Here is an 81,915-nt window from a genome sequence, read left to right as displayed (position 1 = left end):
AATAAGGTTTAAATTGGAGCGGGTGAAGGGAATCGAACCCTCATCATCAGCTTGGAAGGCTGAGGTTTTACCACTAAACTACACCCGCATATAAAATTGTGATGGTCGGGAAGACAGGATTCGAACCTGCGACCCCTTGGTCCCAAACCAAGTGCTCTACCAAGCTGAGCTACTTCCCGCTAGAAAAGCATATATATTACTTTGAGTATGAAACACTCGCTTGTAGAAACAAGATGGCGCGCCCGAGAGGAGTCGAACCCCTAACCTTTTGATCCGTAGTCAAACGCTCTATCCAATTGAGCTACGGGCGCAATATGTTTTAAAAATTTTGGTGCGGCCGAGAGGACTTGAACCTCCACGGGGTCGCCCCCACTAGGCCCTCAACCTAGCGCGTCTGCCATTCCGCCACGACCGCGTTTTAAGCGACAAACACTATTATAACGAGGATAATCTATTGTGTCAATACCTTTTTCGAAAGTTATTTCAACAACTTTTAAAGTGCGGGTGAAGGGACTTGAACCCCCACGCCTTGCGGCGCCAGATCCTAAGTCTGGTGCGTCTGCCAATTCCGCCACACCCGCATAAGTGGTTTAGATATTTTGCTATCGCAAAAATCTTTGGTGAGCCATGAAGGACTCGAACCTTCGACCCTCTGATTAAAAGTCAGATGCTCTACCAACTGAGCTAATGGCTCTTAAATGGCTGGGCTAGCTGGATTCGAACCAACGCATGTCGCAGTCAAAGTGCGATGCCTTACCGCTTGGCTATAGCCCAATGTTTCGTCAAAAAGTGACGAGGTTTATATGATAACATGTCCAAAACATTAAAGTCAATAACTTTTTAAAGAAATAATCTGGCGGTCCGGACGGGACTCGAACCCGCGACCTCCTGCGTGACAGGCAGGCATTCTAACCAACTGAACTACCGGACCAGAGTTTTTTGACGATAGTCAAAATAACTTTCATTATTTGCGTCAGCAAAATATCTTTCATTAGTTTGCCAATAGCAAAAATGAAAATGACCCATACGGGATTCGAACCCGTGTTACCGCCGTGAAAGGGCGGTGTCTTAACCGCTTGACCAATGGGCCATGTCCTAAAAGTAATGGCGGAGAAGGAGGGATTTGAACCCTCGCGCCAGTTGCCCGACCTACACCCTTAGCAGGGGCGCCTCTTCAGCCACTTGAGTACTTCCCCATAAAAATGGCTCCGCAGGCAAGATTCGAACTTGCGACCGATCGGTTAACAGCCGATAGCTCTACCACTGAGCTACTGCGGAACGTAAAGTATTCTTTCGCTTAACTCGTCTTATCGACTCTTTAGATTATAATGATTCCGCTATTTATTGTCAACTACTTTCAAACACTTTTTATCAGAAAAAGATGATCATGATCGGGGGATTAACCACTCAGGATTTGTCTTCCTTCATAATAACTTCCTTCACTAATTTAAGCTTCCCTTTACAACGTCCACACACGTATTTTCTTATATTGATCTTCCTTCTTCTTTTAAACTCCAACCCGCACTTCGAGCACACATAAATCATAAACCTAGTTCTATTATTCACACTCGTTAATGTTAAACAATGTCTTGGACCCCCAACTTCATTTAGAAGTCTCTTAAAATCTTCATCTCCATGCTTGTATCCTTTTCCTTCAATGTGCAAGTGATAATGGCATAACTCATGTTTTATGATTCCTGTTAATTCATCCATGCCATGCTCGTCTAAATATTTACGATTAATATCGATATCATGACTACCTAACATATATCTTCCCCCAGTCGTTCTTAGCCTTGGGTTGAAATATGCCTTATGAAGAAAAGGCTTATGAAAAGATTGAATAGAAATTTTTTCAACAAGGAGTTGCAGCTCAGCATCCGTCATATAAAATCCTACTTTCTTAATTAGAACATGACAACCTATTATAGCATAAACTAGATATCATCATTACTGTTTCAGCATGACAAAATACTCCAAGGAATGTCATCTCATGGATTCAGCTGGCACTTTCTTAGAGATAAGGAGGTTACCCCATGCCTAACTGGCTTGTGAATCAATTGAGGAGAGCCTATTTTGAGAAGGATCGATATCAAATCAAACTCCTTAATCAATGCTGGTATTTTTACCGTAAGAAGAACAGCTCTTAAGTATGGCCATCTATCATATCCCATCATAAATGGCAAAAAAGAGCTGACCTGAGATAGCATTCACTACCCTACAGTCAGCTCTTACCTGATTATTGAATCATTGTCAAAGCGACTCTGCCTTTTTGAACATCCACGCTATCAACCCAAACGGTCACGACGTCCCCAACAGACACCACATCTAATGGATGCTTAACGAAACCATTTTTTAGTTTTGAAATATGGACAAGTCCATCTTGTTTCACACCTACGTCGATAAACGCACCGAAATCCACTACATTTCTTACTGTCCCTTGTAACTCCATGCCTTGTGTTAAATCTTCGAGTTTCAAGACATCCTTCTTGAGAAGAGGTTTAGGAAATTCATCCCGTGGATCACGCCCTGGTCGAATTAACGAATCTACAATATCTTTCAGTGTTAATCTCCCTATTTCCAACTCCTCAGAAACCTCTTCTAAATTCAATTGGTTTAAAGACTGTTTCAGTTCTTCTGAGCCAACGTCATTTACACTCAATCCAACTTTCGCAAGAAGCTTCTTCACATCGTTATAATTGTCCGGGTGAATAGAGGTTCGATCAAGTATCTCCTTCCCATCCATTATTCTTAGGAATCCAATACATTGTTCGTACGTTTTTGCACCCAGTCTTGGAATTTTCTTTAATTGGGCCCTGGAATCAAACTTCCCTTCTTCTTCTCTCTTTTTCACAATATTTGTAGCCACCGTTTTGGAGAGTCCCGCTACATATTGCAATAGTGATGAAGAGGCCGTATTCACATTTACGCCCACTTGGTTTACAGCCGTTTCCACGACGAAGGTTAATGATTCATTGAGCTTCTTTTGTGAAACATCATGCTGGTATTGCCCAACTCCAACAGATTTAGGATCGATTTTCACTAATTCAGCTAACGGATCCTGCAATCTTCTTGCGATGGAGACGGCACTTCTTTCTTCAACCTGAAGGTCCGGAAACTCTTCTCTCGCCACATCTGACGCTGAATAAACACTCGCTCCCGCTTCGTTGACAATTAAATAGAAGATAGGTTGATCCATATCTTTTAACACATTTACAACAAATTGCTCGGTTTCCCTGGACGCCGTCCCGTTTCCAATAGCAACAACCTCAATCGAATATTTTGTCATAATCGCTTTGATTGCTTCTTCCGCTTTTGCGAGTTGAGATTGGGATGAATGTGGATAGATCACATTTATATCAAGAGTTTTTCCTGTTTCATCAATGACCGCTAATTTGCAGCCTGTTCGGAAAGCAGGGTCGACACCCAAGACCATTTTTCCTTTCATCGGCGGCTGAAGCAATAACTTTCTCAAGTTTTCAGAGAAGATATGGATGGCTTGATCCTCGGCTTTCTCTGTTAATTCATTGCGAATTTCTCTTTCTACCGATGGCTGGATCAGTCTTTTATAGCTATCCTCCACCGCTTCTTTTACAAGAGGAACGGAGAAGGAGTGAACATTTTTAATGACCTGTCTTTGCAAATAGTTAAGGATTCCTTCTGCATCAGGCTGGATATTTACCTTTAATACATCTTCCTTTTCCCCTCGGTTCATGGCTAAAATGCGGTGAGGAACTACTTTATGAATGGGCTCTTGATAAGAGTAGTACATTTCGAAGACCTTTTTTTCGTCTTCCTCTTCCTTTTTCACCTTTGATTCAATTAACCCTTTACGGAATGTATAGCTTCTTATGTATTCTCGGTATGAAGCTTCATCGGAAATGTACTCAGCAATAATGTCCTTTGCCCCATTTAAAGCTTCCTCGGTCGTCATTACTTCCTTTTCTTCAGACACGTAATGAGAAGCCTTTTCTTCAAGGTCTCCTGATGCTGGGAATGTAAGGATCCATTCCGCCAGGGGTTCCAGCCCTTTTTCTTTCGCTACGGTCGCTTTTGTTCTTCTTTTTTGCTTATATGGACGGTACAAATCTTCTACCGTTTGCAGCTTATCTGCTTTTTTAATGGACTGGGTTAACTCTTTAGTCAGCTTCCCTTGTTCTTCGATCAATCGAATAACTTCTTCTTTTCTCTGCTCTAAATTTTGAAGGTAATTCCATTTATCCATAATATTACGGATCTGAACTTCGTCAAGCGCTCCGGTCTGTTCTTTCCGGTATCGCGCGATGAAAGGAACTGTATTCCCTTCCTCCAGTAGTGAGATGACGTTTTTCACATTTTTTATTGATAGGTTCAATTCTTTGGATACTCTGTAAAGTAACGGTTCTTGATTTGTTAATGTTGCGGCCAATTGTATTACCTCCATTAATAGGATTCTTATATATTTTACCATAACCGTCCTTGAGGATTGAAAAGGTGGCTTAACTCATAATAAGGACATTTGGGTTTAAAATAATGCGAGTAGTGGTTGATTTCCGCTCCAATCAACTTTCTTAGCATCGGTTTGTTTAAAAAGGAGAATTTAAAAAAATCAATCCTTCAACCATTCGAAAAGACTTAATATTGAAAAACTCTGTTCAATTAACATCATTATTCAAGTGAATCCACACCCTGCCATTGCAATCAATGTTATTTAACAGGGCATATAAACAAGAAAAACTTACCCTAAGACCGTTAGAGTAAGTTTCCAATAATATATGTTGTATCGTCTGATGTACCGTCGACTAGAGATTGAATATCACCTAAAGCGCCATGAAGCGTTGGATATCTTTGAAGGATATTCTTTACTCCCGATATACTCAGTCCATCTGAGTGAATAAGGAATCTTGAGTTGGAATCGTAATGAAAACGTTGGGTCTTATATGTTTGCGGCCTTCCGGATAAATACCCGGTAACCGGTAATGGATAAGTCATCTTTCCTTCAGGTGCATACATATAAAAACGAATATTTCCTACACAGCTATACACAAACTCTTTGGAATGGTAATACACTTTAATAATCGCCACTGCAGCGCCACGTTTTTTCTGAAGAGCATCGTTACAAAGACTCATGAGGGTTTCAACACACTCGTGGTGATGCTCTTCAACTATATCGACGACAACATGAGACGATTCATAAGCAAACTTACCGCTACCTAAACCATCGGCCAAAACACAGATAAAGTAATCGTTTGTAGAGGTATAGAAATAACTGTCCCCACAATAAGGATTTCCGTTTTTCGATACTTGTTCTGCATAAAGCTCTATTTCATTTTGTTGAAGATAAGCCATTAATAATGACTCTCCGAATGGCTCATCTCTTCCTGAATGGCTTCCCTAAGCTTTTTAATCGCTCTTCTTTGTAAACGGGAAACATGCATTTGGGAAATACCGAGCTTCTCGCCAGCTTCTTTTTGGCTTAAATTTTCTAAATAGGTGTGTTGTATAATAGCCTTTTCTCTGTCGGAAAGAACATGAAGCACTTTCTCAAGAACGAGTCGCTGATTGACTTTCTCGTAGCCCTCATCCTGGTCTCCCACAATATCCAATATTGTAACTGTGCTTCCTTCTGAATCCGCTTCAATCGAGTGATCAACAGATAATGCTTGATAACTTCTACCCATTTCCATGGCTTCCAGAACTTCCTCTTCACTAACTTCAAGAAACTCAGCAATTTCATGAACTTGAGGAGAACGTTCTAATTTATTTGTTAACTCTTCAACAGTAGATTTTATTTTCGGACCAAGCTCTTTAATTCTCCGTGGAACATGCACGCTCCACGTTTTATCTCGTAGGAACCTTTTTATCTCTCCAATGATGGTCGGAATCGCAAAGGCCTCGAATGATCTACCGAAAGATTCATCGTACCTCCTGATTGCACCAAGCAATCCAATCATCCCTACTTGGATAATGTCTTCGTGGAAAGATCTTCCCTTTGAATATTTCCTCGCAATGGACTCAACAAGATTCTGGTAATGTAAGATCAGTTGACTTTGTGCATCGTCATCTTGTCTTTCCTGATAGTCTTTGATCCATTGAAGGACTTTTTCTTTTTGAGCCTGCTGGTTAGGTTGAGATAGTTTTTTCATCCTTCTCCACCTGCTCCCCTGATAGGAATTTAGTCATAAAGACTGTCACTCCCTCCTTGTGATGCACTTTTACATCATCCATCAAGCTCTCAATAAGGTAAAGACCTAACCCACCTTCTCTTAAGAACTCCACTGAATGATCGGCATGATAAGGACCAACAGCACTGCGAATTTCTTTGAAATCAAAACTTTCACCGTGATCCGCTACCATAACCTCAAGGTGATCCTCATATAGCGCGAATCCAACAACCACTTCTCCGTCGTTGTCTTTATACGCATGCTGAACCGCATTTGTGATAGCTTCACTAGTAGCAATCTTCAAATCCTCAATTGCATCGTAGTCAAATCCCATACGACTTGCAATTCCTGAAAGCGTTAAACGAATGACCCCGACAAATTCCGGCTTAGCGGGGATCTTCATCTCGATGTAATCAAAAGCCTTCATCATTCCACGCCACCTTCTACCTTGGAATTAATATTCATAATATCCCCTAAACCTGTAATATCAAACAGTCTCTGCAGACGATCGGATAATCCAATTAGATTTAGTTGTCCACCGCGAGCTTTAACCGTCTTGAAAAGACCAACGAATACACCTAATCCAGTACTATCCATATACGATACGTCTGAAAGATCCACCGTTATATCTTTATTATCAGCTTCAGCAGAGGGTTGAAGCGTTTCTTTAAGCTTTGGAGCTGTATATGCATCAATTTCACCAGCTACTTTAACGATTAGTTCATTCTCTTTTTCTTTCACATCTATTGATAAGTTCATAAAAAGACCACCTTTTTTAGCAACATTTATAATAAGTCTCTATACATTTACCCTATCTACGATAAGAATAAACTTTATTTATGAATTTCTTTTTATGATGATTAGAGTGAAATCGTCTCTAAGCTCAAAGTTCTGTAGCTTCTCGAGTTGTTTGTATACGTTATTGACAATTTCTTGAGGGGGAAGGTGATCGTATTCGCTAATTAATTGAACCAAATCTTCCCTTTCAATGAAGCCCTCTTCTGAACGACACTCTGTTACTCCATCAGAGAGAAGGATGATCATGTCCCCTGCTTCAACCCGTCTTTCGTATTCTCGGTACTTCGCTTTTTTATCTACACCTAATAAAAGACCTTTTGCATCAAGATCTTCAAATTCATTGGTTGACGCTCTATAAAAAAAGCCAGGTTCATGCCCAGCTGATGAGTATGAAAATAGATGTTCCTCCGCATTGTATACACCGTAAAACATGGTTATGAACATACTTGCATCCACATTTTGCTCCACTACTCTGTTTAAGCTTTCCAAAACAGCATTAGGTTCATTCCGGTACTCAGGTAGGCTATCCATCGCATACTTGATCATGGACATACATAGAGCTGCAGGAATACCCTTACCAATTACATCAGCAATGGCAACACTTACGCTATCATTCTCATCCTGAACAAAGTGATAGTAATCTCCATTCATCTTTTTAGCAGGTACACTTACAGCTCCAATATCCAAACCTTCTACTGAAGGGATGACCGTCCCGAGCAGGGTTTGTTGCATATTGGATGCTACATCTATTTCGTTATTTAATTCTTGTTGTTTTGTACGTAAACTTTGATGCTCTCGATAAGCAAAACCATAGCCTATCATGACTTCAAGTAAAATATCGAAAGAATGTAATACTTGATGTGGTATATCGGACTCCATTTCTAATATTACACTCTTATGGAGACTAATGATCTCCTCTGGTGAAACATGATGCTCAATTGATTTACGACTAAATTTCTGTCCTAAATAAAGAGCTTTTTCATCTTGTTCGTTTAAGTAATGCTCGATAATTTCTCTATATTTTGAATCCATTAACTCTCTGAAATTCATTTAACTCCCCCTAGCGGAGCCACTTAGTCGCCCTTATGTCTGTCCCTTCACCTGGCACAGACTCAACGTTGAACTCGTCCATTAAACGCTTAACTCCAGGCAAACCTGCTCCTAATCCGCCTGATGTGGAATATCCATCTTCCATTACTTTTCTAATATCTGTAATTCCGGGTCCTTCGTCCAAGGCGATAATTCGTACACCCTTTTTCCCGGCATCGAATAATTTTTCAATGCAAATTTGACCATAGCCAGCATATAAATAGATGTTCCTTGCTAATTCGCTGATAGCCGTAGTGATGCGAGCTTGGTCAACGGTACCGAATCCGAGCTCTTTCGCTACATTCCTCCCTAACTGGCGGGCAGCAACGATGTCCCATTCATTCGTGATCTTCACGCAGGATTGACTATCCATACCTAGTCCCCCAGTTCCAATTGTAATTTCTCCAGACCTTTTTCCAGATCCAGAGCGGTCAGAACGTCCTCTAACCTGATTCCCAGCTCGATCAACGTTATCGCTACAGCAGGCTGGATGCCGGTGATGACTACCTTCGCACCCATTAACCTTGACATGTTAATGACATCCCCAAGTACCTTAGCAATGAATGAATCTATAAAATCAATAGAAGTAATATCGATTACTACCCCTCTTGCACTCGTTTCATGGATCTTATGCAGAAGATCTTCTTGAAACTGAAGAGCTGTGTGATCATCAAGCTCCCACTGAATGGAAATCAACAAACAATCATGCAGCTTTAAAATTGGTATTCTCACTCTAATCCCTCCGCCGAAACTATTTTTCGATTTGTCATTTCAAGAGCCTTTTCAATTCCTTTTCGTAACGTGCTATTTGTACTGAACTGATTTAAATCAATACCTAAGTTTACAATCGTTTGAGCAATTTCAGGTCTGATCCCTACCAACATGCACTTCGCCCCTACTAATCGAACAGCTTCAGCTGCCTGGATGATATGATGAGCTACCATTGTATCCACTACTGGTACACCGGTGATATCGATTAACACCACTTCTGCTCTATGCTTCACTACACCGTTTAATAGATTTTCCATAATTAATCGCGCTCGTTCTGTATCAATCGTTCCAACAAGCGGCATCACTGAAATTTTTTCAAAGACAGGTATTAATGGTGCAGACAATTCCTGCAATGCTATTTTTTGAAGAGAAACGGTTCTTTCCCATGATTCTGTATAAGCACTGATTACTTTATTATTCATCGGGGTTAACCATTTATCGAACTTCTCAACTTGTTCCACATAGTTTTGATCTGTAATAATACCTTCTTTCATCATACCTTCGTAAACCACTTTACCAAAAGTACTTAAAGCCGATGTCACGAAAGTCAGCGGCCATCCTAATCTGACAACCTTTTCAGCGAAATCTCCCAACCGGCTATTGAATTCTTTGGAATCCCTTAAGTTAGAAGCAATCATCTCTACAAACTCATGGCTTGTTTTAGTAAAAACTTGATCTGAAACGACTTGAAGAAACTTCTCGTCTGCTTCGTTCCTCATTCGTTCCATCCAAATACTAGTGATATCTGGTTTATTATTCTGGATATAATCCGTGACTTCACTAAACATTTAGTTCTCTCCATTCTATCATATGAAATTTGTACTTAGTATTTATGCCGAATGATGTAACTTAATTTTAAAGTAGGTTACAACAGTGAACTAAAAAATGACGTATTTACTTTAATAGTATCAAATAAATTCAAAAAAGAAAAAACCTATGCCTTTTCGGGTATTTTTATTTCTTGCTTTTCCCATTATAAATTGTTTGCGATGTTTTGTCATAAAATTGACTATATTTCCGTTATGCATATCCTTTTTTCGGGGGTAATCAGGACTAGAACCACCTGATGAAACAGAAAAAAAAGCAAAACAAAAAGGCTTAATGATCAATCATGTTGTTGATCAGCAAGCCTTCTGGTTTGAAGTTCTATTGTTCCTATTGTATAACATGATAAAGGATTTGCACGTGAAAAGCTGGTGGCTAAAATTGGATTAGACCCACGCTGATTTGCAGGGCGTCATCCACTTTTTCCATCATCTCATCATCCAAGTGCGTAATCTTATCGGTAAGACGTTGTTTATCAATCGTTCGAATCTGTTCAAGCAAGATAACGGAATCACGTTCAAAGCCATAACGTTTTGCATCAATTTCAACATGAGTAGGCAGTTTCGCTTTTTGAATTTGAGCGGTAATGGCAGCTACAATAATTGTGGGACTAAACCTGTTCCCTATATCATTTTGAATAACAAGTACCGGCCGAACTCCGCCTTGTTCTGATCCTACAACAGGAGAAAGGTCTGCAAAGTATACGTCACCACGCTTTACAATCAAAGGATTAACCCCCGCTTACTAAGCGTTCGACTGTATGTTCTGCCTCATATTCTGCTTGAATCGCTTCTGAAGCGATTGCGAGATTAATCTTAGCCATTTCCATATAGCCGCGTCTCATAGATTCACGTAATTGTCTCTTTTTACGCTCTCTTAAATACATTTTGGTTGCACGATAAATAAACTCATTGCGATTCACATTTTCTTGATCTGCAAAGCCGTCTAATTCTGTAACGAGCTGTTGCGGTAGACGAATTAAGATTTCTGTTGTTGCGCTGGATTCAGACACAAACTACACCTCCACCAATCACTACATACCGTTTCTGTTCATTAACATATTTATCATACCATCAATTAAGGGGAATGAAAAGTTAATTTATCAATCTCTTCTATTATCCACCATATAAAATACTAATTATTCATCAAGTCGGCGGTTATTTTCCTGTTGACTGTGAATAGCTGTCGATAAGAGTTTATTCGATACTTCCGCGGGCTCCCCGTTTCGTATATAGATACGCGGCACTCTCGAGGAGATCATACAAGAGATCTCATAGTTAATGGTATCAAGCTTTCCAGCAATTTCATCCATTGTGACCGCTTCTTCACCCTGTTTGCCGATTAACGTCACATGGGTACCCATATTAAGAAATTCAGGCAGCCGAATCATACATTGATCCATACAGATTCTCCCAACAATTGGAACCCTTTTGCCGTTCACAATGATGTCCTGACCTTGTAATTTCCGCAGCCATCCATCAGCGTATCCAATCGGAATGGTGCCGATCCATTCTGACTCACCCGTTTCATAAGTAGCCCCATAGCTCACTTTCTCTCCAGCTGAAAGTTCTTTAGTATAAATAAGCCTTGAATGAAGAGAAAACACTTCTTTTAAAGGAAAAGGCAGTTCGGGCTTCATCTCTTGAGAAGGTGTGAGTCCGTACATGGCAATTCCTACCCTCACAGCATTAAAGAGGGTATTGGTTTTCCTTAATGTAGCGGCACTATTTGAAGAATGGATATAAGCTGGTAAAGATTCCAATTGATTCAGCATGTATTCAAATTGAGCTAACTGCCGGTCAAGATAGGTATCGTCCAACTCATCGGCCGTGGCAAAATGGGTAAAGATCCCTTCAAGCTTAAATTGAGAATGAGCTTGAACATACTGTTCAATACCCTTTAATTCCTCAGCGGAACGAACACCTATCCGCCCCATTCCTGTATCACACTTGATATGAAGGTTTAATCGATCTCCTTCTGACAGCTGATTTTCGGCTTCCACAAGCCACTCTTGGTGGAATGCCGTTAACGAAATATCCAACTTAGCAGCAATCTGCACATCTTTCGGTCTCGTAGCTCCTAATACGAGAATGGGAGCTGTTACGCCTTCTCTTCTTAAGGAAATCGCTTCATCTAAGAATGCTACAGCTAAGCCATGTGCTCCAGCAGAGAGCGCAGTAATCGCGGTTTGAACATCCCCATGCCCATAAGCATTCGCTTTCACAACTGCAAACACTTTCACATCTCCAGGAATATGCTCTCGAATATTCTTTACGTTTTCATATAAATGATCTAGGTTGATTTCTGCCCATGTATCACGAAAAAATTGCGTCTGGGTTTCCACTCTTTTCACTTCCTCATATCTTTACACAAAACATTGTCATTCTATTCAAGAATACCATTGATTATTCATATTATCATTCATTGTGTCAAATAGAATTTTTGTAGAGGGAGAGCAGAGTGATATACAGATATACAAATTTGGATATCGCGTCAGGTAATATCGGTATTTCGAATGGGAGGGAAATATTGGTGGAGGTTTGATGGGGACTCGTTTTCCTTAGTGGTTTGGGATAGTATCATTCATTTTCTGCCGATTTTGGACGGCTTTATGGGGAGTAATGGAGGGTTATTCCGCCTTGGTTCTTTCAATATGATTATTCATGGAGTCTGTGCCTGTTTATTATCGACTTCCTGGATTTATTATCGACTTTGCTTCTTCTTTTATTATCGACTTTACAATCAGTATTTCCGCCACCACCATCCCCTTTCAAAAAAATCCGACTTCCGGAATCAAATCCGCACACCAAGAAAAGAGGCGAACCCGATAGGCCCGCCCCGTTCATTTATTTTATTTCACCATCGAACCTTGTACGGATTGGGCTACCATCACCATTTCAGAAGGAGTCAGGTCATTGGAGGCAAGCATATAGTCCACTCCGTTATTGGTCCATCTAATGGATTGCTCTGTCATGGCTGCTACTGTGAATCCAAGGTCCACTAACTCACCTTTAAGAGAAGTAGAGACCGTCATCGTAGGAACGACAGTTGTTTTTTCTTGTACAATTGTGAAGGACTTTTCACCATCATATGTTAAGATTACGCGTTTACCTGTATCGGTGGCGACTTCTTTTTCTTCTATTAATTCAGTGCCGGTTATTTCTGACATTGGGTAAAGAACGGTGAATTCTGTGTCTTCTACATTTGCCGTAACCGGTACTTCGAGCTGGGCACCTGTCATGTTTTTCTTCATGTCGAAGTCTTTTTTATCAAATGCAGCTTTCATATCCATCTTGGAGAACTCTACTTTTACAAGTGGATTTTTATCTGAATCCAATACATTCACGGATGCCGGCGTCAGATCTTTCTTGTTAAAGGCAATCTCTTGAGTCGGTAGCATCTGACTGTTTTGATAACGAGTCTTTGTGTTAAAGATGTAGTGATCCTTTGTTTCCTTGAAAGTAGCCTCTTTATCCTCTAACACATCTTGAACAAGGGATTCATACAAGTACGCCTGACTGCTATTTTCAGGCCAGTTGCTTTGGAATCGGAAGCTTTTGTTCAGTGCCGGCGTAAGGACAAATACTCCCTCATCATTACGTAAGATCATTTGACTCTGATCTTTCGCAGCGTTCTTTAATGCCACTCGATAATAATTAGGGTCATTATGCCACACTTCCACATCATAGGTTTGAGGCTCGTCGCCCACCTGCAGGGTCATTTTTGCATCAGCTTTGTACCCCTTCATATCCTCTACTTTAGCCTTAAGATCCTTGGTTACATCTTCTTTCGATTGCTCTCCACAAGCAGCCAGCATAAGCACCGCTAACATGGCCATCACTAGTATCACTAGCTTTTTCTTCATTTTTTCAACCCCTTTTGTCCCAGGATAAACGTAATTGAGAGAGGGGAAAGCCAGCCGTCTAAGAATGGACGATTCTTATAGAATGCCCCGTTCCTTAGTCCAATTGCAATTCGCCAAAGAACCGCGATTGTTAAACATCTGGCCTTGTCTCTCTTATTGCACTACTGAATATATGAGACAACCTGAAGGATTATGCTAGTGAAGATGACAAGCTTGAAATAATTTTACTTTTCGATGACCACCTGAGCAGCCGCATATTCCCGGCTATGGGTGATGGATAGATGGGCGTTCGCCCCCTCTGGTTTTGAAAAATAAGGCTTTCCGTTCGGGTCCTTACTGATTTCAATATCCTGAAAGGAGAGCGCTATTCCGATGCCCGTTCCATTCGCTTTAGCAAAAGCTTCTTTGGCTGCAAATCGTCCTGCTGCGAACTCAATCTTGCGCTGCTCGTTTAATGTATAGAAAGCATCCTCCTCCTTAGCTGTTAAAATTCTCTTAACGAACTTTGGCTGCCGTTCGATCATCCTCTGAATGCGCCCTGTTTCAACGATGTCCAATCCTATTCCTTTTATCATATGCGATTCCCCTTCTACTCTTGTCCTGTCTTGCATATTTGTATAATGAACTATACTCGTGATTTTCGACGTTTTCTTATACTATAGTATTAACTGCGTTTTTTAAATAAATGATTGAGTAATGATATAAAAAGAAACAACCTACTTAGGAGGATACAATATGTTTGTCCGGACTGAAAGTTTTTCACAATTTTTGCGATTATATCCTATTATTTCCCTGATTGTATTCATTCATATCGCCTTATACCTTGTCAGTGCACTTCCTATTTTTCCACAACTGTGGGTGTACGAGCAGCTGGCCGGTGTGAATTTATTTATTAAAGAGGGCGAATGGTGGAGACTCGTCACCCCTATCTTTGTTCATTTGGGATTCGCTCATCTGCTATTCAATTCGTTTTCTCTTGTCCTGTTTGGCCCACCCCTGGAAAGGCATTTGGGGAAAGCTAAGTTTATCGGTCTTTATTTAGCAAGCGGCGTGTTTGCCAATATCATTACGTATCTTATCCAGCCCCTTACGTATAGTCATGTGGGAGCATCGGGAGCGATCTTTGGTTTATTCGGCTTTTACATCGCCATGATTATCTTAAAAAATCATTTCATCACGAGAGAAAGCCGGCAAATCATCATACCGATCATCGTCATTGGGGTAGTCATGACCTTCATGCAGTCAGGGATTAACATAACGGCCCATATCTTCGGATTAATCGGCGGCTTTGTGATCGGGTGGATTTCAGGTAAAAAATAAGAAACAAAAGTGACCCGCTAACGAATCGCGGGTCACTTTTATCGTTTACACACTATGAGAAAACCAAGAAGCAATGGTGTGGAGGTCCTTCTTTTCAAGATCCCGGATCGGACTTGCATAACCAGTCTCTCCAGATTTTACAGTTGTTCTGAGACTGCCCAAGTCTTTTCTCGTTTGAAACCAGCTTTCATGGGTGTCCAAAGATTGAATGCGACTTTTCTTCATATGCATCGTATTTTTCAATACGCCCCTATACTGTAAAGATAATTGTCCATTCACAATCTTCCAGCCCCCGGCACGGTATTGGTAGTATCCGAGAATCCCGAAAGGAATCATCAACAAGCCGGCCCAAAGACCATATGGCCAGTACAGAAAACAAATAGCAGCCGTCGGGACCAACACCCAGATTGCCTGTCTGAACACATATCTTCTTAAGGAACGTCCCGGAAGCCTCTTAAAATCATCGTGAATGACATAATCCGGAAATAAGTCGTTTAAGAATCCCCGAATTCGCTTCTTTTTCACAATCGGGAATAACTTTATACTTGTGCTGTCTTTCTCTAAAACAGATCCACCTGCATTTTCAATGTGGACGGTGCAATACCCCAATAGCTGCCTGATTGGATTTTCCACTACCCGGATGCCTTGAACACGATTTAATGGAACCGTCACCTGCTTTTTCTCCAGAAGCCCTCTTGTCATGACAATGTGATCATCTACAATTTTAATTCTGAAATCACCATAAATAATAAATGTCCAGGCAATCGATAATAGCCAGGCAACAAGCAAGCCCAAAAAGGCCATCACCGATACGACAAACACGCCACTTTTCACAAAAACAGCCAGCTCATCATACACGGCTTCGTACGGAATGAACTCATTAAATTGGGATAAGAAAACAAACACACCAGAAATAATGACCCCGACACCGCCTGAAGTCGTGGCAAGAACCCAAATGTCTTTCGAGGTAAGGTTGAAAAAGGGGGCTTCATCTTTCAAAGTCCCCGTATTTTCGCCTGAGAGATCTTCGGTTACGATATTACCCTTCTTCTCCCGATAAATCATTCCCTCCAACTCTATTGCTTCTTCTTTTAAAATAGCTGTCAATTCTGCTTCTGATTCCCGCGGATTCGAAGACCCTGCCGTTTCGACCTTGACCTTAACCAATCCAAAGGGACGATGCAGAATGCCCTCAGAGAAATTCAAACTCTGAATCCGGTCAATGGGGATATACCTCTTCTTTTTAACGAATAGTCCGTACTCGATTCGCAGCTCCCCTTCTTCCACTCGATATGTAAACCGAAGCCACTTCACAATCCCTGTGACCAGAACGAACACAAGAACTGCCGCCATAGATATAACAGGCATATAATCCCAAAATCCTGTCTTCTCTCCCCGGTTATTCAATACAAATAAAAAGACAAAGGGAACGATCAAGTCCTTTAACTGCTTTACAAAATTCGCTACAGCTGAAATAGGGTGAAGTCTCTTATGCTCAGACATCGTCTTCCGCCACCCTCGCTAGTTGTGAAATGGAGTTTCTCAATTCATCTGCCTCCTCCACATCCAATGCCGGTATCTCGTGAACCGTAGCTGCAGACGAAATCGTAATGGTTGCCAACCGATATTTTTTTAAAATAGGGCCCTGAACCGTATCCACATGTTGAACCCTCACCATCGGTACCAACGTACGCTTCACGATGAAAATTCCTCTTTGAAGTTCAATCTCCTGCTCCCTCACCTCATAGCGCCATCTCTTCCATTTGATCGTTGGAATAAAGAAAACAAACAAATATGTAAATAGAATCAATACGGCAACTGCTGTTGCAATGATCCATTGTGGCCACTCAAACATAACAGTTAGAGTAATCGCTCCTGCAGCTACAGCTGCGACGATCAACGTTTCAAACACACCATATATCTTCCACACCTTTAAAGCCTTTGGTGAAATTCGTTTTTGCGGCTCTCCGATCATACCCATCCCCTCACTTCTCTCTTTTACTAAATCTTACAGTATATTTTCGATTTGGAACAGAGGTGGTTTCAGATTAAGGTGGGAGATTCGCCTATTTTATATAAAATGAACTTTTATCCACCCACTCAATCCCATCAATCCCTTGCATGGCCTCCACTAATCGGAACAATGCGTCATCCTTCTTCTTCGCTTCTACCATACAATCAATTTCATCCACCGATCCCTTTATCCCTTGAAGAAAATCAAGAAACATCTTAGGGTTGATGAAATCGGCATGGGCTTTGTAATCCTCCTGGGAACGAGGGCTTGAAATATGCATCTTCATTGGTAAGGATGACTGGCTCCACGTTCCAACAATCCTCTCCCAATCCAACAACCAATCCCTTTCGTTATAAGCAAGATGATGGTGGTAATCAAATACAAGGGGGATCCCGAGCTTTTCACATAGATAAAGGGCATCAGAAGCACTGAATACCGTATCATCATTTTCAAGAATGATCATTTGTTGAAGAGAAACGGGAGTCAGACCCCAATTATGTATAAATTGCTCAAGTGCCTTTTCTTTGTCTTCATAAGCTCCACCAACATGGAGAACACAGCGGTGAGTTGGATCGATTCCCATCGCTTTCAATAATGCCTCATGCATCTTAAGTGTTTTAAGCGTGTTCTTCAACACATCCACGTCACTTGAATTCAACAGTACAAAATGATCGGGATGAAAATCCACACGCATAGGATGAAGCGTTAAATACTCTTTAATCATATGGAGTTCAGGTTTTAAAGGGGAAATGAAATCCCATCCTTTCAATTCAGGATGATTCGCAAGAGGAATCAACTTTGAACTGAACCGGAAAAAATGAATCTCATTTAGAACATTATGCTTTAAAAGCCGCAGGCAATTTTCAAGATTTGATTTTGCGATCCGCTCCAGTTTATGAATAGCTGCCTCACGATCCTTAATCCCGGAAAATTGCTTATAGGTCATGGTTTGGGAAGGTGATGCGTTCTGGAGGTTCATGCTCATGGCAACATAGCCAAGCTTTATGAGTGTCATGTGGGGCGGACTCCTTTTTGGGGTTAGTATGTGCGGATTGGGGGGATTTATCTCGTTGGTTTTGAATAGATGACAGACTTTGTTCCTCCTTGTGTTTCTAATTGAAGGGATTTCAATATTTTATAGGCGGTGTTTCGTGAATTCAGATGCATAAATCTCCTCAGTTCTCGATTGGTTATGTGATCATTTATTAGTAAAAAATAATCCCGAACCGATTCTATATGAGCATATTTAGAAGTACGGCCACATTTAACGCAGGACCACGCTTCACTTACTCTAATCATTGGTATGTGATTGCAGTTTTCACAACGGACTCCAGTCACAATATCGCTTTGGGTAAGAGAATATGTCTCCATAAAGCCTAACTCAGATTCTTTATGATTTTTTAAAATGGTTTTCTACATTTTGGTCATTTCTTTATCAGGCATGGCTTCTTTTACGTATGTCTCATTTAAATCCTTGATCTTATCTATTATATTTTGAGAGTGAATAATATTTCTGTAAGGTGAGTCAGCTGGTGGGGGTTCAGTAAATTTTAAGATGGTTGATGGGTTGCTGAATACAACGAGGTGTTCGACGTGAGGGTGCTTCAGCTTGTGGACACTGAACCATTTTTGCAGTAATAATTTTTGTCTTTGAACCTGAGAGATCGGGTCAGAGAATCCTTCTGTTATTCCTTTATAAGTCCGGGTAAGCTGTCTTATGAATGAATCAATGGTAACTATTCCTGAGATGTTCTTTACTTCAATAATTAAAATATAGAATGGAGTGAGGATGAGGAAATCAATTTGGAAATAGTTTGAGAATAGAGGAAGCCTTACATCATAAAAGATTCTATATTTCTTGTCTTTCAAGAAGCTGAGGTGGTAGTATACAGTTGCTTCACCGTTGTAACCAGCTTTTCTTTTCTTTAAATCCTTATCTACGATGGGAATCTTTCGATGATTAAGAGGCATGCTCCATAATTATGCTTGGTTTTTATCAATATTGATAGGGATTTTGAGTTCTTTACAGATCAATTGATCACTCTCCTTTAAGGTTATGCTTACTTTAGTTCGCCACAGGCTTAAAAAACCCTTCTTTTTAATTAAAAGCTATGTTAAAGGATAATGTTGATTTTTAGTGCAAAAAAGGGAACTCCGTAGTTGTTTTGGAGTTCCCGACTGGTTCAAAATTAGTTTTCAAACAATTCCTTTTTCTCTTCTTTGGATAGCCCCGTGAAAAACTTTTTATGTACCCTAAGTTCTTTCTCTTTTTTAGGGAATGTCTTTTCCAACCAAGTTACTGCCATTGGTGTATGTTCAGGTTGTGAGTTGACTTTTTCTAAAAACCATTCATATTCTTTTACTATTTCATCAGTTAAAAGATTTGTGTCTTTCTTTCTGCTTTTATAGTCGAGTTCCGCTAATTCTATTGCTGTAATAGAACCATTAATCTTCTTTACTACTCCAATTTCAGAAGGCATCCGCTCTTCGTTCATTGATACAAAATAATATATATAATTGGGTAATCTAAAAAGCCCCTTCTTTGTATCTTTGTTATTAGCTATATAAAGCCAATCTCCCTTGTTTGCATAACAATTTAAGTCGGCATCATTAATTGCAATTAGCATTTTGTCGTACTCTTTCATAATACACCTCTCATCTCAAACATAAATATTATGATTAATACTCAGATGGAAAATTTTGATAACCTCAGTTTATCATAGGTGACAACAGTTGAATACAGGCAACTTTGAACAATCATTTTGCTAACGGTTGTGTCGTCATTTCGATGTTTAATTTGGTCAAGAAATTGAAACCAGCTCAAATAATGGTCGAGATATTTTGTAGCCACACCATTAAATCGATTGATCCAGCCCTTCAAACGACTGTGATAACTATTTACATTTTGAATATGATAAACACCTCGAACACGTTCCTTACCATCTGATTTAAATCTATAATGCTCAAGTCCTTTTTCTTTTGCGTAGGTCATAAATGCCCGCCAAGCATCAGTACAAAGAACATTTGAAGGAGTAAGTTTTGAACCAATAGCTTCTTCCAACCGAGTTTTTACTATCCGACCCTGACCTACCACCAAATCAAATATCAACAGAGTTATTTAACAAAGCTTAATTAAAAAATCCTCTGATTAACACTAATTGCGTCGTTTTGAGGTTGAATTACGTCGATATCTGAATAATTGCGTCGTTTTTCACCTTAATTGCGTCATTTTTTGTTTATTGCGTCGTCTTACACGAAAATTGCGTATTTTCGTAAAAATTGGAAACAGGACATAATCCTTGCCCCATCCAATACGTAATCAACACAAATAAAAAAACACGACAACCCAAAGGTCATCGTGTCCTCATATCTATTGATCAAGAATTGTTATAAGATTTACGTTTGCTTGAAGATTGTGGTCTGCCGCCGCCAGTACGGTTGCGATCTCCGCCACGGCTTCCGCCTCCGCGATTTCCACCGCCAGTACGGCTGCTTCCACCACGACTTCCGCCTTTACCGCTGCGTGCTCCACCTTTGTATCCACCGCCGCGATTTCCGCCGCCACGATTTCCACCACCTCTTGATGGTAATGGACGCTCTTCAGTGATGTCAACTGGTGTTGTATCTGGCTCTTTCGTTAGGACACGGATCGCTGATGCAACTGCTTGAACAGAATCGTGGCCTCCAAGGAATTCTTCTGCTAATGGATAGTAATCCTTAAGATCACTTTCTTTCGCCGCTTCAGCTAATTTTTCAAGAGCTAAGCGTTGTTGGCCTTCAAGGGCTTCGTTTAAGCTAGGTGGCTTAAGAGCCGTCATTTTCTTCTTCGTTGTTTGTTCAACGATCTTCAGGTAACCCATCTCTCTTGGTGTTACAAAAGTGATGGACATCCCTTTCTTACCTGCACGACCTGTACGTCCGATACGGTGAACGTAGCTTTCAGGATCTTGAGGAATATCAAAGTTGTAAACATGCGTTACGCCGGAGATATCTAATCCACGAGCGGCAACGTCTGTTGCGATCAGAATGTCAATACGGCCTTCTTTGAACTTCTTAAGAACCGTCATACGACGAGCTTGAGAAAGATCTCCGTGAATACCTTCTGCCAGGTAACCGCGAATGCTAAGAGCTCGCGCTAATTCGTCTACTCTGCGTTTTGTACGACCGAATACAATCGCAAGTTCCGGTGATTGAACGTCGATTAAACGGGAAAGAGTATCGAATTTTTCTTTTTCGCTTACTTTAGTGAAGTATTGTTCGATGTTGGAAACCGTTACTTCTTTTGATTTTACTTTGATTACTTCCGGCTCTGTCATAAAGCGATTTGCAATGCGTCGGATCGGATCCGGCATTGTTGCAGAGAATAGAAGTGTTTGTCTTGTGCTTGGAACAGTCTCAAGAATGCTTTCGATGTCTTCAATGAAGCCCATGTTCAGCATTTCGTCTGCTTCGTCAAGTACTAATGTTTCAACGTTTTCAAGGTTGAGTGTTTTACGTTTGATATGGTCAAGAAGACGACCTGGTGTACCAACGATGATATGAGGGTTCTTTTTCATCGCGCGGATTTGACGTTGGATGTCCTGTCCTCCGTAGACAGATAACACGCGGGCACGCTTGTCAGCTCCGATACGATATAACTCTTCAGATACTTGGATGGCAAGTTCACGAGTTGGTGCAATGATAAGAGCTTGAACGTTTGAATTTTTCACATCGATCTTCTCGATCATCGGGATTCCAAATGCTGTTGTTTTACCTGTTCCAGTTTGTGCTTGACCGATAATATCTTTACCTTCTAAACCGACTGGAATCGTACTCGCCTGAATTGGTGTCGCTTCTTCAAAGCCCATACGTTTAATTGATTTCAACGTAGATGCGCTTAAGTTTAAATCTGCAAACTTAGTCAATGTTACATTCTCCTTTAATTTACATCTTTTATAACTAATCATTATCTGATTATATTTTTAGGTCGGAACGAAATCTTACCCACCGAAAGACTTCGGTATCTAATCTAAAACCGTCTATATGAGATGTTTAGTTTATATTTGGTACAAAAAAATACACTCTTCAAAATAGAAGAGCTAGCACGTCCAACAAATTAAGAACTATGTTGTAGCTATGTTACCACTTCTAGAAATGAATTTCAATCTAATGTCAAATAGTCAATCTATTCACTTAGCAGGAATTGGTAGATCTCTTCAAAAAGTTCGTGCTTATCTTCACTATGACAGATCAAATGTTTTGCTTTAGGGGAATAAAAAAGGTTTTTTTCTTGAGAAGAAATAGTCTCGTATATATATTTTGCAGCTTTAGGGGGGACTATTCCATCAATCTCTCCTTGGGCAATAAAGGTTGGAACGTTAACCTTTTTAAGGAGTGGACGAGCAATACGAACGACTTTTCTAAATTCGTATGTGGACAGAACTGGGGTTTTTGTCACCTTCCATTTGTACCGGTTGTACAGCTCGTTTTCAATCAGATTTCCTTGAATTCCTTCTTTGATCATATTTCCAATATCTTTCAATAGTTGTTTCACATTTACATAATAAGCTGCCGCACTTAAAAGCACGAGCTTATTGACTTCATATTTCACAGAAAGATACGAAGCGATCAAGCCACCCATGGAGAAGCCGATTACGTAAACCTCATCGCATTTCTCTATAAGAGCCTGAAGCTCATTCTCAGCATGCTCGATCCATTCAATATGTTTGATCCCTCTCAGTTCAAGGGTTTCACCATGGCCAGGCAGAGTCGGCACAACGATTTCCCAGTCAGTTCTCTCTTGAAGGAAATCTGCCAAAGGCTCTACTTCAAAAGGGCTCCCAGTAAATCCGTGGATTAGTAAACAACCGATCATGTTATCCCCTCTTACTTTTCCAAAGGTAGGGAGCGAGCCAACCTCCCGTCATCTACAAGCTCATTTTGTTCATTTTTATTAAGGTTTAAACTTAGACGTCAGTAGAAATTTATGCCTTTAATCCATCGATGACTTCTTCAAGCTTCATTCCCCTGGATGCCTTGAATAAAATCAGCTCTTCCCCTGTAATGAAGGATGACAACTCTTTTGTCAGGCTGTCTTTATCTGTAAAAGAGTGAACACGATCAGAAGGGAAATTCTCGAGTGCACCCTTACCTATAAAGCCTCCTAAAGGACCAAATGTAAACACATGCTGAACTTTTTCCGGGTTGATTAATTGTCCAATTTCCTGATGAAATTCTTCTTCCTGGTCGCCAAGCTCCAGCATATCACCAAGCACCAGGATTTTTGTATGGAATCCCTCAAGCTCTGATACAAGCTGAATCGCAGCTTTCATGGAGGTGGGGCTGGCATTATAGGCATCGTTAATGATGCTTTCGCCTTTCTTTCCTTTCACCAATTCCATTCTCATTTGGGTCAGCTTTAACGACTGTAAGCCTTCTTTCATGTCATCGACACTGAGACCAAATTTACGGGCGATCAAAATCCCGGCTAGAGCGTTGTGGATATTATGCTGTCCTAATACGGGAAGAAAGAATGTTTCTCCTTCAGCGACAGAAGCTTCAAAATAACTCCCTTTATTATCCATATTAATTTTTGTTGGATAAATAGTGTTGGATTCGCTTCTTCCAAAAGTCTCCACATGCTTCAGGTTGAGTTCCTGAACACCATCCTGTAACAGCGGTTCATCTCCGTAGTATGCAAATAACCCATCAGACTTCAGGCCCTTCACAATCTCCAATTTGGCTTTGGCGATTCCTTCCCGTGACCCCAGATCCTGAAGATGTGATTCTCCAATGTTAGTGATGATGGCCGCATCGGGCTGGGAGATCTCTGATAGAAGTTCAATCTCTCCGAATCCACTCATTCCCATTTCAAGTACAGCCACTTCTGAATCCTGGGGCAGAGAAAGGATCGTTAAAGGAAGACCAATGTGGTTGTTATAGTTCCCTTGTGTTTTATGAACTCGATATTTCACTGATAAAAGGTTTGCCACAATATCTTTCGTTGTTGTTTTTCCATTACTGCCTGTAATTCCGACTACCTTTAAATCCAGCTCATGGCGATATTGATTCGCCAATGACTGAAGGGCAAGCAGGGGATCTTCCACCACTATTACGGGAATATCTTCAGGTGGATTAGGAACATTGATATCCCAAAGAGCGGCAGAGGCACCATTTCCAATGGCATTTCGAACAAATTGATGACCGTCCACGTTTTCTCCTTTAAAAGGAACAAACAGATTAGCATCTTCAATCTTTCTCGTATCGATGGAAACGCCTTTTACCACAACTGATTCAAACTTGGAAAGATCGTTTTTCACATCAAGCATGTTACATATATCTTTAATTTTTTTCTCAAACATTCGCTTTCTCCTTTTACTCTTTTTAATAAAGACAGAGCAGGGACTGCCTTTAGACGGAGAATCTTCTGGTCAGTCCCAAGTTTCATGTGTTACATCGTATGTTTAATTGTTTGTTTGTCTTGATAACGTTCTAAGCCAAGCTCCACTAATTTCCCGATCAGGGTAGGATAGTCAACCCCTGTGTGCTTCCATAGAAGCGGGAACATACTGAATGGCGTGAAGCCAGGCATCGTGTTGACTTCATTCATATAAATCTGGCCATCTTCTGTTAAGAAGAAGTCCGCACGTACAAGTCCTGAACAATCCAGGGCTTTATACGATTGAATCGCGATATTCTTCATTTCATTATAGATGCTTCCCTCTACTTCTGCAGGAATGATGAGGGCAGTATCTCCGTCTTCATATTTCGCCTTGTAATCATAGAAGTCTTTTTTAGGTACAATTTCACCCGCAACTGAGCATTCCGGTTGGTCATTCCCTAATACACCAAGCTCGATCTCACGCGCCTTCACACCTTCTTCGATGATGATTTTACGGTCGAACTGGAACGCTTCTTCGAAAGCAGTTTGCAGTTCTTCACGAGACGTACATTTGCTGATTCCTACTGATGAACCTAAGTTAGCAGGCTTTACAAAACAAGGATAGCCAATCTCATCTTCCACTTGTTTGTAGGTAGACTCAGGATTTCCTTTCCATGTGCTGCGGATGAACCATGTGTAATTGACTTGAGGAATGCCTGCTTGAGCAAATAAATTCTTCATGATGACTTTATCCATTCCAGCAGATGAGGCAAGGACGCCATTTCCTACATACGGAAGATTTAACAGTTCAAGCATTCCTTGAACCGTTCCGTCTTCCCCATTCGGTCCGTGAAGCAATGGGAAAATCATGTCGTACCCAACAGACCCAGAAGGAGTGATGGATGTACTTAAGGCATTAGGGGCAATTTCTTCCCCATCCTTAAACTGTAATGCTTTCACATCTTCAACGGGAGCATTCAGTTGTGGACCTTTGATCCATTGGCCTTCCGTCGAGATGAAAATAGGGTGAATTTCATATTTATTTAAGTCCAGGGCTCCGATCACGGCCTTGGCTGTTTGCAGGGATACATTATGTTCAGCAGATTTACCGCCGTACAGTAAGCATAACTTCGTTTTCATGTATGAGTTACCTCCAATATTCACAATAGATGATTCTATTTTATCACTTTCATCGGAAAGGGAAAGAATGATTCCTATGGAAAATAAAAATTACCACATTTGTCTTGATTCGAAAGACATTTAAGTCAAAGCCCATTATATATGTATGCAAAGGAAAACTAGTCCTGCGACAGGGAGTTAATAATATTATTCTGAATACATTTAAGATTTCGCCTATTTAAAAAGCTATTAAAATATCCCTCAATAAGGTGTACAATCTTTCTATTGAAAACATTTGTTTTTTTAAGGAGGACACCAGGATGAGAAAGCTAGGTTTACTGCCTAAGATCCTCTTAGGTATTGCTTTAGGTATTGTCATTGGAGCGTTTGCACCAGAGTGGTTCGTTAAAATCTTCGTTACGTTTAATGGATTATTCGGTAATTTCCTCGGATTCGCTATTCCATTAATCATTATTGGATTTATTGCTCCAGGAATCGGATCCATGGGTAAAGGAGCAGGTAAGCTGCTCGGTTTAACCACAGCTCTCGCATATGGTTCCACTGTGTTAGCCGGCTTACTCGCCTTTACGGTTGCGAAGTCTATTTACCCAACTTTGTTAGCAAATCAAACGTCTCAATCATTTGAAAATCCCGAAGAAGCGCTACTCAAGGGATTCTTCACAGTAGAGATGCCACCTATTATGGGCGTTATGACGGCTCTACTCATCGCCTTCACCATTGGTCTTGGAATGGCTGCCATTAAGGGAGACGCTCTTCAAAAGGGCATGAATGAATTCAGAAACATCATTGAACTTGTAATTGAAAAAATCATTATTCCACTCTTACCGGTTCATATTCTTGGAATTTTCGCTAACATGACTCAAGGTGGACAAGTCAGTGCCATCATGTCCGTATTCGCTAAAGTATTTGTTATGATCATTCTTTTACATGTAGTCTTTTTAATTTTACAATATACAACTGCTGGAACTTTAAGAAAACAAAACCCGCTTTCTATGATGAAAAGTATGCTGCCAGCTTACTTTACGGCACTGGGAACTCAATCTTCAGCGTCTACGATTCCCGTAACGCTTGAGCGCTCAAAGAAAATCGGTTCTAGGGAACGTATTGCCGATTTCTCTGTACCTCTCCTGGCAACGATCCATTTATCAGGTAGCACGATTACCCTAGTCAGCTGTGCCATGGCCGTCATGTTCATTCAAGGAGAAGCGTTACAGTTCATTCAGCTGTTCCCATTCATACTGATGCTTGGAATCACGATGATTGCGGCACCTGGTGTTCCGGGTGGAGCTGTCATGGCTGCCCTGGGATTACTTGAAACGATGTTAGGCTTCGGACCAACGATGACGTCCCTCATGATTGCCCTTTACCTTGCACAAGACAGCTTTGGTACAGCGTGTAACGTAACAGGTGATGGTGCGATCACGTCGATTGTGGACAAACTGACACAGAAAAAAAAAGTACCTCTTTCTAAAATAAAAGCAAGCTGATATACAGAGGTCCGTCCCTATTAGAGGGACGGACCTCTGTTTTCTTGTTGAAGGGCTTCTTCTACTTCTTGACGGGTAGGCATTCCGCCTTAGGCCCCGAACTTAGTGACGGATAAGGATGCGGCGCGGTTGGCAAAACAGAGGCTTTCCTTTGTCGTCACTCCTTCAGAAAGAGCAACTGCAAAGGCTCCGTTAAATGTATCTCCCGCTCCCGTTGTGTCCACCACTTGCACTGGAAATGATGGTACAACCACTTCTTGTTTACCATCAAAATAACGGACTCCTCTCTTCCCATCTGTAATGAACAGTTTATCGGGATATGCTTGAAGTGCCTCTTCCGCTACCATACCATTAAATAGAATAGATGCTTCATGTTCATTAGGCGTAAGGTATGCTACTTCTTCAATGATTTCCTTTTCCACTTTACGGGCAGGTGCCGGATTTAACATAAGGGGTACTCTGTGTTTTTTGCAGAGCATGCTCACAAAACTACCGTTGCTTCCGGGATTTCCTGTTGAATCAATACAATCGACGAGTCGGCGATGATGCTTTCTGCTCTACCTGTGACTTCCGGTGTGAGATGAGCATTCGCTCCCTGAACGACAATGATACTATTATCCTCTTCTGCTAAAACAATATGAGCTGTACCACTTTCACTATTCACTACTTCTATAGAACTTGTATTTACCCCGTTTAGTTTGAGATTATCAAGAATCTGTTCCGTAATGATCACTTCCTACGCAACCTATCATATAAACTTCAGCCTCGAGTCTTGCAGCCGCTACGGCTTGGTTCGCACCCTTACCCCCTGGAACGGTTTTGAACGACTTCCCAAGGACCGTCTCCCCTGCAAGCGGTCGCTTAGACGAGGTGACCACCAGATCCATCGAACTGCTTCCAACGACAGTGATTCGCTTCATACCTATCACCCTATCTTTTTATTCGATTAAACGAGTTTCCCTCATGAAAACACTATTTTCTGTATAATGGAAATATTAGCATATTAAAGGAGTGCTCATGAATTGAAAATAACCGGTCAGCGTGTAACACTTAGAAAAATAGAAGAAAGAGATCTTTCTACTCTGTGGGACTATATTTATGGGGATCCTTCCCCTGAATGGAAAAAATGGGACGCCCCTTATTTTGAGCATAAACGCTTAACACGTGAAGAGTACATAGAATCATCCATAAAAAATAAAAGTCGCAGCGATGAATTCCAACGGATCATTGAAGTAGAAGGAACCATCATTGGAACCATCGGATATTATTGGGAGTACGAACCCAGCAGATGGCTTGAAGCCGGCATCGTCATTTATGACCCTTCCTATTGGAACGGAGGTTACGGAACAGAAGCGTTATCCCTCTGGGTCGACCACCTGTTTCAAACAAAGGAAATTGGCCGTGTTGGTATTACCACCTGGTCAGGGAATGAACGGATGATGAAGGCCGCAGAAAAAATCGGGATGAACCTCGAAGGAAGAATGCGAAAATGCCGTTATTACAATGGAGTATACTACGACTCCATCCGTATGGGTATGATTCGAGAGGAATGGAAGGAACAACGTCCTCTTCTATGAAGGAGATTCATTATGAAAACAATCATCTTAGTCGGTGGCGGACACAGTCACCTGTACTGCTTAAAAAAACATAAACATAACCGGGATGAAAACGTGAAGTGGATCCTCATTTCCCCGTCCCGTTATCAATATTATTCAGGAAAGTTCTCCGGTTACACGGAAGGAATCTACTCATTAGAGGAAACGCGAATCGATTTAGAGAGATTGTGTGAGGACGCAGAGTGTGAATTCGTCGAAAGGACCGTTCTTTCGATTGATCCTGATCAACAGCATCTTCTAACGGACAAAGGAGACATCTTCACTTACGACTTTGTTTCCTTCGACATTGGATCCCGCAATGACTCATTGGAAATCGAGGGCTTACACGAACACAGTCTTCCAATTAAACCAAACTATCGTTTCCCTCAGCAAATAGAGAAGTTGCATAACAGCAGGAAAACCGTCTTTATCGGGGGAGGTGCAGCGAGTATTGAAATGGCATTGTCATTGAAGGCATGGAAGGTAGACAACGGTTATGGGGATCATTCTGTATCTGTTGTTCACTCTTCTCCTCTGTTAAAAAAAGCAGGTTCCTTCTCATCGAAAAAAATAACTGAGGTTGCCTTCTCAAAAGGGATTACCCTATATCAGGGACGCGTAGAAAAAGTAGATGAGACTCGCGTATATGCAGATGACGGCGCAAGTATCGACTACGATGAAGTCATCTTCTTAGGAGGGCCTAAAGCGCCGCCACTGTTTGGGAGCAGTATTTTACCGACAGATGAAAAAGGCTTTCTGCTAGTGAACAGCTATCTTCAATCAGTGGAATATCCTAACGTATTTGGAACCGGGGATTGCGCGACCTTACAAGACTTCCCCGACATACCTAAAAACGGTGTCACAGCCGTAAGTCAGGGGCCCGTCCTTTGGAAAAACCTGAAAGGAGCAGTGGCAAACGGAAAAATCATTCCCTTTGAGCCCCAGAATCGATACCTTGCTATCATGTCGGTCGGAGATAAAAAAGGCTTTTTAACGTACGGATCGTTTTCAGTGGTCAGCGGATGGTCCTGGCGGTTGAAGAATTGGATTGATGTGCGGTTTGTGAGGCGGTATGGTGGGTGAAATGATAGGTTTTGTTGTTTGTTTCCCCTGTGGAGTGGAGATTCATGGAGCGGAGTATGTTAAGTGCGGTCTTTCTCGATTCCAGATGGAGGAACCTTCTTACTTGTTTGTTTGTAATTTGGTGAGATAATAACAAGGAATAATCCCGTAGTGCCGAAATATGTGCGTCTTTGGATTTACCACTGCACTTTGGGCAATGCCAATGTCCATATTTTCTTAACACGGGCAAATGTCGACACTCTGGACATTGTACCCCTGTTATCATTTCTCCTGGGGATATGCCATATATTTCATCAGGAAAGGCTATTAGAGGTGTATGTTTTTTCACTAATAATTTGGATACTTTTCTTACTTGTTTAATGGGAAGATGTTCTTTTTGGTAGTAAGTGAGAAGCGAGAGGATTCGTTCTTGTACATTTTCCACCCTGACAACATTATGATACTTTTCATGTTGTAAAGTGGTATTCAACACAGTGGCTCGATTTGTCATGACTACAAGGGTGGCGATTGGGATTGAGGGGACATTCATTTTTATGCACCATCGTATCAACTGCTTTTTCTGACGCTCAACCTGGGTGACAGGATGGCTGAAAGCCTCCTCTTTATCCTCCAGCTTGCGAATAGCCTGGTCGAACCTTGAATCTAAAGTGTAGGTTCCAGATATGTGCTTCACTTCTAAAACAATGACGAGATATGAAGTCAGGATGAGGGTATCGATTTGAAAGTAACGGCCATCTATTTCTAAACGAAGATCATGCAAGATTATTATATTCTTATCTTTAGAAATAAACTGCAAATGGTAATCTAACTGCAACTCTCCTCAGTAACCTGCCTTTCGTTTGGCCAGATCTGTTTTAATGACCTGCAAGAGATAATGGATTGGCGTCAGCCTCCCTACTAATGCTTCATTCATTAAGATTCTACGTGGAGTTTCCCTGTTTTTAACGATCAATTTATCAACTCCTTCTTTTTTTTAACTTACCTATTCGACACCGGTATGAAAAACCCTTTATTAATCCAAATATACTGTGTATTTTAAGCTATGCTGTTTTGTGTTGTGCCACTTTTGCTCAAACTTGTGCCACTTTCCCACAAACTTGTGCCAATTTCGGCGTTTATTGTGCCAAATCGTGAACACACTCCACATTCCCCAAAAACGCAACCGCCTCCCATCAGTCGTGCCTCCTACATCTATCATCTAAAAATTCCAACAACTTTTTACTAATCACAGGCAGCACACGATCAAATAACTTCTCTCTCCAATACAAATCCGCTACCTGCTGGACGGCTGCAGCGTGATTCGGTTAAGGATAGACCAAATTGGACAAGGAGCCGATCTTACTTCCTTTTTCCATGGCGAACACGACGGGTTGCATCCAATCTCCTAGGCCGGAACCGATTGCGTGGGCACCGAGGATTTTCCCGCTTCCGTCTGTGATGATTTTGACGAGGCCATCAGTTTTGTGGTCTGCTACGAACCGATCGACTTCGTCTAATGTTTTTTTATAGACTTTGTACTCTAATCCTTGTTCCACAGTCTCTTCCTCGGTTATCCCGATATGAAAGATCTCAGGTGTGGTATAGATTGTCTATGGCAGTTTGTTATAGGAAACTTTACGTTTCAAACCAAATACGGTATTTTGGACGACAAGCTTCCCTTCCATTCCTGCCTCATGGGTGAATGGATATTGAACATTGACATCACCAATGGCGAATATATGAGAATGGTTCGTTCTTAGTTCGTCATTCACTTTGATGAAGCCCCGACTGTCAACCTCGACTTCGGCAGCAGATAAATTTAATGATTCCGTACCAGGCTTTCTGCCGGTAGCGAGGAACAATACATCGCCTTCTATCACACCTTCCCTCACATAGTGGACCATTTTTCTCACCGTTCATCTTAGAAACACGTTTAATGACCGCTCCAAAAAGCCGGATAACCATAATAAGATGACAGCTAAGATCGGGAATCCAAAATAATAGCCAAGACCTGTAACTGAGCTTACAATAAAAGCAATCTACGTCAATTGATTGGCTGATAATCCCCTTTTCAAAAACAAACGTGCAGTTCCCTCTATGCTTGACTGCACCCACTGTGTTTCCCATCCTTTACTTTTCGTCTTTACTCGAAAATCCCAGCCAGGCTTTCATTTTTTTCTTAAAGATTAAAGGCACGATGATCATCATCAAGAAAAAGCCGATAGCAATATATAAATTCGTTCGATTTTCTCCTACTAAGCTTGATCCGAGAAATACATACCCAAACGCACCAGGTAAAATCCCGATGGCCGTTGCGATGATGAATGGGATGTATTTCATCTTCCCCATGCCGGCAAGGTAACTGATGAGATCGAAGTTTAAAAACGGCACGAGCCGTAATAGTAATACATAAACGAATCCGTTCTCCTCCATCTTCTCGCGAATCTTAATCATACGTGGAGACGGTCTTTTTAATAGCTTTGCCCCAAGGAAGCTTGCAGTATAGTAGGCCACCGTTGCACCACCTAAGGCCCCGATCAGAATGCAAATGAAACCTTCAAATGCACCGAAAGCAAGACCTGCAGCCAATGAGAGGATGGAAGCTGGAAAAAGAATCAGGGGGCGAATCGTATAGACGACAATAAAAACAATGGGAGCCCAAATACCATAGGATACGATCCAATCTCTGATGTCATGTGGCTTTACGTTAAAAAAATTCCTGCTCAGCCACATGAGGAGCAGGAATATGGTAATGAACAACAAGATCTTACCGACTTCCTTCTTCTTCATTCTTCTTCCCTCCTACTCCTCTTTCTGAAACGTTTGGATGCTCTTTTCCTCTGCATAAAACCAGATGTCTTCAGTAGAAGCCTCTAGTTCAATTGGTAGATTTAGCTTTTGCTCTAGTTCATCCACCCATACTTCATAGAGATTGGTCCCTGCTACAAATAACTTTTGTATCACAGTTCCTTTCCATCTTGGCAAGAAGCGTCAGCAAAGTTGGAGCTTACCTTTATGTGGGAAGCGTGAATGAATTGTTGCTGATTCAGGATGAGTCCGTCACTCATGAAAGATGCCACAAATGGAGTGTGTGGCCGATAATAGATATCCTTTGGTGTTCCTATCTGCTATCGTTTGCATTTGAAGGACCACAAGCAGATACTAATAGTAAGAAAATAACACCACTAATAGCTAGCCATTTTTTCATACACCTTGCTCCTCTGTTCTTTTTCTATAATTCTATTGTACTGAACCTCATGATATAAAAAAGTAATCTGCCTTACTTATGTAAATCTATGCCCTTGTAGAGGAAGAAAGAAACAAGTTCAGCACATCCTCATGTGTCATCATGCTCATATTTGGGAATACTTGTAACCTTTTGAGATAAACCCTGTCTAATACGGTAAGGAGGTGGATTTGGCATGAAGCGATTGATCATGTTATTTATAATACTTATGGCAGGAATAGCCGGCTGTGGAACAACTGATGAGGAGAATGGCAGTCAGTCCAAAGAGGATCAAAACTCAGGAGCCGGTGAAGATATTTCTGTACAGAAAGGGATTGTTGCAGGAGAAATGGAACCTTCATTAACGAAACAAGAGGGAAGCGGCGGTCAGGTTGTCTATGTATATTCGATTAAGAACCAAACAGAGCAAGAGAAAACCTTCGTTTTTTCTTCAGGACAAACCATTGACTTTGAACTTAGAAACGATAAAGGTGAGGTAGTGTACAAGGACTCAAAAAATAAGATGTATACCCAGGCGATCCAGGAGATCACCGTGAGCCAGGGTGAAGAATTTTCTCAGAAGGTTGTTCTCCCCCACGTCGGGAGCGGTACCTATACACTGACCGTTTGGTTAACGGCTAAAGGAGACCAGAACTATAAAGCTACAACAGAAGTACAGGTGGATCAGTAGAACAAAAAAAGGATTAATCTTCACATGCTCAAATGACAGTGAGATTAATCCTTTTTTGTATATACAGGTAAAGGTCCATTTAAGGAAATACGCTCTGGCGTCACGATACAGCTTCTCCCGAAAAATAGGACACCCTGATTAGCGGCTTCTTCCATGACCCGGGCAAAATGGGGATCGATATCAGGAGCGGAAGTGATTCCGCACAAATCCGTTCGCTGAGCAATAAACAGGACAGCTGATTGATAGCTTCCTTTCGCCTGTAGATGTGTAAGCTCCTCTACATGCCTTGCACCTCTTGACGTGACAGCATCAGGAAATTTCCCTACTCCTTCTTCTACCATGGTGACACTTTTTACTTCAAGCAGTAATTTTTGTTCATTTTGTTTGTGGGTGAGCAAGAAATCAAAGCGTGAGCTTCCTACTTTATATTCAGCTTTTTCTAACCGCCATTCTTTTAGCTCTTCCAACACTTCCAACTGTAAGGCTTCGAGCACTAACCGATTCGGATATTGGGTATTCAAAGACACATACATATCGTTAGAAGCATCATATGTCATAACAGCTGACCATTTTGTTTTCCTTTTAGGATCGGTTGATGCCTGGAGCCAGATCGGGTTCCCCCGCACCAATAATTCTTTTAATCTGCCTGGATCAGGTAAGTGGACTTTCTCTATTGAACCTGAAGGAAGCTGACACTCGAGCACAAACCTATTGGGGCGCTCGAGAAACACCCCTCGAACCAAGTTGTCATGAAACTGAATTTCTACCAAGCCTTCACGCTCCTTCTTTCCTCGTTACCGAATGAAAGCACTCCAGCTTTTCGTTTTACGATCAAAGGATAATAATCCGTTTGCTGGAGATTTCCGGATTTGCTTATAGTCTTCCGCCATCTCGTCCATATCGTAATAATCACCTATCACCCATATAGGGATCTCTATCTTGCCTCTCGTTAGTATGGCTTTTTCCAACGAAATGACCATGCCTTCTTTTAATTTGTCTCTAAAGGAATGAATGACTTCCTGACCGATGATAGGATAGTCTTTCTCTTTCTTCATACCAAATAAGCCTTTTCCGCCTTTGACTGTACTCAATTTCGAAGAAACCGCCGCTCCTAACATATGATAGAAGTCCTCAAATTCTCGATAATAAATCTTATTAAACCACCCATCATCATGGGAAAGGTACGCGTAACGATTGTTCAACTTTGAATAAAAGGGAGGGTTTAGGGGTTGCTTGACGTGACCCATATAAAGAAGCTCAGCGATTTCCTGACCGTTCAATTCGTTGACTCCCACTTCTTCTTCAAAATCAATCCAACAGAAATCACCATAGCTCTGTACCCCATCATTCATGATCTTCTTCATTTCATCCTGTTCTACATACTCCATATGCGTATGTATATTAAAAGCGCCATGCTCGTACTGATGCTTAATAAGTAGTAGATTCTTCAATGGTTCTCGGGCATTTAAAGCAAACTCGTTGAAATTGATCCCGTAGGAAACGACATACTGACGATCTGTATTCTTGTGAACATAGATGATATCTTTAACCTGATTATTTGCCTTCAAGAACATTCCCTCCATCTGGTTGACACGATGCACAACTCATAGTTTCTATTTTAGCAAATATGTATGGTACTTGTTCTTTTCTATTTCATTTCAAAATGATGACAAAAGTCGCAGGTAATTGTCGAAAATAGTCATATTGAAGGACTGTTAGCTTTTTTTATTTCTATTTAGGTTTATAAAAATGGAAGGAATCGCGGTCACGTCTCAGGGTACGGCACTTTCTTCTCATATTCTGAAGACAAATAATGATCACAATTATGTAAAAAATGGTATTACTTATCACTCTTCCTCTGTCGAATCCCATTCCTATAGGCTTTATTATTGATTTCATTTCGACAATGTCGTTTAATGTCTGTCACATCCCGTCAAAACTTCCGTATTTTATCTGGTCATGAGTAGAAATTTCCCTTCATTTCTATTAGACTAGGAATGTGAAATCTTTAGAAATTCAGGTGAATTGATTATGGAAACTCGCCAGCGATTTGCTGACAAGATCGATTGGGGTCTTCTCTTTTTATTAATGTTGTTTTTTATCGTTAGTGCTATGGGAATAAGTAGCGCCCAGACCTCAGGTCAATATGGGACAAACTTTGTGATAAGACAGGCATTTTGGTATGTCGTAGGTGGAATTATTATTGGTGGAGCCTTATTCCTTGATTCCGACCAGTATAAGCGTCTTGCCTGGTACATATACGGTGCAGGGATTTTCCTGCTACTTGTATTACTCATCTCACCGGAAAGCATCGCCCCTTACAGAAACGGAGCCAAAAGCTGGTTCATGCTAGGACCGCTTGGTTCGATACAGCCTTCAGAATTTATGAAGACGTTCTTAATTCTTGCTCTTGCCCGAATCATTACGAATCATCATGAGCTATATCCAAGAAAAACATTACAAACAGATTTTCAGTTGTTAATGAAAATCGGGGTCACGACTCTCCTTCCCCTTGCTTTTATTATGCAGCAGCCGGATTTAGGGACTTCCCTTGTTATTTTAGCCATCATGACCGGAATCATCTTAGTTTCAGGTATTACGTGGAAGCTGATCGTTCCGATATATGCTTCTATCGGAGTGCTTGGGGGAATTATCCTTTCACTTGTGATTTGGGCTCCTGAGCTGCTTGAAAAATATTTAAATGTAAAGCCTTATCAATTTGGACGTATTTATGCTTGGTTAGATCCTTATAATTACGCAAAATTAGAAGGATTTCACTTAATTAACTCCCTTAATGCCATTGGCTCCGGGCAGATCTTCGGGAAAGGCTACAGTGATGGAGAAGTATATATCCCGGAAAATCATACCGACTTTATTTTCAGTGTGATCGGGGAGGAATACGGATTTATTGGAGCAAGCGTCGTAATCAGCTTGTACTTCTTGTTAATTTACCACCTGACGAAAACGGCCTTAGACACGAAAGAACCATTCAACGCCTATGTATGCGCAGGGATTATCAGTATGATTACATTCCATGTGTTCCAGAACATCGGAATGACGATTCAATTACTTCCGATCACCGGGATCCCTCTTCCTTTTATCAGCTATGGGGGAAGCTCTCTTATGGGGAATATGTTGGCTCTGGGACTTGTATTCAGTATGAGGTTCCATCATAAAACGTATATGTTTTCCTCAGAAGATTCTTAATTACAGGTTGCATTCATCTTCAGAATGTGTAAAATAATAGTAATTATATACGAATATTCTATGATGAAGAGAGTAATTCTGACGTGGATCAAAGCGAACCGGGGATGGTGTAAGCCTGGTGTGAAGCCTGGGATGAACCGCACTTCTGAGAAGTTTTTCTTGAAGATAGTAGAGAAAAACCGGGATCTCCCGTTATACAATGAGCGCCCTTTTGGGGAATAAGAGTGGTACCGCGAGCTAAACTCGTCTCTATGTTAGATAGAGACGAGTTTTTTTGTGTTTGATTTTATCAGGAGGTGTAGATGATGGATTTGAAATTAATAGTAGCCAATGCGCTCACAAAGGTGCTGTCCGATTGGAACAAGAATGATCTTTACGAGTTGATTGAAACGCCAAAACATTCGCATTTGGGGGACCTTGCCTTTCCGTGCTTCCAGCTGGCGAGATCATGGAAGAAAGCACCACACGTCATTGCCGGAGAGATTGCTGAGGCCCTCTCCTCTCCCTTTTTCAGCAAAGTAGAAGCAGTGGGTCCCTATGTTAATATCCGATTTGATGAAGTGAAAGCAGGGAAAGAAATTGTTTCAGCAATCTTGGCGAAAGGCACGGATTACGGAAGTCATGAATTCGGAAATCAAAAGACCATCGTATTGGATATGTCCTCCCCTAATATTGCGAAACCATTTTCCATGGGACATTTACGTTCCACAGTCATCGGAAATTCTATCGCCACCATTGCCGAAAAATGCGGCTATACAACGGAAAAAATCAATTATATCGGTGATTGGGGGACACAATTCGGGAAATTGATCGTCGCATTCCATAAGTGGGGAGATCAACAAAAAGTTAAGGATAACCCGATCGCTGAATTGTTTATTTTATATAAAAAATTTCATGAGGAAGCAGAAAAGAACCCCTCACTTGAGGAAGAGGGAAGAAAAGCCTTTAAGCTATTAGAAGACGGAGATCCAGAGGTAACGGAGATTTGGAGATGGTTTAAAGATGAATCACTTCATGCCTTTAAGACGATTTACTCTTTGCTCGGAGTAGAATTTGATTCTTATAATGGCGAAGCTTTCTTCAATGACAAAATGGATGAAGTCGTGACATTGCTTCAGGATTGTGACCTTCTCGAAACCTCTGAAGGTGCGAAAGTCGTTCGTTTAGAAGGGAATCTCCCACCCTGCCTCATCAAGAAGTCAGACGGAGCTACCCTTTATGCTACGAGAGATTTGGCTGCAGCACTGTATCGCCATCGTCAGCATGACTTTGATGAAGCCCTGTATGTTGTTGGCCAGGAACAGACCATTCACTTCAAACAAGTGATGGAAGTACTGAAGAAACTCGGATTTAACTGGGCGGATGATATGAGACATATCCCCTTTGGACTTTATCTGAAAGATGGAAAGAAGATGTCCACCAGAAAGGGCAGAGTCATTTTACTCCAAGAGGTTCTTCAAGAAGCGATTCATATGGCAGAAGAAAATATTAAGCAGAAGAATCCTCATTTAATAAATGCTTCAGAGGTGTCGAAAGATGTTGGGGTTGGCGCCATTATCTTTCATGATTTAAAAAATGATCGTGTGAACGATATTGAATTCTCCCTGGAACATATGCTGACCTTCGAAGGTGAAACAGGTCCATACATTCAATACACGTACGCCAGAGCTCAATCCATTCTGAGAAAAGCGGGTGAAGCCCTTCCACTGACGTTTGAGGGGCTTGACGATACAGAAAGCTGGGAAGTGATTAAACAGTTACGCTTATTTCCCGAGATGGTCGAGAAAGCGTGGAAAAACTATGCGCCTTCAACCATTGCCAAATATTTAGTCGATACCGCACAAAGCTTTAACCGTTATTACGGAAAAACTAAAATTATTTCAGAAGACTCCCAGCAGGCCTCCCGTTTAGCCTTGGTTCATGCTGTTTCGACTGTCCTCTCTGAAGGATTACGATTATTAGGAATGAAGTCTCCTTCAGAAATGTAGAATAAATAAGATTTCTGTCACTATTTCCCGAGAAATAGATTATTTCGCTTAAAGCTTTTTTTAACTTTATTAATGTTATTTCATTTGTGAAGTAGTTTCATTCATACAGGATAATTCATGACTCCTTTTGTAAAAAGTGATATACTTTCTTATGTTCAATTAAAATCGAAACCTAACGCTTGATCAATAAAGGAGATTACTGAACTTATGGCTGAACTACTTCACGCTTTCGAAGCATGGTTACTGGATTATGGTGTATGGGGACTGATTCTTGTTTCATTCGCCGACTCATCCTTTTTCCCCATCCCACCTGATGTATTACTGATTCCATTAGCGATTGCCAATCCGGATAGCGCATTGCTGTATGCACTTTATACGACTATCGCTTCCGTTATCGGAGCACTTCTAGGGTGGTTGATTGGTAAGAAACTGGGACGACCGATTCTAGTGTATTTCTTCTCTGAAAAAAGGATTCAAAAAGTAGAGGAATACTTTACTAAATATGGAGCAATGGCTCTATTAATTGCAGGACTTACACCTGTACCTTATAAGATCTTCACGATTTTCGCAGGGGTTTCCGGTGTTAAGATCAGAGTATTAGTGATCTGGTCGATTATCGGAAGAGGAATTCGTTTCTTCCTTGAAGGTGCAATCATCTTAGCACTTGGAGCTAAAGCAAAACCTTTCATTGAAGAGAACTTTACACTTCTTACGCTTACGGCTGGTGGCATCTTAGTCACCGTTTATCTTGTATACTTGGTAATAAAGAAGAGAAAGAAAACTGTATAATCATAGGAAAAGAGAGCATGGGGGACAAAAAGCCCCCTTGCTCTCTTTTTATTCTGACATTCCAACCACAAATCGCAGATGCTTATTTAACACATGAAGAGATTGCCTGGTTCCTTCATATAATTCCCCATCCAAATCAAGCTTTTCATTCTGTCCAAGTTCGATATGAGCTTCCCTTGCTTGAATGTGGATAATGTCGTCATATGGTTCGCTGATATTGCCTGTACTTTTGATAACGAGAAATTCCTTTAATAACGGAAATCCGCTTTTCTTGACGACGTAAATATCCATTAACCCATCTTCCATATCAATGCAGGTCGGCAGTGGATTAGAGCCTATCGAACGTCCGTTAGCGGCCAATAGCATCACCACTTCCTCTTCAATCACTTCATTTTCCGTTGTTATCTTCACATTTAAGATTGGAGATTCCTGAATAGATTGAAATGCACTAATATAATAACTCAGTTTTCCGAGGACACTCTTTGCTCCTACGTCAATATTATCGCTCGTCTGAGATACCAGCCCCGTTCCCCAGAAATTGCTGAAATACCGCTCGTCCGCTTTGACGATATCGATATCCTTTTCAAGAGGCCGTTCGGTTATGAGGCGGACTGCTTGTCCAATATTCATGGGAATATGTAACGAGCGTGCAAAATCATTACACGTCCCTCCAGGAATGATGCCTACCAATGGCCGTTTTTCTAAGACTGCCAATCCGTTGATGGCCTCATGAATCGTTCCGTCACCACCCATAATGACCACCAGTTCATATTGATTACCCGTTTCCTTACAAATTCTTTCGGCATCGCCTTTCTCTTTCGTTTTATGAATAATTAAGTTCGTGCAGATATCTAATAAAGGGGGCACAGCATCTTTTAACAGAGCTTCTAACGTTCCTTGGCCTGCATTCCCATTACAGACCAACAATATATCTGAAAACATCGTCATGAATATCGTCACCTAACTTTTAGAGTAGTAAACAAAAAGAGGCTGACCCAAAACGATGAGTGATGTCATCCTTAAAGGACCAGTCCTAATACTTTCAGATTTTCTGATTTATTTCTATAGTGTCCTTGACTTAGAAGCCCTTGAATTCGAATTCTTGGGTCAACCTCTTTTACTATGCTGTATTGGAATCTTCTTGAGGGACTTGGAGAACAGATCGATAGGCAATTCCAAGTCGACCTTTAATATAACTTTCGGGGTCATAAGGAATATGGTGATTCTCCATTCGATGAATTTCCGTTTCTGCAAACATAGCAAGTGCACGACACACTTGATCTAACGCCATGCTTACACGATGAGGATCTGGCTGATCACGGCTCATACAGTAGTATGAAATTTCATCTGCCTTCTTTCTGATTTCCTTTAATGCCTGTAAATCAAACATCATTCTCTCCATACCTACCCCTCCTCTTCACTACTACTTAGTATATCGTGAAAAAAGGGGGAATATGTCTGTCCATTGTTTCTCAGGTGTAAGTTAAGTTTAATAGTCTTGGGTTAACGTCTTAGGTAATGGCTGATACTGCTTCAGTGAATGAAGAATTTCACGTCTTGATTTCGTTTTTGAAATATTAACACCAACGTTCGACAATTTCGTTATCACTTTTTTTAAGCGATCGTTCTCCTTTACCACGTTATTCACCTCTTTTATAAAATGTCGTTACCTATTTGTACGTATATTTTCAGAAAAAGTTTCACTTTAAGGTTAATGGTTTTCCTTTTCCCTAAAAATGAAACTATAATCCTATTTCCACACTTTTTCTTAGAATATTTTGTCCCTAATTACACATTTTAAAATCATGAAAACAAAACTGACTCTGATCATTGTTGTACTATCCATTGTCATTAGTCTATTGGGTCTAAATGAAATGTCTGCTTCAAGTGCTTATACAGTCAGGAAAGGAGATACTCTTTGGAAAATTTCAAAGAAGTTGCGGATCGGACTGGCTGAAATGATTGAAGTCAACCCTCAATTATCGAATCCGAATTTAATTTATCCCAATCAAAAACTCAACATCCCGACGCTTCGAAAAGCTAAATCGGTTGAAGGTCAGGTCATTGATTTGACCAATCAGGAAAGGCAAAAAAACGGCCTTTCTCCTCTTCAGCTTGATTGGCAGCTATCCAGGGTTGCCCGGTATAAATCACGTAACATGAGGGACGTTGGATATTTTTCGCACAGAAGCCCGACGTACGGATCTCCATTTGATATGATGAAAAGCTTCAACATCGAATACAGTGCGGCCTCTGAGAATATTGCAGCTGGTCAAACAAGTGCTGAACAAGTATTCCGTGAATGGATGGATAGTCCGGGACATCGAAAAAACATTCTCACTGGATCCTATACTCATATCGGGGTGGGATATGCCAAGGGAGGATCTTACGGGACGTATTGGACTCAAATGTTTATTACTAAATGATATCCAAGAAGCACTCCATGAAGGTCCGTCCCTCTCATTTGAAAATAATGGCTGAACGCATTAAGAATAGTTGAGAGGATTTGTCGAATAATAATGGTGTACTGCCAATTTGATTAAGGGGGAATTTACATGCAAGTACGTGATATTATGTCGACAAATGTGGAAGCCGCTTCAAATCAGGATTCACTTCAGAGCATCGCTTCTAAAATGAGTTCCAGAAATGTTGGTTCCGTTCCCGTGGTTGAAAACGGACAAGTTGTCGGTATGGTAACAGACCGTGATATTGCTACTCGTGGACTGACTCAAGGTGCACAGGGAAATGTCTCTCAAGTTATGTCACAGCAGGTCGTGACAATCTCTCCAGATGCCTCGGCTGAAGAAGCATCAGCTTTAATGTCTCAACACCAAATCCGCCGTTTGCCTGTCGTAGAAAACGGACAGCTGGTCGGGATGCTGGCGCTTGGAGATTTGGCAGTACAACAGCAATCGGATGAAAGTGCCGGCAGCGCCCTTAGCGAAATTTCAGAAAATCATCTCCGCTAACTGAGGCTGCAGGCAGCTTACTTCTAAGCTTTCTTTATCCAAATAAGAGGCTATCTTCGCATAGCCTCTTATTTTGTGTTGAAGATGTAAGGTAGGTCCGTCCCTCCATTCGACTTGGTTATAGGCCAGTCGGCATATTTTTCACTTTGAGGAAGGATTTTCTTGAATTGTAACGAATATGTGTTAATACAAATAATGTTTATGGAGGAGGAGGTTTTTTATGAGTCGTGCTGCACGATCGTATCGCAAGGAAGTACGTCATTTTAAAAGTGAGAACCGTAGAAGAGTCTTCGCCGACAGCATTCTTGATTTCTTATTTATGTTATTTGGAATTTCAATGATTACGGGTATTTTATTATTCGCTTTAGGATTCTGGAATTATTATTAATCCTTATCCCACCCTTCTATATTAAAAATCCTCATTACAAGCATTCATACATCTCTATTTCATATGAACAATCAAGATGTTGCCATGGATTCCTGTGGCTTTTTTTTGTTGAGAAAAATGCTCTGTAACTCCACCCGTGTTCTTGAATGACCCTACTTTATATTCAGTATTGGTCAAAGATTAGCACTTATTAAAATTCTAAAAAGTAACCGTTTTCAATGTTATAGTAAACCTTGTTATCAATTTTTAAGGAGGTTTTACTATGTGGTGGCGTTTTGACACTATCTTAATTCAAGAACCTATGGCAATCTTTTCTTATTTAGCTGCCTTAGTAGGTCTTGTGTTCATTCTTGGGGAGTCGAAGAATCCTTTCTTACAGAAGTTCTTTCACTATGCTCCACCATTAATCTGGACTTATTTCCTTCCGATGTTATCTACAACGTTTGGAATCATTCCGGATCAGTCAGCTTTATATGACTTTACATCGGCTTACATATTACCAGTGGGATTATTATTGCTGCTTCTTTCTGCGAATGTTCCCGCAACATTAAAGCTTGGTCCGAAAGCGATTACGATGTTCCTTGCCGGGACTCTTGGTGTCGTGATCGGAGGCCCCATCGCTTTAGCCATATTCCAGCCGTTTCTTCCTGAGGACGCCTGGACTGGAGTAGCGGCTCTTGCTGGAAGCTGGATTGGAGGGAGCGCCAATATGGCAGCCATGATTGAAGCTACTGGTACACCGAAAGAAATTCTTTCTCCTATTATTGTCGTCGATACCGTTGTCGGATATAGCTGGATGGGAATCATGATTGCCCTGGCAGGATTCCAACATAAATTCGATAAATGGAACAAAGCGGATAACTCGATCATCCGTAAAGTGAATGAGGATATGGGAGAAATTCAACGTAAAAATGCCAAACCTATCGAGGTTCCTTATCTTGCTGCCATTATTGGTTTAGGATTCGGTGTAGCTTACGTTGTACGAAAGTTCTCAGAAACGTTACCGGTCACAAATGTACTCTCTGCTGGAACGTGGACGATTATGATCATTTCTGCAGTCGGAATCATCTTCTCCTTTACTAAAATTCGCACCCTTGAGAACTACGGTGCAAGTAAAATCGGATACGCAGGAATTTATCTCCTGCTTGCAACGATCGGAGCAAAAGCGGACCTTGCTTATGTATGGGATTCCCCTCAATACGTCGCAATGGGGATTGTATGGTTAGCCATTCATGTGATCATCATTTTCTTAGTGGCACGCTTACTACGAGCTCCTCTATTCTTCGTAGCTGTAGGATCTCAAGGAAACATCGGCGGAACAAGCTCGGCTCCCGTTGTAGCCTCTGTATTCCAGCCTTCTCTTGCCCCTGTAGGTTTATTGATGGGGATACTAGGTAACGTGGTGGGAACTTATGCCGCCGTTGCATGCGCCTGGATTGCCGAATTGGTAAGCAGGACACTATAACCAATGTAAAACGGATCGCTGACCATCAGTCAGTGATCCGTTTTTTTATGAACCCTAAATTCCGATACGTGTATCCCTTATAAAAAAATAATTATTCGGATGTAGAAAAATATATTATTTCAGCATAATTTATTCAACTACTACTTTGGACTCATAATTACAAAAGAAACCTTTATTACTATGACAAAATAGTTCGTCCTTCTAAATAACTCCTGGTAATATTTTAATATTCAGATAATAACTTGACTTTTATTTTAAATTTTCAGATAATATTAAACGTAACCGACACAAATTTCTGAGGAGGTTATCATGGATACTTTAAACAATTTAGTCACGGGAGCAAATTCACTATTATGGGGGTATATTTTAATAGGCGTACTTCTCATTTTAGGATTATACTTCACAATCGGATCTAAATTCGTTCAAATTCGCTACTTTGGTGAAATGCTTCGATTATTAGGAGATAAAGATGTGGTCGAGGCGGAAGGGGAAAAGCAAATATCATCCCTGCAAGCATTCTTTATTGGAGCAGGTACTCGAATTGGTACAGGTAATTTAGCAGGAGTAGCCATTGCCTTAGCAATTGGGGGACCTGGAGCGGTCTTCTGGATGTGGCTTGTTGCCATTCTGGGAGGAGCCAGCGCCTTTGTCGAAAGTACACTGGCCCAAATTTACAAAGAAAAGGATAAGGTTGGATTTAAAGGCGGCCCCGGATACTATATGAAGAAACAATTGGGGAAGTCATGGATGAGTTCGATCTTTGCTATCACCATCATCCTTTCCTTTGGGACAACCTTTAACGCGGTTCAAAGTAACACCATCGCAACAGCTTTCAGTAATTCATTCGGAATTAATACGTTTGTTATCGGAATTGTGTTAGCTGGTTTGACTGCACTCATCATCTTCGGGGGCGTAAAACGTATAGCGACCTTTTCTTCCATCATTGTTCCAATCATGGCGGCCTTCTATATTGTGTTGGCTTTATTTGTAGTCATTACGAATATTACGGAAATGCCGGGAGTCATTGCACTTATTTTCAAAAGTGCCTTTGGATTTGAACAAGTGGTTGGTGGCGGAATTGGTGCCGCGATAATGAACGGTGTAAAACGCGGACTATTCTCCAATGAAGCTGGTATGGGTAGTGCGCCGAATGCTGCCGCTACAGCATCTGTTTCTCACCCGGTCAAACAAGGGTTCATTCAAGCACTTGGTGTATTCTTTGATACGCTGCTCGTTTGTTCTGCAACCGCGTTTATCATCTTAACTTCAGATGCGTACGGTTCCGGGCTGACGGGTATCGAGTTATCTCAAGCAGCCATGTCTGAGCACTTTAACTCATGGGCTGGAATTTTCTTAGCGATTGCCATTTTCACCTTTGCCTTTAGCTCCATCATTGGAAGCTATTATTATGGAGAAGCCAATCTTCCATTCATTAATAATAGTAAGACTGGACTTTTGATTTATCGCTTCATTTCTTTAGGAATGGTGATCTTCGGTTCTGTTGCAAGCCTTGATATTGTTTGGAGCTTAGCAGACTTCTCCATGGCATTAATGGCTCTTACCAACTTAATTGCCATCGGTATTTTAGCACCAATTGCTTTTAAAGCCTTAGACAACTATATGACTCAGCGTCGACAAGGTTTGGACCCGATTTTCTATGCAGATGATATTCCTGGTTTAAAGGGTGTCGAAAGCTGGCCTACACGTGAACGGGAAATGACTAAAAAAGCTGTGAATGATTAAAGAATCCTACCGAACAGAGCAGGTTGACAGTCTGCTCTGTTTTGCTTTGTCATTTTTTTCTATTCCATTCTCAGGTATACTACTTATAGAAAGCTAGTTAAAGGAGCCTTACATACTATGAGTATCCTATCTACTCTTTTAGGGGTTTTATTTGTTCTTAACATAGTCCTCGCTGGCGCCATCATTTTCCTGGAGCGAAAAGATGCCGGTGCGACCTGGGCCTGGCTTATGGTTCTGTTTTTCATTCCCCTCCTAGGCTTTATTCTTTATTTAATCTTCGGTCAGAACTTAAGCAGAAAGCGATTATTCGACTGGGAAGATATGAAGAAAATCGGCATTGAAGATTTAATTCAAAAGCAGATACACTCCCTGAAAGAACACCGATTCCCTTTTAATAATGAAACGTCCTCCCTCTATCAGGACCTTATTTATATGCACCTCATGAATAATGAAGCACTTTTGACCCAGGATAACGAAATACAATTGTTCACCCATGGGGAGGACAAATTCGATTCCTTATTGAAAGACATGGACGCAGCACAGGATCATATTCATATTCAATATTATATCTTTAAGAAAGATAACTTAGGTAAGCGGATCCTGGAGAAGCTTACTGAGAAAGCAAAGCAAGGCGTAAAGATCAGGGTTTTATACGATGAAATGGGCTCCCGGCGGACAAGAAGACGCTTCTTTAAAGAACTTCTTGCAGCCGGCGGGGAAGTGGCCGTGTTTTTCCCGTCGAAAATTCCCTTCATCAATCTCCGCCTAAACTATCGTAACCACCGAAAGCTCGTGATTATTGACGGGAAGGTCGGTTATGTAGGCGGATTTAATATTGGAGATGAATACCTGGGCTTGAATCCAAAGTTCGGTTATTGGCGTGATACTCACCTGCGGATTGTGGGGAGCTCTTCACTGGCCATGCGAACCCGGTTTATTCTGGATTGGAATCAAGCCAGCCGCTCGAAGAAGATCTCTTACGGTTTACGATACTTCCCACAGCCTTCCTTTACCGGTCATGCCGGAGTACAGATTGTGACATGTGGCCCCGACTCTGAGTGGGAGCAAATTAAAAACGGCTATATTAAAATGATTTCATCTGCCAAACGATCCATCTATATTCAAACTCCTTATTTCATACCGGACGTCAGCCTGCTGGATTCGTTGAGAATTGCTGCTCTTACAGGAGTCGATGTCCGGATTATGATTCCAAACAAACCGGACCATTTATTTGTGTATTGGGCGACTTATTCATACATTGGTGAGTTACTGAAGGCAGGAGCGAAAATTTATATATATGATAACGGCTTTATTCATGCCAAAACCATTGTAGTGGATGAAACCATTTCTTCTGTTGGAACGGCAAATATTGATGTACGAAGCTTTCGCCTCAACTTTGAGATAAATGCCTTTTTATATGATCAAACTATCTCTGAAAGTCTGAGCGCTGTGTTCAGTAAAGATATGGAGAAGAGTAGAGAATTAACCATGGAAGAGTATAATGAAAGACCTATGAAGATCAAAGTGAAAGAATCAATCTCAAGGCTCCTGTCCCCTATCTTATAGAAGTGATATTCTGGCCATTGCCATGAGTGCCTGGGAGAAGGCATAATAGAGGATATAATGCGTAATTGATAGAGAGGGATGAAATCATGAGTGTACATAAAGACATTACGAAGCATTCAAGTAAACAAAATCAACTGGTACAACAATTTATGATATTGGATGAGCGTAGAGAAAGAGCAATCGATGAAGCCGTTCAGCTCTGTTTGAATGATCAGCCGTTTTTAACGGATGCCATTAATCAAGTGACGAATGAAATCAATATCCTTGCCCGTCAAGGTGTCGTTCCACAGAGAAAGCTTGTCACAATTGAAATGGTGAAGGAATATGCAGCTAAATTAAATTAATTAGGTTGTAGTTGATTCATTTCATTAACGAGTGTCAGAGTCCACATAAAAAGACCTTGATACGTCTAATCCATATTAATGGTAGGCGTGTCAGGGTCTTTTACTTTGAATTCTGGAATTTAAGCTTTTAATGCGCTATTCCACCCATCATATACAAATACAGGTTGTGTGCCAATTTCTGCCCGTTCTATGACGACATAGTTTTTATGTGACACGACGGTTTGATCGTCCGGTAAATCCAGCTTCTTCGCAACATCCTTGTCCATTTTGACAATGACCGTATTTTCTCTAAGGGTAGTAACCACCCCATTGATTACATGTTTCTTTCTTTTGAATTGAACGGTATCTCCAAGGTTTGCATTATCTTTTGAGTACACAAATGTATTTTCCATTTTAAAATCCCCTTTTCAAAAAATGTAATATGTTTCTTTTCTAGTTTTTATAATTGAAAGAATTTTCTAACAATATTATTCTAACTGGTATTTATATAATTTTCAATGAATACTTATCCTTCTTCTACCACAATTCATGTTTATCAAAACCTTTTAAGAAGACTTTTTTGTTTGCTATTCTTTCTCTCTCATTATATCTATTGGCTACTATTAGAGGCAAATCCTTCCTTTTTTATTTTTTAACAAGAATTTCTTTTCGTAAAGATTATTGTTTTTTAACATATGGTCTGCCTAGGCTCTGTCCATTAGTGTGTGCTTGATGGTGAGGGGAACCGCTCTGCTTGCAGCTAGCGTTCGGCCGAGCCTCCTCAGCTTATCCGAACGGGGTCTCGGCATGCCCGCACTTCCGCAGGAGTCTACGCAGTTCCCCTCACCATCTATAAGAGATTTACGTGACAGAGCTTAAAGGTTTGTAGAAAAAACAATGTAAGTAGAAAACAGAATTTAAAAGAAATCTTTGCTAAAATTTAGTTATTATCATTTATTTCTTTAAAAGAGACATGCTCAAAAAGTTGATTCTCGCTGCAGGTTGCTCGACTCCTGCGGGAATAGCGGGACAGTACGAAAAGCGGAAGGGTTTTGACCAGGGGCGACAAGCATAAGACGAGTTTGTCGGAAAGGCGCTTTTTGCCTTTTTGGCAGAATTGGCTTATGACCTCGAGCCCCTAAGCCCTGTAGCGGGACAGGTGAGACCCCCAGGAGCGCATCGACGAGGAGGCTCACCGCCCGCCCCGCGGAAAGCGAGCACCCTGTAGCGGAAATCAACTACTACTTTCTTCTCTAAGATAGCCACAAACCTTGCGAAAAGAACCTTTAACAAAAAAACGCCTGAAGAGAAATGTTCTCTTCAGGCACCTTGATGTATTAATAAGCGAGTGCATTCTTCTTTTCTTCTTTCATAAGAACGAAGCAAAGGAAAATACCCAATAGGGATAGGACTGCGAAGAATAAGTACACCGTGTAAATGGAGTACGTTTCATAGATAAAGCCGCCCACAAAGGTACTGAACCAATTCCCCAGTCCGTTTCCGATTGCTGAATATACCGTAACGGCTGTTGCTGTAATGTGGGAAGGCGTGATTTCTTTAATGTAGCGCAATCCGGCTGGAATGAACAAGCCAATGGCAAGACCTTGCATGACAGCCGATGAATAGACAAGCCATAGACTTGGTTCTGTAAAGTAAAAGAGCCAGCGGAGCATGGATGCAGCACCTGCCAAGGCAGCGACGGTTAATAAACCGAATTTATCAATCCATCCACCTGCGATCCTCATGAAGGGAACCTCCGATAACACTGCAATCAGGAACGCGAGACCAATTCCCGCATACGTTCCGCCTGAATCTTCAACAAATAATCCGAAATACACATTGTTTGCTAAATTCGGACCGAACACTAAGAATGTGACCGCCAAAAAGATAAGGAACTTTTTCATCGTGAATAATTCCTTCATCCCTGCCTTTAAATCGAGCTTTGCTGTCGCTCTCTCTTTCGGAAACCGGAAGGAAAGAAATCCGGATAGGACTAAACAGATAAAGAAAGAGTAAAAAATGATGGTAGGCCCGATAAATCCTTCTGAAAGTCTTCCCATCATAAAGACTGCTATACCAAAGCCCAAAGAGCCGAACAGACGGATATTTCCATAGTTATACCGGACTTTACTTGTATACTTCAAGCTGATACTATCAGAAACGGGAATGATTGCACTTTGGAAAATGGCAACTAGAATGGCCACGATAAGCAGGCCATAGTAAAAGTCCATAAACAAGTAACCGAGTGCAAAGATCCCTGCTACTAAAGAGGTTAAACCAAGAACCACGGTGGGACGATTGGTCGTGTCACTGACCATTCCCCAAATAGGCTGGAAGAAAATCATCATGATGGGACCTACAGACATGATCGTTCCAATCTGATAACCATTTAACCCCACGCTTTCGCTCAAATACACACTGAGTAAGGGATATAAACTACCAACACCGAAGAACGTTAATAAATAAAATCCTTGTAAGGTGAAAATTTGATTTCGTACAGTTCTTTCCACTACCGTATCCTCCAAGATGTTTTTTGTCTTCCTTATAGTAGACCTTGAACGTTCAATTGTCTATGAGTTTATGCCTTATTATGGATAAAGTCATGCTTTTGTTGTTGGTAAGGGAGGAAATAGGCTGATGTCCGTATCATGCAAACAGAAAAATTTCCCGATTGACTTTTTTGAGTAAACCCTTTAAAGTATGGAAGTATATTTTAAATCAACTAAATACGATATTCTTCTTATCCAGAGAGACGGAGGGACTGGCCCTGCGATGTCTCGGCAGCGGACTCAGGTTTTGAGTGCTGTGCCACATCCAGCAAGCGAAATGCTTGAAAGATAAGAGGAGTGTTTCGTTCTTTTGAAACCTCTTCTTATTCCGGAAGAGGTTTTTGTATTTTAGTAAATTGGACGACTAAGGAGTGTTAGAATGAATCAAGAAAGAGGAAATCTATTGGCGTTACTGCCTTTGATCATATTTGTTTCTCTGTTCCTTGGAGCAGGCATCATTTCAGGAGACTTTTATGCCTTTCCTGTACTAGTATCGATTATCATTGCATCTGTTGTAGGTCTGTTGATGAATCGAAAAGAGACGTTAACGGCTAAGATTGAGCGTTTTGCTAAAGGATCCGGGCATCCTGATATCATGATCATGGTCTTTATCTTCCTGTTGGCGGGAGCGTTTTCCGGAGTAGCTGAAAAGATGGGAGCCGTTGATTCAACTGTAAACTTTGCCCTTTCAGTACTGCCTGGTAACTTGATCATTGTGGGATTATTTATTATTGCTGCTTTCATTTCATTATCAATGGGTACATCCATGGGGACGATCGCAGCACTCGCGCCAATCGGTGTCGGGATTAGTTCAGGGACAGATATTTCTTTGCCCCTTGCCATGGCAACTGTCATTGGAGGAGCGATGTTCGGAGATAACTTATCATTCATTTCAGATACGACCATTGCAGCTGTTCGTACACAGAAAACGGAAATGAAAGATAAATTTAAAGTCAACTTTTTTATTGTATTACCTGCTGCGATCATGACAATGGTGATTCTCCTTGTTCTTACTATGGGGAATCAATCGACTGTCGGAGCAGAAAGCTTTAATTGGATTAAAATTCTGCCTTACCTTGGAGTTATCATCGGTGCTCTTGCAGGATTAAATGTGTTTGTAGTTTTGTTAGGCGGAATTGTTTTAGCTGGAATCATTGGATTCATAGATGGAAGCTTTACTCCAGCCAGTTATTTCGGTAGTGTGGCCGATGGAATGACTGGAATGGCAGAGATTGTGATCCTTTCCGTGCTGATTGGCGGGGTTGTCGAACTCATCCGTCATAACGGTGGGATTCAGGCTTTACTTTATCACGCTACACGTAAAATCAAGTCTCCTCAGGGAGCGCAGCTTGCTACTGCAGGATTAGTGAGTTCTACTAACCTTTGCACAGCAAACAACACGATTTCAATCATTATTGCCGGTCCACTTGCCAAATCGATTAGTGAAAACTATGGGGTAGATGCCCGTAAAACAGCCAGTATCCTTGATATTTTCTCTTGTTCGATTCAAGGGTTAATCCCTTACGGAGCACAGGTCCTGTTAGTGGCTGAAGTAGCAGGCATTTCACCGACCAGCATCATCCCATATGCCTTCTACCCGATCTTGATTGCTGTTTGCGGGCTGATTGCCATTCGATTTGCACTACCGAAATTCACACGTAAATCAGCACCTGAAGCAAACCCGGTTCGATCTTAATAGATAATTTAGAGAGACAAATCCTTTGGGGTTTGTCTCTTTTTTTTTGATAAAGACTGTTTTCGTAAACTTTGTTACTAAGCGAGTAGTGGTTGATTTCCGCTACAGGATGCTCACTTTCCGCGGGGCGGGAGTCGAGCACCTGCAGCGAGAATCAACTTCATAGTCTACCATTTGCTTTTACAAACAATCCCTTAGAAAAAAGACTTGGTAAAATATAGTTATTAAAAATTGTGATTTACGTAAAGCAACATAATAATATACGAAAAGACTATGCGAATTTTTTTTCGTATTTATCCATCCGTAGAATCTTTCAGTGTTGTTTGTTAAAAGTGCTCCACATAATTAACATTTTCCCCTTAATAAACCTCGATTCTGCCCGTCAAACCTCAGTAGTAGGTCCATTTTATTTCTGTTGTGCCACTTTCGAGCTAACTCGTGCCACTTTTGCAGTTTATTGTGCCAAATTGTGAACACCACTAATCATTATTGTTTATCACCACGATTTTTTCATCTGCTTTCTTTTTTTACAACAAATCATTTACATGATAAAGCTTACCACTTTCAATTTCACTTTCTGTTACAAGTCTAACGAGTGCATTTGCCACCGTATCTGTTTCACGAAGCATTCCTTCATCTTTGTAGCGCTGAAAGGATTCGACATCGGCAAAGGCTTCTTTAGAGGAGGAACGGATTTCTCCTTGCATGTCCGTATCCATGACACCTGGGCTGAAGGCAATCACTTGATGTCGGCTATGCTTTTTAGAAAGCTCTAAGCTCACGGTTTCCGTCAGCATGTTCACACCTGCTTTGGTTGCGCAGTACGTACTCCATCCGTGAACAGGACGACTTCCTGCTCCTGAGCTGATATTGATCATGATCATCTTCGAATTAGACCCCCGGGCTGCTTTTATCATCTCATTGGTAACGATCATGGGAGAAAGTAAATTCACATGCACACTTGTTTCAAGAGCTTGATTTTCTACTTCACCGGACGGATTGATTGGTGTCACCACACCGGCATTTTGGACAATATAGACTCTGCCCGGTTGATATCCAAATACTTTTGCTCCCACTTCACGGAAGACCGCTTCTGTTTCTCCTGATAGTGCAAGATCGCATGGAAAGAAGTCATACGATACCTCTTTTTCCCCGGCAAGCTTTTGCAGTCTTTCATTATCTGACCTGGAAACATTGATCAAACCTATGCCTTTTTCGATAAATAGCTTGGCAATCGACTCGCCTAAGCCTCTTGTTGCTCCCGTCACAATAGCATAATCCATATGGAATCATCTCCTTCTTACCTTCTGATTATAAGGGAGAGTCTTCTTATAACAAAAAAATAAGCATTGAATTAACGGAAGATTTACAAAGTGGCGGTTGCCAAATTGAGTGAAAAAGCACACCATCAAGGCATGCTCTCATCAATCAAATGATATTCAGGTATTAAATCTGACAGTGGGACAATGGAAGCTTTTTTCTCATAGAGAGGAAGAAACTCTTCAAGCATTGTGGCAACCTTGATTCCTGTGACCCCGACATGACCTATGGCAATGGTTGAGGTGTCACCATCTAATTCTTTAGAAAGAAGCTTGGCTTGCTTTCCGATATGCTGGATGGTATAGACATCATCAAAGAATAATTCGTTTTCAAGATAGGGAACGTCCAATTCCTTTGCAAGCTTCGGAATGACACTCTTTCCCGTTGTTTTACTATCTAGATAAAATAATCCTTTTTCCTTGCATACCTCTAAAACGATTCTCATGACCCTCTCATTGGCAGTGGCCCTTGAGCCCATATGGTGATTGACTCCTACTGCATAGGGAACCTCTTCGATCGCCTTTTCTACTCTTTTCCGGATTTCGTCATTTGAAAGCGAAGTGGTGATTGCCCCTGGTCCAAGCCAACTTGCTTTCCCGGACATCGGTTCCATGGGCACATGGACGATGACCTCATGCCCCCGCCCATGTGCCTTTTCCGCATCTTCCCTTGTTGTTGGCAGGAATGGCATAACAGCAATCGTCAAGGTGACGGGTAAGTTCAGAATTTCTTCTGTTCCCTTCATATCGTTTCCTAGATCATCAATAACGATCGCGAGTTCATTATGGTGGGCTGGAAGGGGCAGGATGTTTCTTGCAGAAGCTGAAGCATGAAAAAAGAACGGCAATAGTAAACAGATGTATAGGATTCTCATCTTTCATCACTCCTTTCCCTTATCATGTCCATCTTGAGGAGTATATACGAAAGAGGTCCGTCCCCGAAGAGAATGTATATAAATAAAGACAGGAAGCTGATTCCGGCTTCCTGCCTTTGGGTTTATGAGGTCCGTCCCTCATCCCAGGCTTTGGTGGGGCGGTCGCTGGGGTAACCGTGGGTTTGGCGGTAGTTTTTTCTTTGGTTAGTGAAGTCCCACCAGTTTTTGGTGGAAGTTGGGTTGTTTGCGTGGTGGACGACGCACCTGAGAGAGTCTTCTACGCATGGGTCCATCCAGACGCCGTATTTCTTTTCCAATTCTATAATCAGGTCTTCTCCCTTTTCGTTCTTTATGTCTTCGTAAGAATAGAATCCAAGATCTTCAACCACGTTATGCGCCATTTGCGGTCCGATTGACGGGATTCGTTGAAAAATGGACATGCCGACTAAGTAACGGGCTCTATCCAGGGAGATGTTAAGTTTTTCACTTAATACATCGGGAGACCATTCGAAGATGTCTCCCAATTTGATTTTCTCTTTACGAAGCGTTGACCTCTCTTCATCAGACAGTGGTAATTTAGGACTTTTTCTACTCAATCTTTGTTTCCTCCTCTATCCCTTAAAGGTTTGTTGTCGAATAAACTGAAAGTCTTCCACTACTGGATGGTAGGTTTTCTTCTTGACTAGCTTATGTTTATTCTTAATTGGAGTTTTGTTCACCAGTACCCCTACCTTTGTTTGCTGGATTTCCTTCACACCTTGCACAATCAACTGCATGGCAATAATGGCAATCATAAAGGCTGCTAACGGAGCAATGACAATCCAGTACTTTCCGGTCATAAGGGAATCTTTAGTTGAACTGATCAGACCTGACCATTCAAATGTTCCTGATTTTGGAGGGTCGGGTACCAGTCCTTCTGTGATGATCGTTCCACCCAAAAACAGATGAAATAATCCCAGATGCACAAGAATGAGAAGCGTTTGGATAAACTGCTGCCCCCATATAATGAATAATCTTGGTGCCAGATGAGGGAATAGATGCGTCCACAACAGATGCCGATTGCTTCCCCCTAAGAGCTTCGCCGATAGAACAAAATCCTGTTTTCCCAATAACCTCAGTTCATTCCCTATTAAAACCGTCGTTAAGGGCAGCACCAGAATCGTTAACACAACAGCTTCAAAAACGAGTCTTTCAAAGATCGAGTGATCCCAGCCTAACACGGGCAATCCCCAAAGTACCGGTCTTAATAGAAGGTACGCAATGAGACTTAAAGGAAGGAAATGAATGGAATCCACCATACGATCAAGCCAATTTTTCCTGTTTTCTTTTAAATGAAAATGATAGGCAATACCTAGATAGAATCCACCTATCACCCTTAGAGAAGCGACAACCAGTGCAAATAGGAGGGTATACTTTGCCCCCATAATCAGTTGATCGAGGATGCTATACCCGAAGAAATCCGACCCTAATATCATCTCTCCAAATGGCTTATGTGGAGGGGCACTGATGATTCGTCCCTCATCGTTCTTCATAAACTGAATTTGTTTAATCGGCTCTTCTTTCATCATGGGATAAAGGAAACTGGTAACAATCAAGAGAAAGATGACACTAAACCCGATAGCAAACTTCCCATTATGCATATGCTGCCACCAAAGCCGTCTAATAGTAGAAAGCCAGCTCCATATTTCCCATTCATTCCACTTCATTTTATCCTTTTTAAATTTGGTATGATCGACGCTTCCCTCCCGATTAATCCATAGATAAACACCTTGATAAACTACAAAAAAAGGCGTGTATATCATAATCAGTGAGATGGCTATGACCATTGGTCTGAAGTCTTGGATGATATAATACGTGATTCCTCTCATATTGAAAATCGTTTCAATGATGAATAAGCTCGAAAGCATCCCCCATATGATCAGCTTTCCATGATAAAACAGGCTGGGAGAAATATTTTTCAATACGTGAGCAAAGAGGATTCTGCCTTTCGACATGCCTTTACTTTCGGCAAACTCAATATGTGGCTTAAGCATTTCTTCTTCCATGATAAAAAGAAGAATCCGAAAGAAAGAGATCATAGGAATTATCGATAATGTGATGATTGGTGCAAGAAAGATCTTTTCTTCCCCATACTCCGTGAAATTCATCAATTCCACGCCAAAATATTTAATAACATAGACAATGAGAAGCTGGAGCATAAACGCAAACATTAAGTCAGGCACCGTCTCAAAGAGGTTTAATACTTTCTTTAGAGAAGAAGAAACCCATCGGGGCAAGAACATTGTGAAGATGGTAAGGATGAATGCTATTCCCAGGCCTAATCCCAATGCTCCACCGATAATCTGCAAAGAATACAGATAAGGTCCCCAAAGCATGTCCAGAAAATCGACTGTTATCCCTTTATAGGAATAGCTCCAATTTTCACCGTCCAAAAATACAAAAACAAACTTAAAAAACTCTTCCAAGAACCCGACAAAATTGTACAGGCCCCTCTCCTTAAATACTTCAGGAGCAATACTCACGGCTAAAATACCGATCAATCCGAGAATATAATAGAACATAAATTTCAGCGGAAATGTGAGAAGCCTCATACCCTGATCCCCTTTTTTTCTCTTTTTCCTCAAGTTTAATGTAAATTTTAAATATTTTCAATTTTATTTCAATTCGTTCGATACCACTGCAGATATCCAAGAAAAAAGGTGACTCCTACGCTTCAGAGTCACCCTTCCCATTTAAGCTAATAATCGACTCGGCCTCCCCAGATAAAAGCCTTGCCCTATTGTAATCCCAATGTCCTTTGCCACTTGCATATCCTGTTTGGTTTCAATGCCTTCTAACACAATTAACGTATCCTTACCGTAGAATTGATTAAAAAAGGAAAGGAATCGTTGTTTCTTATCGTCTTGAGCCAGATTCAAAGCAAAATAGCGATCCAGCTTAATGATTTCAGGTTCATATTCAATGGATTTCTTGATGGAAGAGGTCCCTTGCCCGAAGTCATCAATCGCATACCAAACACCATATTGCTTAAGTTCTTCGAGAGACTCTTTTAATATTGGGTTCTGCCACAGCTCCTCAGCACTCGACTCATTAATCTCCAGCACGAGACGCCCCTTTATTTCAGGATGTTTCTTCATGAGGTCATAAAAATAGGTATGAAAGCTTGGGTGAAGAATCGTTGTGATATAAATATTAAGAAATAACTTACAATTCTTCAGTCCATTCTCTATAAAGCTTTCAAGAGCTTTTGAAATGGATAAGGTATCAAGCTTATACAAGATATTTGCTTTCATCGCAGACTGAAAAACATTTTCGGGATTTTCATTATACTTGTTTCGTAACAGGCCCTCATATGCATAGAGGGATTGATGCTTGCCCATTTCATATAAAGGCTGAAAATCATGATAAATATAGTCGTTTTGAAAAATAGTAAAGATGTTCATAGGACCCCTATACTCTCTATAGTTTATAAAAAAAACCACACAAAAACGTATTCCTACGTTCGTATGTGGCCGGTTGCGCTACTAGCTCCCCTAAATGTAAGCGCCCATCTATCATTTAGGTTCAAAGCTCCCATTCGAATTGACAGTATATGATTTTTACCTTACAAGAAAAATATACCACAAACATAGTACATATGGGTTATTTTTTAATTGATTATTAGAAAATTCCCAAAAATGATTACCTTGATACATAAGGATTGTCCTTAACCCAGAACCTCCACGGATAATCCTTGGCTTCTCCCGTGTTATCTATCCCAATTCGTTTCCCTTCCGCAATGTCTTCAGGTTGGTACCCTTTTGAAATGATGAGAGGGGGTTCCAGAAAGCTGCCTCCGTAATCTTCCATGGTTATGCCTAACGCTTTTGTCAGCTTTCCTGGACCATTTGTCCAATTTTTTCTCACATGACCCGGTCTTCTTCTTTCTATTAGCCTCAAGCCATCAAGGGGTTCAACCGCTCTAATGAGAATCGCTTCGGGTTTTTCTTTTTCTCCGCTCACTACATTGACCAGGCAGTGAGTATGCATAACATATGTATAGATTCTGCCGGCTTCCTGAAACATGACTTCCGTCCGCTTCGTCCGTCTATTCCCATAGCTGTGAGCTGCCCGATCCGCTGGCCCTAAATACGCTTCCGTTTCCACAATATAACCTGAAGCTGTTCCCTCCTCCGTCTCTTTCACTAACACACATCCCAACAAAGACTTTGCAAGTTCCAAAGTGGGCTGTTGGAAGAACGAAAGAGGCATAGGGGTATATTCCATGACTGTCACTTCCTTCAACTAAATTGTTCGTACGCATATATATGGTATACCCCATTTTCTTGATGGTTAACTAAATTTCCATTTAAAGAAAAAATCCTAGAGAGTAACGAATATAGGTTCAGCTCTTATTTCATCAGTCCATCCATAAGCAAACCTAAAGGTATCGCTTCCACCTTTCGCCCATTCCTGCCCGTTGTGGTTTGCGCTTTACAGAGAGAGTTCCATATGGCTTCTTCTACGCTATCCACTGCCATTTCAAATAGAGTAGAGATGATGAGTCCGTCTTCTTTAATGAAACCGTACGGAATCGTGTTATCATTGGAAGGCTGATGTGGAATGCGGTGTGCAGTAGAAAATGCAAGAACAATATCACCACTCCCATGTGCTCCATACGAACCCGTTCTTGAAAGGCCGAATGAAGCACGTTTAGCAAGTCGTTTAAGCTGCCTTTCATTTAGAGGTGCATCCGTCGCCAGAATGATCATGATTGATCCATCAGGTGTTTTTTGATCCTTCCCTGTGTTAAGGATAGGTACCCTGAGATCCTTCCTTTGACCGAAATTCGTTAATACGAGGGCTCCCACCGTATACTTCTCATCTCCAAAGACATACTCCCTGGAACTTGTTCCTATTCCACCTTTATACCCGAAACAAAGCATTCCCGTTCCCGCTCCAACGCACCCTTCATCCACGGGTCCCGAATGTGCCTGAAAAATGGCATCTTGGGCATCCTCAGGCTTCACATGAAGGCACCGGATATCATTGAGGAAGCCATCATTGCATTCTCCTACAACGACATTTACTGTCCCCGTTGTGTCGCCGATTTCAGGTGTTTCGTCCAGCATATATTGAACAGTCCCTTTTAATACATCCCCAACGGAAAGAGTATTCGTCAAGAGAATAGGACTTTCAATGACACCCAGCTCCTCCATTTGAATCGTCCCGACGGTTTTTCCAAAGCCATTGATTACATGGCAACCCGCGCATACTTTATCACGAAACAGATTGCCATCATGAGGTAAAACCGCCGTTACCCCCGTTCTTACCACGGTACCGTCATGTTCATAGTGAAGGGTTTTATGTCCGACCTTCACTCCCTCAATATCGGTAATGCTGTTATACTTCCCGCTTGAATAGGAGCCGATACTGCCTCCCATTTCCCGTAATCGCTTTCGTTCCATTTATGAAAAACCCCCTTTTTTCTTATCAATACTATTCGGGTCCAAATCACAAAATCCTCTTTAATAGAGAGGCAAACCCTATTTTTAACAGGATAAAGAACACGTAGAGAGTACATATTAATGACTGTTAAATGCCTGCTTATAAAAGGCAATTAAAAATATTGGAGGATCTGACATGAGAAAACGATTTTTTTCCATAACAGCCTGTGCTGTCATCCCGTTTATGCTGATGACTGCCTGTAACAATAACGGTGCAAACGATAACCTGATGGATACACAAAACGTGAATTACGATCCTGTTACTTATGATAACGATGGCAGGGATCGGATGGATGGAATGCAAGGAAACCAAACTCCCCTTCATCGTTTCATGGCTCCGATAGACCCAAATGGGGGCTTACGTGAATTTACCCACTTTGATCGCGGTGAGGAAAATGCGCCCGGTAATGATGAAGCCCGTCAGCCGGATCAGCCTGCACAAGAACCGAATACAGCACAACCGGAACCGCCTGCAGAGGGTCAGCCCAAACAAGATGCACAGGCATCCGATGCAAGTGGATTTGTGAAGCAGGTAGTGGATTTAACCAACCAGGAACGTAAGAAAAATGGACTTAGTGCCCTGAAAATGGATGGAGAGTTAGCGAATGTGGCAGAGATGAAATCAGAGGACATGAAGGAAAATGATTATTTCTCTCATACCTCTCCAACGTATGGGTCACCTTTTGAAATGATGGAGAACTTCGGGGTGAATTACTCCACAGCAGCTGAAAACATTGCCGTTGGACAAAAAACACCTGAATCTGTCGTTAACGCTTGGATGAACAGTCCCGGTCACCGCAAAAATATTTTAAACAAACAAGTCACTCATATTGGCGTGGGAACAGCGAAGGATCCTAGTCAGGGAGTTTATTGGACGCAAATGTTTATCGCAAAATAAATGTTCAGACCGGTCACCTAAGGCCGGTCTTTTCTCTATTACATATCCTGCACGAACTCGGCCTCTGGTCTGATTCAAAAATAATCCTATGGCTCATTGTGATGAACCGGCAGCTGCATTAAAATAAAACTATAAAATGGAAAAACAAACCAAAGCGAGGGATAGTTATGAAAAATGCTTTTGCCGTGATCATTGCACTGCTTGCACTTGGAACGCTATACGTCATCCTGAATGACAATACATCGTTATTTGCTAAAGAAAGTCAGTCAGGGGAACGTATCGCGGTAACGGACAAAATCGATCACATCGATCTTAAAATGGAAGGCAGCGACACAGAAGTCATCCCTACGGATCAGAATGAAGTAAAGGTCGACATTGAAGGAAAAGGAACGCTGACTTTAGCTGAAAAAGGCGATACCATTGAAGTGGCTGTAAAGCATAAATGGTATGAATGGGTAGGATTCAACCGCAAATCAAACGTAACCGTGTACATTCCAAAAGAATATGATCGAAGTATAGAAATCGAGATTGGCTCCGGTAACTTACAATTTGCCGGAGATTCCGAGGCGAATCGAATGAAACTCGATGAGTTATCCGTGGATATGGGTTCCGGAAACATGACGCTTGAAAACCTTGAGACGAATGTATTCGAACATGATGGTTCTTCCGGAGACTTAGTCGTGAATGCTCTCTCCACAAAAGAAGGTAATGTGGATATCAGCTCCGGGGATGTAGAATTGTCGAACTACGAAGGTCCACTTGAAGGGGACTTATCATCTGGTGAATTAACTGTCTCGATGGACACTCTAAAGGGAAACCTGAATTTTGATGTAAGCTCTGGAGGTGTCAACCTGGATCTGCCGGAAGACGCGAGCTTTAAGCTGAACGGAAAAGCAAGCAGCGGAGACATTTCCTGCAATCTTCCACTAAAAAATCAGAAGATAGACGATGGAGACCTTTCAGGTGTGAGAGGGTCTGGTAAATACACCATCAATATTTCCGTTTCCAGTGGGAATGTAGATATATATTAAGAAGAAGAGTGTCAGGCAGTGACCTGACACTCTTCTTCTTATTTATGATGAAAAGGACATTTACCTTCAATCGGCTCCACATCGTCTCCGATAAAGTATTGCTTCCATTCACGGTGTTCAGGGTCCCCATAATGGCTGATATTCGGATGCTTCGGTAAGCCGTCCCACTTCTCGACCCGCTCCCTTACTTTCTCACGGGACATAATGCCACCCTTTGATGTTCCTTCCAACCCTTCAAAGATCCTTCTCGGCTGAAAGCCTAATACCAAGCTATTCCCAAGGTCTCTCGTCTTTCGCTGCTTATAAGCAGGAGCATTCCCAAACACGAAAAACGGCTCCCCGGCAAACGAAAACGCCCACAAATGATGATCCGGATCCTCCGGATAATCCTCTGGCCAAGCCTCCTCATCCTCATCATGAAGAAACTGCAGAATCTTCCAGAAATACTCACGATAATGAGGGACGGACCTCTCCTCATCCTCCGGTTCCACAAACAAAAAGAATCCGTGACGAATCAGCCGCTCTCCTTCTGGTACATCAAACAATTCGATAAACTCTTGAATCGTTTCGGGAAGATGCTTCCAATTATCATGACTTATATACGAATAGCGAAGCTCTCCTTTTTTCTCTCCGGTCATACCGAAGTAACAAGGAAACGTTCGATCTGTTACTACCTCGTGAAAATTCTTATATTCTTCAATAACCCATTCAGGAACAAGATCAGGGTTTTTCATATCTTCTTTGGTCAGCAATAAGCTTTGGGCTGCCATTTCCTCCACCTCACGATTATATAAATGTAATGTATTGATGGTATGGTTTTCCCGAAGAATGATGGGTTAAAACAATTTCTGACAAAAAGTTTATTAAATCGACCATTTATATACCGTACCTCAGCACGTTATTGCGTAATGAAGCCTTCCGACAAATCGTTACAATACCTTAGAAACAAAAAAATAACAGAAGAGTAAGCGATGTTCCGCTTTACCCTTCTGTTTTTATTCCCTTCACTTCCGCACCCAGTTCCTCACCAAGAGCTACAATCGATTGATTGATTTTCCACACATAGTAGAGGTGATGAATCAGATCCATCTGTGACTTCAGTCTGCTTGGTGCCAGGGTTTCGATCTTTTCCCGTTCCTCGCTTAAACTCCATAAAACTCGAGCGTTCTCTTTTTCTTTTAGCAGCTCACGTAACGTTTCGATGTTATGAGTGATTTTCTCTTCTGTCTGCTGAAAAACGCTATTTAGTTCATCAGAAACCTGCGCTGGTACTTTTCTATGGGATGAAGCAAGCAGGTGCTTCGCGTAATAGTTAGTGGCTGTCACTACCGTGATCCAACGGCCAATCCCCGATCGTGTCATGGAACCAGGTCGTTGCAGAAGAGATTGTGCTTCATCCTTTATGCCCTGAAGCTTTTGATCGAGATCAAAGGCTTGATCTGTTAATGGTTTATCTTCAATATTCGTAAAGGTTTTTACATAGGAAGAAACATACCCTCCAAGCTCTTCAAGAAAATCATCAAAGGCGTCTGCCACCTTGTCCTTCGTTTTCTTTGGAAATACAAACGCCGAGACAGTCAGGGCAATCACTGCTCCAGCAATTGTATCAATGACTCGCGCCCCCATTAGTTGCATGCTGATCCCGCCCAGGAGCAGGTCATACATAAACGCGATGAGCATCGTAATGAATAGGCTCATAAGTGTATAAGAAACCGTGAAAAGATAGAAGGCCAGGAACAGAACGACAAACAGAAGAAAAACTTCAAGCTCAGAATTTCCTGAAACGAGTTTTGCCGCTCCGAATCCAAGTATAGCCCCGATCACCGTTCCAACCGATCGCTGAAAGGCCTTCATATAGGTTCTTCCTACTGACTCTGTGCCAATTTGAATAATAAAGGTCGTTAACAGTACCCAGTAGGGCTGTGCAGGAGCAATCAGCTCCCCTACAATAATCGCTAACGTACCGGCTACAAGAGCTTGAATCGCCTTACGGGTAGAAGGTTTTAAACTCTTAGTCTCTTCTTCAGACTTATCCTCTTTTTCCTCCTCCTCAGACTCGTCCTTATTCTCTATGTTCGTTTCCTTGCTTTCTGAAACCTTCAGCGACTCTTGAATGGTGATGGCTGCTTCCAGCACATGATTGGCAATGGACTCGATGCGCCTTAGAAGATACACCCAGCCTTTAGGCTTTTCTTCTTGATTCAACATCTCTGTTAAAAGAAGACGAAGGCCCTGGATGGCTATTTCCGCTTCTTCAAGAGAACGGGGATCATAATCCTGGGCCAGTACCTCAGCATCACGGAGCGAACGGAGAACCCAGACCAACAAGCGTCTAAGCTCCGTAACCTCTAAGGCATCCAACTCCTTGAGGCGCTTCAAAGAATCGGTTAACGTCTGAATCAACATCTCTGTATCAAAAACATAGAGACGCAATTGGGAAGGCTCGATACCAGGCCATAGCTTCTTCAAATCATTCTCATTGATATCACTGGCTACGATTCTTGCATACTCATTCAGCCTTCGAACATTTCGATCAAGAAGCTTCCTCCGTTTACTACTCGTGTCCGGATCCTCGATCATCTTCATCAAAATCGTAAACGTCAAGTTGGATTGAATATGAAATGAACGCATGCTTCTTCGTAACACATGAACCGAGCCTTTAAAGATAATGAAATTATAAAGAAAAGCGTATACGACACCAATCACAATCCCGATATAGAACCATGATAGGTGAGCCACATCAAGCTGCAGAATCGATGATATATAAATCGACATAAAACCTGCCATTCCCATGGAAAAATACCGGATGGCAAATCGGGAGAAGTAAAAAGCGCTAAATATCGCTCCTACCAGTAGGATATTTACCACGAGACTATAATGAGCAAAGGCAGAGCCTATTGTGATTCCAACCGCTACCGCCACACCAATCAACGGGGTAGTCACCTTTTTCTTAGCAGTTGTGTCATCCATGACGACGAAGATACCGAGCATCCCCACCATCCCTGACACAATGGCCGGTGTAATGGCTGTGTGATCGAATAGTTTTAATAAAAAAAGCATTGTAAATACAGCCGATATTAAACTGATCGTTGCCTTACCCGCCTGCTGAAATCTTTTCCGGCCGGGGTCTGATGCGAGGATCCTCCCCAGCCATACATACTGTCTATGTAACTGTTTCATTTTTTCATCATACCCTTACTTTCACACCGTTTTTCATTCTCTATTATCGTACCCGTTCCAATAAAAAAGTAACCTGGACTGCGGAAGCAGCAGGTTACTCTTATTCGCTGGTGCACGAAGAGAACATGAATCTATTTGTATGATTATAAGGGTTTTACGTGGTTGGGTAAAGGAAAGTGCTTGAGGATTCCCACATTATCTATTATTTCTCATTTGTACAGTCTTTACCTTCATTTCAACAATGAGCAAAATAGATAAAAAAACTGGATAGACCCTAAAGGAATAACTGTAGCTTTGAAATAAAGTTTGATCAAAAATACCTTAAAAACCCATATTTTACGATAAATAAAAAGAATCCATTTTGAAAAAGATTGATCAAAATGGATTCTTCTTTAGCAGTTAATATATTGCCTTAATACTAAAATCACTGAATGTCTTCAACTAAAGCACCAGTTAGTTTAATAACGTATCTTCATTAAAATTCTCTCTTCTACTTTCTTGCCTATATGACTGTATCCTCGTCATCCATTACAGCATGTACCTCAGATTGAAATAATCTGTTTTATATTCAGGGAATTGCCTTTCATTTTTAAATAACATCCTGTCTTTATCTGTATACAGAGTCAAATTTCATCAGCAATTTTTTCACTAAAAGTCCACAGCATTATAAAACAATTGTTATTGCACCTGAATCTACGTTACTCGGATCAAATGAGGTTACTAACTGATAATAAGGTACACCTAAATAAAGATCGTTTCCAAATGAAACATAATATACAAGTAGTCACTCCCAACCAAGAGGAAAAAGAAATGGTTCACAATGTTATTTTTAATGAACTATGTCAAAGGAAAACTCTTCAGCATTCGAAGGAACAGTATCTTGCTGTGATTGAACGATTAAGAGAGAAAGGTGCCTAAGCTGTGATACTTAGTTTGTACTGAAATCTCGCTCCTCGTCCAACCGAGTGACACAAGTAAGAAACTGTTTGATACTACAAGTATTCACGCAGAAACTGCACTAGAATTAGCAATGAAAGGCATCCCTGGGCAACGTGCTGAGTTACTAAAATAGTATTCTTTGATCAATGAGGTTAATTTTTAAAGATACTAGGACGAATTCCAGAACAAAAGAACACTTAAAGTTAAAGATAAACATAAAGAAAACTTGGCGAGGCTATGCCTTTAGAAAAAGCCCGATCCAAAATGGATGGACCCGACTCATTCGTCTCAATAGAAGATATTTTTAAATTTCCTAAGCTGGTGATCCAGGCCGGGTCCCAAGGGTCAAAAGCTTTCATAAAACTCTATACGCGAGATCAAATTCCTTTCAAAGCATCTTTATAACGCTGATAATATGCTTCAACATTGTTCAACAGCAGTAATTCAGTATATAGGTATACTTTCATATTGAAGTTATTGAAATCAATAGTAGTAAGCTCTTGTATTTTTTTGATTCGATAATTCAAAGTGTTCGGATGGATAAACAATTCATTAGCGGTCTGTTTACCTTTTCCGTCATTCGCCAAAAACACTTCAAGAGTCCGGAGCAGATCTGTCTGTTTCTTGACATCATTCTTGAGCAATGACAACAAGTCATCACTATAATAATCCTTTGAGGTGTTTTTTTCATAGAGGGTAGGCAAGTACCGATAAATTCCCAATTGAGCAAATTCCCGCGGCATCGATTCAGGACGCGGACTGATGAAGTTCGCGGTCTCAATGACCTCTGACGCTTCCAAAAAGCTCTTTCTCATTTGATATAACGAGGTGTATTCCTTTCCGACCCCGATCAAGAAGTTATAAAATTGTTCTTCGCCTGTTTGTTCTTTGACCTTTTCGACTAAATTTCTGGCTAATTCCAGCGAAGAAAACGGTTTATCTGCTTTGCCGTAGAGAACGAGAATCACTTGGTATTCCGTTTTCAACGTATAAATATTTGTATGGAAGCGGGATTCGTGAACCAGCCTCTCAAGATGGTCGAGCATAGGCTTATATTGTGGTGATGTTATCGAAAAAACAGCTACAGTGAACCGTTCCGGCAATGTCAGCTTGACCAGGGATGCATCATGGCGCAGTTGGCTTTCACTTCCATATTCGTGCTGCAGGAGATGCCACAATACCTCTTCTTTTTTGTCTTTTTTGACATTGACCTTCGCGTAAATATCATTAATCAGGTTTCCAAGGTGAGGGGAGATCTCTTCAAGGAAAGCAAGCTCTTCACTTTGGAGAAGGTGGCTTGATTCCTGGACCCAAATATATCCCATAGTATTCCCAAGGTACTTTGCGGCAATGACGACACGTTGGTGGAACCCTAACTCTTCCATAGCTTGAACCCGGATCGGATCAGAATGTTTTTCGAGTCGGTGTACGATACCTTCTTTTTTCAGTCGATCGATGATGAAGATCGGACATTTTTTCGTGAGGATCGTCTTTTGCTGTGTTTGATCGAATTTATTGAAAGAGGAACTGTAAGAAATCAATTCAAAATTTTTGTTTTCAATGATCACGGGGTTGCCTAATTTTGAACTGATTAATTCAGTTGCTTTATGGATATCTTCAGCTTGGAGGATTAAGTCTTTTGCTTCCATAGGAATCTTACCTTTCCGCGAGAGTTTATTATTCCTATTATAGCGTTTAATTTCTGAATGAAAAGCGAAAAGCTCCCCCTTGTCGGGAGAGCTTTTGTCAAAAGAAGCTTAATTAGAATTTTTCCGAAATGGTCTTTCCTGCATGTAAATCAGGTAATCAGGATTCCCGGATTTGGAATCATACCGGACATTTTAAACCCGCCGAAAGGCTGATAACCGGCAACCTCTTTCTTACATTATTCTTCATCCATAAATGGATAGGCAATTTCTGTAGTTGGAGCAAAGTTTTCTTTGATAATACGAGGACTGGTCCAACGAATCATGTTGAATACAGAACCTGCTTTATCGTTTGTACCAGAACCACGAGAACCGCCAAATGGTTGTTGATTGATCACCGCACCAGTTGGTTTATCGTTGATATAGAAGTTTCCAGCTGCACCGGATAAGCGGCGTTCCAAGTGCATAATTGCTTGACGATCTTGTGCAAAGATCGCGCCTGTTAATGCATACATAGACGCTGTATCCACTGCAGTCAGTGTTTCTTCTAATCGATCATTTTCATATACATAAATCGTTAATACTGGTCCGAAAATTTCTTCTACCATTGTTTTAAAGTTTGGATTTGTTGTCACAATGATTGTCGGTTGAACGAAATATCCAACTGAATCATCATACGTACCACCAGCAATAATTTCTGCTTCTTCAGAATCTGCAGCATAGTCGATGTAACTTGTGATTGAGTCAAAAGCTGCTTGATCGATTACCGCACCCATGAAGTTTGTAAAGTCTCTGATATCCCCTACTTTAAGCTTAGCCGTTTCTTCCATTACACCAGCTTTCACTTCTTCCCACATGCTTGCTGGGATGTATGCACGAGAGGCTGCTGAACATTTTTGACCTTGGTATTCAAACGCACCACGAACAAGTCCAGCTACTACTTTGTCTGCTTGTGCAGTTTCGTGAGCAAATACAAAGTCTTTTCCACCCGTTTCCCCAACCAAACGAGGATATGATTTATAGTTTGTAATGTTTTCTCCTACTGTTTTCCAAATTGTCTGGAACGTACTTGTTGAACCAGTAAAATGGAATCCAGACATACGAGGGTCTGTTAATACTACTTCCGATACTTGTGAACCACGAGAAGGGACGAAGTTGATTACGCCTTTTGGTAATCCTGCTTCTTCTAAAATACGCATAAAGTAGTAGTTTGATAGTATAGCAGTTGTTGCTGGTTTCCAAACGACCACGTTCCCCATTATTGCAGGAGCTGATGGTAAGTTTCCACCAATTGCTGTGAAGTTAAATGGAGAAATGGCCAATACAAAACCATCTAATGGACGGTATTCTAAACGATTCCAAATATTTTTCATACTATCCGGTTGCATTTGATAAATTTGGTTGGCATAATCAACGCCAAAACGTAAGAAATCTGCTAATTCTTGTGCAGCATCAATTTCAGTTTGAATAGCTGTTTTGGATTGTCCTAACATCGTAGCAGCATTTATTACGTCACGGTATGGACCAGAGATTAAATCAGCAGCTTTTAAGAAAATGGATGCTCTGTGTTCCCACGGCATATTTGCCCATGATTCTTTTGCAGCCATTGCCGCTTCTACAGCATCACGCAACTCTTTTTCTCCAGCTTGGGAGAAGTTTGCCAAAACATGTTGATGATCATGCGGCATAACCACTTGCTTCACTGTATCTGTCTTAATATTTTCTCCATTAATAATTACAGGGATATCGACTTCGATATTCGATTGGCGTTTTAATTCTGCCTTTAATGTTTCTTTTTCTTTTGTACCTGGGGCATATGAATTACCAGGCTCATTTTTAGGTGTTGGGATATTGAAAATTCCGTTACTCATTTTTTTCACATTCCTTCCTGTTTAAATACTATCTAGATGTAACTGCTTAAATTGACAAATTGATAATAAGACTTATTAAATTTTCCAATAAAGTTTACTTGCTGAGGATTCCCTTCAATGCAAATGCGACATTTGCTGGCCTTTCTGCCAGACGTCTCATGAAATACCCATACCAATCCTCCCCATATGGGAGATAAATACGGACTTTATAACCTTTTTTCACTAGATCGGACTGCAATTGATTCTTCATTCCATAAAGCATTTGAAACTCGAAGCGGTCATCCGGGATATTGTGTTCTTTCACTAATCCGATGGTGTAATCGATCATCGCTTCATCATGGCTTGCTACAGCTGTATAATGACCGTTCAAGAGTTGCTTTTTGATGAGATGTTTCAGATTCTCATCCACCATCTGCTTTTCCGGGAAAGCCACTTTACCGGATTCTTTATATGCACCCTTCACAAGCCTCAAATAAGGAGAAAAATGTTTTAGATCATCTATATCCTTCTCTGATCGATAGAGATAGGATTGGATCACCGTCCCCAAATTTTCGTACTTCTGCCGAAGCGTTTTGTAAATCTCAAGGATGGCATGGCACCTGGATGAATCCTCCATATCGATGGTTACCGTGATTCCACTCTCCTTTGCCTTGGATAGAATCAATTCCATGTGTTCCATGACAAGGTCATGACTGATATCCAATCCCAAGGAGGTAAGTTTTACAGAAATTTCAGTGTCCAGCTGATGATAAGCGATTGCACTTATACTCTGAATACATAGTTGAGCATGTTCCCGCGCCACATCTACGGAATTGACGAATTCACCAAGATGATCGACTGTAACCTGGAATCCCTCCTGGTTCAATTGAGTAATCAATGGAATTGATTGTGAAAACGTTTCTCCACCTATAATCTTATTAGCCCCAAATCTTGATCCCCAACGTTTGGCGATTCGATCCAAAGCCTTATTGTGGGAGAGATATAAGAAAAAGCGCTTGCTTATGGCTTCCAAGATCACCACACCTCCTTATATTGACTTTTCCCTGGACCCCAGGGTGAATAAACGAAGAATTCGTTTGATTATTTCATCTGTTAAGTAAATTATATCGATAATGATCGACACGAAACAACGTGCTCCAACCACAATAATTCCAGTGCTGATTTATGATTTAAACACAATAGAGGAGATTTTGAATATGTAATCTTGATGAAAAAACAACGAGCTTGAACTTCAAGCTCGTTGTTTTGCTGTGCGCCCGGCATGTGCACACGCTTTAGGGTTTAAGTCCCGAACGGTGAAGGTGTTGTAGCCGTTAGCCAAAGGCAAGGGGATCTGGCCTGTCCTTCTATGTGTGTCGTTATACTCTTTTGTCACTTTGCTTTCAGATATTCTAACGCCTTCTAATTAAAATATCTCTTAAAGTCGGTTGCTCAGGTAACAACACCATATGAAACCACTGAATTACCAGTGAGGCTTTAATCAGGAATTTGTGCTATATATATGCCAACCTTTGTGATAGAGTGGATTCATGAAAAAATGGATGAGCTAAACCGTTTTGTTAGGTAGGCTTAGAGTAAATCTAGATGAAGCTAAAAAGTAATACACATTAAGATGTATTCTTTTAGATATAAACATGGCTAAATCAATACATTAAACCCTTTGATATAAAACAAAACCAGCTATTTGTATTTATACTTAGCTGGTTTTTTCAATTCTCCAATATTCAAACTTCCTGCCCTTAACGGCATGACTTACAATTTCCAGGTAAATCCAATGAATCCCCTTCTTCACTCCAGAATATGGTACTTTAACGGAACAACTCAATTGTCACTCAACAGTTCCTTAATCCACTTCTCAATTCAGATGTTCTTTTCCTTTTCAAAAAAAAAACCCTTTAGATAACCTTATCCAAAGGGGTAAAACAACTCATCTTTTTTATAAACGTTGCGACTTTATTTCAAATCTACAATAACCGGTTTTCGTCTATTAATTCTTACTCAACCGTAACCGACTTCGCCAAGTTACGCGGCTTATCTACATCACAATCGCGGTGCAGAGCAGCATAGTAAGAAATTAATTGTAATGGGATGACAGAGATAAGAGGTGTTAACAACGGGTTAACCTCCGGGATGACGAAGCGATCTTCTTCGTCTTCTAAGCCCTTCATGGAAATGATACAAGGGTTAGCTCCACGAGCGACTACCTCTTTCACATTTCCTCTGATGCCTAAGTTTACTTCTTCTTGAGTTGCAAGTGCAACGATCGGTGTTCCTTCTTCGATAAGAGCGATCGTACCGTGTTTAAGCTCTCCTCCGGCAAATCCTTCTGCCTGGATGTAAGAGATTTCTTTCAGCTTCAATGCTCCTTCTAATCCTACATAGAAGTCCAATGAACGGCCGATGAAGAAACAGTTGCGAGTCGTTGATAGATATTCGCGTGCGATATCTTCAAACTCTTCTTTCGTATCGCAAAGTGCTTCCATCGCAGTAGCAACAATACCAAGCTCTTGAACGAGATCAAAGTCCTGGTTGTTTCCACATGCCTGCCCAGCAACGTGTGCAAGGATAGCAAGTACTGCCAGCTGAGCTGTGTACGCTTTGGTTGAAGCAACGGCGATTTCAGGTCCTGCATGAAGAAGCAATGTGTAATCTGCTTCTCGGGACAGCGTAGAACCCGCTACGTTTGTGATCGTTAATGATTTATGACCAAGCTCTTTGACTTGAACCAGTACGGCACGACTATCTGCCGTTTCACCACTTTGAGAAATAAAGATAAATAATGGTTTCTTAGAAAGTAAAGGCATGTTGTAGCTGAATTCGCTTGCTACATGCACTTCTACAGGAATTCCGGCACTCTTCTCGATGAATTGCTTTCCAACAAGACCAGCGTGGTAACTCGTTCCACACGCAATGATGTAGACACGGTCCGCTCCTTTCATCGCGCCGACAATCGGCTCATCAATGTGAAGCTCGTTGCTCTCATTTTGGTACGCTTGAATGATTTTACGCATCACTAGTGGCTGCTCATCGATTTCTTTAAGCATATAGTGTGGGTATGTTCCTTTTTCGATATCACTCGCATCGATTTCAGCGGTGTAAGGAGCACGTTCCATTACTTCACCGATCAGATTTTGAATTTCAACCTTTTCTTTCGTTACGATGACCATTTCTTTATCCATAAGCTCAACGTATTGGTCTGTTACTTGAATCATTGCCATAGCATCACTTGCTACAACGTTGAAGTCTTCTCCTAGACCTACAAGCAGTGGACTTTTGTTTTTCGCTACATAGATTGTTTCATCATTTTCAGAATCTAAAAGGGCGATGGCATAAGAACCTTTAAGAAGCATTAACGTTTGACGGAAAGCTTCCTCTACCGTGTTTCCTTCTTCTACAATCTTTTCAATCAACTGAACGATTACTTCCGTATCCGTGTCACTCTTGAACGTTACATCCGTTAAATATTCACGCTTAAGTTGAGAGTAATTTTCGATTACTCCGTTATGAACAATTGTAAAACGGCCTGAATTACTTTGATGAGGGTGAGCATTCACCTTGCTTGGTACCCCGTGGGTAGCCCAGCGAGTGTGACCGATTCCTGTGTTGCTTGATACACTCTCATCAACGATACCGCGAAGGTCAGCAATACGACCCTTCTCTTTAAACACATGGATGCCTTCATCGTTTTGAACGGCAATACCTGCAGAGTCATAACCGCGGTACTCAAGCTTTTCAAGACCTTTTAAAAGAATTTCCTTTGTATCTGAATTTCCAATATATCCAACAATTCCACACATAATTAATATATCCTCCCTGAACATGCAAGGGGGCAAGAACTCTTTTGGGGACAACTTGCCCCCTTATCTCTGTTTGTCATTAGTATTTACATTGGTCACTTTTTTCTTCCCTTTGTCCATTAAGTTGCCTCAACGATTTAAGGAAGAAACTTTCGGTTCGGTGACGTTACGAACCGGGAGGCATCCGCCGAATGCTCGATAAACCTCCACCTCGTCAACTAAACGATCCTTTTCGTTCATCGTTTAGCCCTGGCGCTTTATAAGGATGATTACTCACTATCCACCTTTCCTTCTTGACTCATTTCCAAATAATTTGAAAAACGAAAACAAAATCATCATACACTAGCATGTTTCCCTTAGTCAATAAAAATCTTACAAGAACAAGAAGTTGTTATCCTATTGTCATGTTCCCGAAACAGAGCAGTGATAAACCCTTAGGAAACAACTTCCGTTTTCAGAACGGTAGTTCGATGATATTCAAAAGTACTCTACTTATTAAATATGCATAAGGGGCACATATTGACCCCTTATGCATATAAATTCCACTATTCGTTCAGACCCATTTCTTCATCAACAACTTGTACGATTTCATTTACATATCGATTACAAAGTTCTTCAGTAGGAGCTTCTGCCATGACACGCACTAACGGCTCCGTTCCAGAAGGACGAACAAGGATACGGCCATTTCCGTTCATTTCTTCTTCAACCTTTTGAATCACTTTTTTAACTGTTTCATTATCCGTTACATGGTGCTTGTCTGTCACTCGTACATTCACAAGTTTTTGTGGGAACTTTTGCATTTCTCCCGCTAGTTCAGATAATGATTTACCGGTCACTTTCATAATGTTTACAAGTTGGATACCCGTTAACAGACCGTCTCCAGTTGTATTGTAATCCAAGAAGATGATGTGGCCTGATTGCTCACCGCCAAGAGTATAGCCATGTTTCTTCATTTCTTCCACTACATAACGATCTCCAACCGCGGTTTGAATGCTTTGGATCCCATTCTCTTCAAGCCCTTTATGGAAGCCAAGATTACTCATGACTGTAGATACGACTGTAGACTGCTTTAACTGACCTTGTGACTTTAAGAATTTACCGCAGATGTACATGATCTGGTCACCATCCACGATTTGTCCATGCTCATCGATTGCGATAATTCGGTCCCCATCACCATCAAAGGCAAGTCCCAAGTCTGCACCTTTTTCTTTCACCATCTCAGCAAGTGCTTCAGGGTGGGTAGACCCTACACCTTCATTGATGTTCAACCCGTTTGGTGATGCTCCCATTGTCGAGATGTCAGCATCCAAATCAGCAAACAGATGAGTCGCAAGAGCGGATGTTGCACCATGCGCACAGTCTAGCGCAATATGTAAACCATCGAAATCTTCGTCTACTGACTGTTTTAAATACTGCAGATATTTTTGTCCGCCTTCGAAATAGTCACTTACTTGTCCTAAATCAGCACCGATTGGACGAGGGAGCTGATCAACTGTTTGATCTAATAGATCTTCAATTTCATTTTCCTGGTCATCCGATAACTTGAAGCCATCCGGTCCGAAGAATTTAATTCCGTTATCTCCTACAGGATTATGAGAAGCTGAGATCATGACACCAGCTTGAGCCCCTAACGCTTTTGTTAAGTAAGCTACCCCTGGAGTTGAAATGACACCTAAGCGCATCACTTCAGCACCAATTGATAGAAGTCCGGCTACAAGAGCTCCTTCCAGCATATGTCCGGAAACTCGAGTATCTCTTCCAATCAATATTTTGGGACGCGTAGCATCCTTTGTTAGAACATAACCACCAAAACGTCCAAGCTTAAATGCTAATTCCGGTGTTAATTCTGTGTTCGCTACACCTCTTACTCCATCAGTTCCAAAATACTTACCCATTGTCATTCTCTCCTTTTTACAGCTCTTATGCTGATGTGTTCTTTTCTTTAATTTCTACCTTTACTGTTTGCTGAGACAGGGTCCATTCAATATCCTCCGGTCCTTCTGCCTCTATTTCCACCTCATGCTCACCGGGCTCGAGCCCTGAAAGATCCAGAGCCAGCGAGAAGTCTTCTTTCGTCACTTTGCTCACCTGTGCATTCTGACCTTTCATCGCTACATCGACGACACCTTCTTCAGGTGACGTGATTGTATATTCATATTCTTCAGCTAACCCTTGTGGGGTGATTTCAAGTCCTGATAGGCTCTTTTCCTCGGTTGTGTTGACATCAACCTTCACCTTAACTTCTTCAGGAGCCACTTTATTTAAGCCATCTTGCAGGGCGAGTGGTACCGTAAGGGTTGAATCCTTCGTAATCTTAGAAAGGTCTATGTCTGCAAGCAACTCTTCTACTGTGTCCAGTACATCCTGTCTGCCGAAGATGGTTGCCTCTTTAGGCTCAACTGAAATCGACTCCAGCGTCGTCCCTTCTGGAAGACTGCCTTTTTGTTTAACCGTGACCGGTACACTCTTACTTTTGTTTACAACCGAAACGGTCACATCGACCACTTCCGGATCAATTTGAACATCTAATTTATTATACTCACGGTCAAGCACTTGCACCCTGGCTTCCCTTGTCACATTCTCATTGATTTCCTCATCAAGATCAAGTGTGGCTATAACATATGCAATCCGTTCCACTTCATCCTTAGAGCCTGTCACTTTCACCGTTTTCGGATCAACAGCCAGGCCTTCTGCTTCATATCCATTGGATAAAATACTCTCATTGAATTGAGGTTCAATCGTAAACTCTTCGGTTACCTTTTCTTGAACCGATATATTGACAAAATCCGGATCGAGTTTCACATCAAGTTTTTCAGAGATATTATCTATCTTTATATCAACCTGATGCTCACCGATACCGATATCATTTAAGTCTACATAGACTCGGAAATCCTTCACTTGTTTAGCTTGTTGCACAATCGCCTTAGATCCTTCTACAGTCACATTCACCGTATCAGGTAAGCCGCTTACTTCTAAATTCTCACGATCATAGAAAACTTCAAGCGGGACGTCCTGGATCGTTTCAATCGCATTTTGAGGGTTGCCGTTATTGTTGTTAGCCGTCTTCTGAATATCATCAAAGTTGACGGACAGATAGAGAATGAATGCTAACATCAATCCCACAACACGCATGAACCAACGACTTTCCATGAATTTATCCATTTTCTTTCTTCCCCCTAAAACTCCATTTCGTCGAGGAAGCATTTGTCTTATCGCCTATGAGCTCTACCATAAGAATTTCTGTGAATCGCTCCAAAGAGAGGTCGCGATGTAACTCTCCATTTTTCGTAATGGAGATAGCTCCCGTTTCTTCTGATACAACAATCGTAATACTATCTGTTACCTCACTGACGCCAAGTGCTGCCCGGTGTCTTGTTCCCAATTCTTTCGAAATGAATGGGCTTTCCGATAATGGAAGATAACAAGCCGCTGCAGCAATTTGATTTTTTTGAATGATAACAGCTCCATCATGAAGAGGTGTATTGGGTATAAAGATATTTATCAGCAATTGGGACGTAATCTTGGCATCGAGTGGAATACCTGTTTCAATATAATCACTCATCCCTGTTTCCCGTTCAAGAGTAAGGAGGGCACCAATTCGACGTTTTGCCATATAGCTTACGGCTTTCGTCATTGATTCAATCATCTGCTCCTGCTCTTCTTCTTCCTGAAGTCCCGTCCTTGAGAATAAACGGCCCCTTCCCAATTGTTCAAGGGCTCTGCGGAGTTCAGGCTGGAAGATGATGATAATCGCCAGGAACCCCCATGTGAGGGCTTGTTCCATCATCCATCCCAGTGTATCCAATCCAAAGATACTACTAAGACCTCTCACAATGATAATGACAAAAATACCTTTTAATAATTGTACTGCTTTCGTTCCTTTTATCAGCATGATCAGTTTATAGATTACAAACCATACTACGAGTATATCTACTATATCTGAGACATAATCCAGCGCGGAGTAATCCGAAAAAATATCGATAAACGGCATATTACATCCTCCAATAGCTTAATCGAAAGCGTAAGCCGCCATGTGTGGCTTCTCCATTTTCGTAACGTTCCTATTATAGCATATTTTATCACTGTCAAATGAAAGACACCCACGGCTTCATGATTCTTTCTCATCTATTCATGAACTCACGTTTTTGCATAAAAAAACCGACATGGATTAAAGACATGTCAGTCCTTCTTAGGGACGGACCTTACTTCCATCCCCTCTATTTTATCCTACTTTTCTTCAAGTTGCGAATTTCCCCAATCCACCGTGTCTTTAGCCCCTTTTTTGATCTGGTACCAAAGCCACTCAAATGCTGCATCGATTTCATGGATTTCTCCTGTCACGCTCCCTGCAGAAGCCAAGTACTGCTTTCCATTAATGACCGTGACATTTCCGTTAATAACCGTCACATTCCCCGTTACTTTTCCTTCAATTTTCACATCACCATTCCGGACCATCAGATCTCCATTCACGACTTCACCCTCAGGCACCACAACCGTATGATCCTGAACCACTAACTTCGCATTCTTCGTAAATGAAAAATCCTGATCGTCATTCCATGAAGTTAAGAAGCTGCCGGTCATAAAGAAAAGGAATAGGGCCGCAGCCGTTAATAAAGGATGGTGGCGGAACCACCTCTCGACCCCCACTTTCTTCTTCTCTTTCGGCAATCTTGACATAACTTTATCCGTAAAGTCTGCAGAAGCACTAATATGAGACGTGCTCTGTACAAACGCAATTGCTTTTTTCAGCTCATGAAAGTGATGCTGACACTCATTGCATTCCTGCAAATGATGTTTCAGCATTTCTTCTTTTTCTCTATTTAAATCTCCATCTAAATAATCGTGCATATACTCAATGATTTCTTCAGGACAAGGTTTCATATTCACTCACCCTCTCTACAGTGATCTTAATTGTTTACGGAGAGCTTCACGCCCCCTATGTACTCTCGTTTTAACCGTTCCCAGGGGTAAATCTAATATTTCGCTGATTTCTTGAAGAGGAAGCTCCTCGATATATTTTAAAACAATGACCGATCGATACTTCTCAGGTAACTTGGAAATTTCCTTCTGAATGGTTTCCTGAAGCTCCATATTCTCTACTTCTTCTTCCGGTAGCTGAACATCCGCAGCCACTTGTGAGTACATCGTTAATCCCTCAGTCCCTGCTACCTCTGCATCTAAGAAATAATCCGGTTTCTTCTTACGGATCCTGTCGATACAAAGATTCGTCGCGATCCTAAATAGCCAGGTCGAAAACTTTCTCTTCTGATTAAAGGTTTCAATATTGACATATGCCCTGATAAAAGCCTCTTGGGCAATATCCTCTGCTTCATGACGATTTCCAAGCATCCGGTAGCAGATTTGGAACACTTTATCCTTATAAAGCTCGACTAATTCTGCAAAGGCGTTCTGATCACCTTTCAATACTTGCTTAATCCGCTTTTTCACTAACGCTTCCATTTCACAACCTCCGCTCTATGCGGCTATATTTATATACGTAACTTCCTATCAAAAAGTTTCAAATTTTTTATATTACTATCCTAACAAATTTTCCGGGAAAAATGTTTACAATTATTAGAAAAAGGGTATAAAGGAACTAATTATTTCTATTGTGGGAGGATCTCAAAATGAGGAGAAGAATGAATGATTTATTATTTCAAATTGAAGACTGTCGTCGCCAAATGGTCGAACTAGCATTAAAGTCATCCTTTGCCGACGAGCAAGTAGTCGATTTGAGTACTCGTCTTGACGATCTATTGAATCAATACCAAGTGGTCAAGCACCATTGAAGAGAAATAAATGAAGGCTGAGAACCTCGAAGGGTTATCAGCCTTATTTTTATTCTTAAGATTATAGTAATTTCTCTCCAAATAGTGAACCCATCAAAGCCACAGCAACAGTAGCGGTTTTATTTTTCTCATCCAGGATAGGGTTTACCTCTACAAATTCTGCAGATGTAATCATTCCTGACTCTTCCAGCATCTCCATCGCTAAATGACTTTCACGGTAGCTGATCCCTCCAAGAACAGGAGTACCTACACCAGGGGCATCGCTCGGGTCTAATCCGTCTAAATCAAGTGATAAATGGACGCCATCCGTTCTTCCCTTCAAGTAGTCAATGGACTCTTCCATTACCTTAGTCATGCCAAGGCGATCGATTTCGTGCATCGTGTATACTTTAATGCCTTTTTCTTTAATTAACTCTCTTTCACCTTCATCTAACGAACGAGCTCCAATAATGACGATGTTCTCAGGCTTGATCTTCGGTGAACTCTGCCCGATACCCGTCAAATCTTCATGACCGATACCCAAGCTTACCGCAAGAGGCATACCATGAATATTACCTGACGGAGACGTATCCCCTGTATTCAAATCACCATGTGCGTCATACCAAATCACACCTAAGTTTTCATAGTGAGGAGAAACACCAGCCAATGTTCCTATCGCAATACTGTGGTCACCACCAAAGATTAATGGGAAATCTCCACTCCCGATTACATCATTCACCTTACCAGCCAACGTCTCGCTAGCTTCAGCAACCGCTTTCAAATTACGCAGGTTCGTATCAGGATTATTATGTACACGCTCAGCCTGGCCAATCTCGATATCCCCTAAGTCCTTAATCTCATACCCAAGGTTCTCAAGACGCTCAACAATCCCGGCATAACGGATCGCACTCGGCCCCATATCCACGCCTCTGCGCATTTGACCTAAATCCATCGGTACACCAATGATAGAAATATTTTTCTTCATGAAAAATTCCCCCAATTCGAAATTTATTTACACCTCTATTCTATCCATACTATGAGCCATGGTTCAACTGGACAGGATTTTGTATATATATGCGTGTGTAGAGGGGTTTGATGTAGATTGGTGTAAGATTATGTAGAACGGGTTTTGGACAAGATGCTAGTGTGGAATCGATTGTGGTTGGCGTAGCGTGGTAAAGATCATTTTGAAAATAAAATCTGGAATTTGAAAATAAATGGTCCAGAATTGAAAATAAAATCTGGAATTTGAAAACAAAGGTGGGGAAGTTGAAAATATCCTAGGGCGGATGGGAGAAGAAAAAGAGGTTTGGTGTCAACTTACAGATTAAGCATTGATTTTCTTAAGTAATAGGCAAAATGGATTATTTCAGAAGTTTTTTTATACAAACAGGCAATTTTTAATCATTTTGACCTCCCGCCCTTTTCAACGATCTTCTAGCTGCGGCATACGATATGGAGTTGATAATATATACGGGAAAGTCGATAATAAAATCCCCAATCCTTTAAACCGACGGCTCTAAAGTAGATTCCACTACCCATTCGATAACCTCTTGCATGCCTCACACTTAATTTTAATAAAATCGGCGTCAAAATAGGACGTTTATTGAAGGTTTTTAAATTAAAATAAGGCATTTTCAACTCTCCGCACCTCTTCCTGACCCTAGATTGACTCATATTCCTCAACCAGCTTCTATCCTCTTCAAGAACAATAAAATCCAGACCCAACTTCCCCACATCCCTTTCCTTCAACGGTCAGCCTGATTAACGAGCGCCCCAGCCATCATCAAGAGCTTCCTCTCACTGTTGGTCATCCTTCAAACATAAATCTACTTCCCCAAACAAAAAAACCTCAAATCTCCTAAAAGATTCAAGGTTCAATCATGTCGTATGTATGGTGGAGCCTAGCGGGATCGAACCGCTGACCTCCTGCGTGCAAAGCAGGCGCTCTCCCAGCTGAGCTAAGGCCCCATATGTTAATGATTATAGAGAAATTCTCACACCTTACGTAGCATGTGAGAAAATGTGTGATGAGCCATGAAGGACTCGAACCTTCGACCCTCTGATTAAAAGTCAGATGCTCTACCAACTGAGCTAATGGCTCGTAATGGCTGGGCTAGCTGGATTCGAACCAACGCATGTCGCAGTCAAAGTGCGATGCCTTACCGCTTGGCTATAGCCCAATAATTACTTTAATGGCATAAAAAAGGGACATTTATAGGATGTCCATTTTACACTTAAATATACAAAATGGTGGAGGGGGGCAGATTCGAACTGCCGAACCCGAAGGAGCGGATTTACAGTCCGCCGCGTTTAGCCACTTCGCTACCCCTCCAGCTAAAAAAATGGTGCCGGCAAGAGGACTTGAACCCCCAACCTACTGATTACAAGTCAGTTGCTCTACCAGTTGAGCTACACCGGCATATATGATTATCAAACATTTTTTAAAAAAATGAGGTTTATTTTGCTTTCGCAAAAAAACTTGGTGGAGGATGACGGGATCGAACCGCCGACCCTCTGCTTGTAAGGCAGATGCTCTCCCAGCTGAGCTAATCCTCCAATATGTAATTGGTGAGTTATTTTGCTTCCGCAAAAAACTTTGGTGACCCATACGGGATTCGAACCCGTGTTACCGCCGTGAAAGGGCGGTGTCTTAACCGCTTGACCAATGGGCCATTCTGAATAAAAATATAAAAGCTTCCAACCGGGCTCGAACCGGTGACCTCTTCCTTACCATGGAAGCACTCTACCTGCTGAGCTATGGAAGCAATGGCTCCGCAGGCAAGATTCGAACTTGCGACCGATCGGTTAACAGCCGATAGCTCTACCACTGAGCTACTGCGGAATGATATAGCCTGGCGACGTCCTACTCTCACAGGGGGAGATCCCCCAACTACCATCGGCGCTGAAGAGCTTAACTTCCGTGTTCGGCATGGGAACGGGTGTGACCTCTTCGCCATTATCACCAGACATATTGCTTACAATGACAAATATTATTATATAATATTTTTGAAATTTTTCAAGGGGTAAATAAAAATT

The 81,915-nt window shown here is 41.3% G+C and carries 76 protein-coding genes, 20 tRNA genes, 1 rRNA gene, 2 pseudogenes, 2 riboswitches and 1 other annotated feature; of the genes and pseudogenes, 20 read left to right on the top strand and 79 right to left on the bottom strand.

All coding sequences use genetic code 11. The features are described from left to right. Positions 1–14: 14 nt before the first annotated feature. The 12 genes from AC6CIB_RS21660 to AC6CIB_RS21605 form a co-directional block, all read right to left on the bottom strand. Positions 15–88 (bottom strand) — tRNA-Gly (locus tag AC6CIB_RS21660). Positions 89–102: 14 nt separating this feature from the next. Next, positions 103–179: transfer RNA gene (locus tag AC6CIB_RS21655), tRNA-Pro, on the bottom strand. Positions 180–234: 55 nt separating this feature from the next. After that, a tRNA-Arg gene (locus AC6CIB_RS21650) sits at positions 235–311 on the bottom strand. Positions 312–329: 18 nt separating this feature from the next. Further along, a tRNA-Leu gene (locus tag AC6CIB_RS21645) sits at positions 330–415 on the bottom strand. 84 nt (positions 416–499) lie between these two features. After that, a tRNA-Leu gene (locus AC6CIB_RS21640) sits at positions 500–581 on the bottom strand. Between the two features lie 37 nt (positions 582–618). Further along, positions 619–694, bottom strand: a tRNA-Lys gene (locus tag AC6CIB_RS21635). Between the two features lie 5 nt (positions 695–699). Continuing rightward, a tRNA-Gln gene (locus AC6CIB_RS21630) sits at positions 700–774 on the bottom strand. 80 nt (positions 775–854) lie between these two features. Next, positions 855–931, bottom strand: a tRNA-Asp gene (locus tag AC6CIB_RS21625). Positions 932–1,018: 87 nt separating this feature from the next. Next, positions 1,019–1,090, bottom strand: a tRNA-Glu gene (locus tag AC6CIB_RS21620). Between the two features lie 15 nt (positions 1,091–1,105). Beyond that, positions 1,106–1,196: transfer RNA gene (locus AC6CIB_RS21615), tRNA-Ser, on the bottom strand. Between the two features lie 7 nt (positions 1,197–1,203). Further along, positions 1,204–1,278: transfer RNA gene (locus tag AC6CIB_RS21610), tRNA-Asn, on the bottom strand. 129 nt (positions 1,279–1,407) lie between these two features. Continuing rightward, positions 1,408–1,884 (bottom strand): SprT family protein, encoded by a 477-nt coding sequence (locus AC6CIB_RS21605; RefSeq protein ID WP_498284206.1) that lies wholly within the window; start codon positions 1,882–1,884, stop codon positions 1,408–1,410. Positions 1,885–2,033: 149 nt separating this feature from the next. Here AC6CIB_RS21605 and cmpA point away from each other — a divergent pair, with 149 nt between their 5' ends. Next, the gene (cmpA, locus tag AC6CIB_RS21600; protein WP_113970254.1) at positions 2,034–2,147 is read left to right on the top strand and encodes a cortex morphogenetic protein CmpA; all 114 of its coding nucleotides are present in this window, start codon (positions 2,034–2,036) and stop codon (positions 2,145–2,147) included. 89 nt (positions 2,148–2,236) lie between these two features. Here cmpA and AC6CIB_RS21595 read toward each other — a convergent pair whose 3' ends face one another. The 14 genes from AC6CIB_RS21595 to acpS all read right to left on the bottom strand — a co-directional run bounded on the left by AC6CIB_RS21595 (position 2,237) and on the right by acpS (position 14,063). Beyond that, positions 2,237–4,405, bottom strand: coding sequence for a Tex family protein (locus AC6CIB_RS21595; RefSeq protein ID WP_498284204.1), 2,169 nt, complete (start codon positions 4,403–4,405; stop codon positions 2,237–2,239). Between the two features lie 323 nt (positions 4,406–4,728). After that, positions 4,729–5,325, bottom strand: a complete 597-nt coding sequence (locus AC6CIB_RS21590; protein ID WP_498284202.1) for a PP2C family serine/threonine-protein phosphatase — start codon at positions 5,323–5,325, stop codon at positions 4,729–4,731. Next, positions 5,325–6,122: an RNA polymerase sigma factor SigB gene (gene sigB / locus AC6CIB_RS21585; RefSeq protein ID WP_498284200.1), complete on the bottom strand. Its 798-nt coding sequence runs from the start codon at positions 6,120–6,122 to the stop codon at positions 5,325–5,327. The genes AC6CIB_RS21590 and sigB overlap by 1 nt, the downstream gene beginning before the upstream one ends. After that, complete coding sequence (rsbW, locus tag AC6CIB_RS21580; RefSeq protein WP_498284210.1) at positions 6,100–6,567, bottom strand: anti-sigma B factor RsbW; 468 nt, start codon at positions 6,565–6,567, stop codon at positions 6,100–6,102. Before rsbW ends, sigB begins: the two co-directional genes overlap by 23 nt. After that, on the bottom strand, positions 6,567–6,899 hold the full coding sequence (locus AC6CIB_RS21575; protein WP_498284198.1) for an anti-sigma factor antagonist: 333 nt from the start codon (positions 6,897–6,899) through the stop codon (positions 6,567–6,569). The genes rsbW and AC6CIB_RS21575 overlap by 1 nt, the downstream gene beginning before the upstream one ends. A 78-nt stretch (positions 6,900–6,977) precedes the next feature. Next, positions 6,978–7,988 (bottom strand): PP2C family protein-serine/threonine phosphatase, encoded by a 1,011-nt coding sequence (locus tag AC6CIB_RS21570; protein ID WP_498284196.1) that lies wholly within the window; start codon positions 7,986–7,988, stop codon positions 6,978–6,980. Positions 7,989–7,998: 10 nt separating this feature from the next. Next, positions 7,999–8,400, bottom strand: a complete 402-nt coding sequence (locus tag AC6CIB_RS21565) for an anti-sigma regulatory factor (RefSeq protein ID WP_149157987.1) — start codon at positions 8,398–8,400, stop codon at positions 7,999–8,001. A gap of 2 nt (positions 8,401–8,402) precedes the next feature. Continuing rightward, positions 8,403–8,759 (bottom strand): STAS domain-containing protein, encoded by a 357-nt coding sequence (locus tag AC6CIB_RS21560; protein WP_498284194.1) that lies wholly within the window; start codon positions 8,757–8,759, stop codon positions 8,403–8,405. Next, positions 8,756–9,586: an RsbT co-antagonist protein RsbRA gene (gene rsbRA / locus AC6CIB_RS21555; RefSeq protein ID WP_498284192.1), complete on the bottom strand. Its 831-nt coding sequence runs from the start codon at positions 9,584–9,586 to the stop codon at positions 8,756–8,758. Before rsbRA ends, AC6CIB_RS21560 begins: the two co-directional genes overlap by 4 nt. Positions 9,587–9,998: 412 nt before the next feature. Continuing rightward, positions 9,999–10,349 carry a type II toxin-antitoxin system endoribonuclease NdoA gene (gene ndoA / locus AC6CIB_RS21550; protein WP_034763063.1) on the bottom strand — a complete coding sequence of 117 codons (351 nt, stop codon included), beginning with the start codon at positions 10,347–10,349 and terminating at the stop codon, positions 9,999–10,001. Positions 10,350–10,353: 4 nt separating this feature from the next. Then, on the bottom strand, positions 10,354–10,635 hold the full coding sequence (locus AC6CIB_RS21545) for a CopG family ribbon-helix-helix protein (protein ID WP_032085355.1): 282 nt from the start codon (positions 10,633–10,635) through the stop codon (positions 10,354–10,356). Positions 10,636–10,761: 126 nt separating this feature from the next. Then, positions 10,762–11,967 (bottom strand): alanine racemase, encoded by a 1,206-nt coding sequence (alr, locus tag AC6CIB_RS21540; RefSeq protein WP_498284190.1) that lies wholly within the window; start codon positions 11,965–11,967, stop codon positions 10,762–10,764. Between the two features lie 507 nt (positions 11,968–12,474). Continuing rightward, entirely contained in the window at positions 12,475–13,488 is a 1,014-nt protein-coding gene (locus tag AC6CIB_RS21535) for a LolA family protein (RefSeq protein ID WP_475142063.1), read from the bottom strand. A 224-nt stretch (positions 13,489–13,712) separates the two neighbouring features. After that, positions 13,713–14,063: a holo-ACP synthase gene (gene acpS, locus AC6CIB_RS21530; protein ID WP_498284188.1), complete on the bottom strand. Its 351-nt coding sequence runs from the start codon at positions 14,061–14,063 to the stop codon at positions 13,713–13,715. Positions 14,064–14,223: 160 nt separating this feature from the next. Here acpS and AC6CIB_RS21525 point away from each other — a divergent pair, with 160 nt between their 5' ends. Further along, positions 14,224–14,808, top strand: a complete 585-nt coding sequence (locus AC6CIB_RS21525) for a rhomboid family intramembrane serine protease (protein ID WP_498284186.1) — start codon at positions 14,224–14,226, stop codon at positions 14,806–14,808. A gap of 45 nt (positions 14,809–14,853) precedes the next feature. Here AC6CIB_RS21525 and AC6CIB_RS21520 read toward each other — a convergent pair whose 3' ends face one another. The 10 genes and pseudogenes from AC6CIB_RS21520 to AC6CIB_RS21475 form a co-directional block, all read right to left on the bottom strand. Next, entirely contained in the window at positions 14,854–16,311 is a 1,458-nt protein-coding gene (locus AC6CIB_RS21520; protein ID WP_498284184.1) for a PH domain-containing protein, read from the bottom strand. Beyond that, positions 16,304–16,783 (bottom strand): PH domain-containing protein, encoded by a 480-nt coding sequence (locus AC6CIB_RS21515; protein ID WP_498284182.1) that lies wholly within the window; start codon positions 16,781–16,783, stop codon positions 16,304–16,306. The genes AC6CIB_RS21520 and AC6CIB_RS21515 overlap by 8 nt, the downstream gene beginning before the upstream one ends. 91 nt (positions 16,784–16,874) lie before the next feature. After that, positions 16,875–17,837 carry a UV DNA damage repair endonuclease UvsE gene (gene uvsE, locus AC6CIB_RS21510; protein WP_498284180.1) on the bottom strand — a complete coding sequence of 321 codons (963 nt, stop codon included), beginning with the start codon at positions 17,835–17,837 and terminating at the stop codon, positions 16,875–16,877. A gap of 398 nt (positions 17,838–18,235) precedes the next feature. Further along, complete coding sequence (locus tag AC6CIB_RS21505) at positions 18,236–18,793, bottom strand: nuclease-related domain-containing protein (RefSeq protein WP_498284178.1); 558 nt, start codon at positions 18,791–18,793, stop codon at positions 18,236–18,238. Positions 18,794–19,011: 218 nt separating this feature from the next. Next, positions 19,012–19,467, bottom strand: a complete 456-nt coding sequence (locus AC6CIB_RS21500; RefSeq protein WP_498284176.1) for a hypothetical protein — start codon at positions 19,465–19,467, stop codon at positions 19,012–19,014. Between the two features lie 41 nt (positions 19,468–19,508). Continuing rightward, positions 19,509–19,916: pseudogene (locus AC6CIB_RS21495) on the bottom strand (IS1595 family transposase); the annotation flags it as partial. Between the two features lie 283 nt (positions 19,917–20,199). Beyond that, positions 20,200–21,726 carry a degradosome RNA helicase CshA gene (gene cshA / locus AC6CIB_RS21490; protein ID WP_498284174.1) on the bottom strand — a complete coding sequence of 509 codons (1,527 nt, stop codon included), beginning with the start codon at positions 21,724–21,726 and terminating at the stop codon, positions 20,200–20,202. Positions 21,727–21,986: 260 nt separating this feature from the next. Then, a complete protein-coding gene (locus AC6CIB_RS21485; protein ID WP_498284172.1) occupies positions 21,987–22,676 on the bottom strand; it encodes an alpha/beta hydrolase in 690 nt (229 codons plus the stop codon). A 109-nt stretch (positions 22,677–22,785) separates the two neighbouring features. Further along, positions 22,786–24,162 (bottom strand): UDP-N-acetylmuramoyl-tripeptide--D-alanyl-D-alanine ligase, encoded by a 1,377-nt coding sequence (locus AC6CIB_RS21480; protein ID WP_498284170.1) that lies wholly within the window; start codon positions 24,160–24,162, stop codon positions 22,786–22,788. 89 nt (positions 24,163–24,251) lie between these two features. Then, the gene (locus AC6CIB_RS21475; protein ID WP_498284168.1) at positions 24,252–25,322 is read right to left on the bottom strand and encodes a D-alanine--D-alanine ligase; all 1,071 of its coding nucleotides are present in this window, start codon (positions 25,320–25,322) and stop codon (positions 24,252–24,254) included. Between the two features lie 299 nt (positions 25,323–25,621). Here AC6CIB_RS21475 and AC6CIB_RS21470 point away from each other — a divergent pair, with 299 nt between their 5' ends. Beyond that, complete coding sequence (locus AC6CIB_RS21470) at positions 25,622–26,809, top strand: dicarboxylate/amino acid:cation symporter (protein WP_498284166.1); 1,188 nt, start codon at positions 25,622–25,624, stop codon at positions 26,807–26,809. 89 nt (positions 26,810–26,898) lie between these two features. Here AC6CIB_RS21470 and AC6CIB_RS21465 read toward each other — a convergent pair. Next, a pseudogene (locus AC6CIB_RS21465) lies at positions 26,899–27,696 on the bottom strand (PfkB family carbohydrate kinase). A gap of 135 nt (positions 27,697–27,831) precedes the next feature. Here AC6CIB_RS21465 and AC6CIB_RS21460 point away from each other — a divergent pair. Together AC6CIB_RS21460 and AC6CIB_RS21455 are read left to right on the top strand one after the other, a co-directional pair. Then, entirely contained in the window at positions 27,832–28,386 is a 555-nt protein-coding gene (locus AC6CIB_RS21460) for a GNAT family N-acetyltransferase (RefSeq protein ID WP_498284164.1), read from the top strand. Positions 28,387–28,398: 12 nt separating this feature from the next. Beyond that, the gene (locus AC6CIB_RS21455; protein WP_498284162.1) at positions 28,399–29,487 is read left to right on the top strand and encodes an NAD(P)/FAD-dependent oxidoreductase; all 1,089 of its coding nucleotides are present in this window, start codon (positions 28,399–28,401) and stop codon (positions 29,485–29,487) included. Here the strand turns inward: AC6CIB_RS21455 and AC6CIB_RS21450 are convergent. The 6 genes from AC6CIB_RS21450 to AC6CIB_RS21425 all read right to left on the bottom strand — a co-directional run bounded on the left by AC6CIB_RS21450 (position 29,420) and on the right by AC6CIB_RS21425 (position 32,430). After that, a complete protein-coding gene (locus AC6CIB_RS21450) occupies positions 29,420–30,301 on the bottom strand; it encodes a nuclease-related domain-containing protein (protein ID WP_498284160.1) in 882 nt (293 codons plus the stop codon). The two genes, AC6CIB_RS21455 and AC6CIB_RS21450, sit on opposite strands and share 68 nt — an antisense overlap. A 6-nt stretch (positions 30,302–30,307) precedes the next feature. Further along, the gene (locus AC6CIB_RS21445; RefSeq protein ID WP_498284158.1) at positions 30,308–30,439 is read right to left on the bottom strand and encodes a hypothetical protein; all 132 of its coding nucleotides are present in this window, start codon (positions 30,437–30,439) and stop codon (positions 30,308–30,310) included. A 352-nt stretch (positions 30,440–30,791) separates the two neighbouring features. After that, complete coding sequence (locus AC6CIB_RS21440; protein WP_498284208.1) at positions 30,792–31,073, bottom strand: oxidoreductase dimerization domain-containing protein; 282 nt, start codon at positions 31,071–31,073, stop codon at positions 30,792–30,794. 3 nt (positions 31,074–31,076) lie between these two features. After that, the gene (locus tag AC6CIB_RS21435; RefSeq protein ID WP_498284156.1) at positions 31,077–31,370 is read right to left on the bottom strand and encodes an FAD-dependent oxidoreductase; all 294 of its coding nucleotides are present in this window, start codon (positions 31,368–31,370) and stop codon (positions 31,077–31,079) included. A 226-nt stretch (positions 31,371–31,596) separates the two neighbouring features. Further along, a complete protein-coding gene (locus AC6CIB_RS21430; RefSeq protein ID WP_498284154.1) occupies positions 31,597–32,256 on the bottom strand; it encodes a TVP38/TMEM64 family protein in 660 nt (219 codons plus the stop codon). Positions 32,257–32,268: 12 nt separating this feature from the next. Beyond that, on the bottom strand, positions 32,269–32,430 hold the full coding sequence (locus AC6CIB_RS21425; RefSeq protein WP_498284152.1) for a hypothetical protein: 162 nt from the start codon (positions 32,428–32,430) through the stop codon (positions 32,269–32,271). Positions 32,431–32,888: 458 nt separating this feature from the next. Between AC6CIB_RS21425 and AC6CIB_RS21420 the strand changes: the two genes are divergently transcribed. Next, a complete protein-coding gene (locus AC6CIB_RS21420) occupies positions 32,889–33,383 on the top strand; it encodes a BsuPI-related putative proteinase inhibitor (RefSeq protein WP_498284150.1) in 495 nt (164 codons plus the stop codon). A 44-nt stretch (positions 33,384–33,427) separates the two neighbouring features. Here the strand turns inward: AC6CIB_RS21420 and sfsA are convergent, their stop codons facing one another. Next, positions 33,428–34,153, bottom strand: coding sequence for a DNA/RNA nuclease SfsA (sfsA, locus tag AC6CIB_RS21415; RefSeq protein ID WP_498284148.1), 726 nt, complete (start codon positions 34,151–34,153; stop codon positions 33,428–33,430). 24 nt (positions 34,154–34,177) lie between these two features. Then, positions 34,178–34,957, bottom strand: coding sequence for a hypothetical protein (locus tag AC6CIB_RS21410; protein ID WP_498284146.1), 780 nt, complete (start codon positions 34,955–34,957; stop codon positions 34,178–34,180). 457 nt (positions 34,958–35,414) lie between these two features. On the opposite strand from AC6CIB_RS21410, the gene AC6CIB_RS21405 reads away from it, so the two are divergent. The 3 genes from AC6CIB_RS21405 (at position 35,415) to AC6CIB_RS21395 (ending at position 39,367) form a co-directional block, all read left to right on the top strand. After that, positions 35,415–36,590 (top strand): FtsW/RodA/SpoVE family cell cycle protein, encoded by a 1,176-nt coding sequence (locus AC6CIB_RS21405; RefSeq protein WP_498284144.1) that lies wholly within the window; start codon positions 35,415–35,417, stop codon positions 36,588–36,590. Positions 36,591–36,641: 51 nt separating this feature from the next. Further along, positions 36,642–36,844 (top strand) — a binding site (T-box leader). A gap of 51 nt (positions 36,845–36,895) precedes the next feature. Then, positions 36,896–38,578, top strand: a complete 1,683-nt coding sequence (argS, locus tag AC6CIB_RS21400) for an arginine--tRNA ligase (RefSeq protein WP_498284142.1) — start codon at positions 36,896–36,898, stop codon at positions 38,576–38,578. Between the two features lie 207 nt (positions 38,579–38,785). Further along, on the top strand, positions 38,786–39,367 hold the full coding sequence (locus AC6CIB_RS21395; RefSeq protein ID WP_498284140.1) for a YqaA family protein: 582 nt from the start codon (positions 38,786–38,788) through the stop codon (positions 39,365–39,367). 48 nt (positions 39,368–39,415) lie between these two features. Here AC6CIB_RS21395 and AC6CIB_RS21390 read toward each other — a convergent pair whose 3' ends face one another. The 3 genes from AC6CIB_RS21390 to AC6CIB_RS21380 form a co-directional block, all read right to left on the bottom strand. Beyond that, on the bottom strand, positions 39,416–40,315 hold the full coding sequence (locus AC6CIB_RS21390; protein ID WP_498284138.1) for a diacylglycerol/lipid kinase family protein: 900 nt from the start codon (positions 40,313–40,315) through the stop codon (positions 39,416–39,418). Between the two features lie 172 nt (positions 40,316–40,487). Beyond that, positions 40,488–40,769: a hypothetical protein gene (locus tag AC6CIB_RS21385; RefSeq protein WP_427601094.1), complete on the bottom strand. Its 282-nt coding sequence runs from the start codon at positions 40,767–40,769 to the stop codon at positions 40,488–40,490. A gap of 87 nt (positions 40,770–40,856) precedes the next feature. Beyond that, positions 40,857–41,006, bottom strand: coding sequence for an Lmo0850 family protein (locus AC6CIB_RS21380; RefSeq protein ID WP_181778163.1), 150 nt, complete (start codon positions 41,004–41,006; stop codon positions 40,857–40,859). 166 nt (positions 41,007–41,172) lie between these two features. Between AC6CIB_RS21380 and safA the strand changes: the two genes are divergently transcribed. The 7 genes from safA (at position 41,173) to AC6CIB_RS21345 (ending at position 47,842) form a co-directional block, all read left to right on the top strand. Next, positions 41,173–41,793 carry a SafA/ExsA family spore coat assembly protein gene (safA, locus tag AC6CIB_RS21375; protein WP_498284136.1) on the top strand — a complete coding sequence of 207 codons (621 nt, stop codon included), beginning with the start codon at positions 41,173–41,175 and terminating at the stop codon, positions 41,791–41,793. A gap of 129 nt (positions 41,794–41,922) precedes the next feature. Further along, entirely contained in the window at positions 41,923–42,336 is a 414-nt protein-coding gene (locus AC6CIB_RS21370) for a CBS domain-containing protein (protein ID WP_498284134.1), read from the top strand. Positions 42,337–42,556: 220 nt separating this feature from the next. Next, on the top strand, positions 42,557–42,724 hold the full coding sequence (locus AC6CIB_RS21365) for a hypothetical protein (RefSeq protein WP_187443454.1): 168 nt from the start codon (positions 42,557–42,559) through the stop codon (positions 42,722–42,724). A 262-nt stretch (positions 42,725–42,986) separates the two neighbouring features. Next, positions 42,987–44,189, top strand: a complete 1,203-nt coding sequence (locus AC6CIB_RS21360) for a DUF819 family protein (protein ID WP_498284132.1) — start codon at positions 42,987–42,989, stop codon at positions 44,187–44,189. Positions 44,190–44,498: 309 nt separating this feature from the next. After that, positions 44,499–45,932 carry an alanine/glycine:cation symporter family protein gene (locus AC6CIB_RS21355; protein ID WP_498284130.1) on the top strand — a complete coding sequence of 478 codons (1,434 nt, stop codon included), beginning with the start codon at positions 44,499–44,501 and terminating at the stop codon, positions 45,930–45,932. A 117-nt stretch (positions 45,933–46,049) separates the two neighbouring features. Beyond that, a complete protein-coding gene (cls, locus tag AC6CIB_RS21350; protein ID WP_498284128.1) occupies positions 46,050–47,498 on the top strand; it encodes a cardiolipin synthase in 1,449 nt (482 codons plus the stop codon). A gap of 86 nt (positions 47,499–47,584) precedes the next feature. Next, a complete protein-coding gene (locus AC6CIB_RS21345) occupies positions 47,585–47,842 on the top strand; it encodes a YpbS family protein (protein WP_498284126.1) in 258 nt (85 codons plus the stop codon). A gap of 119 nt (positions 47,843–47,961) precedes the next feature. Here the strand turns inward: AC6CIB_RS21345 and AC6CIB_RS21340 are convergent, their stop codons facing one another. After that, the gene (locus tag AC6CIB_RS21340) at positions 47,962–48,234 is read right to left on the bottom strand and encodes a DUF2187 family protein (protein ID WP_498284124.1); all 273 of its coding nucleotides are present in this window, start codon (positions 48,232–48,234) and stop codon (positions 47,962–47,964) included. A gap of 924 nt (positions 48,235–49,158) precedes the next feature. Next, positions 49,159–50,331 (bottom strand): MFS transporter, encoded by a 1,173-nt coding sequence (locus AC6CIB_RS21335; RefSeq protein ID WP_498284122.1) that lies wholly within the window; start codon positions 50,329–50,331, stop codon positions 49,159–49,161. 227 nt (positions 50,332–50,558) lie between these two features. Next, a riboswitch (SAM riboswitch) is annotated at positions 50,559–50,665 on the top strand. An 84-nt stretch (positions 50,666–50,749) separates the two neighbouring features. On the opposite strand from AC6CIB_RS21335, the gene AC6CIB_RS21330 reads away from it, so the two are divergent. Then, positions 50,750–52,066, top strand: a complete 1,317-nt coding sequence (locus AC6CIB_RS21330; RefSeq protein ID WP_498284120.1) for a Na+/H+ antiporter NhaC family protein — start codon at positions 50,750–50,752, stop codon at positions 52,064–52,066. A gap of 527 nt (positions 52,067–52,593) precedes the next feature. Here the strand turns inward: AC6CIB_RS21330 and AC6CIB_RS21325 are convergent. From AC6CIB_RS21325 to AC6CIB_RS21295, 7 genes are all read right to left on the bottom strand, one after another. Continuing rightward, complete coding sequence (locus tag AC6CIB_RS21325; protein ID WP_498284118.1) at positions 52,594–53,349, bottom strand: (S)-benzoin forming benzil reductase; 756 nt, start codon at positions 53,347–53,349, stop codon at positions 52,594–52,596. 125 nt (positions 53,350–53,474) lie between these two features. Next, positions 53,475–54,260 carry a divergent polysaccharide deacetylase family protein gene (locus tag AC6CIB_RS21320; RefSeq protein ID WP_498284116.1) on the bottom strand — a complete coding sequence of 262 codons (786 nt, stop codon included), beginning with the start codon at positions 54,258–54,260 and terminating at the stop codon, positions 53,475–53,477. 122 nt (positions 54,261–54,382) lie between these two features. Continuing rightward, entirely contained in the window at positions 54,383–54,856 is a 474-nt protein-coding gene (locus AC6CIB_RS21315; RefSeq protein ID WP_498284114.1) for a helix-hairpin-helix domain-containing protein, read from the bottom strand. A gap of 15 nt (positions 54,857–54,871) precedes the next feature. After that, the gene (locus tag AC6CIB_RS21310) at positions 54,872–56,851 is read right to left on the bottom strand and encodes an ABC transporter permease subunit (RefSeq protein ID WP_498284112.1); all 1,980 of its coding nucleotides are present in this window, start codon (positions 56,849–56,851) and stop codon (positions 54,872–54,874) included. A gap of 141 nt (positions 56,852–56,992) precedes the next feature. Further along, positions 56,993–57,703, bottom strand: a complete 711-nt coding sequence (locus AC6CIB_RS21305) for an EAL domain-containing protein (RefSeq protein WP_498284110.1) — start codon at positions 57,701–57,703, stop codon at positions 56,993–56,995. 58 nt (positions 57,704–57,761) lie between these two features. Next, a riboswitch (cyclic di-GMP riboswitch) is annotated at positions 57,762–57,842 on the bottom strand. Positions 57,843–57,941: 99 nt separating this feature from the next. Next, a complete protein-coding gene (locus AC6CIB_RS21300) occupies positions 57,942–58,526 on the bottom strand; it encodes a DNA-3-methyladenine glycosylase (RefSeq protein ID WP_498284108.1) in 585 nt (194 codons plus the stop codon). A gap of 125 nt (positions 58,527–58,651) precedes the next feature. Next, a complete protein-coding gene (locus AC6CIB_RS21295; protein WP_498284106.1) occupies positions 58,652–59,707 on the bottom strand; it encodes a DmpA family aminopeptidase in 1,056 nt (351 codons plus the stop codon). 175 nt (positions 59,708–59,882) lie between these two features. On the opposite strand from AC6CIB_RS21295, the gene AC6CIB_RS21290 reads away from it, so the two are divergent. Both AC6CIB_RS21290 and liaG read left to right on the top strand, forming a co-directional pair. Beyond that, a complete protein-coding gene (locus tag AC6CIB_RS21290) occupies positions 59,883–60,644 on the top strand; it encodes a CAP domain-containing protein (protein ID WP_498284104.1) in 762 nt (253 codons plus the stop codon). Positions 60,645–60,811: 167 nt separating this feature from the next. After that, positions 60,812–61,675 (top strand): LiaG family protein, encoded by an 864-nt coding sequence (gene liaG, locus AC6CIB_RS21285; RefSeq protein ID WP_498284102.1) that lies wholly within the window; start codon positions 60,812–60,814, stop codon positions 61,673–61,675. A gap of 38 nt (positions 61,676–61,713) precedes the next feature. Here liaG and AC6CIB_RS21280 read toward each other — a convergent pair whose 3' ends face one another. The 11 genes from AC6CIB_RS21280 to sigW all read right to left on the bottom strand — a co-directional run bounded on the left by AC6CIB_RS21280 (position 61,714) and on the right by sigW (position 78,568). Continuing rightward, positions 61,714–62,445, bottom strand: a complete 732-nt coding sequence (locus AC6CIB_RS21280) for a YqcI/YcgG family protein (RefSeq protein WP_498284100.1) — start codon at positions 62,443–62,445, stop codon at positions 61,714–61,716. Positions 62,446–62,656: 211 nt separating this feature from the next. After that, a complete protein-coding gene (locus AC6CIB_RS21275) occupies positions 62,657–64,855 on the bottom strand; it encodes an FUSC family protein (protein WP_498284098.1) in 2,199 nt (732 codons plus the stop codon). A gap of 1,316 nt (positions 64,856–66,171) precedes the next feature. Beyond that, entirely contained in the window at positions 66,172–67,443 is a 1,272-nt protein-coding gene (locus AC6CIB_RS21270) for a PucR family transcriptional regulator (RefSeq protein WP_498284096.1), read from the bottom strand. Positions 67,444–67,679: 236 nt separating this feature from the next. Then, a complete protein-coding gene (gene pruA / locus AC6CIB_RS21265) occupies positions 67,680–69,311 on the bottom strand; it encodes an L-glutamate gamma-semialdehyde dehydrogenase (RefSeq protein ID WP_498284094.1) in 1,632 nt (543 codons plus the stop codon). A gap of 94 nt (positions 69,312–69,405) precedes the next feature. After that, a complete protein-coding gene (locus AC6CIB_RS21260) occupies positions 69,406–70,323 on the bottom strand; it encodes a proline dehydrogenase family protein (RefSeq protein ID WP_498284092.1) in 918 nt (305 codons plus the stop codon). Positions 70,324–71,305: 982 nt separating this feature from the next. Then, positions 71,306–73,108 (bottom strand): glutamine--fructose-6-phosphate transaminase (isomerizing), encoded by a 1,803-nt coding sequence (glmS, locus tag AC6CIB_RS21255; protein WP_498284090.1) that lies wholly within the window; start codon positions 73,106–73,108, stop codon positions 71,306–71,308. Positions 73,109–73,653: 545 nt separating this feature from the next. Further along, a complete protein-coding gene (gene glmM / locus AC6CIB_RS21250) occupies positions 73,654–75,003 on the bottom strand; it encodes a phosphoglucosamine mutase (RefSeq protein WP_498284088.1) in 1,350 nt (449 codons plus the stop codon). A gap of 25 nt (positions 75,004–75,028) precedes the next feature. Continuing rightward, positions 75,029–76,270: a CdaR family protein gene (locus tag AC6CIB_RS21245; protein WP_498284086.1), complete on the bottom strand. Its 1,242-nt coding sequence runs from the start codon at positions 76,268–76,270 to the stop codon at positions 75,029–75,031. Beyond that, positions 76,263–77,099, bottom strand: coding sequence for a diadenylate cyclase CdaA (cdaA, locus tag AC6CIB_RS21240; protein WP_324746301.1), 837 nt, complete (start codon positions 77,097–77,099; stop codon positions 76,263–76,265). The genes AC6CIB_RS21245 and cdaA overlap by 8 nt, the downstream gene beginning before the upstream one ends. Before the next feature lie 236 nt (positions 77,100–77,335). Further along, positions 77,336–77,989, bottom strand: a complete 654-nt coding sequence (locus AC6CIB_RS21235; protein WP_498284084.1) for a zf-HC2 domain-containing protein — start codon at positions 77,987–77,989, stop codon at positions 77,336–77,338. A 15-nt stretch (positions 77,990–78,004) separates the two neighbouring features. After that, positions 78,005–78,568 (bottom strand): RNA polymerase sigma factor SigW, encoded by a 564-nt coding sequence (gene sigW, locus AC6CIB_RS21230; RefSeq protein ID WP_113970158.1) that lies wholly within the window; start codon positions 78,566–78,568, stop codon positions 78,005–78,007. Between the two features lie 167 nt (positions 78,569–78,735). On the opposite strand from sigW, the gene AC6CIB_RS21225 reads away from it, so the two are divergent. Next, positions 78,736–78,897: an aspartyl-phosphate phosphatase Spo0E family protein gene (locus tag AC6CIB_RS21225; protein ID WP_034765819.1), complete on the top strand. Its 162-nt coding sequence runs from the start codon at positions 78,736–78,738 to the stop codon at positions 78,895–78,897. Positions 78,898–78,958: 61 nt separating this feature from the next. Here the strand turns inward: AC6CIB_RS21225 and rocF are convergent, their stop codons facing one another. The 11 genes from rocF to rrf all read right to left on the bottom strand — a co-directional run bounded on the left by rocF (position 78,959) and on the right by rrf (position 81,846). After that, a complete protein-coding gene (gene rocF, locus AC6CIB_RS21220) occupies positions 78,959–79,861 on the bottom strand; it encodes an arginase (protein ID WP_498284082.1) in 903 nt (300 codons plus the stop codon). A gap of 910 nt (positions 79,862–80,771) precedes the next feature. Continuing rightward, positions 80,772–80,847: transfer RNA gene (locus tag AC6CIB_RS21215), tRNA-Ala, on the bottom strand. A 60-nt stretch (positions 80,848–80,907) separates the two neighbouring features. Continuing rightward, positions 80,908–80,980, bottom strand: a tRNA-Lys gene (locus AC6CIB_RS21210). Positions 80,981–80,984: 4 nt separating this feature from the next. Further along, positions 80,985–81,059: transfer RNA gene (locus AC6CIB_RS21205), tRNA-Gln, on the bottom strand. 68 nt (positions 81,060–81,127) lie between these two features. Beyond that, positions 81,128–81,211 (bottom strand) — tRNA-Tyr (locus AC6CIB_RS21200). 11 nt (positions 81,212–81,222) lie between these two features. Further along, positions 81,223–81,298: transfer RNA gene (locus AC6CIB_RS21195), tRNA-Thr, on the bottom strand. Positions 81,299–81,359: 61 nt separating this feature from the next. Then, positions 81,360–81,435, bottom strand: a tRNA-Val gene (locus tag AC6CIB_RS21190). A 41-nt stretch (positions 81,436–81,476) separates the two neighbouring features. After that, positions 81,477–81,551, bottom strand: a tRNA-Glu gene (locus AC6CIB_RS21185). A gap of 20 nt (positions 81,552–81,571) precedes the next feature. Beyond that, positions 81,572–81,644 (bottom strand) — tRNA-Thr (locus tag AC6CIB_RS21180). A gap of 2 nt (positions 81,645–81,646) precedes the next feature. Beyond that, positions 81,647–81,721: transfer RNA gene (locus AC6CIB_RS21175), tRNA-Asn, on the bottom strand. An 8-nt stretch (positions 81,722–81,729) separates the two neighbouring features. Continuing rightward, positions 81,730–81,846, bottom strand: a 5S ribosomal RNA gene (gene rrf / locus AC6CIB_RS21170). Between the last annotated feature and the right edge of the window lie 69 nt (positions 81,847–81,915).

It is taken from the genome of Rossellomorea sp. GQ25, from assembly GCF_059758515.1.
This window is presented reverse-complemented; position numbering and strand designations above follow the sequence as displayed.

Excerpts from the sequence above, each read along its gene's own strand:
- AC6CIB_RS21395 (WP_498284140.1), top strand. The coding sequence starts at position 38,786 with ATGGCTGAACTACTTCACGCTTTCGAAGCATGGTTACTGGATTATGGT.
- uvsE (WP_498284180.1), bottom strand. The coding sequence starts at position 17,837 with ATGACACTCATAAAGCTTGGCTATGTTGCCATGAGCATGAACCTCCAG.
- AC6CIB_RS21290 (WP_498284104.1), top strand. The coding sequence starts at position 59,883 with ATGAGAAAACGATTTTTTTCCATAACAGCCTGTGCTGTCATCCCGTTT.
- glmS (WP_498284090.1), bottom strand. The coding sequence starts at position 73,108 with ATGTGTGGAATTGTTGGATATATTGGAAATTCAGATACAAAGGAAATT.
- AC6CIB_RS21475 (WP_498284168.1), bottom strand. The coding sequence starts at position 25,322 with ATGAAAACGAAGTTATGCTTACTGTACGGCGGTAAATCTGCTGAACAT.
- AC6CIB_RS21570 (WP_498284196.1), bottom strand. The coding sequence starts at position 7,988 with ATGAATTTCAGAGAGTTAATGGATTCAAAATATAGAGAAATTATCGAG.
- cls (WP_498284128.1), top strand. The coding sequence starts at position 46,050 with ATGAGTATCCTATCTACTCTTTTAGGGGTTTTATTTGTTCTTAACATA.
- pruA (WP_498284094.1), bottom strand. The coding sequence starts at position 69,311 with ATGAGTAACGGAATTTTCAATATCCCAACACCTAAAAATGAGCCTGGT.
- AC6CIB_RS21565 (WP_149157987.1), bottom strand. The coding sequence starts at position 8,400 with ATGGATAGTCAATCCTGCGTGAAGATCACGAATGAATGGGACATCGTT.
- AC6CIB_RS21340 (WP_498284124.1), bottom strand. The coding sequence starts at position 48,234 with ATGGAAAATACATTTGTGTACTCAAAAGATAATGCAAACCTTGGAGAT.
- AC6CIB_RS21235 (WP_498284084.1), bottom strand. The coding sequence starts at position 77,989 with ATGAAACCTTGTCCTGAAGAAATCATTGAGTATATGCACGATTATTTA.
- AC6CIB_RS21345 (WP_498284126.1), top strand. The coding sequence starts at position 47,585 with ATGAGTGTACATAAAGACATTACGAAGCATTCAAGTAAACAAAATCAA.
- AC6CIB_RS21295 (WP_498284106.1), bottom strand. The coding sequence starts at position 59,707 with ATGGAACGAAAGCGATTACGGGAAATGGGAGGCAGTATCGGCTCCTAT.
- AC6CIB_RS21355 (WP_498284130.1), top strand. The coding sequence starts at position 44,499 with ATGGATACTTTAAACAATTTAGTCACGGGAGCAAATTCACTATTATGG.
- AC6CIB_RS21535 (WP_475142063.1), bottom strand. The coding sequence starts at position 13,488 with ATGAAGAAAAAGCTAGTGATACTAGTGATGGCCATGTTAGCGGTGCTT.
- rsbRA (WP_498284192.1), bottom strand. The coding sequence starts at position 9,586 with ATGTTTAGTGAAGTCACGGATTATATCCAGAATAATAAACCAGATATC.
- AC6CIB_RS21430 (WP_498284154.1), bottom strand. The coding sequence starts at position 32,256 with ATGAAGAAGAAGGAAGTCGGTAAGATCTTGTTGTTCATTACCATATTC.
- acpS (WP_498284188.1), bottom strand. The coding sequence starts at position 14,063 with ATGATAAAAGGAATAGGATTGGACATCGTTGAAACAGGGCGCATTCAG.
- argS (WP_498284142.1), top strand. The coding sequence starts at position 36,896 with ATGGATTTGAAATTAATAGTAGCCAATGCGCTCACAAAGGTGCTGTCC.
- AC6CIB_RS21225 (WP_034765819.1), top strand. The coding sequence starts at position 78,736 with ATGAGGAGAAGAATGAATGATTTATTATTTCAAATTGAAGACTGTCGT.
- AC6CIB_RS21310 (WP_498284112.1), bottom strand. The coding sequence starts at position 56,851 with ATGAGGCTTCTCACATTTCCGCTGAAATTTATGTTCTATTATATTCTC.
- AC6CIB_RS21245 (WP_498284086.1), bottom strand. The coding sequence starts at position 76,270 with ATGGATAAATTCATGGAAAGTCGTTGGTTCATGCGTGTTGTGGGATTG.
- AC6CIB_RS21330 (WP_498284120.1), top strand. The coding sequence starts at position 50,750 with ATGAATCAAGAAAGAGGAAATCTATTGGCGTTACTGCCTTTGATCATA.
- AC6CIB_RS21575 (WP_498284198.1), bottom strand. The coding sequence starts at position 6,899 with ATGAACTTATCAATAGATGTGAAAGAAAAAGAGAATGAACTAATCGTT.
- sigW (WP_113970158.1), bottom strand. The coding sequence starts at position 78,568 with ATGGAAGCGTTAGTGAAAAAGCGGATTAAGCAAGTATTGAAAGGTGAT.
- glmM (WP_498284088.1), bottom strand. The coding sequence starts at position 75,003 with ATGGGTAAGTATTTTGGAACTGATGGAGTAAGAGGTGTAGCGAACACA.
- AC6CIB_RS21320 (WP_498284116.1), bottom strand. The coding sequence starts at position 54,260 with ATGAGAATCCTATACATCTGTTTACTATTGCCGTTCTTTTTTCATGCT.
- AC6CIB_RS21480 (WP_498284170.1), bottom strand. The coding sequence starts at position 24,162 with ATGTTTGAGAAAAAAATTAAAGATATATGTAACATGCTTGATGTGAAA.
- AC6CIB_RS21405 (WP_498284144.1), top strand. The coding sequence starts at position 35,415 with ATGGAAACTCGCCAGCGATTTGCTGACAAGATCGATTGGGGTCTTCTC.
- AC6CIB_RS21325 (WP_498284118.1), bottom strand. The coding sequence starts at position 53,349 with ATGGATTATGCTATTGTGACGGGAGCAACAAGAGGCTTAGGCGAGTCG.
- cdaA (WP_324746301.1), bottom strand. The coding sequence starts at position 77,099 with ATGCCGTTTATCGATATTTTTTCGGATTACTCCGCGCTGGATTATGTC.
- AC6CIB_RS21365 (WP_187443454.1), top strand. The coding sequence starts at position 42,557 with ATGAGTCGTGCTGCACGATCGTATCGCAAGGAAGTACGTCATTTTAAA.
- AC6CIB_RS21500 (WP_498284176.1), bottom strand. The coding sequence starts at position 19,467 with ATGAAAGAGTACGACAAAATGCTAATTGCAATTAATGATGCCGACTTA.
- AC6CIB_RS21455 (WP_498284162.1), top strand. The coding sequence starts at position 28,399 with ATGAAAACAATCATCTTAGTCGGTGGCGGACACAGTCACCTGTACTGC.
- AC6CIB_RS21420 (WP_498284150.1), top strand. The coding sequence starts at position 32,889 with ATGAAGCGATTGATCATGTTATTTATAATACTTATGGCAGGAATAGCC.
- AC6CIB_RS21370 (WP_498284134.1), top strand. The coding sequence starts at position 41,923 with ATGCAAGTACGTGATATTATGTCGACAAATGTGGAAGCCGCTTCAAAT.
- AC6CIB_RS21485 (WP_498284172.1), bottom strand. The coding sequence starts at position 22,676 with ATGATCGGTTGTTTACTAATCCACGGATTTACTGGGAGCCCTTTTGAA.
- AC6CIB_RS21435 (WP_498284156.1), bottom strand. The coding sequence starts at position 31,370 with ATGGTCCACTATGTGAGGGAAGGTGTGATAGAAGGCGATGTATTGTTC.
- liaG (WP_498284102.1), top strand. The coding sequence starts at position 60,812 with ATGAAAAATGCTTTTGCCGTGATCATTGCACTGCTTGCACTTGGAACG.
- AC6CIB_RS21270 (WP_498284096.1), bottom strand. The coding sequence starts at position 67,443 with ATGGAAGCAAAAGACTTAATCCTCCAAGCTGAAGATATCCATAAAGCA.
- AC6CIB_RS21505 (WP_498284178.1), bottom strand. The coding sequence starts at position 18,793 with ATGCCTCTTAATCATCGAAAGATTCCCATCGTAGATAAGGATTTAAAG.
- AC6CIB_RS21590 (WP_498284202.1), bottom strand. The coding sequence starts at position 5,325 with ATGGCTTATCTTCAACAAAATGAAATAGAGCTTTATGCAGAACAAGTA.
- AC6CIB_RS21280 (WP_498284100.1), bottom strand. The coding sequence starts at position 62,445 with ATGGCAGCCCAAAGCTTATTGCTGACCAAAGAAGATATGAAAAACCCT.
- AC6CIB_RS21360 (WP_498284132.1), top strand. The coding sequence starts at position 42,987 with ATGTGGTGGCGTTTTGACACTATCTTAATTCAAGAACCTATGGCAATC.
- AC6CIB_RS21470 (WP_498284166.1), top strand. The coding sequence starts at position 25,622 with ATGAGAAAGCTAGGTTTACTGCCTAAGATCCTCTTAGGTATTGCTTTA.
- AC6CIB_RS21605 (WP_498284206.1), bottom strand. The coding sequence starts at position 1,884 with ATGACGGATGCTGAGCTGCAACTCCTTGTTGAAAAAATTTCTATTCAA.
- AC6CIB_RS21385 (WP_427601094.1), bottom strand. The coding sequence starts at position 40,769 with ATGGAGAGAATGATGTTTGATTTACAGGCATTAAAGGAAATCAGAAAG.
- safA (WP_498284136.1), top strand. The coding sequence starts at position 41,173 with ATGAAAACAAAACTGACTCTGATCATTGTTGTACTATCCATTGTCATT.
- AC6CIB_RS21520 (WP_498284184.1), bottom strand. The coding sequence starts at position 16,311 with ATGTCTGAGCATAAGAGACTTCACCCTATTTCAGCTGTAGCGAATTTT.
- AC6CIB_RS21305 (WP_498284110.1), bottom strand. The coding sequence starts at position 57,703 with ATGAACATCTTTACTATTTTTCAAAACGACTATATTTATCATGATTTT.
- AC6CIB_RS21525 (WP_498284186.1), top strand. The coding sequence starts at position 14,224 with ATGTTTGTCCGGACTGAAAGTTTTTCACAATTTTTGCGATTATATCCT.
- sigB (WP_498284200.1), bottom strand. The coding sequence starts at position 6,122 with ATGAAAAAACTATCTCAACCTAACCAGCAGGCTCAAAAAGAAAAAGTC.
- AC6CIB_RS21515 (WP_498284182.1), bottom strand. The coding sequence starts at position 16,783 with ATGATCGGAGAGCCGCAAAAACGAATTTCACCAAAGGCTTTAAAGGTG.
- rsbW (WP_498284210.1), bottom strand. The coding sequence starts at position 6,567 with ATGAAGGCTTTTGATTACATCGAGATGAAGATCCCCGCTAAGCCGGAA.
- AC6CIB_RS21275 (WP_498284098.1), bottom strand. The coding sequence starts at position 64,855 with ATGAAACAGTTACATAGACAGTATGTATGGCTGGGGAGGATCCTCGCA.
- AC6CIB_RS21410 (WP_498284146.1), bottom strand. The coding sequence starts at position 34,957 with ATGTTCTTGAAGGCAAATAATCAGGTTAAAGATATCATCTATGTTCAC.
- rocF (WP_498284082.1), bottom strand. The coding sequence starts at position 79,861 with ATGAAGAAAAATATTTCTATCATTGGTGTACCGATGGATTTAGGTCAA.
- AC6CIB_RS21390 (WP_498284138.1), bottom strand. The coding sequence starts at position 40,315 with ATGACGATGTTTTCAGATATATTGTTGGTCTGTAATGGGAATGCAGGC.
- cmpA (WP_113970254.1), top strand. The coding sequence starts at position 2,034 with ATGCCTAACTGGCTTGTGAATCAATTGAGGAGAGCCTATTTTGAGAAG.
- AC6CIB_RS21300 (WP_498284108.1), bottom strand. The coding sequence starts at position 58,526 with ATGGAATATACCCCTATGCCTCTTTCGTTCTTCCAACAGCCCACTTTG.